Genomic DNA, 115,343 nt, shown 5'->3' with positions numbered 1-115,343 from the left:
GTGGTCGCTAACGGTCAGCAGGGTCAATGCATTGACTCCAAACTTGGCTGCCAGCGTGTACAGGGCTGTCGTTTCCATCTCAACGGCCAGAACGCCGTGCTCCATCAGCTTCTCAACGATGGATTTATCGTCACGGTAGAAGATGTCCGAGCTGAATACGTTGCCTACGTGCAGCTTCAGACCTTTTTCAATCCCTTTATCGTACGCGGATTTCAGCAGGTTAAAGCTTGCGATCGGCGAAAAATCGTATCCTCCGAATTGGTGGCGGTTGGCGCCGGAATCGGTGCAGGAAGCCTGCGCAAGGATGACGTCACGCACATGTACATGCTCCTGCATGCTGCCGCACGTGCCGACGCGCATCAGATTTTTGACGCCGTATTCGCGGATCAGTTCATTGACGTATATGCTGATCGACGGAATTCCCATGCCGGTTCCCTGCACGGAAATACGCTGTCCTTTGTACGTGCCTGTAAAACCGAGCATGCCTCTCACTTCGTTGTAGCATTGCACATCCTGCAAATACGTTTCCGCGATAAATTTGGCCCGCAGCGGATCCCCCGGTAAAAGGATCGTTTCTGCGATTTCTCCTGCCTTGGCTCCAATATGAGTGCTCATTTCTTTTCCTCCCCATAGATCATGGATTCATGTATATTGTAAAATCGTGCTACTTCAGGTCTCCCAGGAAGCTGGTGCCGTATTTCGGCATCGTGACGCCAAAGTTCTCGGCCACGGTTGCACCGATATCAGCAAACGTCTTCCGAAGCGCGAGCTCACTGCCTCCATTTGCGAAGCGCGGTGAATATACCAACAGTGGTACGTATTCACGCGTATGATCGGTGCCGCGGTATGTCGGATCGTTGCCGTGGTCCGCTGTGATGATCAGAAGGTCGTCATCCGTCATCTTGGCAAACATTTCAGGCAAACGAGCATCGTATTCTTCCAAGGCTTGCCCGTATCCTTGCGGATCGCGGCGGTGGCCGTACAGCGCATCAAAGTCCACCAGGTTCAGGAAGCTGAGTCCCGTAAAGTCCTCATCCATAACACCGATGATCTTATCCATGCCGTCCATGTTAGATGTGGTGCGGATCGCCTTGGTCACGCCTTCCCCGTCATAAATGTCGGATATTTTGCCGATCGCGATCACGTCGAAATTCGCATCCTTCAGCTCGTTCATCACGGTGCGGTCAAACGGCTTCAGCGCATAGTCATGACGGTTGGCGGTACGCTTGAAGGATCCGGGCTGGCCCACGAACGGACGGGCAATAATCCGGCCCAGCATGTACGGATCGTCCAGCGTAATTTCCCGGCAGAATTCGCAAATTTCATAGAGTTCTTTCAACGGCACGATCTCTTCGTGAGCCGCGATTTGAAGCACGGAATCCGCTGAGGTGTAGATGATGAGCGCTCCCGTCTTCATATGTTCTTCCCCGAGCTCGTCGATAATTTCAGTGCCGCTCGCCGGCTTGTTGCCGATGACTTTGCGGCCTGTCTTCTCTTCGATTCGCTGAATCAACTCGTCCGGAAAGCCATCGGGGAACACCCGGAACGGCGTATCGATGTACAGCCCCATGATCTCCCAGTGGCCGGTCATCGTGTCTTTCCCTGCGGATTTTTCCTGCATTTTTGTATAATACGCAAGCGGCTTGTCCGCTTTGGCAATCCCTTCGATTTCGCGGATATTGGACAGGCCGAGCTTGCCCATATTCGGCATGTTCAAGCCGCCGCGCTCACGGGCGATATGCCCGAAGGTATCGACGTCAAAATCGTCGAACTGGGCGGCATCCGGCGCTTCACCGATCCCCACGGAGTCCATAACAATCAGGTGGATACGTTTAAAGTTTGGCATAAGTTTCTATCACTCCTTCATCCTTGAGTATACATGACGCAAGTCTTTTATAGAAACAGTCCGGCGATGATCGCGGACAAGACGCTGACCAGCGTCGCCCCGTACAACAGCTTCAATCCGAAACGCGCGACGACGTTACCCTGCTTCTCATGCAGGCCTTTGACCGCACCAGCGATAATGCCGATGGATGAGAAGTTCGCAAAGGAAACGAGGAACACGGATACGATGCCTGTCGTGCGTGCAGACAATGCGGTATGCTTGCCGAGTTCCAGCATGGCAACAAATTCGTTGGACACCATCTTGGTGGCCATAATGCTGCCCGCTTCCACCGCCTCCTTCCATGGAACGCCCATAACAAAGGCAAACGGTGCAAAGATGTAACCCAGCAGTTCCTGGAACGAAATGCCGAAGATGCCGTCAAAAATGCCATTGATCAGGGCGATCAGGGCGACGAAGCCGATCAGCATGGCTGCAACCGTAATGGCGACTTTGAAGCCGTCCATAATGTATTCGCCCAGCATTTCGAAGAAGGACTGCTTCTCTTCTTCCTGAACGACAAGTTCATCTTCTTCCTTGGTCACCTTGTATGGGTTCAAAATCGAAGCGATAATAAACCCGCCGAACAGGTTCAGCACCAACGCGGTGACCACGTATTTCGGATCGATCATCGTCATATAGGCGCCTACGATCGACATCGAAACGGTGGACATGGCCGAGGCGCAGAGCGTGTACAGCCGGTGCTTCGGCAGCAGTCCGATCTGCTTTTTCACGGAAATGAACACTTCGGATTGGCCCAGAATCGCGGAAGCCACCGCGTTATACGATTCCAGCTTGCCCATCCCGTTCACCTTGCTCAACACGAGCCCGATGTACCGGATAATAAACGGCAGGATGCGAAAATACTGCAGGATGCCGATCAGTGCCGATATGAAAATGATCGGCAGCAGCACGCCGAGGAAGAATGGCGCCTGTCCTTCGTTGGCGATACCGCCGAACACGAAGTTGACCCCTTCTCCGGCATAGACCAGCAGCTTTTCAAAAATACCGGAAAAGCCTTTGATCAGCGCGGTGCCAAGGACGGTGTTGAGCAGAACGTACCCCAGAATAATCTGGAGAATGATCATGATCACCAGCGGGCGGTAGCGGATCTTCCGCTTGTCGTTGCTGGCCACGAAAGACAGAGCGAAAACAACAAGTAACCCTAGTACCGCAATCAAATATTTCATAGCTGTCTCCCCAGTTGAAATTTTTTATGAAACCAAATCTATTAAGCGCTTACAGGCTTAGTATTAATAGAAACGGAAGCTTCCCGCCCGGTTTGCCATATTCCGATGTGAACCGCTTCCGTTCATTTCATGCACACTTTACTTCAGCGCGAGACTCTTCTCTTCCTTATTAATAGGAAGCCGAGGATTGGCCGCCCTCCATAATCTTGACGCCGGAGCTGGCACCGATACGGCTTGCGCCTGCTTCGATCATTTTGTTCATGTCCTCGAGACTGCGTACCCCGCCGGATGCTTTGACGCCGATGTTCGGACCTACCGTTTGGCGCATCAAGCGAACGTCTTCCGGAGTAGCACCGCCCGTGGAGAAGCCCGTCGAAGTTTTTACGAAATCGGCTCCCGCCTTAACTGCCAAGCGGCTTGCGCGTTCCTTCTCTTCGTCCGTCAGCAGGCAGGTTTCAATAATGACTTTGACCAGAGCTTTACCAGCAGCCGCATCTACCACCGCTTTGATGTCGGCTTCCACGAGATCGTCCTCGCCGTCCTTCAGCGCGCCTATATTGATGACCATGTCGACTTCCGTTGCGCCGCCAGCGATCGCGTCCTTCGCTTCAAATGCTTTGACGGCCGAAGTTGTAGCTCCCAGAGGAAAACCGATGACCGTACAAACCTTTACTTTAGAATCCTTCAGCTGTTCTGCAGCGAATTTGACCCAGGTCGTATTTACGCACACCGATGCGAATTCATACTTCTTCGCCTCGTCAATCAGCTTGCTGATCTCGGCCCGGGTGGCATCTGCCTTAAGCAGGGTATGATCAATCATTCCCGCCAAATTTGTCATTCTGATCCACTCCTTGATTCATGATAGGTTATTCTTTTATTTATCCAATTCCCTGGAATTGAAAAGCTTTTCTTTCAAGCTGCACGACTATCATAACACCGGCCTGAACATATGTAAATAGATCGTGAAATTATGTTCACAAATCGTTCTACCCACTCCCGTAATGTGTGCAAAAAAAATCCGCCCTATGTAATCCGGACGGAATTCAAAAAAAGCAATCGATATGAAATGAATGATTTTCTAAGAGATCAGAGCCTGCGCTGTAAACTGATCCGTGATCAAAATGTTCGCGTAATTGCCCGCGAGGGCCGCTTGAATGGCCTCAACCTTTCGTTCTCCACCGGCAACCAGAATGGACTTTTCCTTCTTTTGAAGCTCGTGAAGGTCGATACCCACCGTCCGGTTATTGATCTCCTCGCTGCAGATCTGGCCCGTCTCATCAAAAAAACGTGAACAGATGTCTCCGGCACCGGACTTCTTCAGCAGCTCCTGCTCCTGCTCGTTAAAATATCCCAGCCGGAAAAGCAGCGCGTCTTCCTTCACCGTACCGACCGTGAACACGGCAATGTTCGCCTGTTTGCCAAGCTCGATGATCCGGCTGATATGCCGGTCTTCCTCCACGATCCGCTTCAGCTCGATGTTGTCGAAGATGACCGGCAGCGGCAGGTATCTCGCTACCGTCTGGAACGCCTCCGCAAACAGGTTCACCGTCTCCGCCGCATAGGTGTTGACGTGGGAATGGCTGACACCGCCCTTCAGCTGCACGACTTCGACGCCTTTTACCTGCTTGGGCGCAAGCTGAAGCGCGACAGCATGCATTGTGGTCCCCCAAGTGACCCCGATAATATCCTTGTCCTGGACGATCTCGTGGAGGAATTCGGCTGCCTTTTTACTGATATGCTTCTTGATTTCCTCGTACTGATTTAACGGGGAATAACAGACCTGTACCGTATCCAAGCCGTATTTGCGCTTCAGCTTCCGGCCCAGTACGTTTAAATCTTCGCCAGGGTCGACAATTTCGATCCGCACGTAACCTTGTTCCTTGGCATGCTGAAGCAGTCTCGATACCGTCGGCCTGGAAACGCCCAGCCGCTCGGCGATATCCTGCTGGCTGTAATCGGACTGGTAATACAGTCTGGCTGCCTCAATTGCTAATCTTTGTCTTTCAATGTCCATCGTCCTCAGCTCACTTGTCCCGCTCTCGCATGATTTGGTTTACACTGATCCTATTATACCTCTTGTTCCCAAAAGCCCAAACCCTTTTGTCGATTGAACGGTTTTTCTGGTATCCATTTTTAACCCTAAGGTTTATTTAAGCCGCTTAACATGCTATAATTCAGTTCGCATTAGTAACGCGCAATGTCACAGTTTATTTTGGGATTCACTTCCCGTTTAAATACTCTTGAAACGACAGGAGCTGGTTTGGCATGGCCCTACTTTGTTTAGAAAGCGAGTGTACCATGAACACATACTCCCCTTATTATACATTTGACCGTAAGGACTGGAAGGCGGCACAAGAAGACTCGAAGCTTCCGCTGACGGAAGAGGAATTTGAACGCCTCAAGGGCTTGAACGAGAAAATTTCGCTGCGGGAAGTGCGCGACATTTATCTTCCGCTGACCCGCCTCATCCATTTGTATGTAAGTGCTTTCCAGCAGCTTCAAGAAAAGATGAACACATTCACCGGCATCCGAGCGCCCAAATCGCCTTATATTATCGGGATCGCCGGCAGCGTAGCCGTAGGCAAAAGCACGACCGCACGTCTGCTGCAAACGCTGCTGTCCAGATGGCAGGAGCATCCGCGCGTGGATCTGGTCACGACAGACGGCTTTCTGTACCCGAACCGTGTTCTTGAGGAAAAAGGCATCATGAACAAAAAGGGATTTCCGGAGAGCTACGACATCAAAAAGTTGATGCAGTTTATCAGCAGCGTCAAATCCGGACAGCCTGCACTGAAGGCCCCGGTCTATTCGCACCTGGCCTATGATATTCTGGCGGACGAGGAGCAGCTGATCGACCAGCCGGACATCCTCATTCTGGAAGGGATTAACGTCCTTCAGGTCAATACGGAGGCGCCGGTCTTTATCAGCGACTTCTTTGATTTCTCGATCTACATCGACGCCGAAGAGCAGGATATCCGCAGCTGGTATATCGAGCGTTACCAACTGCTGCGCGATACCGCCTTCCAAGATCCAAGGTCCTACTTTCACAAATTTGCCAGTCTCTCCGAAGAGGAAGCCGTGCAGAATGCATCGGAAATCTGGAGAACGATCAATCTGAAAAATTTAATGGAGAACATTCTGCCTACGAAGGCGCGTGCCAAGCTCATCTTAAAAAAAGGGCCGGATCATCAGATCCAGCAGGTATTACTCCGTAAATAACCAGCGGCGAAGCTGATGCGGCAGCCACCAATTGACATGCCCCATCAGCTTCATTAACGCTGGAACGAGCATAAAGCGGATCAGGGTCGCATCGATCAGGATCGCCGCGGCGATACCGAACCCAAGCTGTCGGACTCCTTCCACGTCCCCTGCAGTAAACGGCAAAGTGACAGCGATCATGATGGCTGCCGCTGAGGTGATCACTTTCCCCGTGGAAGACAGTCCCGCAGCTATCGCCATTTCAGCATTTCCTGTGCGATGATACACCTCGGTCATTCGGGACAGCAGGAAAACGCCGTAATCCATACTAACCCCGAACACCAATCCGAAGATAAATACCGGGATCATGACAGCGATGCTGCCTGATCCGCCCCCCAGCATCCCATCTTGAAAAAAGTACACCAGCACCCCGAACGAAGCAGTAAGGCTGAGCAGGTTCATCAGCAGTGCTTTGACCGGTATGATGATCGAACGAAAACCTGCGAATAGCACCACAAAATTGGCTATAGCCATCCAAAAAAGCACCGAAGGGAGCCTGGCTTTGATCTCTTCACTTACTTCCAGCCGGTACTTGGCTTCTCCCCCAAGCAGTATCCGAATCCCCCTCTCATTCTGTTCTTGAATTTCCCACTTTTGCAGCCATGCCTCGGTTTGCTTATCATCCATGCCTGGCCGAAGCGTCACTGACATCAACAGGTTGTCCTCACGAACGAGCGGTTGACTCGTATTCTGTGGCAGCTGCTGCAGCATTTCGGGGCTTAACAAGACCCCCGGCTGATCATTGAACTTGGGGATATTGGAAAAGATGGAGTCAACCCGGAGCACATCCCGGTCCGCCTTCAACCTTTGCCACAGCTCGTAAGCTGCGCCCCATTCCGCTGCCGACAAAGCATCCCCGCGTCCCAGCACCACCATCGGGATCACTGAGGTAAAGGGGGCGTCGAAACGGAAATCCACCAGTTCCGCCCCAAGCCGTGAAGGATAGCTTGACGGCAATGAGGCGGCATCAGGAACGGAGGTCTGCAAGTAGCGAACCGGCAGGATGCTTATCATTAGAAGCGCTGTGGACACCAGCGTCATCCGGACAGGTCTCTGCATGACGTAGCGGGTCCATCGCTGCATCAGTCCGGGCTTGAAGGTGGCTCCTGCCGCTGCGGAACTCCGCCGAATCGGGATCACCGGTGACCATAAGGTCAAAAAGGCCGGGACAAGCGTTAAATTCACCAAGGCCGATACAAAAACGACGACCATCGCCCCGATGGCGACCGAACGGAACATTGGCATCCGGATGAATGTAATGGCGATGAGCCCCAGGATCACGCAGGCGGCCGAATAGAGCACAGCCCTGCCAGCCTGCCTAATGGTGACCGACAGCGCCAGCTCTACGCGGCCGCTGGATGCCCCCCATTCCTCACGGAAGCGGCTGACAAGAATCAGTCCAAAATCGATGCCGAGCGCCAGGCCGACCATCGGTATGACGTTCAGCACGAAGTTGGACAGCTCCAGCTGCAGGCCGCTCCCAAGCCAATAAAGAATCCCCATCGAAACGCCCACGGCCGTGCACCCTGCTGCGATCGGGATGAGCGCATAGATCCAGCCGCCGAACGCATAGAACAAGATTAGAAAGGCCAGTGGCAGACCGATCAGCTCCGCCCTCTGCAAGTCATGCATACTCGCCCGATTGACATCGTCCTGCACGACAGGCTTGCCGGTCAGCGTGATCTTCACACCGGGCGGCTCGGGCAAAGCTGAACGAATGGCGTCAAGCCCCGTCCCGGCGGACTGATGCCGGGTGTTCAACCCCAACAGGGCATAGGCGGCTTGGTTGTCCATCATCCCCTCATGCTCCAGCGGTGAAATGACGGTCAGGCTGCCGTCCACCCGCCGGAGATGTTCCAATACCGTCCGGATTCCCGATTCAAATGAAGCGCGGGAAGCTCCGAGCTCCCGTTCGAAGACGACAATGGCCGGTTCATTGGGGAGTTGGTAATCTTCTGACAGGATCCGCTCTACCTGTGCGGAAGTTCCCTCCGTACGCAGCCCGTGATCCTTCAGGATGGAAGGCAGTGATATCGCTGCCGAACCGCACAGGACGAGCAGCGCAGTCCAGCACGCCAGCACCCACGCAGGATAGCGGAGAGCAAGTCCGGTTATGAAACGGTAAATCACCCGATTCCCTCCTCCTGGCGGCATGCGGTCTGTAGTCTAACTAAGACATCGTGTTCTTCAGCCGCGTCGCTTTGACCAATGAATCGGCGACCGGCGGGAACAGCCGGGCAAAGCCTGACAGAATCCTTCCGGCAGAGGGCCGGGCGCTGATTGCCTGCAAGTAGCGCCCTTTTCGCAAAATACCGCTGAACTCACGGTGTACAGCCTCGGTATACAGCCGCTCCCAGTCCTGCATGTTAAGCTCGCCCCGCAAATAGCGGTCGGCAAACGAGGCGCACAGAATGCCGGAGCGCAGGGCGGCGCTCATCCCGTCTCCAAAGAGCGGCGGAATCATGGCGCAGGCATCTCCGGCATGCGGAATCATCCGCCAGGGCTGAGGCCGGCGGGACAAATATACCGGCGCGGTCGAGATCATCGTCCCGTCGGTCGGCGTTCCTTCCGACAATCGGCGGGCAAGCAGGGGATTGCCGCTTGCCGCAAAATCCAGCAGCTCCTTCATCTTCACTCCCGCGCCTTTCAACCGGTCCCGCCGCAAAAGCGCGGCTACATTATAGGTGCCCGCTTCCACAGGGGCGATCCCGATGTAGCCTCCGGGAACCAGATAAAGTTCCACGGCTTCCGTCCCTGCGAGTCCGGTCATATGCGTTTTAATCCCGATGTAGGCGTGCCCGTCCTGCCCCATTTCTTCATAATCGATCAAATCCGGCCGGCGGTGACAGCCCCAGGCGGCGATCACCGTCCTCGCCTCCAGCGTATCGCTGAGTCCGCCAGTCCGCGTCCCGACGATATATCCGCCTCCATCCTCACGGGCATGAATGCTTGTGACCGTCGTCGCGTCCCGTATTTCCACGCCTGCCTCCCTTGCAGCCCTGTGCAGGCCGGCATCCAGCGTATACCGGCTGATGCCCCAGCCTGTACCGGGGAGCGCTGCTTCCAGCACCTGTCCATGCCTCAGCACCAGGCGGGCCCGGTGAATCGGATTCGGCTCCATTCGCTCGACAGCCTCCGCTACACCAAGGCTGGCCAGCGTCTCCTTCGCCTCCGGAGACAGAAATTCCCCGCATGGCTTATGACGGGGAAAATACTGTCGGTCTATGAGCACGGTCTTCCACCCTTGGGCGGACAGCCGGATAGCTAAACTGCAGCCGGCAAGGCCAGCTCCGATGATGACCGCGTCCTGCATGGGAATCATCTCCTTTCGCTGATTTATACTTTTCCCGTTTTATGAACAACAGCCACATAACGGAATAACGGCTTCCAGCTGTACAGCAAGTCCGCTTGAATATCCCGCTCCTGCAGCCGCTGTCTCAGCCTGATCCAATCGGATGACTTGAAACCCTTCGCTACCGACAGGGGCCCGTCATGCCGTATATAACGGTTGCCTGAAACCAGGTGCGCCACGACCCAAACGGCGGACCACGAAATCCAGTGCCGGTGAATATCGCTGATCACGACGCCCAGACGGGATGCCTTCAGCATCTGTCCCACCACTTCGGGAAGCCGGACGTCGTCAAAGTGGTGAAGGAACTGCGATGACATGACGATATCGGCGCTGCCTTCCGGAAGGTCAAACAAATCGCAACGTCTGACCGTAATATTCGGTACCCCCTGATACAGGTTTCTGGCCTCCTCGCAGGCTTCTTCCGTAATGTCCACTAATGTAATCCGGACATCGACCCCGTTTCGGGCAGCCCAGCGCAGAATGCGGCGGTTCACATCTCCCGAGCCGGCGCCAATATCCAGCACCAATACCCTGTCCGGTCGGCCGGATTGACGCCACAACCGCTTGAACCCGTATAAGGATGGAGACGAAGCACCAAAGATCCGGTTCAGCCTTCGTAAATGGCGCAGCGCTTCCAGCAGCTCGTCGCCGCCCGTGCTGAAGTCGTCCATGTATTCTTCTTCCATGGCCCGCCGGTTTAACCGCTTAAAGGCCGGCATACTCATAACTTGACTCCCGTTTCGTAACGAATGAAGGAACATACGTAAATCGAAGGAGTTCTGCAGTCAAGCCCGGGCCAAACGCCAGGGCCACTCCGGACCGTTCACCCTCGCCTTGTTCCCTCAAACGCTCTCTCATTCCTTTTAATACGAACAGCAGCGTCGCCGAGGATAAATTCCCGAAGTCCCGCAGCACGTTCCGGCTGAATTCGGTCTGGCTGTCCTCCAGCCCGAACAAATCCTGGACGGCATCTACGATGCCCCGTCCTCCCGGATGAATCGCCCATAACGGCGGAAGTGCTCCTCCGTCCAGCAGCCGGTCCACTTCATCCCGCAGGAACGTTCTGAGCAGCTTGGGGATATTGGGGGAGAGGTATAAATCAAAACCGGTGTCCCCGACCTCCCAAATCATTTCGTCTGCAGAGCCCGGAAGGAGCACAGAGTGTCCTCCGCCGAGTTCGAACCCTCCCTGTTGGTCGGCTTGGCCGGAACTGACGATACATGCCGAAGCCCCGTCCCCAAAAAATGAAGCGCCGAACAAGGCTTCACGGGATCCCGAAGGCTGCAAATGGATGGTGCACAGTTCGACGCAAACGATGAGCACCGTCGCGGCCGGGCTCGCAGACACGATTTGCTGTGCTAACTGAATCGCCCTCAAACCGGCGGCGCAGCCTTGAAAGGTAAGCGGGATCCGCTGAATCCGCGCAGACAATCCAAGCCGATGAATCAAGGCGGTGTCTAATCCGGGAAGAAATTGACCGGTGCAGCTTACCGTCAGAATGTGAGTGATTCCGGAAGCCTCCACTCCCGCATCGCGCATAGCTTCTTCCGCCGCCTTCTCCGCCAAAGGGACCGATTCTCTCCGGTACACCTCCATCCGCTTGGAGGTCGAAGGAGCAGCCTGCTGCTTGTCCATGGACAGATACGTGCACTGATCGGCAGGTTTGAGGAAATCCTCCTCACAGGTGTACCTGACCTGGACTCCACATTGCTTAAATATTCTTTTCGCCCACCTTAGCGCGTGGGGATCTTCCCTTAACGAAGCTTCGATTTTGGCAAATACGTCATCCTGGCAAAGGCGGTGAGGCGGAAGCGCGGTACCGATGCCCTGAATCATTGCCCTGCCTGCACCATGTTCACTGACCATCGTCAAAAGATCACCTCCATTCATTCATTTACGTCCCATTTACGCACATAAGCCTTAGAACAAGTATATTCACCGTAATAACGCATATGCTCCGTGAGGACAAATACCTGTTTGCCTGCTTTAGGTGGTATAAACCGGAAGGATCGCTTTGTACAGAAGTCTCCGGCTTAAAAGGGAAGACACCCTCCTGCTACTGATGCTTACCCGATTCCGGTCAGCGGAAAACGTGTGCACCAAAATTACGTCATACACAAAAAGCAGGCATGGGGCTCATCCCCAATGCCTGCTTTCTACATTTTTATTCGCAAGTATTTCATTTTACAGCGCTTTGTCGTCCACGCTGTTCAACCAGTTCTCAATGACGCCGATCACCGAAGCGACGGTGCCGTCTTTAAACGGCGACTGCAGTCCGGCAAGCTCCACAAGTCCGGTAAAGGAACGGGATCCTCCCGCCTGGCACAGTCTCAGGTAATCCGCCCAAGCCGCTTCGCGGTCCTCGTTCATCTTTTTCCAGAACTGGAACGCGCAAATTTGCGCCAGCGTATAATCGATGTAATAGAATGGCGCCTGGAAGATGTGCCCCTGTTTGTGCCAGAAGCCGCCCCGTTCCAGGTATTCGTTGTCCGGGTACTGCCGGTGCGGCAAATACTTCTTCTCGATTTCGCGCCAAGCGCTTTTGCGCTCCTCCGGCGTCGCGTCCGGATTCTCATACACGAAGTGCTGGAATTCGTCGACGGATACCCCGTATGGAATGAAGAGAAGCGCACTGGACAGATGGTCAAAATGGTATTTCTCCGTGTCTTCCTTAAAGAAGTTCTCCATCCACGGCCACGTGAAGAACTCCATGCTCATGGAATGGATTTCGGCCGATTCATACGTAGGCCACAGGTATTCCGGCACCTGATAATGACGGCTGGAATAGACCTGGAAGGCGTGGCCGGCTTCGTGCGTGAGAACGTCAATATCTCCGGAAGTGCCGTTGAAATTGGAGAAAATGAACGGCGATTCGTATTTGCTGATAAACGTGCAGTATCCGCCGCTTTGTTTGCCCTTTTTGCTGACGAGATCCATCAGCTCCCGGTCGACCATGAATTTGAAAAATTCGTCGGTTTCCGGAGACAGCTCCGCGTACATCTTCTTCCCTTGCTCCAGAATCCAGTCCGCATCCCCTTTTGGCGTCGCGTTCCCGGTCTTGAAGCTGAAATTGTCGTCATAGATCCGCAGGGAATCGACGCCGATCCGCTCGCGCTGGCGTTCCTTCAGCTTCTGGGCTACGGGTACGATGTGTTCCAGCACTTGCTTCCGGAAGTTGGCCACCATGTCGGCGTCATAGTCCGTACGGTTCATGCGAATGTAGGCAAGCTCAACATAATTTTTATATCCGAGCTTTTGAGCCATGCGCGTCCGGGTTTTCACGAGTTCATCGTAGATCCGGTCAAAATCCTGCTCATGCTCCGCCATGAAGGAATATCTCGCTTCCGACGCTCTCCGGCGCAGGTCGCGGTCCGGCGACAGCTCAAACGGCAGCAGCTGGGACAGCGTCCGCTCCTCGCCTTCGAACGGAATCTTCGCAGAAGCGATGAGCTGACTGTACTCGGTGGCCAGCTTGTTATTGAGCTGCATATCCTCGATGATATCCGGATGGAAGGCCTTAAGCGCCAGCTCGGCAAGCTTGAACAGTTGCGTTCCCCACTTGGCTTCGAGTTCACTTCTGAATTTGGACTCTACCAGCGCTTTATAATAATCGGTTATGTATTCTTGATAGACCGGACTTGCTTCATCGATGTATTCTTGTTCGGCCTTGTAAAATTCATCGTTCGTATCGATGGAATGGCGAATGACGGCAATCTCTGCCATGCTTTCGAATTCGCTGCGCAGCTTGTTGATATCGGACATGGCCTTGTCCTGCTCTTCAAAGGAAGCCGCCTGCTCGAACTGCTGGATCAGTTGTTTAAACCGTTGTTCAATTTCTTTCACGTCTGGCCGCTTGTATTCGTACTCGCTGAACTTCATGCATCACGCATCCCTTCTTGATTGGCTTTCGTTACCATTATACTAGAGAATCAGGCTTAGACAACAGATACGTCAAAAATAATTTAATGTTCGTGAAAGCACTTCCCGTTAGTCAAAATTCTACAAGCTTCCCTACATGGAATGGCTATATTTTACAGAGGAATCCATAACAAGGTTTCGAGAATTTCCAACAATAACGGCCCATTATGCTTATATCCTCGTTCTTCCCTTCTGCCAACGATTATGTTATATTAGTTCGTACCTAAAAATATTAGGCATCACCTAAATGATTGGATATACATATACTGAACGTACAAAGGTGGTTTGAAAGCGATGCTCATATGGATGCTGCGCCAAGTGATGGCAGAACGCGGAATTTGGACGGGAGCCGCACTGGCCCGTCTACTGAAGGACAAAGCCGGCTACGAGCTGTCTCCCCCCTCGATCAGCGCCCTGTTGAACAGCAATCCGAAGCAGATAAAAGCCGATACGATGGATGCGCTGTGCACAGCTCTCGACTGCACTCCTAGCGACTTATGGCATCATACCCCATCGGACGTTAGAGGGGCCTAGACGTTTATTGAAACTGGAGGTAACAAGCATGTCGGAAAAAGAAATTCTTCCCTTCGGAGATCCGATTCTCCGCAAAAAAGCCAAACCCGTTACGGAAATAACGCCGAGAATTCACAAGCTGCTGGATGATATGGCGGATACCCTGTACGCGGAAGAAGGCAGAGCCGGCCTGGCCGCACCGCAGATCGGCATTCTCCGCAGGGTGATCGTCATGGACTGCGGGGACGGGCTCGTTGAGCTGATCAATCCGGTGCTGCTGGAGCAGTCCGGAGAGCAGACCGGACCGGAAGCCTGCTTATCCTACCCCGGGTATACCGGTATCGTGAAGCGGGCGAAATACGTGAAGATCAGTACGTTAACCCGTGAGGGCAAAACGATTCTGATGGAGGCAGAGGATTATTTGGCACGCTGCATTCAGCATGAGATGGACCATCTCGACGGGATTTTGTACATCGACCATATCCAAAACGGGGAGCTGTTTGTCAATCGGACGGAACGCAGAGCGGATTTGATGGCTGCCTTAAAGCTGACTCAGAACGTTTAGCTGCACTTCTATGCTCTTATTGACATCCCATAAAGTCCCTTTATAAGTCCACACATATGAAAAAATAAGGAGCTGTCCAAAGGTCATTCACGACCCGGGGACGGCTCCTTTTTATAAAGAAAAATAATGTGATTAACGGTGCACTGAATACTGATTAGCCTTACTAAAGCTTCGGATCCGTTCGATCTCCTCTTCAGTGAGCGCCGGAGCGTCTCCAGCCGCAGTATTGTGGATCAGCTGCTCCAGGGAGCTTGCTCCCGCGATGGCCGTCGCCACGACCGGATTCGCCAAGGCGTACCGGATCGCGGTCTGCCCCATACTCCGGTCATTCTTGACCAGGCGCTGCAATTGCTCGCGGATCTGGATCAGTTCGTCGGGGCTGTAATCCAGATACCCCTTCGCCACTTTCGCTCCGCCCTGCTCGGTCAGGACACCGGAAGCCACCGGACCGCGGGCGATGACACTGATACGGTTATCGGCCAGTAAAGGCAGCACCTCTTCCTCCGGGCGGCGGTCCAGAATGCTGTACTGGCTCATGACGCTGACGATTCCGGAACGCTTTACGTATTCCCGGATCACGTTTGGACGGATCGACGAAATACCGTAATAGCGGATCACGCCCTCCTGCTTCAGCTCCTCAAACGCCTCGATCGTCTCGTCAATCGGATCGTCCAGCGTACCGCCATGGAGCTGGTACAGATCAATATAATCCGTTTGGAGACGGCGAAGGCTTTCTTTTACCGCAGAGCGGATATACGCTTTGGAAGGGTCCCATACCCAGCCTTCTTTACCGGGAATTCTCCGGTTTCCTACCTTCGTCGCCAGAACAACGTCCTGCCGGCGCCCGCGGATCGCCTTACCGACAATTTCCTCGTTTCTGCCGCTGTCGTAAAGATCCGCGGTGTCCAAAAAATTCACGCCCCGCTCCAGCGCCGCGTGAACGATTCGCTCAGCCTGCGCCTCATCGGTTCCCAAGGACATGCAGCCCAGCCCGATCTCGCTGATGTTCAGTTCTGATGTTCCCAATTGGTTCCTTTTCATTATTCTCACCTGTCCCTTCCCCTGAAATTACCCGTTTAAAATCAACAAATGAATGGCGCTCAGCACGATGCCGATCACGAATCCGCAAATCGCGCCGTTGACCCGGATCCACTGCAGGTCGCTGCCTACCTTCTCCTCCAGCATGTTGACGAGCGACTGATCGTCCAGCTTGTCCAGATTTTCCCGTACCAGCACGCCGATTCGGTAATAATTGGATTCCACCAGCTGAACGATCATTGCCAGAACCCCTTGTTCCCACCGGTGGGTAAGCTCTTCCTTGGATTGCAACAAATCATGGCACCAGCGGAACAGACGAATCCATATACGCCCGCCGCGCTCCCGTTCGGCTTCCATCCACAGCAGCAGACGTTCACGCAAATGGTTCAGCTGGCCGGCAATCCATGCTTCCGCGTTCTCAGAGCTCAGCTTGTCATCCAGCCAACCCTTTACGCGGCTTTCCGTTTCCGGACTGTCGGCTACTTGGGCCAAACGCTCCCGGATGCCTTTGACAACCCGTTCCCGGTATGGACTTTCCGGATTCGCCACTTCCAGCAATGCCGAGAGGATCAGCTTCTTCAGAATCGCTCCCATTTTCTCCTCGTTCATAAAGCCAAGCATTGCCTGAACGGCAAAGCCCTTCATTCCTCCAAGCTGAAGCTCATCCAGTTTGGCATGCGCCAGCTTGCCGAGCATCGTTTCGTTGTCCGGGTTGTTCACCCATTCTGCGGCGTACAGCAGTCCGTAGTCCAATACCTTCTCGTCCAGCTGGTGCGCTTCCGTCTCTTTGACCACACGGTTTAACAATTCGGTGATGTTCCGGCTATGGATGTACCGAAGCACCATGTCCCGGATGTGCGGGGCCGCTTTCTCCAGCGGCAGTTCGCGAACGGCCTGCTCCAGCGAAGACAGGAGCTTCATGCGGACCTCTTTCCGCCGGATCAGCTTGAACAGCCCGGTCGACACAGACTGGAACAGCTTCATCTGCCGTAGTCTGGACGTGATGCTTTCCTTATTCAGAAGTTCGGTTTCCAATGCAGAAATGAGCGAATTGACAATTTTGTTGCGGTTTTTGAGCAGCAGCGACGTGTGTGGGATCGGAACCCCCATCGGATGGCGAAACAAGGCGGTGACCGCGAACCAGTCGGCAAATCCGCCGACGAGTCCGGCTTCAAAGCCTCCCAGCAGCAGCTTAACCCACGAATTTTGCGGCAGGAAAAGCATGACGAGAAAGCCCGCACCCATAACAGCCAGGGAATACCCGGCCAAATATCTGGATTTCAATCTGCATACCCCCATATGTACGTATACCATGATGGCGTCGATTCGAATTACTTCAATGACCGATCACGCTATCAAACTATTAACCATATTGTAGCCCATTTGTTTCTTTTACAGCCGAAAATCCCGGGCTCGCGAAAAACTCCCGGCTTCCCGGGAGTCTGCTGTCTGCACATCATGATTCCAGATGTCCGGCTAATAGGGCATCAGGAATAAGACTGCTTGGGCTCGCGGCGAAAAATCACGGACAGAATAATGGCCACGATGCCGATATTAATCGCGATATCCGCGATATTCATAATGCCTGTCATGCGGCCGAGGACGATAAAATCGGTAACCTTGCCGAACAGCACCCGGTCGATCGCATTGCCGATCGCCCCGCCGACGAGAAAGCCCGTGGCCAGCTCCATCCATGTCCCCTTAAGCACCCCTTTGGTCCGGTAATAGATAATGACGGCCGTAACAAACACCGCAAATACGACAAATAACTTGCCGTAGCCCTGGAACGAGCTGAATGCGGCTCCGGAATTTTGGTAGTACTCAAAATGAACGTACGGGGCAAGAAAAGGCCTCGAACCTCCGACGACCATGGATGAGCGGACCCAGAGCTTGCTCAGTTGGTCGATCGCAATGACGATCAGCGCTATGATGTAAAACATAATAATGATGCACCTCTTTCCCTCTGCGTCCGTTGTCTCATTTCCCCTTGTTCAGCGAAGGAACAAAACGGGTAGAGACGCCGATGCCGGCCCTTTCTAATGGAGCCATGCAGCATGCCTGTATGTCCATTATGCGTCAGATCGCTCTGCGTACACAAGTTTGACTCCGATCCTGCAGCTGCTGGCTGCCACGAACTTGCCTCAATCCCCTCCAGGGACGGCTACATCCGGGCTGAACACCGGCCGCGAATCCATTTCCCCCGGGCGTACCGGATAGAGCGTTCCGTTCAGGGCAAAAGAAACCCTGCCCGTCTCCTCTGAAACGACAAGGATCAGCGCATCGCATATTTCTGACAGCCCCAACGCGGCCCGGTGACGGGTTCCAAGTTTCCCCTCGCGCAGCGCTTTGGAAACCGGGAGCACATTGCCGGCGGAGACGATTTGGTTCTTGTCGACCAGCACCGCCCCGTCGTGCAGCGGTCCCCCGGGATAAAAAATCGATTCCAGCAGGGTATGCGACACGTCTGCCCCGACCGGTATGCCGGAATGCACCAGCGGCGGGAGCGCATCGTTTCTTTTGACGACGATGAGCGCCCCGTGATTCCGCTCCGACAGATGCTGCAGCGCTGTGGACAATGCTACGTAGCGATCTGTATAAGGCGACAGATACGCATTCAGATAATAGGATGCGGCCGTCATCTGCATGTCGGTAAAGACGCTGTGGATCTGCTCAAACTCATTCAGAATGCAGCATTCCTTCTGGTCGATCGTCGCCAGCATGCTCTCGATTTCCGCCTTAATAGTGGACAGGCTCTTTTTCAGATGGACCTGTATCGTTTCAGACAGACCCAGCTCATCTTCATTGTTCACGTCGGCTCACCTTTCCTTATGACTTAAAATATAGACTGCTCCGTCCAGCCTTCCGACTATTCGCCGTCTTCCATCGTATCCATCGCGGCATCAAGCAGCGCATCAAACAGGTCGTCGTCCTCTTCCAGCCGCGCATCGGCCTGAAGCATCTCCTCTTCGATGCCCGATTCGTCCGCATAGTTCAGGCTGTAATCCCAATCATCGCCCTTCTTGCTGAAAAAGGTAACCTCATACTTGGACTTATGCCCCTCCAAAGTAAAAATGGTGTGCCCCACGTAGTGTCGTTCCTCGTCCAGCTTCATCCCGGCTTCGATAATTGTAAAGTCCATGAATCCATTGCTCCTTCTAAGTGGTGTATTTGATACTATAGTATACCATGAAGGCGGCCGTTTCCATCAAACGGCAGAGCTTAGGTTTTCATTATGCGGAACAATTTAGTACAATACTACTTGTGTCAGTTGATAACCAGTATCTGGAGGGATGAATCCATGACCGATTTCATCAGTCAATTAAACAAATATGCCGATCTTGCCGTCCGTGTAGGCGTCAACGTCCAGAAGGGCCAAACGCTGGTCGTCAACGCATCGATCCAGTCGGCGGAATTTGTGCGCTTAATCGTGGAAAAAGCATATGATGCGGGCGCCAAGCTCGTCAAAGTCAATTGGAGCGACGAAATCGTTACCCGTCTGCAGTATGAACGGGCCGACGATGAAGTCTTCGCGACTCCACCGAAATGGTTTGCAGGGGAAATGATCGAACTCGTGGAAAACGGGGCAGCCTTACTGCACGTGATTGCCGAGAACCCGGATCTGCTGAAGGGGATCAAGCAGGAACGGATCGCCATGAACCAAAAAACACGCGGCCAGGCGATGGCACCTTACCGTGCTTACCAGCAGGCAGACAAGTTCAGCTGGTCAATCGTGGCTGTCCCTTCGCCGGAATGGGCTGCAAAGGTGTTCCCTGATGCCCCCGAATCTGAACGGGTGCAGAAGCTGTGGGAAGCGATTTTCCATACGGTGCGCATCGATCAGGAAGACCCGGTCGGTGCCTGGAAGCAGCATCTGGCCACATTGGAGGAAAAATCGAACATCCTGAACGCCAAAAAATATAAGAAGCTCCACTATATCGCACCGGGAACCGATCTGACCATCGAGCTTCCGGAAGGACATATCTGGGCAGCCGGCGAGAGTATCAACGAGAAAGGACACAGCTTCGTCGCCAATATGCCGACCGAGGAAGTGTTCACCGCGCCGCTGAAGACGGGCGTAAACGGCACGGTTCGAAGCACCAAGCCGCTGAGCTATGGAGGCAACATCATCGACAACTTCTCCATTACATTTGAGAATGGCCGGATCGTAGGCGTCAGCGCCGAACAGGGACAGGAAACGCTGGAGCATCTCGTCGAAATGGACGAAGGCGCGCACTACCTCGGCGAGGTCGCGCTGGTTCCGCATCAATCACCGATTTCCGAGTCGAACATTTTGTACTTCAATACACTTTTTGACGAAAACGCCTCCAACCATTTGGCGATCGGCAGCGCCTACGCCTTCTGTGTTGAAGGCGGCAAGGACATGAATCAGGAGCAGCTTGCTGAGCGCGGTCTGAACACAAGCGTGACCCATGTCGACTTTATGATCGGCTCGGGGGAAATGGACATTTTCGGCGTTAACGATGACGGTTCGGAAGAGCCTGTATTTAAAAACGGAAACTGGGCATTTTAAGGACTGACTCCAATCGGTCCATTAATGCTGTGAATCCTTGTTCTGCATACGATGAAATATTGGAGCCGCAAGAGCCTTCCTGAAGCGATGACAGGAGGGCTCTTTTGTAGTCAGGTGTTTTATTTATCCAGTGGTTAATTTATAATGGGGAAGAATTGAATACATATGTGGAGGTAGAGCCTATGCTCTCGTTCGAAGACAAATTAAACAATTATGCCGAGCTTGCCGTCAAAATCGGTGCAAACGTGCAGCCCGGACAAACGCTGGTCGTGAATGCAACGATCGACGCCGCCCCGCTCGTTCGCCTGATCGTCCGCAAGGCGTATGAGATCGGCGCCAAGCTCGTCAAAGTCAATTATACCGACGAGGCGGTCACCCGGCTCCGGTACGATCTAGCACCGGCGGAATCTTTCCTTGAAGCCCCGACTTGGTATGCGGGCGAAATGACCGAGCTCGCTGAGAACGGAGCCGCTTTCCTGACCGTTCTCTCCTCCAGTCCCGACCTGCTCAAAGGAGTAGAGCCTGGAAGAATCGCCGATTATCAGCGCACCTATGGTCAGGCGATGGCGAAATACCGCCAGTTTCAGCAGGCGGATAAAATGAGCTGGACGGGCGTTGCTTTCCCTTCCCCGGACTGGGCCGCGAAGGTGTTCCCGGATGCGCCGAAGGATCAGCAGGTCGGCAAACTGTGGGACGCTATCTTCCATGCATGCCGTGCGGACCGCGAGGATCCGATCGCCGCTTGGGAAGAGCATATTGATAGGCTGCAGCAAAAATCGGATGAGCTGAACGCCAAAAAATATCAAAAGCTGCATTTTACGGCACCGGGCACGGATCTGACGATCGAGCTTCCCGAAGGCCATATTTGGGCCCAGGCGGGCAGCGTCAATGAGCAGGGTACGACGTTTGTCGCCAACATCCCGACCGAAGAGGTGTTCACCGCTCCGCTCAAAACCGGCGTGAACGGAACCGTCAGCAGCACCAAACCGCTCAGTTACGGCGGCAACATCATCGACCGCTTTACGCTGACATTCGAAAACGGCCGTATCGTAGATTACAAAGCGGAAGAAGGCCAGGACACGCTCGCACGCCTGATCGAGATGGACGAAGGCTCTCACTACCTTGGCGAGGTAGCCCTTGTTCCTTTCCAATCTCCGATTTCACAAAGCAATATCCTGTACTATACGACTTTGTATGATGAGAATGCTTCCTGCCACCTGGCAATCGGCAGCTCTTACGCCTTCAATATACAGGGTGGTAAGACGATGTCCCAGGACGAGCTTGAGTCCCATGGCATGAACCAGAGCATCACACACGTCGACTTCATGATGGGTTCTCCCGAAATGAACATTACCGGAATCACCCATGATGGCAAAGAAGAGCCGGTGTTTGTCAACGGAAACTGGGCTTAATTCTCTGGAAGCACCCTTGACGGTCGCATGACCGACGGGGTGCTTTTTTGTATTTACAAAACGTTCCCTCTCCCCACCTCCCGTTCAGGTATAATCATGGATTCCATTTGACGCTCCAGGGTGCCGGTGGTACGATTTGTACGAATTCACCTACCATGGAGAGGAGCAGTTTGATGATATCCATAGATCTTACGGGGAAAACCGCTTTGATCACCGGCGCCTCGGGCCAGCTTGGACGGGTCATGGCCCGTACACTGGCCCGTGCCGGAGCCGATGTGGCCGTCCACTACCGCGGCAACGAACAGAAAGCGCTGGAGCTGAAGCAGGAAATTGAGGCGCTGGGCCGGCGCTGCATCGCCGTTCAAGCCGACATCACCGATGCCCAATCGGTTACGGCGATGAGAGACCGCCTGCTGGGAGAGTGGCAGGCGATTGACATCGTTGTCGCAAACGCTGTCATTCAGTATGAATGGACCAGCGTGCTGAACCAGCCGGCCGAGGATTACCGGAGCCAGTTCGAATCCTGCGTGCTGCAGAACGTCCTTTTGGCCAAAGCCTTCATCCCGGCCATGATCGAGCGCAAGCAGGGGCGGATGATCGGCATCAACACCGAGTGCTCCATGCAGAACTTCCCCGGCCAGTCCGCTTACGTTGCCGGCAAGCGCGGTATGGACGGTGTCTACCGCGTGCTTGCAAAGGAGGTCGGCGAGCATAACATTACGGTCAATCAGGTCGCTCCCGGGTGGACCATCAGCGACCGTGACCGGGAGAATAACACCGAGGTCAGCGAAGGGTATTCGAGCAGCGTTCCTCTCAAGCGCCGGGGCACCGACCAGGAAATTGCCAATGCAGTACTGTTCCTGGCGTCCGACTTGTCGAGCTTTATCACCGGGGCTTACATTCCGGTGAACGGCGGCAATGTCATGCCGGCCATTTAGATGCTACATACTAAACTTTATCAAAGCGTGGACAGTAAAAGGACAGCCGGATGCTGTCCTTTTGCTTTTTTGCCATATATCATTCCGATACGAAATGACGCTGCTACAGCCTGCCGTATGCCCGCAGCGTGATCAGCCGGTTAACCGTGATCAGCCCCCGCCATTCCGCTCCATTGCCCGGACTGATGGATGGGAAAGACACCTTCCATCCGCCATCCGCCTCCTGTTGTTCTTCCAAATCGTCCAGGTGACGCTCGATATCCGCCGGGGAGATCAGTTCAGCGGCGTAGCTGGCCGGAACAGGCGCCCAGTCCAGCACTTTGTGGACATAGCCTTCCGCGCGGGGGTCAAGCTCAATGACGCCCGGCTGCCGGAGCCAGCGATTCAGCTCCTCCTGCATCGCTGAGGCCCTTCCCCGATCGGGAGCATATTGCAAAAAGGTGATGCATTGGTGGAGGTCATGATAATCCGTCTGATCTGCCTGGGGAATCCGGTTCCAGATGAATTCCGCGCTTCGCGTGAACCATTCCTCTTGCTTGAAATCGTTCACGGCCGTCTGCTTGTAGAGCAGACCGAGAATATTTCCGGTTGGATTCAGCGATGCCTGCTGGTCGTCTTCCGTTATCCACCAAGGAGCATGCGGGGCGTCATTAACGGAAAGCAGTGCCCGGGGGAAACCGCCTGTGTCCGGGATGGTGATCGATTTGAGATATGATACGATCCCTTCGATGATATCCGCATCAAAACGGTTCGCCTCGTCCATGACCCAGAGTGCCTGCTCCACCGCTACAGGCTGGCTTGCGGATGTACGCATGTCAGGCTCCAGGGCATTGCCGAACCCGCCGTCAGGGTTCTGATAGGCTTTGAGCGCAGCAATAACCCCATCCGCGGATCCTCCTTCGAACCCCATTTCATAACGACGCCGGTCCAGCAGCCGCGCATTGGCAAGCACGAATGCTCTGGCTTTTTCCAGACGGGCTGACCTTCCTTCCTTTGCTCCCATCAACAGTTCCTCCTTTAATTCTGATTAACGGATGCCGAACGCTTTATGCATGTACGCTACAGCTTCCGGTGTACATGCATCCTCCATTTTCAACTTCAGTTCAGACTGCGCCTGCTCCCTCGTTCCCCGGAACCGCTCGATACCATATTGATGCATCCAATCCCGTGTTGTCTGGTAGGAGGTGCTGCTCCAGCCGTTTTTCTCTCCGAGCAGGTTACGCTTCTCCTTGACACCGGAAATGACGATGGAGAGCTGCCCCTGAAGCTCCGCCAGCGCTTGATCAAACTCCTTTTTCCGGTCCGGTGATTTCATGCCCGCGCGGGCCCGCAGCTCCCTCGTCTCGATCCCTTCGTCATCCCGGATCAGCTGGTACAACTCCCATGCCGGCTTGGATAGCAAGCCGTCCCGGTATCGCTTTTCGGGATCCTCTTCACTACCAAGCAGCCGCAGCACCAGCGGAAACCAATCCGCCGCGATCAGCACCGCCTTCTTTTTGATGAATTTGCCGTAAGCCGCCGTCCCGTCACCGGGAAACCGGGCGCGCCACAGCCAGGGATCCCGTTCGGTTCCCGTATGCCAATTCTCCTTGGGAGTGACCCCGTCCAGGGATGGATGTCCCGGAATCAAGCCGGCCAGCGGCAGGATGCCGACACGGGCGATTAAATCGCACGCGTCCTCGTACCGTTCAATGTGCATCGGTTTTTGTTCATTTTCCTTGAGCACCTGATCATCTCCTCCAACGTCTTATGTATGGTCTTGCTCATACGCAGCCAGCAAACCCGCAGCCTTGGCGCAAACCTCCCGGCGAAGAGCCTCGGGCTCAAGCACCTCCGCCTCCGTACCAAGCGCGTAAAAAAGCTGCACGGCCCAATGCCACTCCGACACCGGCAGATGAAAATCCGCCAGCCACTCTTCGTTTCCGACCGCGCTGATTTTCTCTCCGACATGCTCGTCCCGCTCGACCTGAAGCATTCCGCGGTAGGTCAGCTTCGCCCGGATATGGACCGTCTGCGGCTCCGACTTTCCTCGAGGACGATCGCCATCGCCTTCACCCACTTCAGGCGAGTCTTCCGGGCGAAGCTCCGTCATCCGGTCGATCCGGAAGATCCGCTGCTCCCCGTGGGTTTGCGAGTAGGCATCACAGTACCAAAACCCGTTGGCGGCGTAAATCCTCAGCGGATGGATCAGCAGCCTGCGGCGGTTGTTCATCGAATGGTAAAACACCGATACCCATTGATTGCTGGAGGCATAATCCAGCAGTTCGTTCAAGTGCGGAACGGTATACTTACGCTTGGGCACCTCCACTTCCAGGCGATCCAGCATCGGATGGACCGTCTCCGCAGTTTCCCGTGGAAGAATGGCCTTGATTTTGTCCATTACGGTCCACCGCTCCGAATTGAACGGCGTGTCCGCATAACGGGTCAGCCCTTCCAGCGCGAACAGCAGGCAGAGGGCTTCGCGGGAATTGAGCTGCAGCGGCGGCAGTTGATAGCCCTCCATCAGATAATATCCGCCTTGGGGGCCGCTCACCGCGGCAAGGGGGACGCCCATTTCGGAGAGGGCCTGCATATCCCGCAAAATGGTCCTCCGCGACACTTCAAGCTTGGCGGCGAGCCCTGCGGCCGTCAGATTTCCCTGCTGAAGCGCGATGAGTATCGCCATCAGGCGGTCCATACGGTTCATGTTTTTCACCTCTTCACGCTGTAGAATCATTGTATCAGCCTATTGGTGACAGCTTGGATGTCACTAATGTTTGGCCGAATTTTCTTTTTTAATATGATGCAAAAGTTGTCGAATGACGCGGTTCAGGACGCTGGCGGGACTTTCCCTTCGGCCCCGGCTCAGTTATAATGCATTGGGAAGAGCCATACAATAGCATAAAAGCGAGTCAAACGACTGGACAGGATATGAAAAGCCGCTGTGACCGACGCAGGGGCTTCATCAGAACACGGACGCAAGGAGGAGAAAACCCGTCATGTCCAACTTTTTCAACAAAATCAAGCAGGGCGTTTCGGATGCCGGCAAGAAAGCGCAGAACACGGTTGAATCCACAACCCTGAAGTTTCAAGCGGCGGCGAAGGAAAAGGAAATCGAAAAAAATTATACGGAAATCGGCCGTATCGTCCATCAGTCTTTGGAGAAACCGGACGGCACGATCCCCAGCGCGGAGATCCAGAAATACCGGGAGGCCATTTTTGCCTTGGAAGAAGAAGTGGAAGAGCTGCAGCGGAAAATCCAGCATCTGCAAAACCTGAAGGAATGCGGATGTGGCAAAATGCTTCCCGCGGACGCAACCTACTGTCCGTTCTGCGGACAGCAGTTCCATACGGTGGTCGTTCAGCCGGCAGCCGTTTCGAGCTCAATTCCAAAAAGCGCCTACTGCACCAAATGCGGAGAACCGGCCTCATTTTCGGATCATTTCTGCCGCAGCTGCGGTCATAAGCTTCAGCACGAGTAATTTATCAGTAAATCAGAGAACGCCGTATCCCTCACTGCAGCAGGGACACGGCGTTTGGTCGTATTCAAGAGCGGATCAGGAAGCCCGGCCGCGATGCTTAATTTCTTTTGAGCGCATACAGAAAGCTCGTCTCTTCCCACTTCTCGCCTGGGGTCAAGCCGAACAGTCCCATTTCCTCTGCGGGAATGTTCTTGATATTCGGAGCGTTGACGAGGTTGATCTGAGGCTCAGGGCAGAAAAATTTGCCGCCGGCGAACTGGTTCCAAACCATCCAGTGCTTATAGCCGGTACCTACGTCGTAAATCAGCACGTCCCCAGTGCGTGTATCCGTGAGCTCCATCCGGTTGCGTCCGTCCTGCGGTTCAGCCGTATAATGGAAGTCCATTTCGGTGAAGTAAGGGAACACGCCTTCTCCTTTGAGCTGCTCTTCTTCCGGAGACAGCGGCTGGAAAGCGCCTGTCGGCAGCATCCGGTCATCCAGCTCACGCCGCTGGCCGATCGTAATTTTAACCCGGTAATCCTTCGCTTCGCTTCCCGGCACGAACGGGGCATTGACCGCCGTATGGAACGCCAGCAGTACAGGCATTTTTTCCTTGCCGTCATTGGTGATCGTGACCTGCTGCCGCAGCCCTTCCCGGTTCAGGGAGTATCGCAGCGTAATCGTGAAATCAAAAGGCAGATACTTTTTATACAGATGCCCTTCTCCTACGCGCTGGGACACTACGACTGCGCTTTCATAAGCGTCGCTGGTTATGTAATCCACGGTCCATGGGATCGTATGCATGTATCCGTGCAGCTGGTTGCCCGTGGCTTCTTCATTGATTGGGAACTGGTAGACTTTGCCCTCCCATTCGAATTTGCCGCCATCGTAACGGTTGGGCGGAAACAGTACCGGAATGCCGTAAACACCCGGATTCGCCTTGAAATCTTCCATTTCACCGGCTTCGGGTTCCCGCAAAAACTTGAAGTTTTGCTCGGTATCCCGGAATAAAATCAGATTGGCGCCGATCTCCGGCAGCACCGCCGCTTCGTATTTCCCATGCTTCAGCCAGATCGCCTTTTCCCCATTAAAATCGCCTTCAAATGCCGCAAATTGTGTCAACTTGTTCTCCTCCTGTTCATGATTAAAAGGAATGTTCTTCTAATATACCATTTGTGGCATTATACGAGAAGCACATCGATCCGGCTTGCCCCATGAATCAGCCGTTTCAGCATTCTTCGGCGTGCATATCTAGTCATGATTCCTTCTTCTGAGCGTCCTAGAATCATCTGGGTTGCATGAATTTGTTCGGCCTGCCCCAGCACTTTGGCCGGCAGTCCTTTCCACCCGTCTGTTTCAAGAATGCCGAAATGCCCCTGCAGGCTTTCGGTCAGCCTCTGCCATCGCCCCAGGTCGCAATCCCGGCCTTCCATGCGGACGCAAGTCACATGAAGCGCGGCCTTGAGGCGATATGCGATGCGGAATCCGCGCCGGATGAGGCGCTCGGCAGAGGTCCCGGGGAGGATGCATACAAAGATCACCTCCTCCTTTCTCCATGGTCCGCGAAGGGACATATTCCGCTGCCAGGACTCCAGCCGCTCGTCCACATCGTCGGCCAGTTCCCGGAGGGCCAGCTCCCTTAGCGCAATCAGGTTCCCCGTTCGGAAAAAGGAACCCAGCGCCTGATCGACCTTGTCCGCCGCATAAATTTTCCCTTCCCTCATCCGCTCCTGCAGCGATTGCGGCGTAACGTCAATCAGCTCCACCTCATCGGCCATTGACAGCAGCGTGTCCGGAACCGTCTCGGAGACCCGGATGCCGGCGATGCGCTCGACGGCATCGTTGAGGCTCTCCAAATGCTGAACATTCAAGGTTGTTATGACCGAAATCCCGTTCTCCAGCAGAAGCAAAATATCTTCATACCGTTTGCGGAAACGGCTGCCTGGCATGTTGGTATGAGGCAGCTCATCGACGAGCACGAGCTCCGGACTTCTTGCCAGCAGCTCCTCTGTATCCATTTCGTACAGCGTAGCGCCTTTATAGGAAATCTCCTTTGGTGGGATAACAGGCAAACTGCTGACCTGCGCCGCCGTCTCCGCGCGCCCATGCGTCTCGAGCCACCCGATAACCACATCCGTTCCCTTCGCCAAGATGTCATTCCCCTCGCGAAGCATGGTGTACGTTTTGCCCACGCCGGGGGCCGCGCCGATATAAATTTTGAATCGGCCGCGCTCGATCTGCTTCACTTTCTCGTTCATTTCCTCGCGGCTGAGCCGGTGATACCCCTTCCCCTGCTTGTTTTGCGTTCGGCGGGCCGGCAGAATCCGCGGTTCCCCTTGCGCCGTGCGGTCGGCCACCCAGAACACGTCGATGCCATGCGCATGCTTCAGAATGCCGTTCGTCACCGAACCCTGCCACAGCTCCTGCCAGGTGCTTTTCCGGGAATGCCCCAGCACGATCCGGGTCACTTTTTTATCAAAAGCATACCGGATCAGCGACTTGGCAAACCGTCTTGGAGCCGACAAAGACAGCTCCTCCAGCTTGGCGTCCGTCTTGTCCGCCATTTTGTGCAAAGAACGCTTAAATGCCTCTTGCTCGCGCGACAGTGACTGCTTGGGTCGCGTAAAGACAACGACGAGCAGTTCGCCGTTCAGGCGCTTTGCGATTTGCTGTCCGCGCCGTACATAGATCGAACCGTTCCAATGGTATTGCGCCGCCACCAGGATACGCTCCGAGGCACCGGAGGGACCGCTGATGCCCTCGTGCTCGCGGAACTTCTCCAGCGACTGATTCACATCGTCGGCCATCAAGCGCAGCGCAAGCTCCCGAAGGAGGGCCAAATCCTTGCGGGAAAAGGACGCCCCGTCCCGGACGCTCCGCAGATGGCCTTCGTTCAACCGGGAGATGAGCGTTTCCGGAGAAACGTCGATCAGCCGAACCTCGTCGGCCATACCCAGAGTCGTTAGCGGAACGGTTTCCCTGACCTCTACCCCGGTCCATTTGCGGGCAAGTTCATGAATGCCTTCAATTTCATACACATTGACGGTTGTGATGACGCTGATGCCGTGATTCAGCAGAAACTGGATATCTTCCAGCCGGGTTCGATGCTCGGCGTGCTTGCGGTTTCGATGAGCTAATCCGTCCACAAGCACAACTTCGGGATTTCGGCTTACAATGCCCGGCAGATTCAGATCCTTGTATTCCGTTTCTCCTTCATTCCAGTGGATGCTGGGCACCCTTTCCAGGTCTGCGAGCTGCCTTTTCGTTTCCGTACGCTGCAGTGTGGACACCGCGCATATGACGACGTCAATCCCCTGGGATTTCAGGGTTTGACCCTCGCGGAGCATATGATAGGTTTTCCCGGAACCGGTCACCGCCCCGATGATGATTTTGAGCCTCCCCCGCCGCAGTCTATGGATTTCTTCGAGAATTTCTTCCGGCGATTTGCGTCTGTAATCCCCCATGGCTCAAGCCCCTTCTGCACATTGTTGATATGTGCTGAATCTTACCTGTCCACAGCCATCTTTGTAAAATCGTTCACCGCCGTTTTTGGATCACCCTGTATTGGTATTTCCCGATCTAGCGTCTTTTTCGGAAGAAAATGCGTCTATTTAAGCCTGATTCACCCTGTCTCTTCCGTATCCGTTTCACATGAAAGAATAGGCTAAACTGGACATATCATGTAAAATGGGAAAGATGAGATAAAACAGACGAGAGACGGGCGAATGGGAAAGAGGGGAAAACCATGCCGAACATGATCCGGCTTCTTGTGTCTACGGATTACAACGATCTCAGCCGGGATTTACAGGAAGAAATCTATTATGAGTACTATGATTATGCCTACGGCATGATCATGTATATCGTGAAAAACCATTCCGTGGTGGAAGATATTATCCAGGATGCTTTCATTAAGATCGTCAAAAGCAAACCCGTGTTTGAAAATGAAGCCAAGCTGAAAGCCTGGCTCAAAGTCGTGACGCGCAACACGACCATAAATTATTTACGAAAAAATAAAAAGTACCGTAACCAAGTCGATGTCGAAGGTGTCTTTATGTATAAAGAAGAGATTGCACAGCCGACGGTGTCGATCGAAAATACGGTAGAAACGAAGTTCATGGAAGAATCGATTATTCAGTATTTAAGGGAATTGAAACCGGAATACCGGGTTCTGGTCGAGTATCGCTGGCGCAAGGGCCTGTCGTACCGGGAAATCGCCGATCTGCTTGAAGTTACCGAGGATGCCGTCAAACAACGTCTGTACCGGGCACGCGAAAGTATCAAGAAAATGCTCTTTAAGGAATGGGGGGTAAAGGATGAAAAGCGAAAAATTTGAAGAATGGTTTGATTCCGCCTTCGAGAAGGCAGCCTCTTCAACTTCCTTGACGTCCGAAGATAGCAAGAAGGCATCTTGGAACAAGGTTCGGGCCCGGCTTAATGAAGTGAACCGTTCCCGCAGACGTAATCGGCACCTGCAGCTTGGCGGTGTGGTGGCCGCATCTTTTGTGGCCGGAGCGGTCATTTTCAGCTCCACAGCCGTGACGAAGGCCATTTCTCCGCTGATCGACTCCATTGTTGACTGGGGAGACGGCGTTAAGAATGTGGCTTTTCTCCAAGACGATCAGTCTGATACGGGAGGGATCGCGAAAACCCCTCCCCCGCCAAATTATATGGACGGGGAGACGGACCCGCCGCCATGGGATGGGAAAATCATTTCTTCGGAACAGGGTGTCCCAACAACGCGCCCGCTCAGTGAAGTGCAGAAAGAATTGAGCTTTACCATTCCGGATTTTAGCGGCCGAATTCCGGAGCGTTATCATTTCAAGCAATCCACCGTCATAGCAAAAGATCTCGAAACAAAGAAATATAACGAAATTACTATGCTTTATACCGGGCCAAAGGAAGACGATAATCTGTTCATTACCGTGAGCCGGATTCTCCCGAATTCCAGCACAGGTTATTTCACGAACGGAGAACCTGTCAAGATCAAGCTCAAGAACGGCTATGAAGCCTATTATACCGAAAGCAACATGAATTCGCTGATCATGAAATATAATAAAGTGCAGCTATACATCATAAGCACGGCGAGTAAAGAGGAAATTCTCAACCTGGTTGAGCCGCTTCCCTAATGAATGATTTGTTGGCATCCCCCTATTCAGCGTGACCAGAAAGTGACCGCCCGCAGGCGGTCACTTTTATTTATTATCCTATTTGGCCAACACTTGAGGGGAATACGTGGTGGTCTGTTCGAAAGCAGATCCTTGATATACGGTATGGTAGGCTTTGGCGCGGTAATAATATCCCGTGATCACCGTACCGTTGTAATCCCCGGATATCGTGCTGTTTCCAGTGTCCAGGTACCGTCTCGTTTCCATATCGACCCATGCGGATCCGGTCCAGCGCTGCAGGGTTAGATCGAGACCAATCTTGTCAACGCTCTGTTTGGCGTAAGTGCTGGCCTTTAAAGCCACGGTTGTGCTATTGACGAGCGAGGCTGACGCATAGCAGTTGTTCAAGTATGTGAAAGACGCGAAGCTCGTGATGAAGTGTTCAGGAGGCGGAGGAGTGGTTAAGGCTCCCGGTTCTTTTACGGCGGCTGCGGAAATGTCCGCATCATCGGATCCGGCTGGTTCGGCACCCGCCCCGGTCGCGAGAAGCATACTGAGTACGGTAGTGGCGGCAATAATGGCTGGCAGTTTGTGGTTGATCCATTTCTTCGTCATGACTCTCACCTTTCCTTTAGGAAATATTGAATTTCACTACTATTAACGGCGGCCTCCTTTCAGAGGTTTCATCATTTTTTCATCATTTTCTTTGCTTTTTCTCACATTTTCATTAAAAGCACTAAAAAACCCCCGTTTCGATCGAAACGGGGGTTTCCCTTCCCCTAACAAGGGGCAGTTACACTAGGTGACAGGCAACGAAGTGACCGCCGCCCGCATCGCGGAACTCCGGCACTTCTTCTTTACAGCGGGCCACCGCAAACGGGCAGCGCGTATGGAACTTGCAGCCCGAAGGCGGATTGGAAGGGCTCGGAATGTCGCCCTTGAGCACGATACGCTCCCGCTTCAGCTTCGGAATCGGAACCGGCACGGCTGACAGCAGCGCCTTCGTATACGGATGCAGCGGATTTTTAAACAGCTCATCCCGGGTCGCCGTTTCGACCATGGAGCCCAGGTACATAACGCCGATACGCGTGCATAGATGTTCCACGACGCTGAGGTCGTGGGAAATGAACAAGTACGCAAGTCCGCGCGTTTCCTGCAGCTTGCGGAACAGGTTGATGATCTGCGCCTGGATGGATACATCCAGCGCCGAGACGGGCTCATCGGCAATAATGAGATCCGGATTAAGAACCAGTGCCCGGGCTATGCCGATCCGCTGCCGCTGACCGCCCGAAAATTCATGCGGGAACCGGTCAATATGATAAGAGGACAATCCGCAGGATTGAAGCACTTCCAGCACCCGGTCGCGAATCTCCGCTTTTGGTACCAGGCCGTGATCGAGCAGCGCTTCGCCGATGGCGTCTCCGACGCGGATCCGCGGGTTCAGGGAACTGTACGGATCCTGAAAAATCAGCTGCATGCTTGGCCGGAGCTTGCGCAGCTCCTCGGGAGGAAGGTCATAAATATTGATGCCTTTAAACTTGACCTCCCCTGACGTCTTCTCGATCAGGCGTATGGCCGTGCGGCCAACCGTGCTTTTGCCGCTTCCGGACTCGCCGACCAGCCCGAACGTTTCGCCCGGCCGGATCGTGATGCTGATATCGTCAACGGCCTTCACGTGACCGACAGTGCGATTCAGTAGACCTTTCTGGATCGGAAAATATTTTTTCAAATGGCTGATTTCAAGCAATGCATCAGACATGAACAACCGCCTCCTCATACAGCCAGCAAGCGGCTTTTTGCTGATCCGCAACTTCCTTAAGCGCCGGCTGTTTCGTTCTGCAAATGTCCATGCAGTGCGCGCAGCGGTCATGGAAATAGCACGATTCGGTCAGATCCAGCGGATTCGGCACCTGCCCCGGGATCGAATACAGCTCATCCTGCCGCTGATTAATGATCGGCTTGGACTTAAGCAGCCCCTGCGTATACGGATGCTTCGGCGACTCGAACAGCTTCACCACTTCGCCTTCTTCCACGACTTTACCGGCGTACATGACAACGACGTAATCCGCCATTTCGGCTACGACGCCCAGATCATGGGTGATCAGCATCATCGACATGTTCGACTTCTTTTTAAATTCGCGCAGCATATCCAGAATTTGAGCCTGGATCGTAACGTCCAGCGCCGTCGTCGGCTCATCGGCAATCAGCAGCTTCGGACCGCAGGAGATCGCAATCGCGATCATAATCCGCTGCAGCATACCGCCGCTCAATTCATGCGGATAGGAATCGGCGATTTGCTCCGCCCGCGAGATCCCCACCTGCTCGATCAGTTCGATCGCACGGGCGCGGGCCTCCTTCTTGCTCAGCTTCTGGTGCACCATAAGCGGCTCCATAATCTGCTGCCCAATTTTCAGAACCGGGTTCAGCGAAGACATCGGCTCCTGAAAGATCATGGAGATGTCATTCCCGCGGATCGTACGCAGCTCGTTTTTGCTGAGCTTCAGCAGGTCCCGGCCGTCAAACTCAATGCTTCCGCCAACCACTTTACCTCCCGGTTCCTCAATCAGACCCATGATGGACATGGCGGTAACGCTTTTACCGCAGCCCGACTCGCCGACGACACATACCGTTTCGCCTTCACGGACGCGCAGGCTGACGTCATTTACGGCTTTGATCACGTTTTTGTCGCTGAAGAAATGCGTGCGCAGATGGTCGATTTTAATGAGATCTTTCATAGAACGCTGTTCACCTACCTCTTCTGTTTGGGATCCAGCACATCCCGGAGTCCGTCTCCAAATATGTTAATGGCAATTACCGTGATAAAAATAGAGAATCCTGGAGGAATCCACAGCCATGGATGCTCCTGAAAATCGATCAAATTGTTCGCCGCGTCGATCATATTTCCCCAAGTCGGTGTCGGCGGCATGACGCCGAGGCCGAAGAAGCTCAGCACCGACTCGCTGAGGATCGATCCGCCAATATTGAGCGTCGCAATGACGATCAGGAGCGGAACGATATTCGGCAGCAGGTGGTTGAACAGCTTGCGTCGGTCGCGCAGACCGAGCACCACGGCAGCCTGCATGAATTCGCGCTCGCGCAGGCTGAGCATCTGCCCCCGGACCATCCGGGCGAGCCCCGGCCAGTTGACGAGGCCGAGCATCAGCATGACGATATACATGCGGTAATTCGTCGGCACCTTCCATTCCGACAGCAGCGCGCCGAAAATAAACAGCAGCGGCAGTCCCGGAATGGTCAGGAGCAAATCGGCAATCCGCATAATGATTTGGTCGACGATTCCCCGGTAGTAGCCGGCGATCGCGCCGAGCAGCGCACCGATAAACACGGACAGGAACATCGAAGCCAGACCTACCGTCAAGGAAATGCGGCCGGCTTGAAGCACCCGCGTAAGCACGTCACGCCCGAGGGCATCGGTACCGAGCCAGTGCTTCATGCTTGGCGCTTTGTTCATCACATTCATATGAATCTTGTTATCAGCATAAGGCGAAAATACGGGCCCCAAGAAGCAAGCGATAAACATGATGACCACGACGACAAGTCCAAAAATCGCCAGCTTGTTATGCAGCAGCCTCCGCATCGACTGTTTAAATAAGGAGGAAGACTTCGGCGTCGTTGTTGGAGCCGGATCGGCATCGGTCATTGGTGTACTGTTAATGGCCATAAGCGTATCCCCTCCCTAATGCAGCCGCACGCGCGGATCGGCGATGTGATAGAGCACATCCGACAGCAGCGTGCCGATGACCGTCAGAATCGCCAGCAGCATCGTGAAGCCCATGAGCAGCGGATAGTCCCGCAGGCTGAAGGACTGCATGTACAGCTGACCGATTCCCGGCCAGTTAAAGATTTTTTCGATAATAATCGATCCGCCGAACAATGCCGGCAGTTCAAAGCCAACCAAGGTGATGGCCGGCAGCAGCGCATTGCGCAGAGCGTGCCGGAACAAAACTTTGTCCTCTTTCAGCCCTTTCGCCCGGGCCGTGCGGATATAATCCTGCTTGATGACGTCAATCATATTGCTGCGGAAATAGCGCGTCAGCGAGCCGACGCCGAGCAGCGTCATGACGATGACAGGCAGCGTCATATGATGGATGACTTCCTTAATATAAGCCCAGCCAGTCGCGTTACTTCCCGTCGTTAACATCCCGCCCGGCGGCAGCCATTTCAGGTCGACGGCCAGAATCTTGATCAGGAACAGGCCTATGAAGAAGGAAGGGATCGACATGGCGGCAAAAATGGCCACCATCACGATCGTATCGAACCACGAATACTGCTTATAAGCGGAAACAACCCCGATGATCACGGCGATAACCCAGGTCAAAAACGTGGATACGACTGCCAGCAGGAAGGAGTTCCAAATATACTGGTTAAACAGCTTCAGCACCGGCTGCTGTTGCGCCAGCGAGAAACCGAAATCTCCGTGAAATACGTTGTTCATCCATATGCCATACCGTTCCAGCAGCGGCTTGCTCAGTCCGTAAATCTCCCTTAACTCCGCTTTACGTTCCGGGCTCAGCTTGATGTTGCTGCTGATGAAATCCCCCGGAGTCAGCGCGTAGAGGCTGAAGATCAAAAAGGATGCCGCAAACAGGATGACGATCATGTAAATGATACGCTTCGTCAAATAAGTGCCCATCATTCGCCTCCTAATTACATGGTCCCCCGCCGCAGAAGCGGCTGCTTCGCGGTCGGGGGACTCCATTGTGGGTCCTTCTGATTATTGTACCGGCTTCAGCGACCAGTCAGGCAAGCTGTTGGCAAGTCCGACGAACGGGCTGACCTTCAGGTTCTCGATGCGGCCGTTGTAACCGTACACCGTCTTCTTGTAGTTCGTGAAGATGACCGGCAGCTCGTCGTTCAAGAGCTGGAACAGCTCTTTGTAGATGGCTTTGCGCTCTTCGATGTCGGAAGTCGCGAGCGCTTTGTCATAGAGCTCTTTGACCTTCGGATTGTCGTAGGCTTTGATCTCGCCGTCGATAAACTGCATGACGCCGTCCGACGGATCCTGCAGCAGCGGAGTCGAGAAGGATACGAGATCGTAATCCCCGCTCTCCACCTTGGACACGAGGGAGTTGAAGTCGGCGAACACTTCCGGCTGGAAGTCGACGCCGATCGCCTGGAAGTTCTCTTTAGCTACCGGAATAAAGATATCCGTCTGCTTGCTCTTCGAGCCCAGGTAGTGGATCGTCAGCTTCTTGCCGTCTTTCTCGCGGATGCCGCCTGCGCCCACTTTCCAGCCGGCTTCATCAAGCAGCTGCTTGGCTTTTTCCGAATCAAATTTGTACGGGTTAATGCCGTCTTCGGTGTAAGCCCAGGAGATCGGTGGAGCCGGAATGTTGGCTACTGCACCGGCGCCTTCGTTCGCGTCCACGTAGATGCTTTGACGGTCGAGGCCGTAAGCGATCGCTTGGCGTACTTTTTTATCCTTCAGTGCTTCGTGTTCCAGGTTGACCTGCAGGTAACCGTAGTTGCTGGCCGTGTAAGGCAAAATGTTGGTGAAGCCGAGGGACTTCAGCTTCTCGATATTTTCGGTTGTGGCCGGGAACGAAGTGTAATCAATTTCTCCGGTCTCCAGGTACTGCCAGGCATCGCCTTCGGACGTTTTATAAATGAAGTGCTCTGTTTTCGGCTTGCCTTTATAGTAGTTCTCGTTGGCGACAAAACGGACTTCCTGGCCTGGAATGAATTTCTCCAGCTTGTATGGGCCGTTGCCGACCGGCGTTTGATGCAGGTTTTTGATGTAGCTCAGGTCGCCGAACTTATAATCCTTGCCGTAGTATGCCTTGGACAAAATGTTCGAGCCGAGCGTGACGAGCGCCGTTGCGTTCGGCTTATCCAGCGTGACGGAAATCGTCTGCGGATCGACCACCTTGATGCCGGAAATGCTCTTCGCCTTGCCATCCTTGTAATCCTGCGCTCCCTGGATCGCGATCGTGCTCGGGATGATCGAATCGCCGTCATAGGACGGGTCGAACAGGATCGTCCATGTAAACGCCACGTCGTCAGCCGTCATTGGTGATCCGTCGCTGAATTTCAGATCCTTCCGCAGATGATATGTAATCGTCTTCTGATCTTCGGAAATGTCCCATTTCTCCGCAAGGTCCGGAACCGGTAATCCCTTATCGTCCACCGTCACCAGCGAACCGAACAGCAGGGAGTTGACGTTGCCGTCATAACCGCTCTGGGTAAAATAAGGTGTGAACGCACCGCTTGGGTCGGTCAGCGCCACGATAATCGTGTCCGTACGCTGCTTGGCCACATCGGGCAGTTTGGACAAGTCGGCTGCCGTATAAGGCTCGGTCAGTGCAGAGGTTCCTCCGGCATCGGACGAAGCCGCTGTATCTTTTGTACCCTGCTCCGTTTGAGCCGTTCCGCTGGATGAACCCGTGTCATCACTATTGTTCGAGCATGCCGTAACCAGCATTGATCCGACGATCAACAGCGAAGTTAGCAAGTACACTCCTTTTTTCATCATCATAACCTCCCGTTTTTACTCACCATTCCGATGAATTAAGTATGATTTATATTTGTAGATGATATCGTTATTATAGAAACCATTTCGAGTTCTGTAAATAGAGAACTAAAAGTTTTTTTCTGAAAGTTTGTCATATGCGTTTTCTGTAAGGGAAATAGCCCGTTTCAACGTTGAGGCGATGTCCCCTGTTTGTTCCCGTTTTGGCATGACTTCGGCCTTCAAAATATGCTAGGATAAGGTAAATCATAGATTCATTGACGACTGGCCAAAGGAGACTTCATTACAGTGACCATTAAACACGAAATATTCATTGAAAAAGAGCTGGATCTGGTATGGAGGGCTTGGACGGAAGAAGACCGCGTTAAGGCGTGGCTGGCTCCTGCAGCACGGATTGAACCATGGGAAGGCGGCAGATACGAGCTGTACCCTGACCCGAATGATCAGACACCGACCGGATGCAAACTGCTCAAATATGAGAAACCACGGGTGCTGCAGTTTGAGTGGAAAGGACCTGAAATTTTTGCGGAGACGATGAATCTGGACGGGGATTTAACCATGGTGCAGGTCAATTTCAAACAGCTGGAGGACCTTACCCGCCTCAGCGTGATGCACATCGGATGGAAAAATACGCCGCAAGGCATGGCTGCAAGGCAGTGGCATGTCCGTACGTGGCTTCAACTGCTGGACGAGCTCAAAGCGGCAATAGAGTCCGAAGATCATATACTTAGCCGGCCGTAAATGGTTAACGTACAAATAGCCTGGTTCCGTAACATCTACGGCCAGGCTATTTTTAATGATATCTGCTCACATCTGTCTATACGATCTGCTGCCGAATGACCCCTTCGTGTAGTATGGTCCGGTCCCTTATGCTCTACTGTTCCAACTGGTATCGAAGCTTCAGCCTTCTTCTATGTACCCGAGCAGCCGCTCCTGCATCTGATGGATGGCGCGTTTTCTCAGGCTGTATTCGGTCAGGTTCTCCCCTTCAAAATGGGCGTAGATTAACCCGGCGGTGCGCAGCTTTGAGATGTGGTCGTGGGTAATGCCTTTGGACAGCTGGACATGACTGACGATTTCCGTAAACGTCCGCGGTCCTCCATGCAGAAAGCGCAAAATTTTAAGCCGGCTTTTCTCGCCGAGGCTGCGGATCATCCGCAGGTCATGGGTCGGAATATAATCATCGTCTCCCAAATAAATGCGGGAATTATAATGGCAGTAAATTTTCCGTCCATAATGGGTCACCATGTTGACCGGTTGAAAATGGTACTGCGGAATGAGCACCAGCTCGTCCGCGCTGTCCACCGGTTTGAACAGCATGCCGTTGGTCGTCTCGTCGACAAAATCCGCCCGGTCCGCGTCCGTCAGCTGCTGCAGCCGCTCCTCTTTCTCCCGTTCCAGCGCCTGCAGAATGGCCGGATCTACGTTCCGGAAGTACTGCTCGTACCATTGTTCAAACATCGATCGCGTCCGGGCCAGGAAAACCTCCAGATCCTCGTCCGGAAACTCATTGCCGTTCGCAGTAAACAGCTGAACCAGGTCCTGAATCGTCAGTTTCTCCAGCCAGTCCAGGAATCCCTCGACGCCCCTGCCCTCCGGAACGAGGAGGCCCAGCAGGTAAGCAAAGCTCCACCAGTCGCCATTCACGAGCATCTCGTCCAGCATGGCGGCAAATTCCGGCTTGAGCTGTTTCTTGGTGGCCGTTGCCCACGAAGGGGACAGATCGATCTTTTTGTAGGATGCCCGGCAAATATAGGTATGAAGGCTGTTCATAAATTCATGTACGGGCTCGAATTTGATGTCAATGCGGTAATCCAATCCTCGGTTCCCCCTCTCAAATTAGTAATCATTATAACGTGAATGCTCCGTGATGTTCCACTCCTTTAACGAATCACCGTATCATAGTCCAAACGGCATTCGATAGAAATGCTGCCTTTTCAGCACAAAATGGAACTCAATATAAGGATTTCTTATCGATTTACTAAGAAAAATTGAAGACCCAACCTGTGAATATAAAGAGCACAGCGCCGCAGCACTGTGCCCTTTAGAAAGCACCCGCCAATCCGCGGCCTGCTCCCGTGAACTTCTCCCTATATGTTACAACTCTACGCGCCCGCTTCCTCGACCATGACCTCTGGCTTCAGGAGCTTAATCCTTGATATGCGCTTATTATCCGTTTCTTCCACTATGAAAATGTGGCCGTCCAGTTCTGCCGACAGTCCTCGCTGCGGAGGAATCGCCTCGATGCGTGAGTACAGCCAGCCGCCGATCGTATCGTAATCGGATGTATCCAGCTCCAGACCAAAGCGTTCGTTAATTTCTTCAATCAGCATCAATCCGTCAATCGAATATTCGTCGTCGCGGATTTTCTCGATTCCCGGACGCTCCTCGTCGAATTCGTCCTGAATTTCACCGACGATCTCTTCCATAATGTCTTCCAGGGTAACCAGCCCGGATGTGCCTCCATATTCGTCAATCAGGATGGCGATCTGGGTTTTGCCCCGCTGCATCAGTTTCAGCAATGCGCTGATCTGGATGGATTCGGGCACAGTCAGGATCGGACGTATCAAAGTATTGTATTCAAGCGTTGTGGAATGTAATAAGTCTTTAATGTGCAGGAAGCCGATGATATGGTCCTTATCCCCGTCACAGACAGGGTACCGGGTCCGCATGCCTTCATAAGCGATCTCGAGATTCTCCTCCCGGGACAGCTGAGTATTCAGACAGATCATCTCTGTTCGGGGAATCATGATTTCCCGTCCGGTCGTTTCCGCAAATTCGAATATGTTATCAACCAGTGCCATTTCCGTATTGTCAATGAGTCCGTTTTTGTTGCTTTCTTTCATCAGAATGCGGATTTCTTCCTCCGTATGCGCCGAGTCCGACTCGGAAGCCGGGGCGACACGGAACACCCGCAGCAGGCTGCCTGCCAATCCGTTCAATACCCAAATGAATGGGTACATCAATTTGTTGAAATAGATCATAATGGCCGACGACATGAGCACGACTGATTCCGCCTTGCGGATGGCCATCGTCTTCGGCGCCAGTTCTCCAAGCACAATATGGAGAATCGTAATAAGCAGGAATGCAATGACGACCGCTATGCCATGTACAGCTGCTTCGCCAAAACCTAGCGAATGAAGCAAAGGTCTGAGAAGCGTCGCGACCGCCGGTTCGCCGAGCCATCCAAGCCCCAGCGAAGCGAGCGTAATGCCCAGCTGGCATGCGGACAAATAAGCATCCAAATTGTTGACGATCTTGCGGGCATACACCGCGCCTCGTCGTCCTTCTTCCACCAAGGTCTCTACCCGGCTGCTCCGGACCTTGACCATGGCAAATTCAACCGATACAAAAAAACCGTTCAATAATACGAGTATAAAAACCCATATCAAACTCGGTAAGGGGTCTCCCAATCTGCTTCCTATTCACCGTCATCCTTGACCGGCAAATAGGTACACCTCCTTCGTAAGTTAAAATGGTGAACCACCGTTATCCACTGCTGCGAATAGGCCGTCAACTTCCCAATGGATTCATCTCCCTTCAAATAAACGAAATCTTTAGCTTAATTTATACACTATACTTAATTATATAATTATACACTACACAGTCAAACGGCAAGGTATGACTGCATCATTCAGAGACGGCCTGATATTTCAAGCAATCAAGCGGTTGCCAGGCTAAAAGAGCCGTCCCTTGTCAATTCAGACACCAGGGACGGCTTTTTCGTCATTTGCTATGGATTTTATGGGCGTAATGCGGTTTAACGGGTTGTCGGCGGGTTGCCGATAACACCCGGATATTGATAGATCAGCGGCTCGTCAAATGTAATATAGTCAAGGTTGATCGTCAGCAAAATAATCCGTTTGCCTGTCGATCGTTCGCTGATGATGATGTGGTCACGGCCTGCCGCCTCGATGACGCCGGTGAATATTTTTGCATTCCACTGCGAGTTGTTTTCGTATGTCATGTAAAAGGTGCCCGTTTTGCCCAGATTCAGGCGAAGTATGTTCTCAACGTACGACTGCTCAAACTGCTGGGAAGGCGGTGCCTGGATGACAGCGCCGGTCTGTGTGATCGGGCTGCCGCTGGTCACTGGCGGAGGAACGGTTCCCGTAGTTCCGGGCTGTCCCATCATCCCCTGATGACCCATCATCCCCTGGCCCATTTGCCCCATCATCCCCTGCTGGCCCATAGGACCCATCATTCCGTGCTGGCCCATCGGCCCCATGCCGGAGACCCCGGGATAACCTCCTCCAGAATACGTAACAGGTCGGAACGGTTGCGGTATCATTGTGTTTTGCATCCTCCTTTATATATCGCAAATTGGAAAACCATGTCCCATGTGCTGCTTGAAGGTCTATCCATAGACTCGTGGGCAATCCGCGGCGGTTGGGCTGAAGAAGCAGTGGGATTTAAAACGTCCGGTTTGTTGCTGGTTGAACCAGGTCGGCGGGCATTCTCCCGTCGGACGGAAGAACCACAGCGCATTGGATGCCGGCCAGGTTCTTTCACCGTTAATCGACCGCCTTGCAAGCCTGATGTCGGCGTCTCTTGCTCTTTGATAGAAGTACCCTTTTTGCGTGGACTCAAACCCGCCGGGACTTTGAAACACCATATCCCGAATGCTGCGGATATTGTTGAAATCCAGGCAGTTGCCGAGTACCCGGTTCACCCCGACATTGCCGACCATCAGCATGCCCAGGTCTCCCTCAGATTCCGCTTCCGCTCTCATGAGCCGTGCCAGCAGCCTGGTCTGCTCCGAATTGGTTTTGATGACAGCCAAAGGTCCATCCTCCTTGCTTCGATGTTTTCCTCTACAGTGTATGTGCATCCGCCCAGTTGGTGACCAGAAAAATTGCGCTTCTTGTCCTTTCCTGCGGCTCATTTACAAGCATTTGACAAAGTTGTCCGTTCCGCAGGAAAGCTTTACATTCGTCTGACTTCCCGTTAACAACGCCTCTCTATACTGGGTAAGGAAAGTCCACATCCTTATAAAGTGAGGTCGAACCAGGCTGATGGAAAAAGACATGACGCTACCCAATCCTCCCCGATCCCGCGCCCGTGCCGGGGCCATCCCGCTGAAATCGCTGCGCGTTTCCCGCTGGAAAGAACGGCTGCTGGCCTATTGCTTCCTGGCTCCTTCTCTTATCGTTTTCGGCATCTTCCTGTTTTACCCCCTTGGTAAATCCGTCTACCTGAGCTTGTTTTTGACGGATCCGCAGGGTCGGATAGCCGAATTCGTCGGAATCGACAATTTCAAGGCCGTGTTGAGCTCGGACCCGTTCTATAACAGCCTGTGGGTCACCGTAAAATACATCCTGTTCACCGTGCCGACCGGTGCGGCGGCTGCCCTGCTGCTTGCCGCCTTGTCCCACCAGAAGCTTAGAGGCATGAAGATCTTCCGTTTCATCTTTTCTCTGCCGATGGCCGTCTCGGTCGGAACCGGCTCTGTCATCTGGATGATTCTGTACCACCCGACCCTCAGCATTCTGAATTACGGGCTCAGCTTTCTCGGTATCCCGGCGATCCAATGGCTGACCGATCCGAAGTGGGCCCTGCCTTCGATCGCGATGATGACCATCTGGCTGAACCTCGGCTTTAACTACATCGTGCTGCTGAGCGGCCTGCAGGGCGTTCCGGACGACCTGTACGAAAGTGCCAAGATCGACGGCTCCGGATCGGTTCGAACGTTCTTCCGGATCTCGCTGCCGCTGATCTCTCCATCCCTTTTCTTCGTTGGGGTCGTGTCGATCATCAGCGCGTTCCAATCCTTTGCTCAAATCAACATTTTGACCAAAGGCGGCCCGATGAACAGCACCGACGTGCTCGTGTACAACATTTATCAGGATGCATTCATCAACTATCGATTCGGCAGCGGCAGTGCGCAGGCGCTGATCCTGTTCGTCTTGATCACGGCGCTGACGATCCTGCAGTTTAAATTCGGCGAAAAGAAGGTGCATTACCAATGACTCTTAACAGAATCCAGCAGCCGCTGCTGTACCTTCTTCTGATCCTGGCGTCTCTGGCGGTTTTGTTTCCGCTGCTGTACACGCTGTCGTCGGCCTTTATGAGCAGCGCAGAATCGGCGGCGTACCCGCCCAGGCTGCTTCCGTCGGGACTGCATTTCGCCAACTTCGTTCAGGTGTTCCAGACCATTCCGGTGGCCCGGTTCATCGGCAACAGCTTCGTCGTCGCCACGTCCATCATGCTCGGTCAGCTGATTACGGCCAGCCTCGCGGCGTATGCCTTCGCGTTCTTGCGCTTTCCTGGCAAGGCGCTGCTGTTCTCCCTGTTTCTGTCGACGATGATGATTCCATGGGAAGTCACGATGATTCCCAATTATTTGACCGTACGCAGCTGGCATTGGGTCGATACGTATCAAGGCTTGATCGTTCCCTTTATCGCTTCAGCGTTCGGCACGTTCCTGCTCAGACAGTACTTTTTGCAGCTTCCGAAAGAACTGTTCGAGGCGGCAAAAATGGACGGCTGCGGCCATCTCCGCATCTTTTCCCGGTTGGTGCTGCCTTTGTCGGCACCGGCCCTGGCTACCCTTGCCGTCTATTCCTTTCTGACGAATTGGAGCAATTATTTGTGGCCTCTGCTCATTACAAACAAGGAAAGCATGCGGACCGTACAGATCGGCATCGGCATGCTGCAGTTTGAGGAGGTCACCGCCTGGAACGTCGTCATGGCCGGCATCGTGGTGCTTCTGCTGCCGTCCCTCCTGCTCCTGATCATCGGTCTGAAGCCGTTGGTGCGGGGAATTACGGCAGGTGCGCTCAAAGGCTAGTGGCATGAGGAAAACGTCTATCGACGCACATTCAGTCCATTTACACTCAGAACCGGATCGTTGTTATAAGCCGGTTGGCGTTCCGGCCGGCTTATAATTTCCGATATCAATTAACGATTTCAAAAAGGGAGAGATTGTTGAAGATGAAACCATTCGGCAAGAAATCACTCGCCATGATGCTGCTGTCCTGCATGATGCTGATTACGGCGGCATGCGGAACATCCAGCGGTGGCCAAGCTTCCGGGGAAGATACGGCAAATGCCGCGGCTTCCGCCTCCGGCGGCAGCAGTCCCGTAAAGGTGGTCTGGTGGCATTCCATGAGCGGGGATGTGGGAAAAGCGGCACAGCAGCTGGTGGATGAATTTAACGCTTCTCATAAGGATATCGTCGTTCAGGCAGAATACCAGGGGACGTACGACGAGAGCCTGAACAAGCTCAAAGCTTCGCTCGGCTCGGACAGCGGTCCTTCCCTGATTCAGGTGTACGAGATCGGAAGCCGCTTCATGATCGACACCAAGGCGATTACACCCGTACAGCAGTTCATTGATGCGGACCAATTTGACATTTCGAACCTCGAACCGAACATTTTGAACTATTACAAATTTGACGACAAGCTGTACTCCATGCCGTTTAACACGTCCAACCCGATTTTGTACTACAACAAAGACGCGTTCAAAGCAGCCGGACTGGACCCTGAGAAGCCGCCGGCCACGTACGCCGAAGTGGCGGAAGCGGCGAAGAAGCTGACCAAGCAGGGACAAGCCGGCGGTTCCTTCGCGATCTACGGCTGGTTTATGGAGCAGCTGCTGGCCAATCAGGGCGCAGAGCTCCTGAACAACGGCAACGGCAGAACGAGTATGGCCACCGCCTCGCAGCTGAACAGTGACGCGGCCGTCAAGACGCTCGATTGGTGGAAGCAAATGGTGGACGACAAGTCGCTCTTGAACCTCGGTCGCAAGACGGATGATACGTCCAAAGCATTTGCAGCCGGCCAAATCGCCATGACGCTCGATTCCACGGCTTCGCTGCGAAGCATCGTTAAGGCTGCTGGTGACAAGTTTGAAGTCGGCACCGCCTTCCTGCCGAAGCCGGACGCCGCAACGAAAGGCGGAGTCATTGTCGGCGGGGCGAGCAACTGGATCCTGAACAATCGGCCGGAAGCCGAACAAAAAGCAGCCTGGGAGTTCATCAAATTTCTGGCCGAGCCGAAATCTCAAGCGGAATGGCATATCAATACCGGCTACTTCCCGATCACGACCAAAGCTTATGACGAACAGAACGTGAAAGACAACATGAAGCAGTACCCGCAATTCCAGACGGCCGTAGATCAGCTGCATCAAACCGAACCAAGCCTCGCTACCCAAGGCGCGGTGATGGGTGTGTTCCCCGAAGCGCGTCAGCTGACAGAAACGGCAATCGAGGAAGTGCTTAACAACAAGAAAACGTCCAAGCAGGCATTGGATGATGCCGCCAAGGAAATTACGAGCAAGATCGAGGAATATAACAAAACGGTTGGCCATTAAGGTCAACTAATAGCTTGAACCCTTAGCATGACCCTCTTATGTTGGCGAAGACAACGCTTATAGCAGCAACAAACAGAAAAAGCCGGAAGTTCTCTTCTCGAGAACTCCGGCTTTCGTTTTGTCTTTTGAAGGAATTAGTGTCCGTAAGCCGTTATAGGGAGATCGGCGGCATCGTCTTGCCTGTTTCCAAAAAGGTTTTGAGATTGCTGAGAATCGCCGGCCAGCCGTTGTTATACCCTTCAAAGGTTCGTTCCTCATCAACAAAGTCGCTGTCCAGCAAGTTCTCGTGCCGGAGGATCAGCTTCACGACCGAACCCATGGGCTGCAGCTCGAAGGTGACGACGCCCGGGCTGTTCCGTGGCGTGTTGTCCCCTTTATAGGTCCAAGTAAAAGAGAGCTGTCTGGGCGCATCGCAGGTCAGCACCTTGCCATAATCGGTTACCTCGCCGCCTCGCAAATAGTTCACGGCTGATCCGACTGTCCACTCGGATTCCACGCGTGTTCCGAAAAAGTATTTCTCGGTCAGGTTGCCATCGGTCAACGCTTGCCAAAGGTTCTCGGGCGTCGCAGCAATATAGGTGACATAAACAAAGGAGCGCTTGTCCATTTGGTTCATTTCCTCCCTCTTCTCATGGATTACGGAGCTTGTATCATCATAGACAGCAGACATAGGCAAGTCAAGTAAAGCCGCTGCGGGATAGCCATACACCAAAAAGCCCCGTTCCCAATGATTTGGAAACCGGGGCTTTCCTATGATGCAAAGACGCAGATAATCGTAATTAATCGCCAACGACCGACGAGTTCGTCAAGGCATCCACTTCGGCCGAGATTCCTTCGGCCAAACGGCGGATGGCCTCCCGGTCGACCGCCTGGTCATAAATTCGCAGAACGGGCTCCTGAACTTCTCTGATGGTGGCCAGCAGGGCGATCGCTTCCTTCATCGAGCGGGAGTAGCGCCCGCGAATTTCGGCGATCTGATCCTCATACTGTTCGTCGGTTCCTGCCGTAATCGCCAGCTCGTAAACATCGAGAATTTCGTCGCCCTCACGGCTCGGAAAATGCTCATGGGGCGCCGTGCTGTCAAAGATCGCCAGGCTCTGCTGCGGAAAAATAATCATGTCCAGGCTGTTCGGATCAAAGCCGCAGTGATAGATTTCCGTGTCGACCCCTCGCTCCTCCGCCGCTTTGGCAAGGCGTTTAAACAGCGTCGATTTGCCGGAACCCGGGCGGCCTTTGACGAAGACGCGCTTCTTGAGGCCATCCGTTAAATTCAGAACATAATCGACAGCCCCTTCACAGGTAGCCGCTCCAAGGAAACGGTGAACGGCATGGGCACGTCTTGGCCGGATCGGAACGAGATGTTCTTCCGCCCACTCTTCGGCAAGCCGGTCCATGACAGCCCGGTCCAGATTCTGGATATAGAAGGCTTCCCATTCATCATGGATCCGCAGCGTTTTTTGAAATGTATCGTAGGCTTGGCTGTATAGGGCGCTCGTTTGCCGTTCGGCTTCCTCAATGTCGCCGGCATGCTCGTTCAGCAGCTCCGCGGAAATGGCGTCCTCCAGATCGATCATGCGGATTTCGGTTCCTTCGAGAACCGGATCGGCGCTCCAGGCATTGCCGTCGACAACCCCGATGCCGATATCCTTCAGGATGAGGCCTTCCAGCCAGTCTCGGTTCAACGGATGATGAATATAATGAAGGCTCCAGCCCTTTTGGCTCCATGCTTCGGCAAGCTCCGAAAGAAACGCCGAGATGGCCGTCCCTGCCCGGCCCTGCAGAACGAAGACCGTATCCAAGCCGCTCAGCACCGAATCAAACAGCGTATATAAACCGTCCGCCGTATTTCCCCTTGCAAAATAATGCTTCACTCGATCCGCCATACGGGTCAACACTCCTTTATCGTCCGAAAATGTTTACATCCTATGTTATGCATGGCGGCAGATCTGTGTGAATGCCCAGGGAAAACAGGTTAAGGCTTCGCGGTTCTCCAGTAGTCATAAGCGTGAACAACGTTTCCGGAATAGGACGGCGAGTCGGCCAGCAGCCCAGTCAGCTTCGCGAGTTCTTCCTCCATGTAGGCGGATCCTTCCTCGGCAAAAGTAATATGGTTCCCTTCCCCGCTGTCCTTCATTTCGACAGAGATGAGAATCGGCTTCCCAAGCTCATTGGCAAAGGCGATCTCTTCCTTGGAGACGGCTGCGATCCCGTTCGTTCCTCCCGCCGTATCGCGGAATGCCATCAGGGATACAAAATCCATCTTGTCGATTATCCACTTGCTGATGGATTCATCCGTGCCGGGGACCTTGTATTTGTCCAGCCAAACGGCCAAATCCATGCTGGCCTGCAGATTCGAATCCTTTTTGATTTCCTGGACAAAAGCGCTCAAATTCCCTGTCCATTCCTCAAGGAGGTGGTCCGGATCCTTTCTCCATTCCGGCAGCACGTACGGCTCGATATCCAGATGGATACCGTGGAAACGCTCGTCCCCTGCCACCTCCTGGTTATATTTCTTCACATAATTCACCAGTTTCATCATCTTCGGCCGGCTCTCCGTCAGTGCCCAAATCGGGTGACCGCCCATGGCGTGGACTTCGATGCCAGCCGCTGAGGCTTCCTTCACAAACGAACGATACGCTTCGACCGGCTGCTGAAGGTCCAGGCGGACGAACAGCCAGTTCAGCTTCTTCTCCTTGGCAAATTCGATAATTTCCTGGCCATGTTCCATGACCTGATTGGCTTCCCATACGTATGTACCTCGCACCTGTTTATCCCTATCAACCGGATCAGGGTCCGGCACTTGGCCATCCGAAGGTGTCTCAGGTTCCGGATCTGGATTAGGTGCGGGATCCGGTTTGGTGCCTCCCGGCTCTCCGCCGTCCGGCATGTTCTCCCAGTTGCGGAAGTCGTGAATCGCGATGCCTCCATACGAGGTATAGGATTCCAGCGCGCCCGACAGCGATGCAAGCGATTGATCCATTTCGCTTTTACCGCTTCCGTAGAAGGAAGTATATTCCTCACCGGGCATTTGCTTCGTATTGACGGCCACGAGGACTTTGGTGCCGAGCCGCTGGGCGGATTCCATCTCGTCCCTGGCCAGTTCCACGATGCCGTGTTCCGAATCGACCGTATTGCGGTAAGCCAGAACGGTCACATGGTCAAACGACTTCATAAACCATTCGGTCAGCTTCTCGTCGCCCTGGCCCGGGACGGTATACCCGTCAAACCAGAACGGAAGATCGATCCCGACGTCCAGCTTGGAGCCTGAAGCATGCGCCGCATCCAGGAACGCTTGTATATTATTGATCCAGGTCCCGATGACCCCTTCAGGGTCGGTGCCCCATTCCGGAAGAACATAAGGTTCGATGTCCAGATGGATACCGTCGAACTGGGCGTCGGACGCTTCAGCGTTGTTGTAATCGTTTACCCAATCCACCAGGCCCACAAGCCGGTCACGGTGCTTGGTCTGTGCCCAACCCGGGTCACCACCGAGCGCATGCACGGCAATGTTGTCAGCATGAGCATTTTTTATGAAAGCCTCATATTCGCTTGCCGGCATGTCCCGATTAATCTGTAAGTAAATCAAGTTGATTCCTTGGTTTTGGGCAAAGTCAAGCAGGTCCTTCCCGCCATCCTCGATCAGCTCCGTCTGCCATACCCATGTGGCTTTGACCGGTCCGGACGGGGATGAAAACCCCATCAGCAGCCAAGCCGAAAGGCACATCAGCGCGGTCAGCAGGATTCGAGAACTTTTGACAATCATAATTTCCCTCCATTCCTATAGATCTCTAGCAGAACGGAGTAATTATAGCATTGATGTCGAAAAAAGAGATGAGCCCAAGTCCTTATTAGGCTGGGCTCACCTCGGGCAGCATGATTCCGGACTGCATAGAAGGAACTAAATCCTCCAGTTAATTTTTTCCTTTTACAAGGCTAAAGAGAAAAATTGGAAAGGATTAGTACCTTTTGATTAGTCGAAAAGTTACGGTTCATATATCATTTTGCGGGTCATGCCCCCATCGACTACGAGGTGGGTCCCGGTTACAAATGAATTGTCCGGATCTGCCAAATATAGACAAGCACGGGCGATATCATCCGGTTTACCTACTCGTCCCGCCGGATGCTGACTGTGGTCCTCCTCCCGCAGGGCGGAGTAGTCACCCGTTTCGATCCATCCCGGGCTGATGCAGTTGACACGAATCCCGTCCGGCCCAAGGGAGACGGCCATCGCATGGGTCAAGGCCACGATCGCCCCTTTGGAGGCGGCATACGCCTCGGAATTTGGCTCTGACATGAGTGAACGGGTCGACGCCATGTTCACAACGGATCCATGAATCCCCTTCTCCTTCATGATCCGGGCCGCTTCCCTGGTCGCCAGGAAACAGCTGCGGACATTGGTGTTCAGGACGTCATCCCATTCGTCCACCGTCAGATCGTACGGCGACTTCCAGCGTGACACGCCGGCATTGTTGATCACGACGTCGAGTCTCCCGTATTCGTCCAGCGCCGTCTGCATCAGCCGCTTGATATCCGCTTCGCTTCGCACGTCGCACGGGCAGAACACGGCTTGTCCCCCGTCCTGGCGGATGGAGGCGGCAGCTGCCGCACCTTTCTCCTCATGATGATCTCCCAGGACGACCAGCGCGCCATGCCGGGCAAAAGCCCGGGCAACCCCTTCTCCGATTCCCTGTGCCGCCCCGGTTACCACGACGACTTTTCCTTCGAATGACATGACCATTCCTCCTTTAGATCTAATCTCGATGTCTCTATTTAACCTTAACGCAGCCGGGGAATCAAGAAACGTCCGAGCTGCACACCGCCCGCGCAAATCAGAAAAAAAGCGCCTCCGGCAGAGCAATCTGCCGAAGACGCATCCATTCAATGCTTTGGATTCGTGTCCGAAACTATGGGTTCATCCTCCGAAAAGCGCCGGGGGTGCCTTCTTCTCCGGATACGCGCATGTAGCGCTGAAATCCCAGGTATCTCGTTCCCTGGAAGGTAAGACGGCCTGCGTCGCCCTCGGCGCATAAGCCGTACTGTTCGCCGCTGACCGTAAATTCCATCCGGTCGCCGCTCTCCACTTCGAAAGTAAGGTAATAGGTCGTTTTCGTATAGCTGGATAGATGGTCATTGGTATCTTGATGCTGATGATGGCTGACCTGACTGCGTTTGCTGACAATCCGGGAATCCACGGTGAGCACGGGCTGCTTGTTGTTGCGCCCCCACTGCAGAATACCTTTTCCGGCAGACAGTACAATAATTCCGATAACAACGACAAAAAAGATCGGCATGACCTTTCCGAAGAAATCGAACATCCAGAAAGACGTATCTCCCATGCTCTTCCCCCTTCCATCCACCAGCTTCAAGCTTCACAGTGACACGCATAGCATGGTCATTAACAGTATATGCGTCCATTTGAAGAACTTGATGCCAATCTTACGGGATCAGAGCACTTTCCATGTAATTCCCCCATCAATCGTCTGAAGGAGCCTCGATCGCATTTCGTCATTTTTCATAACGAGCATCCAGCCGACTCGCTGGGAGCTGAATTGCAGCTTACCGACTTCGGGATATTCCTTTAATATACTGGTCAGCACGCGGCTTGCGGGCAGCGGCATCCACGTCTTCCCTTGGTCTTCGGTGTGATACACTAGATTGCCGACCAGAGCCCAGCCTTGTGTAGAATTAATAAATGAAGGCCGGAGCGACTGGTTTACGCCCTTATTCCAACCCAGGTTAAAAGGGGCGAAAGTCCAGGTCTGGCCTTGGTCCGTCGTGAAAAAGCCGTTGTATTTAGCTGAATCGCCGACCTGGCAGCCGACCGGAATCCAGCCTTCCGTATTTGACGTATCGAAAAATTCCGGGCTTGACGGAATAAATCCGCTGCAGGACGCCAGCTTGTCCCGGTTAAAAAACGCCGGTCCTTCACTCCACTCGCTGCCCCCATCCTGTGTACGGTACAGCTTCGGCACCCCAAGCTCCTGAATCATCGCATAGCCTTTTGCCGGGCTGGTAAAGGTCATGCCCATCGCATAGCCGAGCGGCGGAATAGCACCCTGCGTCGACGTCTGATTGCTGCTGATATAATTATGCATCACCATTTTCCATTTGGCTCCGCCGTCTTCAGTTTTATACAGCGTTTTATCCTGTTTGCCTGTCGATGATTCCGCGGTCAGCATAATCCAGCCGACGTTATTGGAATCGAAAAAGATCGAGGTCACCTTGTTCTTGTCCGGGATGGAGGACACTTTCCAGGAACCGCCTCCGTCCGACGTATGCAGCACGATCGTCTCCGACGTGCCGGAAGCGCTGCGGACCACCCAGCCGTTCATCCGGTCCTTGAAATACAGGTCTCTTCCATATTTTAAATTGTCGGGAAATTGTACATTGGAAGCCGGCGAGATGTTGACCCACGTTTTTCCGTTGTCTTCCGTGAGGTACATCCGCAGTTCATTTCTCGTCAGTCCCCACGCGATACCCGTCGTCCCGCTCAGGAGCTGGAAGTCCGTCAAGCGGGTCTGTATTTGGTATTGGGATGGATCTTCCGCAGCGGCCTTGGCTGATTCTGTCGGCACCACGGTCAGTGTTTGCCCCAGCTCCGCAGGCTCGGGATCCGGGACAGGTACAGACGCGGGTTCTTCCTTCTCTGATGTGCAGGCAGAGAGCAATAAACAGAACAGGAGACCCATGCCCGTCCATTGTTTCCACCGTTTCATTCTCATTCCTCCTTCGCTGAGGACCCTTACACTCAAGTCATCTTCTAAAATAAATATTATAACATAAAGAGGTGCTCACGCCAGTCGGATACGACTGGTATGCAATGGTACACAAAAATACCCGGCATCCTCATAAAGGACACCGGGTATTGTTTACTGGTATGGGTGCAATGGATCAGCGAACCACTTTCACGCGTTCTTCGATCGGCTGGAACTCCTTGTCTCCTGCCGGTGCCGTCGGTTTGCCGAAAGGCATTTGGGCGATCAGCTTCCAGGATTCGGGAAGGTTCCATTCGCCGCGGACGCGCTCGTCGATCAGCGGGTTGTAATGCTGAAGCGAGGCGCCGAAACCTTCAAGCTCCAGCGCCGTCCATACGATCAGCTGCACCATCCCCGAGGTTTGATTGGACCATATCGGGAAGTTTTCGCTGTAGGCGGCGAATTGGTCCTGAAATTTGCGGACGACATCCATGTCTTCATAGAATAAAACGGTGCCGTAGCCGCTGCGGAACGAACCGATCTTTTGCTCGGTCGATTTGAACGCCTCCGGGTTGTTGACGACCTCGCGCAAAATATCTTCCGTAATATCCCACAAGCGGTCATGATTGGAACCGAGCAGAACGACCGCGCGGGAGGTTTGGGAGTTGAACGAGGAAGGCGCATGCTTGACTGCGTCCTCCACGATTTCCTGAATACGCTCATCGGTGGTCACGTTCTGTTTGCTGATGGTATAGATGGAACGTCTTCTTTTCAGTGCTTCGATAAAATCCTTGGGCATCGCTCTCTCTTACCTCCATGTTATATATCTGGCGACAATGTGCCTGGACCAAGGAAAATGAATTTTGGCCGTTACCGGTTAACTTTCCCAGCCGGCTTTTTTAATATTCGGACCCGCTGGGATTGTTGCATCAAAAAGGCAGGCCCATCCGCTGATATCACGAATGGACCTGCCTGTTAGTTACACGTTGTTCCGGGCTTCGTTTTCAATAGTACGCTTCATAACCTCTGCTCCCCGGTCGACCCGGATCAGGATTTCCGCTGCCTGCGGATTTCCTCATTTTGTTCTTTGGTGCGCGGAGACATGATACGTCCACCTTTTCGTTGACTTAGATAGTTTGAACTAAAGTATTTGCATTGAGCATCCTTTGATAACGGCCAAATATGCCTATAACATTCATTTCTTTAGTTCATTCTATATAGATACTAGTCGAAATTATAGGAGAAGCATACCGGGTTGTCAATTTACCGGCCATCGTCGGCAAACACAAAAAGCCTTAGGGCTGATTCAGCTCGAAAAGGCGTTAGATTCCCTCCCGCTGCTCAGCCGTAAGGCTTTTTCGTAAGCAGTGATCAACTGCTTTAATTTTAACGTTTTACCCAGGCCCGCTCCAGGTTCATTTCCTGAATACATTCCTCCGTGTCATGCGTGTCGTTGTCGATGAGCGGCGTGACCGCGTATGCATGCATCTCTTCCGCCGAATGAGTTCGCAGAATCGGATCCAGCGCGTCCAGGTCCATCGTATTTTCATCCAGCCAGCGCTCCATGTCCCCGGGAGAGAGAATCGCCGGCATTCGGGCGTCGAATTCACCGATCAGCGGATTGGCATCCGTCATGACCAGGGTGCAGGTGCGCAGCGGCTCTCCACGCGTATCCCGCCAAATTTCATACAATCCGGCCACCCCAAACATGCTGCGGTTTTTCATCACTACACGGACAGGATAAGACTTCTTGCCTTCCCTCTTCCAGTAGTAAAATCCGTTGCAGGGGATCACGCAGCGCTGCTTGTCCACCATTTTCCGGTAACTGGGGTTCTGGTGCACATTCCGGAGGTCCGCATTGATCGCGTCTTTTCCCCAATAGGGGATAAAGCCCCAGCGGAATTCATCCAGAATCCGCGCCCCGTCCTGCTGGAGCACCACCGGCATATGCTGAGTCGGACTGATGTTGTAGCGATTTTTATAGTAATACATCACCCGTTCGATTTGAAAATGCTCCTGAACCTCCGGCAGCTCGGCGGCCATGGAAAAACGTTGACACATGAAGCATCAGCCTCCCTTTACCCCGTATTGTTTGCCATTGGAGGGAAATTATTCATGTGCCTGCCGCCTCACAACAAAAAAACGGCCCCCTTCACGGAGGGAACCGTTCTAAAGCTTGGTTACTCGGAAAACACTGTCGGAGTCTCGGTCAGGTTCTCGCGTGATTTTTATTTCCTCGTCTTTCTAATAAAACAGCCGCTTAACGGCCGCCCGAAGCTTTCGGGCTGAAGCAGCTCGATCGGCGAATCGCCCGAGCTCTATAGATTACGCGTGATCAGCTGGTCCCGTTTAGGCCCCACGGATACGTATTTTACTTTCACCCTTGCGGTCACTTCGATGATCTCGATATATCGCTTCGCCGCCTCAGGCAGCTCATCAAAGGAACGAATGCCGGAAATGTCACAGTTCCAGCCCTTGTGATGCTGCAGAACCGGCTTGGCCTCATCCAGCTTCGCGCTCACTGGAAACTGGTCGGTCACCGTCCCGTCAGCCAGCTGATATCCGATGCATACAGGGATTTGGTCCAGGTACCCGAGCACGTCCAGGTTCGTTAACGCGATCTCGGTGGCTCCCTGAATCATGCAGCCATAGCGAGTTGCTACCGCATCGAACCAGCCCACTCGTCTCGGACGTCCGGTTAATACGCCGTATTCGCCCGCATCGCCACCGCGCCGGCGCAGCTCCTCGGCTTCTTCGCCTGCCAGCTCGGTGACGAACGGGCCGGCACCGACGCAGCTCGAATAAGCTTTGACCACCGCCACCACCTGGGATATCGCATACGGCGGCAGGCCGGCGCCTACCGGCGCGAATCCGGCCAGCGTTGAAGAGGATGTGGAGAACGGGTAAATGCCGTGATCCGGGTCCCGCAGCGCTCCCAGCTGACCTTCCAGCAAAATGCCTTCCCCTTTGCGGTAGGCCTCATTCAGCATTTGGGCCGTATCGCACACGAACGGACGAATCTTCTCGCCCTGCTCCAGTAATGCCGGCATGAGATCCTCCGGAGTTAGAGGCTGATGACCATAAAGATGTGTCAGCAGAACATTTTTGGCTTCCAGCATTTGTTGCAGGCGGCGCCGAAGTCTTTCTTCATCGTACAGATCGGCCACCTGCACGCCGAGCTTGGCGTATTTATCGGCGTAAAACGGGGCAATCCCCTGCTTCGTCGATCCAAAGCTCCGTGCCCCCAAGCGTTCCTCTTCCAGCTCATCCAGCAGCCGGTGAACCGGCAGGACGACCTGCGCCCGATCCGATATGGCCAGTTTCGGTTCACGGACGCCTCTTGCCAGCAATGCTTCCCGTTCGCTCACCAACACGTTTACGTCCAGCGCTGTTCCCGTTCCAATCACGTTCGTCACATGCGGATAAAATACGCCGGAAGGCAGCATATGCAGTCCGAACTTCCCGTATTCGTTAATAATCGTGTGCCCGGCATTGCTTCCGCCCTGATATCTCACCACATAAGATGATTTGGCTGCCAGCACGTCGGTCATCTTGCCCTTTCCTTCATCGCCCCAGTTGGCTCCAACAATCGCTGTTACGGTCAATGGTTTGGCCTCCTCTTGTTTTCCTTTACAGCGATCATTATAATTTGGATTGGTCACATAAGTAAAATTGATATTAATAATGATCTATATAAATTGAGGTAATGACAATGAATATTCAAATGGAATGGTACCGTGTTTTTTACTGGACGGCCAAGCTTGGCAGTTTGACAAAGGCGGCAGAGCAGCTGCATATTACCCAGCCTGCAGTCAGCCATACGTTAAAGCAATTGGAAGGTGCTCTTGGCGGGGCTTTATTTTTCCGGACAGCAAAAGGAGTCACGTTAACCGCAGAAGGCGAAGTGTTGTACAGCTACGTGGAACAGGCCATGCAGATGCTGGACATCGGGGAAAAAAAGATGGCCGAGATGCAAAATCTGCTGCTTGGGGAAATCCATATCGGAGCGAGCGACACCTTGTGCAAACACTACCTGCTGCCATGCCTCGAACAGTTCCACCAGCAGTATCCGGACATCCGGGTGCATGTCACGAACCGGACGACGCCAGAGACGATCACCTTGTTAAAAGAAGGAAAAATCGACTTCGGGATCGTGAATCTGCCTGCGGACGACCCCAAAATCGATTTTCGGCCAAGCGCTCCCCAGCAGGACTGCCTTGTCGGGCATCCGAAGTATGCGGAATTGGCACGGCAGCCGCTGCCTTTGGCGGAGCTACACCAATACCCGCTGCTGCTTCTGGAACCGGGTGGGAGTACGCGCCGATTTCTTGACAGCTACGCCGGGGCGCACGGCACGACCCTTCATCCGGAATTCGAGCTTGGCAGCCTCGATCTCTTAGTCCAGTTTGCCCAGAGCGGATTTGGGCTCACCTTCATTACGCGCCAATTCATCACCGAAGAGTTAGCCTCGGGCAAATTGGTAGAGATCCCTTTGACACCTCCGATTCCACTTCGGCACATCGGGATTGCGACGCTCAAAAACGTTCCGCTTTCGGCTGCATCCAGACGGTTTATCGGCTTTTTGTCGTAGCTGAAAACCGGAATGCTGCCTAAGATACCGTTCACGGTTGAGTAATGATGGACCCGCTCCCGGATTTAAGCATCTATCGATTCCCGCCGGAGCAGGCGAAAGCCGAAATCGCGTCCGAACAAGGGCGATAGCGCCTGCCACAGCATGCCGATCCCGGCCTCTATCCGTTCCATGTTTTCGGAATCGCCGACATCCACCGGATCCAACCGGATGTCGCGGGACAACCGGGCAACCGTATCCTTTGCTTCGGCATCCTCCCCGCTGATATAAACGGTGGCATTGCCCTCCTCGTATCGGGGCTGGGCAAGCACTTCCCAAGTAAGGGTATGGAATGCCCGGACAACCCTGGCTTCCTGCGCCAGTCTACGCACCTCTTTATCTGCCGACTGCCCGTCGAAACGGATGGTGCAGTTGATCAAAACTTTGCCGGCCAGAGCCCCGGCTTCCGCCAGCACCCTTTCCACTTGGTCCGCCATTACGGCCAGCAGAATGACTTCGCCAAAAGAAGCCGCTTCCCGCACGCTTCCTGCCTGCACCTGAGGGCCGGCCTCCTTGAGCAGAGCTTGAATTCGCTCATTTTGCGGATCCCGAGTGCCGAACATCACCTCATGCCCCTCTGCGGCCCATTTTTTCCCGAGCGTTCCACCCATGTGTCCCGTTCCGATCACACCTATTTTCATGGTCATTCTCCTTTGCGATGGATAGATTGAGGGGGAGCAAGCCCCTCTCTCAAGCATTCTAATCGCTGGAGCCGTCTCCAGCGCAAGTCATGATAACAACATTTTTAATACGGGTAACCTCTTGTCCTGTTCAGACGTCTTAGATAAAAAGGAGTGAACTTTGAATGAAAAAGATGTTTTGCGCGATCACAGCGGCATGCTTGCTCATGTCAGGCTCGTCCGTCTATGCAGCTGTTCCGGACAAGGTATATATGGAGAATGTTGAAGTTCCGAATGCAGCACCTGTGCTGAAAGACGGGCGGGTGCTGGTCCCCTTGCGTACCTTAGCCAATTCCATCCATGCGTCGGTATCCTGGGATGCCAAAACCCAAACAGCGACCGTCCGCAAATGGTCGGAGAAGGTTGTGATTCCGCTTGGTAAAAACGCAGCTGCGGTGAAGCAGGGAGATGGGTCGACGAAAATCAAGCTGGATGTGCCTATGCAGAGAATCCACAATCAAATGTATGTACCACTGCGATTGTGGAGCGAATGGCTGGGGTACCGTCTGGAGGTGAAGGGCACGACGGTATCGTTTCAGTCCCCGCTGAGTCCGATGCAGCTGGAGGTGCTGAATTCAGGTGACCTGGCCGACGCCCGCCGGATGATGCTCGATATGAACAGTCGCCTGCATTATGAGCATGAAGCCTTGAGCAGCGAGCACACTTCCGAAGGGTTCAGCACCATCTTTTTGTTCCCTCAAGGGGTGGGCACCCGGTATTACGTCATCTCCGACAACCTGGTATCTAGGATCGAGTTAAAAGGTGGTATGCAGATCGTCACCTGGCAGGCGCACATCTCGCCGGGCGTGAGACCAGTAGAGGAGCTGTTTGCACAGCAGAAATTTACGGACGCAACCGGACCGTTACCCTGGAAGGATACGACCTATTTTTATTACCGCGAAGGCAGCATCGTGAACATCAATACGTATACGGCGGGACGTCTGGATCCGGATGGAAAGCTGAACAAGCTGGCATATAAGCTGACGCAAGACGGGGAGATTCGGGAGCAGTCCGGAACTCTTACTCTAAAGCTCCCTGATGAGGTCCGGACAGATGTGAAGAAATGATCGTTGTAATAAGCTACATGTAGGTATTCAAGCGCGGTCTCTAATGCAAAAGTGCACCTAGCTCAGCCATTCTGCCGAATTTCAGCTCGAATGGGCTGGTTAAGTGCTCCCACTATCCGTTCACAGAGCAGAGAAAAGGCTGGAACAACTGAGCGATCACACGTGAATCCCTAAGCGGAATTCCAGTAAATGTATGGTATACTGTGTTAAAAAACGAAACGGGGCGGCCGATTGATGACAGTATATATTGCACTGCTGCGGGGCATTAACGTTGGCGGACATAATCTGGTGAAAATGACCGAGCTCAAGAAAATGTTTGAAGACATGGGCTTCCACGATGTCAAAACGTATATTCAAAGCGGGAACGTCTTGTTTAAAAGCGATGAAGAGCCGCATGGACTGAAGTCCAAAATGGAGCAGTTTTTGGAAAAGGCGATCGGCAAGCCGGTATCGGTCGCCCTGAAATCTGCGGAGGAAATGCAGCAGATCATTGCGGGATGTCCATATGACGCCTCTGCTTTGGGCGAAGGTGAAAGCATCCATGTCTCCATTCGCACCTCACAGCCCAGCCAGGAAGCGCTGGACAAGCTGGCGGCCTTAGACAAAGGCGGAGATGACTTCCACACCGTCGGCGATGTCGTATACCTGATGCTTCGGCAAAGTATCCGGGACTCCAAGCTTGCCGCGAATTTGTCCAAGGCTGACGCTCCGGCTACGTCGCGAAACTGGAATACGATGAATAAGCTGAACGAGCTGGCCAAAACGTTGTAAGCAGCCAGCTGCCCGTCCACTGGAAATCTATCTAACGAAGAAACCATCACGCCGGAAACACCCCGCTTTACCAAAAAAAGCAGGCACAAAGGAACGTTCCCGTTCCTCTGCCTGCTTTTTTACTTCGTGTGACATAGACCCGGCAAGTAGACTCGGCCCTGCCCCTTTAAATACAAAACGCATCGTTTACCCCTTTGTACCTCCCTGCAGCCCAAACCCTTTGGACATAAACTGCTGTGACAAAATATACAGCACGACCGACGGAAGCGCATATAGGACGGAGAAAGCCGCCAGCTTGCCGTAATCCGCCATGCCGTATTGGCCGAAAAACTGATACAGCTTGAGCGATGCCGGAAAGTTTTCCGGGGATTGCAGCAAGATGTAAGGGACGAAGAAATTGCCCCAGCTTCCAGAGAACGTAAAGATGGCCACGGTGCAGATCCCGGGGATCATGAGCGGGGCTACTACCTTGCGAATGCCGGTGAACACCGAGGCGCCGTCGACCCATGCGGCCTCCTCCATATCGTTCGGCACGGAATCCATGAAATTTTTCAGCATCCAAATGCCGTACGGCATCGAGGAAGCGACATAGAACAGAATGACGCCAAAGATGTTGTTGTACAGCTTCAGGCTGAGAAACAGCTGATACACGGGAACCATGACCGCCGTAATCGGCAGCGAGGTCATGAACAGAATGGTCAGCATAAACGGCTTCTTATACTTCATTTGATACCGGGACAGCGGATAGGCGGCCAGCAGACCGAGAATGACAACGATAACGGCTTGGCCGAGCGACATGAAGAGACCGATCAGAAAGGCGCGCTGGTTCTCGCCGTTCGTGATCACGTCGCCGTAATTGGCCCCCGTGAGCCGGGTTGGCATTTTGAGCGACTGCATCGCATTGGGATCGACGGACGCGACCAGCACCCACAGCAGCGGAAGCAAAAAGCAGATCCCGATGACGGTAAGGATCAAATACGGCAGAATACGGTAGATGAGATTGCGTTGTTTCGCGTTCATACGAAGTCTCCTTGTTTATTGCTCTTTCATCGAGCGGATGTAGAACAGGCTCAGCACGATGCCCAGCAGAAGGAGCAGCAGCGATATGGCCGTGCCGTACCCGAGCTGGTAATTGACGAAGGCCTGGTTGTACATAAAAATCGGCAGCGTCGTCGTCGACGTTCCCGGTCCCCCGCCCGTCATCGCATAGATCAGGCCAAAGACGCCCAGCGTCTGCAGCGTGACGAGCATCATATTGGTCAGAATGGTGTCCTTTATGTAAGGGATGGTGATCCGGAACAAGATTTGCAGCCGGGAGGCGCCATCGACGACGGCCGCTTCTTCGATCTCCGTCGGCACGTCGTCGAGTGCAGCCTGGAATACCAGCATCGAAAAGGCGGTGCCGTGCCAAATGTTCGCTAAAATGATGGTCAGCATCGGTACGGTATAAAGCCAGGTCACATCGGAGATCCCGACGAAGGAGAGAATGGCATTCAGCGTCCCTTCATCGCCGAAGAAGCTGTATAAACACAGCGCGCAGACGATTTCCGGCGTGACCCATCCAGCCAATACGATCGTGCCGATGACCCGGCGAAACAGCCGGTTTTTGTGCTTCATCAAGAGCGCGATGATAAATCCGAGCACCTGCTGGCCGATGACAGCCGAGCCGATCAGGAAGATCAGCGTGTTCCAAATGCTCACCCGGACCGTGGGGTCATGGAACATGCGGGCATAGTTGTCGAAGCCGACGAATTTCAGTTCCTTGGCCGCTTCCCCCGTCAACGCCAGGTTGGTGAATGAATAGAAAAACGTTAACAGGATCGGATAAATGAAAAACACGAGCATGATCGCGATTGAAGGAAGCAGGAAGTAGAGCCATGTATACGACTTTCCTTTTTTGTACACCGAAGATACGGTCAAACTGCTCATCCAGGTTACGTCTCCTTCCCCTAAGCTGAAAATAAAACCGCTTGCCCACGCGCTCTTCCCGCCGGAAGCTGCAGCATGAGCAAGCTTTGATACGTTACTTCTCTACGATATGGTCCTCACCGACAATCCGGGTTACGTCCTGCGCGTATTTCTTCGCAGCATCCGCAGGAGAGGTTCCGGTGGCGACGCTCTCAACCATCGTCTGGATCTGCGTGGACACTTCCGGATATTTGTCCTGCGCCGGTCTGAATTCGGCGTGCTGCAGGTATTCGGTAGCGATACCGTTAAACGGCTGAGCCGTATATTCGGGATCCTTGGCGACGTCCGCACGAACGGTAATGTTGCCGGAAGCGATGACCAGCTTTTTCGTGTTGTCCTTGTTCAAAGCGTACTTAATGAAGTCCCATGCTTCGTCCTTATGCTGCGCGTTGCTCGGGATCGACAGCGCCCAGCCGCCGGCGAGCGTGATGGAACCCGGATCCTGGCCTTTGCTGGTCGGCATCGGGGCAAAGCCCAGCACGTCTTTATACTCCGGCCAAGGCGCAGCTCCGGTATCAAAGTAGTTGCCGGTAATCCACGATCCGTCGAGCGAAATCGCCAGCTTGCCTTTCGGCAAATATTCGCGGGACGCGGTGTTGCCCGCCTGGCCGTTCAGCACTTTGGACAGCGGAGGTCCGAGCTTCTCCTTGTTGACCGTCTGGATGAAAGTCAACGCGTCGATGATGCCTTGGCTTTTGATGATCCATTTGCTGGTATCGTTGTCATAGAGACGCTCCCCGGTGCCGTACAGCAGCATTTCGTACGTTTGCATCGAGGTGGCTTCCCCTGTCGCCTTGCCCATGTTCATCCAGATCGGCACGACATCCTTCGTTTTCTCTTTGATCGTCCGGGCCGCGTTCAGCACGTCGTCCCACGTTTTCGGCTGCCAGTCCTCGGGAAGTCCCGCTTGTTTGAAAATCTCTTTGTTGTACCACAGTCCCCGCGAATCGGTGTTGTACGGTACTCCGTACACCTTGCCGTCGCTGGCCGTAACCCCTTTTTTCATCGCCTCGATAAAGGAGCCGTTCGTCCAGTCCTCCCAAGCCTTGACCTTATCATCCAGCGGTTCCAGGTAACCGGCGCTGGCATCGGAATTGAGGATAAATGTATCCTCCGTAACGATATCCGGAGCGGTATCCTTGGACTTCAGCGCCAGAGCGACCTTGGCAAAATAATCCCCCTCGGATGCCTGGATCGGCGTCGGCTTGATTTCCACATCCTTGTTCGGATACGATTCGGACAGCTCTTTCAGCCATTTGTAGAACGTGCCCTTCTCCCCGATTCCGTCGTCCCGGTAAGTGATCGATATCGTCGTTTTCGTCTTGGCGGTTCCTTCGCCTGAAGAACCCGTATTGCCGGTAGTCGTGGTCGTCGTCGTATCCGTTCCCGGCTCCGCCGTCTTCGTGCCGCCGCTGCCGCTTGAGCAGCCTGCTATCGCCACCGTTAACGCGCAGAAGAGCGCGGTGGATCCGAGCAGCCATTTCTTTTTCCCTTTGACCATGCTTGCCCCTCCTTTTTGATGTAAAGCCTTGGGATCTCTGCCTTGAAGCCTTGGAGTAAAGCGCTTTACTATGTATGTGTATTAGCATTTCAGGTTTTCATAACAACATATTTTGGGGATGGCCGGACAGAACCATTTCACTTACAGGACACCCGCAAATCTCTTCGATCTCCGCTTTCAACAAACCAATCCACTGCTGAATCAACAAAAAAACTGCCCTTACCCGGGCAGCCTCCTATCTTGAAGTTATAATTTATCCACATGCAGCAGCTTGATTTGCTTGACCTCGTACGTATTCTCCAGCCTCTCTTCCGGGATCACACGCAGGCGGACCAGACTGGAAATTTTCGATCCGTCCGCTTTGGACATCAGCCGCCACAAATCCGGGTCCGGCAGCGCTTCGTACAGCTTCTGATCGTCGTATTCCTTGCGGATTTGCGATACCAGCTTCACTTTGTAGGCACCAATCTCCAGTTGCTCGGCCTCCTGCTTCTCACAATAGGCGGTAATTTCTTCGCGAAGCTGCTTAAGCTCCTGCTCCGTTTCTCTCTGCCGCTGCTTCAGCAGGTAATACTTGTCTACGATCTTGTCCATCTTCCCACTCCCTTCTACCTACACCATATGTGTGTTGAAGCGGTTTTAGGATCGATTTTGCATCGCGGACGTGCCCATGGTACTGTGGGAATATCATACATACGGTGAGTGGATAAATATCCCATTTATTTGTATTGTTACTATGAAAATGGAAGGCTGGCTCATCATATGCCCAAACTGGATTACATGCTGTCGCTGCTGTGGCTTTTGCGGTCGAGGGGTAAAATGACGGCGGAACAATTGGCCGAAGCGTTGGAAGTCAGCGTACGCACCGTCTACCGTTATGTCGACCTCCTATGCCAGAGCGGCGTTCCGGTCGTCGCGGAACCGGGTCATGGGGGTGGATTCACGCTTCCGGACTCCTTTCGGGAGTCGCCGCTGTTTTTTGACACCAATGAACTGAAAGCGATGGCTCACAGCGCGCGGATCGCTTCCCAGGCAGGGTATCCGTTTGCAGACGCTCTGGAACATGCGCTCGATAAAATCAGCCACCGGCTGAATGAGGACCAAGGAGAAGAATTAAGGCGCCATCAGACCGGGCTGGAAGCCGTCCCCTATTCAACAAGCCGGGAGATTAAGCGGTTACTTTCCGACCTTGAAGAAGCGGCCGCCCATTCCCGTGTGTGCTGCATACAATATGCCAATACGACTGGAGATGCTGAGCGGATGCGCCGCATCCACCCCTACCGCCTGGCTTACCGGACGAACCGTTGGTATGTCGCCGCTTACTGTGAGCTGCGGGGTTCCGTCCGAATGTTTCGCGTCGACCGGATCGAACAGCTGGAGGTAACGGAAGAAACGTTTGCGAGGCCGGAGGATGTTACGTTTATTGAGCTGGCCAGGGATACCTTGGCTGGTCATTCGAAAACGGACGCATCCTGGGTTACGGTGCGAATTGGCGGTGATTCGGATGTATTGGAGTCCATCGGGAATCAATATTTCGTGCAGCCGTTTCTGACCGAACACACGGACCGGGAGCTTCGGTTCGAAATGCCGCCCTCTGTGATGCTGACCTATATGCCCCATCTTCTTCTTTCCTTCGGTACGCTCGTATCTGTGCTGGAACCATCCCTGCTGGGAGAACGGATCGCCGAACTTTGTCACGAAATTGCCGAACATCATACAAACCCTAAACTTCCCTGACAATCTAGCTGTCAGGGAAGTTGTCGTATGATGCGGTTATCCTGTAATACAAGAAAGGAGTATAACCTTATGAAATTGGATAACCGCAAGCTGGATTTGACCAAAGCGTACCCATCGTATTATTCCGCCCCTCAAGTCCCGCAAAAATGCTATTTTGATGAAATCCCCTATCTCACGATCGACGGCGAAGGCGATCCAAACGGACCAGGATTTGCTGAAGCGACCGAAGCCCTCTACACCGTAGCTTATGGCATAAAAGGGATGTGTAAGCAGGAGGATCAGGATTTTACCGTAGCCAAGCTCGAAGGGCTCTGGTGGGCCAGGTCCCATTCCGGACAAGACGCCATGTACGCTCCAAGGGAGGATTGGATGTGGAAGCTGCTGATCCGGATGCCGGACTATGTATCGGCCGAACGATTCGAAGAAGCCCGGATGCTGGCTGTGAACAAGAAACCGCATCTTGCCCCCCTTCGCTCCGTGAGCTTCGAACGCCTGTATGAGGGCGATTGTGTGCAGATGCTGCATGTCGGTCCGTTCAGTACCGAGCCGGAAACGATCCGGCAGATTTCCGAGTATATTGAGGCCCAGCGCCTGACACCAAAGGGGCGGCATCACGAAATTTATTTGTCGGATCCGCGCAGAACACCTCCCCATAAAATGAGAACCATCCTGCGTCATCCAGTCATCCAGCAGGAGAACTGATCAGGTTCCCTGAGCCCCGCAGGGGGACTTTCCGATCCTCTTGGCCTCCCGTCTCATGGGAGATCAAGAGGATTTTTGTCTTTCAGCCTTTCGCATTTCCCTCTTTCTTTAGTCCTACGATAACGATTCTATAAACCTATCTAACCGATGGGATAAGGCAAAAAATATCCGTTGTGCCACAGAAAGTGCCGTTTTGGAGCATTTCGACACCTCTGCTCGACAGCAAACGCCCACCCTGCCCAAAGTACCTATCAACCTTTTGTCTCATCCCAATAGAATGCAAAAATTGTAAAATGAAAAATGTATTTTACTAGTGTTCAATTAGTTTCGCGCAAAGGAGGATCGTTTTTTCGGCATGATTTCCTATTTCATTCGATAAAGGAGGACATCTTTTGAAAAAAGGTTCATCGACCATCCGTACTTATTCGACGCTGTTGTTAAGTGCCTTGCTGGCTATTGGTGTCGCCTATCCGAACGCCAGTGTGTCGGCGGCTGCTGCACCCGATCTCCGCTCGGCCGACCATTCGGCTATCCATCTGGAATCTTCCCTGCGCCAAGGGGACTGGAAGCTTAACCCTCCGGCCCAAGGCACCTCATCCCCTGTTCAAAGCCTGGCGGCTGCGGCGCCGGATGAGCCCCAAAACTTCGTAGATCCTTCGGACAGCAGCGAACCGGTAACGGTCATCGTTCAGCTGAAGAACGATCCGCTTAAGGTCTATGAGGCCAAACCGGGAGCACAGGCCCGTTCATCCCTTGGAAGCTACAGCAGCATTTTGAATCAGGAGCACAGCGCCTTTAAATCGGCAGCTTTATCGAAAACCGGCGCCAAGTTCAAACGGGAGTATTCCAAAGTGTTTAACGGTTATTCCGTGACGCTCCCGGCGAACGAAGTGGACAAGCTGCTGACACTGCCGAACGTCAAAGCCGTCTTCCCGAATGAGGAAGTGCACGCCCTGCCTGTTGCGGACGGGCATGAAATGACGCCGAACATGGATGAAAGCGCTCCGCTGATCGGTGCGGAAGACATGTGGGATTCAGGTTATGACGGAGAAGGTATCAAAGTCGGCGTCATTGATACCGGAATTGACTACAATCACCCGAGCTTGAAGGACGCCTACAAAGGCGGATATGACTTTGTCGATAACGATGCCGATCCGATGGAGACGCTCCCGGATCCGAGCAAGCCGGTTAACAGCAACGGCAGCACCTATGATACGTATCACGGAACGCACGTCTCCGGAACCGTTGCCGGGCGTGGCGACCCTAAGCACCCCGATGCGGGCAAGGGCTGGGTCCGCGGCATAGCGCCGGGATCGGATCTGTACGTATACCGCGTTCTCGGTCCATACGGAAGCGGCTCGACCGAAAATGTCATTGCCGGGATTGAAAAGGCGGTCAGTGACGGAATGGATGTCATTAACCTGTCGCTGGGCTCCGATATGAACAACTCGTATACGCCGGATGCCATCGCAGCGGACAACGCGGCGCTGGCGGGAGTCACCGTCGTTATCTCCAACGGCAATGAAGGACCGGATGCGGAAACGGTCGGCAGCCCGGCTGCGGCTCAGCTGGCCATTTCCGTTGGCGCCTCGACGCCGCCGCTCCAAACGCCGATTTTCACCTCCGACACCATCGGCATTACGTACGCCCAGCTGGCGGCGACATCGCCGAAGCTGGAATCGGAAGGCGCGGACTTGGAGCTTGTCGACGCCGACCTCGGCCGTACTTCCGATTACGCCAACATTGACGTCAAGGGCAAAACGGCGTTTGTGCAGCGCGGCGAAATCTCTTTTGCTGAGAAAGCGCAAAACGCGGCCGCCAACGGCGCCGTGGCCGTCATCATTTACAATAACGCACCAGGCGAAATCGGCGGAGCTACGCTGAACGGCGCCGAAGACGTCGTACCGGCTTATACGATCAGCCAGGAAAGCGGCCAGAAGCTGAAGAGCGAGATTGCCAAAGGCAATAACCACGTGACGTTCAGCTATAAAGCCGAAGTCGACCTGCTCGCAGACCTAAGCTCCAGAGGTCCTGCTCTGCCGAACTATACGATCAAGCCGGACATTACCGCGCCTGGCGTGGGCATCAAGTCTTCCATTCCAGCGTTTGGCGGCGACTATACCAACGCTTATGAGGAACTGCAAGGCACAAGCATGGCCGCTCCGCATGTGGCGGGTTCTGCTGCCCTCATGCTGGAGAAAACGCGCGAAGAAGGTCTTCAGCTGAAGCCGGATGACGTGAAGGCTCTGCTTACGAACAATGCGGTTCTGATCAAAGACCGGGATAACCGTGAGTATGGCACCAACGAGCAAGGCGCCGGCCGCGTCGACCTGAAAAATTCTGCCGAGGCGGATGCCATCGTTAAGGTGGAAGAATCGCTTCCGGCTCAGCTTCAGGATGATACCCACCAAACCTCGTACTCGGGCAGCATTTCTTTCGGTCTGCAAGGTGCAGGAGCGGACGTCACCCGCAAGCTGACGGTGGAAAATATCGCGAATACGGATCAATCCTATTCGATTGAGGTCAAGTGGAATCATGGCGGAGGGCCTGTGTTGACGCCGGCAGCGGATTCGGTAAGCCTGACCGCAGGCCAATCGACTGCCGATCTGAACGTATCCCTGAACATTCCGGAAGGAACCGCAGATGGCCTGTATGACGGTCAGCTGATCTTTACGCAAGCCGGAAACGGTCATGTCCTTCATGTGCCGTTCAGCGTATATGTCGGCGAAACATATAACCTGGCCGATATTTCGAACGTAGAACTCGATCCGATCTACCTGTCCAGCACTAAAGAAGGCAAAGGCTCGACCCTTTATTATGCACTCAATAAAAAATTGGTGGATTATGAATTCGACGTCTACCGTTTTGATGACGAAGGGAACGGCGAGTATGTAGGATATATCTACGACCGCGACTTCCAGAACAAGCTGGACCCGTTCTATTACTCCTATGAATGGGACGGCAAAGTGGATATCGCCACCACACCAGGAAAGAAACGCGTGTACCTGGATCCGGAAGGCGTCTACGGCATCGTTCCGGTAACGGTCGAGGAAGGCGACAAAACCGCCGAAGTCGTGACCGACTCGCTGTCGCAGTTCCTGGTCGACAACACTGCACCGGATGCGTCGGTGCCGGAAGAACTGATCGTTAATCCGGATAAACCGAACGTCGGCTTGCTTCAAGGAACGATCAACGGAGATTTGCTGCTGGATTACTTCTATGACGGCACGAATCTGCAGGATCTGATCCATGTGAAAGCGGTCAATTCCGTAAAAGGCAAAGATAATGAATACCAGGGAACCATCGATGAGTACGGTAATTACACCGTAGAAGTTCCGCTTGAGAACGGAACGAACAACATCGACCTGTATATTTCTGACGATGCCGGCAACGGAACAGCTAAAGCGGTTAAATCCTATAAGTATAAGTACAAGCCGGAGGAGACCCCAAGCACAGACGTAGAATTGTCAGCCAAGCAAGGCAAGATCAAAACAGGTAAACCATTTAACGTTTCCGTTGAATTCAAAGGTAAACAAGCCGTGCAATTTATGACGGTTGAGGTAACTTACGATGCTAAATTAAAACTAAACAAGATTACACCTTCTTCCAAGCAGGTTAAAATCCAAAATGATGTCACGGCAACCGATGTGGAAGCATCTTTGGCGAATACAGGCAAAAAACGGGCCGTGTTCGGCATTGAATTCAACAAACCAGTCAAGAGTGGGACCCTGGTGGATTTCTCCTTCACCGCTTCGGATGCAGGCACCTACGATTTTGAGATCAGCAGCGTCACGATGCTCGATTCAAATCAGCAGCCCGTTCTATCCGGAAAATTGACCGGTACCAGCGTAGAAGTCACCGGCGGCAAAAAACCTGGCAAAGGCTCCAATTCCGAGGATGTGCAAAATCTTGATGACAACTTAACAACGGATGAGGGTCAAAGCCCCGACCAGGCACAAACCCCGGACGGTTCTCACAGCACGGATGGAAACCAGACCCCTGATCAAAGTCCAGTTACGGATGATAACCAGCCAGCTTCACCAGAAACCGATCCTTCCCAGCAGCCGGATAACAGCCAGCAGCCGGCTCAGTCGGGTGATGGCGTACAACAGGGTTCAAGTCCTGTCGGTGAGGGCGCAAACACAGGAGCAACAAACCAAACGCCAGCTGCAGACAGCAATGCAGCAGTCGGTGCAGATACCAATACTGAAAGCCAAGGAAAGTAAAAATTCGAATAAGACTTGATTCGCTTTTGAAAAAGACACAGGCAGTCCTGGAGTAACTCTCCAAAACGCCTGTGTCTTTTTTTTGTAAAGGTTAATATTTTATTCTCCCTCGCCCCGAACCGTTCCCGCGATCAATCGGCACAAATCTTGTACCCGGTTCGGCGTCTCCGCCGTCGAGTGGCTCAGCATGTCGCATAAGGCGACGAGGTCCTCCAGACGGGACAGAAGCCTCCAGTTCTTTTCCAGCACGATTCCCTCCGCCTCGTAAGCCTTTATGAAGTGCTGTTCGATCCACGAACCGTTCGCCTCATAACGCAGCATATTGCCCAGATCTGCATACCGGTTCCAGGCAAAGGCTTCCTCCCAGTCGAGCACGGCTGAAACAAAGTACCCCTCGGAACCTTTCTCCATCAGAATATTTAAGCCGTTATAATCGGAGTGGGCCAGCACGGGTTTTTCCTGACTAGCCGATAACATGGGCCCATATCGTTTGCAAAATGCCCACAGCTCCCGGCTAAGCTCTTCTCCCAGCCAAGCTTCGCATGGACTACGGAAGATCACGTCCTCCATAAATGCAAGAAACCGCTCGCCGCTCATGCTGAAAGGCTGTGTAACCTCCAAATCGCTGCCGAAAAAACCGGAAGCTTCAAACGGAAATCCATGAATATGGGCGAGCGTTCTGCCGGCTGCGGCTGCCGCGGATGCTTTCTCCTCAAGCGTACCATCCCGGATTATATCGCTCAGCATTACACCAGGCTTCCATTCCAGCACCGCCCAAGGTTTCGGATACCTGCTGCAGCTCGTATCGGCATACACAAATTCGGCGACCGGTACCCGTTCCCGAACGAGCCGGGTAAGGGCGACTTCTTTGCCAGCAATGTCTTTCCCCCGGCGAAAAAATCTCAATACATACGTCCTGCCGTCCCCCTCTATCTGAATTTTATAATTGGAGTTGCTGAGACCCACGCCTATTCGCTGGGATGAGATTATCTCACGGCCAGGAAATGCAGGGGCTGCGATCTGATTCAGTTCTTCCAGACTTAGTTCCAACGGCTGCTCCATTCGCTCCCAGCCTTCTTTCATCCATACTCGCCTCCGATCCGATCAAGGATTTCCTCTGCTAATAGGTTATCGATTCCTTGCTCACGTATATGAACCGACCTTTAAAAGCTCGAATAACCAAATTTACGCTTGATCTTTAAGTTGACATCAAATAAATTATGGTTTTTCGCAGCTCCTTTTTTCCGAATGATCTGCTGTTAAGTACGTTGTAATGGTGATATAGCTCGGATCATCTAGGGTCGGTGTTGTGAAGATTTTTCTATTATGAATTTTTCATATAGTGAGTTTTTGGAATATAAACAACTTCAATTTATTCAGTTTTAAGTTGACCTAGCTGCAAGAGTACACTTCTTTCGCCTTCAACGGCCGTGTTCCTTCCCACCGGGCTATCCGTATACGATCGTTTCATCGACAACCGTCATCCGAACCTTATTTTCCAAAATCGATTCTGGCGGTTCGCCGAACGGGTCTCGTTCCAGAACGGTGAAATCAGCGACGTATCCCGGCTGAATCCGTCCCCGGTCCAGTTCATGCCCTGCTGCATATGCACTGCCTGTCGTATACAGCGAGATCGCTTCATACATGCTGAGCCGTTCATCGGGACCATATACGGTTTTTTGAGCATCCCCCGGCTTCATACGGGTTACGGCAGCGTATATGCCAAGAAGAGGCGAGACGCTTTCGATCGGCGCATCCGATCCGCCGGCACAAGGAATTCCGCTGCGAAGCAGTGTTTGCCAAGCGTATAAATGCAGCCCTTTCGCATCGCCGACCCGGTCCAGCACCCACGGAAAATCAGAGGTGACAAAGCTCGGCTGAATGTCGACGATAGCAGGCAGCTCCTGCAGCTGCGCCAGCAGCTCATCCCGCAAAATCTGCCCGTGAATCAGCCGGTCCCTCCTGCCCGCCGGGCATGGATGCGCGACAAACGCGCGCAGCACCTTCTCCGCGGCCCCGTCGCCAATAGCATGCGCAGCCGCCGCAAGCCCAGCGCTCCTTGCCTTGGCCACCAGCAGGTCCAGCTCCTCATCCGAATGAACGGCCACGCCGCTCGTGGTTGGATCATCTGCGTAGGGGCGGCTGAGCAAGGCCGTTCTTCCGCCCAGGGATCCGTCCGCAAACAGCTTCATCGCCCCGTATTCGAGGAACTCGGATTCCGGCACAAGCCTCCTTCCTTCCTCGAGCCATTCGTCGAGCGCAAGATGGTGGATCAGAAGATGTGTCCTGAATTTCTTTTGCCCCTCCATAATGACCTGTTGGAACGCTTGCAGCGTTCGGGTACAGCCGCCATAGTAGCTCAGATCTTCCGTATGGCAGCCGGTGATCCCCTGTCTCCAGCAGTCCTCAATGGCCATCGTCAGTGCAGTCTCCAGGTAGCTCTGAGTCACGCCGGGCATCCGATGCAGGATCAGATCCTGGGCCTGCTCCTTAAAAATACCGTCTAAATATCCGTCACTGCCTTTTCCTGCGACTCCGCCGCTTGGCACCTCTGTGTTTTCATTAACGCCAGTCTCCTGCAAGGTCATTGTATTGACGGCCAGCACGTGCCGGCAGACCCGCCGCAGCATCACGGGATGATTCGGGGCAGCCCGGTCCAGCTCCACCCTTGTCGGGAGAAGCGCTTCCTCCCACTCATTTTCGTTCCATCCTTCCCCGATAATCCACGTGCCTGGCGGAAGGCGCCGGGCTTGTCCGGCAATCTTGTCCAGCAGCTCGCCCCGGTGCTTCAGACCGGAAAGCTGCAGCTTGAGAAAGGTCTCCCCGTGGCCGATCAGGTGAATATGACTGTCCACAAATCCAGGGAACATGGCGCCCCCGCCAAGATCGATCACCTCGTCGATCCGGCCGTGAAATCTCTCTTTCAGTTCCCGCGTATCGCCAGCATCTAAGATGCGTCCTCCTTCGGTTATTACCGCTTCAACCGTCTTATGTTCCTGTTCCATCGTGTAGATGGTTCCGTTCGTCCAGCACTTGGCCATGACGCTCCCTCCTCCATCGCTTCATTCCTCAATCATCGATAAGTTTGACTGCTACAAGAATAGCACAAAAAAAGCAGCCGGTCCCTTGACCGCTGCTGCTTCATATCGATCAATCTATCGCTCAATGCATCACGTATTTCCAGATCAGCCAGCATATCAGTACACAAATCCACGAAATAAAACCGAAGATCGTAACAATTTTGTTTTCGCTCCATCCATATTTCAGACTGAAATGGAAATGGATCGGGGTCATTCGAAATAACCGCAGCTTCGTCTTTTTGTAATACCACACCTGTAAAATGACCGACAACTGCTCCGCAAGATAGATAAAAAACAGGATCGGTATCAATATTTCAACCTTTTCAATAACGGCCAAAACGGAAAGCGACCCTCCGATCGCCATCGATCCCGTATCCCCCATAAACGCCCTTGCCGGATAGATGTTGTAAAGAAAAAGTCCAAGCAGACAGCCGATCATCACCAGCGAAAATGTCTGCACCTCAGGTTTGTCCGAAATCAAAAAGAAGAAAAAATACGTCGGAATCGCCACATTGATCAGCAGTCCGTCCAACCCATCCGTAAAGTTGATCGCATTCGCAGAACCTACCACAAACAGCAGTATGATGGCCACATATACGTAAACAGGCAGCTGCAGATGGTATCCTTGAAACAGCGCGATATCACTTGTTACGCCAAACGAATGGAGCAATACATACAACAGGATGCCCGTAAAAGCAAATTGAAGCACCAGCTTCGTACGGCCGGAAATGCCGGCTGGGTCTTGCCAGAAGGCCTTTTTGAAGTCATCGAGAAAGCCAACCGAGCTGAACAACAAAAACGTAGCGCATAGGAGCAGCATAAGGGATGCCGGTTGTGATTGCAGTGAAATCGCTACCCCGATCAGCAGGATTAATCCGGCCATCAGCGGCGTACCGCGTTTGGCTTGATGATCTGCCGGAAGCTCGGCGCGGATCGGCTGCGTCAGCTTCAACCTTCGCAAGGTCCAAATCAGCAATGGCGTCAGTACGGCAACCAGAAGGAAAGATAAGCCGGAAACAGCCATAATTCCAAACATATGACGAACCCCTTCTCATTGAAAAATATAGTTTCCTTACATTATAAATAATTCGGATGTGTAGACAAACATTCTCCAAAGGCAAAATCTCTTTGAGATTAACTTATCCGATGCAATCCATCTAGGGAAAATATGTACGTTCTATATACCTTGATATGTACCTTCAACCTCACCATTCACTTCCCAGGAGCAGCTTCCTCTTTTTTTGTATACAGCGGCAATGTAATGATAAAAGTCGTTCCTTCGCCTTCCTTGCTTTCAATCGAAATCTGTCCGTTCATCTCGCGTATGATATTGAAAGTTACCATGGTTCCGAGCCCCGTGCCTTTTAATTTAGTGGAGTAATATGGGGATCCCAGCCTTTTGACCTGCTCTTTCGTCATGCCTACGCCTGTATCCGAGATATAGATTCTGGCCTTATTGTCGCTTTCGTCCACAAAGTATTTAATCGTTAATGTACCGCCGTCCGGCATCGCTTCAACCGCATTTTTGCACAAATTAATGATAGCTTGCCTTAACTTGGATTTGTCTCCATAAATGGTACCGGAGGAATGAAATTCGGTGACCATTTTCACATTTTGTAAATTAGCATAGGAGCTCAGCACATGGGAGGTTTCCAAAAACTCTTCGTTCAGTGAAATCGGTTCCAGTTTCTGGTTTTGAGGTTTGGCTAACGACAAGTAATCGGAAATGATCGATCCCGCCCGATCCAATTCCACGAGGGTAATGAGGGAAAATTCTTTACGCTTCTGATCCGTCAAGGACGGCTCACCCAATAGTTGAACAAATCCCCGCACAGTAGTGAGCGGATTTCGTACTTCATGAGCGACCGATGCGGCGATTTCGCTGACGACCTTCAGCTTTTCGGCTTCGATCATCCCTTCTTGAATCTTGACGTCGCGACGGACCGTTTCCAATATGTACACCAATAGAACCGACATAGCGCACTGCATCAGAACGATTGGCAAGGAAGGCACAAATGAATCCAGGAAGTACGATGGGCTGCCATTAAGCAAATAATAAATATTCAAGACGGTAATACGTAAAAAAAAGCAAAGACCAAACACGATCAGCATCCGCTTCAATAAGCTCGCACGGTTAAATACTGGAATCGCCAGGCAAACCAGCACCAGTGTCGGCGCTAGAGACAGCGCATAATAAACAATATGAATATCACCCAACACTTGCCGATAAATAATTGCACTGGCGAATAGCAGTAAGGCACTATACAACCCGCCGTATAAAGATCCCGCCACAAGCGGTATTCCCCGCAAATCCAAAACCGTGTTAAACACTTTGACAGGGAACGACATCGTGATAATCAAAGGTACAAGAAACAGCAGGAAATAGAGCACGGTTTTTTTCGATTTACACACAAAACGGTAGAACATGATAGGCAGTAATATAATGAATACATTGAGGATTAGGTTGGATTCGATATGCATTCCCTGTAGCCCCTTCGATTGTGGTAAATAAGCATTCTCGGGACCCAGGATAAATTCCTTCTCATTAAATTGTAAATTTTTCCGCATCCGCGCTCATCATCATGCATGATCTATAAAAAACAGCACGTGACCATAGTGCTTCATGAACCTTTTATAATCCGCCGATTCCTTCAAGACAATGATCGTGGAATAAGCATTTACTTTACGCCGTTTTAGTCTGGCGAACAGTTCTTTCTGTTCGATACAATAAAATTTGCCACTTTCATATTCAATAAGAAGAGGCGGAAGATCCGCAGTGTGATCATCCGCCTCAGCCGAATCATCTGCCTCTAGCTGTATTCCATCCATCTGGATCAGGCGTAATGGAAACTTAACGACGCCAAAATAGTGATTCTTCTCTCCTAAATAATCATGGAGAGCCGAAGCCACCTGCCTCGTAAGCATCAGGTAGCACTGAATCCATTCTTCCAGCAGCCCGTTATTCGCATATTGTACTGCCGAGCGTACCGTCGGAGCATAAGTGATATGCCTATCATTTTTCTTCGAATAAATGATTTCTTTATGGAATCCAGGGATAAGAAGTACTCGTCCGCAAGCTCCGAAACCGTCATCCCGTTGGCGTATTTGTTGCGGATCATCACATTTCGCCTCTGCAGGCGATCCCGGTAGCCGGACGTTTCTCCCCAGTCTTTTTTCTCCTCACCCTTCGGTATATACAACAGTTTCCCGGCGGCGTATTTCTGGATTTCTTTCAGCAGCTCCTCAGGCAGGACCTCGCCGGCATTTTCATATTTCATACGATCACCTTTTATAGAGCGTAAATTCGATCCTTCAGTTCGCTGATGGATTTCATGATGGACATGCACGATTCCTCGTCATCGATCGACGCATGCCACCGCAAAACATCGATTCCCTTATAATACGCCATACATAAAAATCTTTCTTTAAAATCCGGGATGACGATGTTTTGTTTACCGCAATATTCGAATAACAATTCAGGGATGTTCAAATAGGGCTTATTTAAGTCCATAATGGCAAAATCCAGAAGGAAATCGCATATGCCGGACCGGCTCCAGTCCGGGAAACCAACCTGCGTTTTCCCATCGGTGATCATAATTTCAAAAAACGTATTATTGTTCACTAAATAACGTCTGCCTTCACAATACTCGATTCTGGCTTCCATCTCCATCAAGTATTTTTCGACAAATTCACGGTCCAGAATCGTCGTATCATAGAGTTCCTTCCAATGATACCAATATCCTTCTTTATCATCCGCGAATGTGTCAACGAGAAACTCCCTGCAGGTGCTGTACTCCGTTTTACAATTCTCATCGAACTCACCGTAGCCTTCGACGCCCGCTATATCTGATGCGCTGATTTTTAAGATGCTGTCAAAAAACAATTCGTAGACTTTGGTAAATTGCTGCGGATTTAACGCATCGGCGAGAAATCCGTTTGGTGTCATGCTCACCTGTTCGGAAAGCATGGACTTGATGATATGATCCTTACTCATGTGCAGATCCCCTTTACATACACAAATGATTGATGGTCAGTATCAGCTGCGCGCCCCTGATCTGTCGTCATCATACCACTTGATCATGTAACGGAAATAGGCAATGAATAGGTTAAGTCAACTTTACCCTCGAATGAGGCTAGTACAGCAGCGCCGCTTGTCTTTTATAGTGATCTTCGATCACCATACAGGCCATCGCTTCAATCACCGGTACGACTCGCGGACAGATGCACGGATCATGCCTTCCGATCGTTGTAATTTCCCTTTCGTTTCCTTCCGTATCCACCGTTCGCTGAGGTTTGGAGATCGACGAAGTCGGTTTCACGACAACCCGGAAAATGATGTCGGCCCCGGTGCTGATTCCACCGATAACGCCTCCGGCATGGTTCGTAATAAACCCGTTCTCGTCCATTTGATCGTTGTGTTCGCTTCCCAGCATGGATGCCGCCCGGAAACCGGTCCCGAACTCGATTCCTTTGATCGCGCCGATCGAAAGCATGGCCTTGGCCAGCTCAGCATCCAGCTTATCAAACACGGGCTCCCCAAGCCCTGCCGCAACGCCGCTGATCCGGCATTCAACGATACCGCCGCAGCTGTCGCCCTCTGCCGCGAGTTGTTCAATCCGCTCGATCATCTTCACCGCCGCTTCAGGATCACAGGCACGAACAGGATTTCGTTCGATGGCATCAGGTTGGAAGGCTTCGCAGCGGATTCCGGCGACCTCGGTCGTATAGGCCATGACGGAGACTCCCCGCCGTTCCAGCAGTTTCCGCGCAACCGCTCCGGCCGCGACCCGTGCCGCCGTTTCCCTTCCGGAAGCCCTCCCGCTGCCCCGATAGTCCCGAATGCCATATTTCTGATCGTAAGAAAAGTCCGCATGCCCCGGGCGATACATCTGTTTGATGTCATCGTATGCGGACGGACGCATGTCCGTATTATTCAGCATCACGCTGAGCGGAGTCCCTGTTGTCCGGCCTTCAAACACACCGGATAAAATCCGGACCTTATCATATTCTTTACGCGGCGTTGTGACCGAAGACTGGCCCGGCTTTCTGCGGTCCATCTGAACCTGAATATCGTCCTCGTTCAGTTCAACGCCTGGAGTGACGCCTTCGATAATGACGCCAATGGCTTCTCCATGCGATTCACCAAACGTCGTCATTTTAAACCTTTCACCAAAAGTACTTCCCGGCATAAAAGTTCCCCCTCTGTATAGATTGATCTAAAGTTTTGCATTGAACTTGCAACCATCTCTGTAGTTCATTCCATCTAACATCATGTACTGTCCTTATGTACTAGTTTAGAGGTATACTTGTAATAAATGAAATTGTAATTTTCGATTCTTGCCATAGAATGGATTGATGCCAAATGATGATGAACACGGAATGGTACCGGATTTTTCTTCACGCTTCGGAAACCTTGAATATGACGAAAGCCGCGCAGCGCTTAAATATGACACAGCCCTCCGTCAGTTATGCGATCAAGCAGCTGGAAGACGCGCTTGGAGTTAAGCTGTTCCACCGCTTGTCCAAAGGAATCGTTTTAACAGAAGAAGGGCATGCCTTGTACGATCAAGTCAGACAAGTATTCGATAAACTGGATTACGCCGAACGTTACATGAAGCAGTTGGGACAGCTGAACGAAGGGCGGTTACGGATCGGTGCCAACGGAGCGATCATCCGCGACTATATCGTTCCTCTACTCGATATTTTCCGTTCCCAATACCCCAACATCCGGGTTCAAGTCTCACAGCAAAAGACCGGTCAGATTTTGGAGCAGTTACAGCAGGGCTTACTTGATCTGGGCTACGTTTATCTTCCGGTGAAGGATGCGGAGATTCAGATTGTGGATACTTTTGTCTCGCCGTATGGTGTGGTGGCGGGGAAACCCTTTGCCACTCTGGCGAAAACCCCCTTGTCCGCTGCACAATTGGCCGAGCTTCCCCTGTTAATGCTGTCCCAGGGAAGTGCGACCCGCTCCTATATCGAAGCCTGGTTTCAATCCCAAGGCGTGGAAGCGGCGGCCGATTTCGAGCTGAACAGCTTGGATATGCTGGCGGAGTTTGCCGAGCGGGGGTATGGGGCAGCTATTTTGCCGAGAGCGTTTGTAGCTTCAAAGATCGATGAGGGTGCTTTATTGGAGCTTTCTATGGAAGTTCCGCTGCCGGACCGACACGTAGGCGTAGCTGTCAGAAAGCATTCGTCTCTGTCGCTCGCTGCAGAGGCCTTTTTGAACATACAAAGCAGCCGGCCTCACTGACCTGCTGTCCTCGCCGCGTTCCGATTATGAACGTGCATCCATTTTACATTTCTTGTAAGCAAGCGGTGTCATATTCATCGCCTTTCTGAATTTTTCTATAAAGTAGCTGGTACTGTTAAATCCAACTTGATAAGCCACCTCGGTAATGCTGGAATCGGCTTGCTGCAGGAGGACTGCGCTTTTCTGAAGCCTGTAATCGGTCACATAATTCAGCGGAGTCGTATTGAGCATTCGTTTGAAATAGCGGCAGCATTCCGAGCGGCTCAATTGACCGGCTCTGGCAATATCATTTAACGCGATTTTTTCGGCGTAATGGATATCGATCCAGCTCAACATCTGCTTCATCCGCTCGTTTTTTACCGCTTCCACCTGGTCATATTGCAGCTGAAAACCGTTCATGATCAGGTTCTTCCAAATGAAGGCCAGCTGCATCGTCACATCCAGTTCAAAGTAGGGCGGTTGATGCTGAATCCATTGATGAATGTTCACCAAGGCATCTAAAATATTGGCGCCCCAAGCCTGATTACGATCGATGTATAAATAAGGCAGATTCGTCGCTTGAATATACGGAGCCACATAGGCTGCATATAGCTCCCGTGATACGACAAAGTCAGGGGAGACATTCAGGCAAATATACACGCAGCCCGATGCGTTCCGATCTTCCGCCATGTGCAGGCAGCCGCTGTTGATAAAGACCCCTTCCCCTTGCCGAACGACGAGCTTCTCTTCGTTAATTTGGAACTCGGCTTCCCCTTTGACAACCCGAACGAATTGCAATTCATCATGCCAATGAAGCGGAATATGTCCGTGTATGTTTTGGTTAATCGTCGTTTCGTAGCAGGCAACCGGAAGCACGACCGTCCGGTGCTCGGTTAATTCCTTCAAATTGCCGCCAATCCTGAAATCTTTAATTTGCAAATAACCCCCACCTCAATATTGTTATATTTTTATATCCAATTTCGGTATTCCGAACAAAATTTTTTACCTATTATAACACTATTATTATATTTAAGGCGGAGAATCAGTCTATGAAGCTTTCAGCTAGAAGGAAAGGGTTATTTCTTGTCATTACAGGAACGATATTTTGGGGAATGAGCGGCACCGTCGCCAAAAAGCTCTTTGAGCAAACCGCAATCGATGTTAACGGACTGGTCACGGTACGCCTGCTCATCGCCGGTATTTTACTGTTAACCATTCAATTTTGGCTTAAAGACCGCTCGCAAATCGTTGAGGTATGGAGAGACCGTCGGACCGCTTTGCGGCTCATTGTTTTCGGATTGGTCGGCATGCTATCGGTTCAATATACGTATATGGCATCGATTCAGCATGGAAATGCCGCTGTGGCAACACTGCTGCAGTATTTGGCACCTGTCATGATCATCCTCTATTTGATGCTGCGGAAGCAAATAGTTTTCACGCGAAAAGACTTGCTCACCGTGATCCTTGCCTTAGCGGGTTGCTTCTTCTTATTAACCAACGGTTCGATCTCGGAGCTTTCCGTGCCATTTCCAGCCGTAGTTTGGGGTGTTTTATCAGGCGCGGCCTTGGCGTTCTACACCTTGTATGCCGTCCCGCTACTGAAGCAATACGATTCCCTCGTCATTGTCGGCTGGGCGATGATCATCGGCGGTTTGGGATTAAGTGTGATCCATCCACCATGGCACACCGACTTTACAGGCTTGACGATCGATGCTTATCTGTACTTAGCTTTCGTGGTCCTTTTCGGCACGATGATCGCATTTTGGTTTTACATCGAAAGCTTACAAAGTCTTTCACCTAAAGAAACGAGCCTTTTAGGCAGTTTGGAGCCGCTGGCTGCTGTGATCACAACCGTATTTTGGCTAAAAGAGCCTTTTGGTTTTTTCCAGTGGCTGGGTACAGCGTGTATCATCGGACTGATTTTGCTTCTGACTTGGGATAAGAAATCGTCGTCCAGCTAATATGAATTTTTCATATATCGAATTTCTCATATGTTGCTCAAAAGAAAAACCGGCAAATTTGCCGGTACTCGCGGGTCGTGTGCAGCTATTCAGAAACGAATCTAACCTTTCACCGCACCGGCCGTCATGCCGTCGATGAAGTACTTTTGGAAGGCCACAAACAGGATAAAGATCGGTAGAATCGAAAAGAACGAGCCGACGATGAGCAGGTCATAGTTGTTGCCGTACGGCGTCAGCAGCGTCTTCAAACCGATCGGCAGCGTGTACTTGTGCGAATCGCTCAGCACCATAAACGGCCACAAAAAGTTGTTCCAGCTGTTCATCCCGTTGAGAATGGCCATCGCCGCGAAGGAAGGCTTCATGACAGGAAGGATCAGCCTGGCGTAAATGCCGTACTCGCTCGCACCGTCCACCCGGCCGGAGGCGATAATCTCTTTCGGAATGCCGGACAGATACTGCCTGAAGAAGAAAATCGTCGCCGCATTGGCGATGCCCGGCAAAATAATTGCCGAGTACGAGTTCATCATGCCGAGGTTAAAGGTAAGCGTATATAAAGGAAGCAGCAATATTTCAAAAGGAACCATCATGATCAGCAGTACGCATATAAAAAGGATATTTTTGCCCTTAAAATCATAAGCGGCAAAACCGTAAGCTACCGTCGCGCTGACCAGCAGCGTCAGAACGACCTGCACCACGGTCAGCAGCAGCGAGTTGAAGAACCACGTAAAATACGCATGATCCCCCGTGAACAAGAAAACAAAGTTGTCCAGACTCATGACCGAGAAATCAAGCTTCAGATTCAATCCGTACCGGATCAGCTCTTCGCCGGGCTTGAAGGAAGCGAGCGTTATAGCGTAGAACGGCAGCAGAATCAGGAAGCAGATGACGGCGAAAATGACGACGAGGACGATGTTGAGTGTGGTATTCTTTTTCATCCCTAATCCTCCTTCTTAAACATGCCGGAGAATGCCAGCTGCGTCAGATTAATGATCATCGTCACGGCGAGCAGCACAATGCCGACCGCGGCAGCGTAGCCTAGATTGTTCTTCTCGATCCCTTGGCGGTACAAGTAGCCGACGATCGTGAGGCCGATGTTTTTCGGTGAATTGTTGCCGTTCCACAGCATGAGGCTTTCGATAAACATGGCCAGTCCCGCATAAATGCTGATCGTAAGCACATAAATTGTGGTCGGTTTCAGCAGCGGCATCGTGATTCTCGTGAATTTCTGGAATGCGGAGGCGCCGTCGATCGAGGCGGCTTCGTAGTATTCCTCCGGAATATTTTTGAGACCCGACAGGAAGTACAGGATGTTAACTCCAGTCCACCGCCATGTCGCCAGGGCGAGCAGCGCAACAAAACCGGTCAGATGCCCCTTCAGAAATTTCACCGGCTCGATACCGAAGACGCCAAGGACGCTGTTGATCAGCGACCCTTCCATCTCCCCGAACATCAGACGGAAAATCGTCCCCGCCACCACCACGGATGTCAGTGCAGGAAAGAAGAAAGCCGATTTAAAAAATTCGCGGCCCCACATCCATTTGTTGTTGATCAGCACCGCAAGCAGCATCGGAAACGGAATCAGAATGACCAGCGTCAGCACCATATACAGCGCACTGTTGCCGATCGACTTCAGGAACACGCCGTCCCCCATCAGCTTCTGATAGTTGTCCATCCCTGTCCACTCGGCCTCCTGCCCCAGGGTGACATGCTGGAAACTCATGCCGAACGAGCTGAGCAGCGGGTACACCCAGAACACCAGAAAAATGGCGACAAACGGGAACACGAACACGTACGGGGCGACCTTTTGCGAATATATAAAACGCTTGATCATGTCTCTACTCCTTTCTGTTTAAAAAAGAGCCGCTCCCCGATAACACAAGAGCAGCTCTGATTCCCGGCACGCCGGCTATTTCAGTTCCTGTTCGATCTGTGCCTGCGCGTCGTCCAGCGCTTCCTTAATGTCACGTCCGTCCTCAAAAATTTCGTTGAGCGTCGTCGTGTACAGCACGTTGTTGATCGTCGGCGAAGCCGGCGTCGATTTGATCAGACGGATTTCATCCTTGATGTCGTTCAGCACGTCAAACGGGTTGTTGACGAAATATTTAACGAATTGGTTTTCGGGATTATGCGTCACGTCCTTCATATTCCATACGTCCATATTGATCGGGTCAAAGCCGAGCGTGTTCCAGATTTCGATGTTCGCGTCGAGGGACAGCTTGGCGTACGCAATGAAGTCTTTGGCCAGTTGAACGTCTTTGGCCGTTTTGGTGACGACGGTACCGGTTCCGCCTCCGCCGTAAGAGCGCGGCATTCCTTTTTCCATGACCGGAATCGGCGCAAGTGCGATTTTACCGGACAGGTCAGGCATGTAGTTCGTGTAACGCGACATCATCCACAGCGGCATGAAAGCCGTCGCATATTTTCCTTCGTTAAACTCGCCGTACGCTTCCTCTGTGTCCGGCTGCCCGCCGGCAATTGTGGCGATGACGTTGTTATCCTGCAGATCTTTCAGCACCTTCAGTCCTTTGACCATGGCGTCCGAATTGACGATCGGCTTGCCCGCATCATCGGTAAAATCGCTTTTCTGCTGAGCCAGCATCATCGATGCCTCCCAACCGGCGCTCGTATCCGCCGTACCCATGTATTTGCCGGTCTTCTCGTACACCTGCATGCCTGCCTTCTTGAAATCATCCCAGGTGACGATCGATTTGTAGTCCACGCCGGCTTCCTTTAGAATTTCGGTGTTATAGAACGCAACCGACGCACCGACGTGGGTCGAGAGTCCGTAAACCTTCCCTTCCTTGCTGTACATATCGATCTGGGACTGGACGATGGTATCTTTGTAAGGCTCGACCACGTCATTCAGAGGCTCCAGCTGTGGGGTGCCTTTCAGAAAATCGGGAAACTTGCCGATCTCAATGTCTGCAATATCCGGTGCCCCAACGCCTGTCTGTACCGCGATCGAGAGCTTGTTATGCATGTCGTCATACGGCATGACCGTGACGTTCAGCTTGATCTGGCGATCCGGATTCGCCGCGTTCCATTTCTCCAGCATCTTCTTGAAATGCTGCCCGTGCAGCTCCACAAATGTCCAGTAGGACAGCTCGGTTGCCGTGTCGCCGGCCCCTCCGTCCAGGACGGACGTTTTGCCTTCCGCACTATTGGAAGACTTGCCGCATCCCCACAACATCGTCGTCATTGTGACGACCAGCAGCAGCATCAGCCATTTTTTCTTCATATCCAGGATCCTCCCCTAAGCTTCAATGATTTTTCTTGCCGCCAAGCACTTGCAGGACAAAACAAATCTGACTGACCAAGAACGGGTGACCTAAAAACATGAATAAAGCGCTTTCATTTGTGTCTGATTTCAACTCCCCTGCCGGGCTCCGGCGGCTCCTCATCTCAGGAACCATTTTTCCGGGCGCCGCTTCCGCAAGCTGAACCGGGGCAGCTTCGGTAGGTTGCTGCGAAGATGACCTCCTCGGTTTTAATGTTTTCTAAAATAATTCAATACATATTGAATGAATCCGTTTGCAAATATAAAATAACATACAGGAAATGGAGTTGTAAATATAAAATCTAAAACATTTTATATTTTTTTAAAACATAACAGATTGAGGCTTTTTTAACCTTCGATCCGACCTTTTCTTCATTCAGCTGCCCATACCAAGTCCTTTCCCCTATTCAGTTAGCCGATCGTTATTCTTATGGTCTGCCATCTACTCCCGCCAATCGACTTTTTTCTGCATGATTCTTTTAATGTCCCTATTATTTTATGTTTATATAAAATAAAAAAAACGGAGCCCTAGCTCCCGCTTTATTCCCGAGACTATGTAAGTAATTTTGTCAAATCCACGGCATCGGCAGAATGTTATGAACAAAAAGTGAACGCTCACAAAAACAGATTGTAAACTAATATTACATCCATTTATAATATGAGGTATACATCAACCGATCATGTCATTTTATATAACATTTCTTTTTTGGAGGGATGTTTGATGACCCGCAGACGGAAACCGGTATTAAGAAGAACCCTAATGACGACGATTGCCGCTACGGCCCTGCTGACCAGCTTGCTTCCGGCAGCGTCCGATGCTTCTCCGGACAAAGGCTTATCTGCAATCGCATCAGCCCTGAATCCCATCCTCCAGCAGGCGGAGAAGGACGGGATTCGCATGTCGGTCGGCATCCGCGACCTCAGCGGCTATTACGGGCATGAAACGCTGCTACTTGGGTCGCAGGAGCCGTACATGCCGGCCAGTACGATCAAGCTTGCCGTCGTATCCGCGTTGATGCTGCAGGTTGACCGGGGCGAGCTGTCCCTGGCCGATCAGGTCAGGGTAACGCCCGAAGACGTTGTGGGCGGCAGCGGATCGCTGCAGACCGAAAGCTTTCCGCAGGACCTTACGCTGGAACGCCTTGCCCGTCTGATGATCACCCAATCGGACAACACGGCGACCAACGTGCTCATCGACAAGGTCGGCATGGACAATGTCCAGCAGCTGATGGACCAATTGGACCTGCGGACGATGCACCTTGGACGCAAAATGTTTGCGACAGCTCCCTCCCCGGCCCAGGACAATTACATCGACGCCGCGGATTTGACGGAGCTGCTCGGCCAAATCTATCAGGGTTCCTTCCTCAGCGTCTCCTCCAGAAACCAGATCATCGCCTGGATGGCCCGGCAGGAGGTCAACACCAAGTTTGGAGCAGCGCTGACCGATGCGCCAATCGCCCATAAAACCGGGGAAAATGCCAACGTCACCCACGATGCAGGTTATTTCCTTGTACCGGGGCATGAGCTTGCCGTCTCCGTGCTGCTGCAGGTAACGACAACCCAGGATTTCGACGAAGCGCAGCGGATCGGCAATCCCATCGTGCAAAAGGCCGCCAGAGCCATCTACAGCGAGCTGGTCAAGGATCAGGAAGCATCCGCCGGCAGTCCGCTCACCCGCGCCGAGTTCACTTCCCTGGTCGCCAGAGAGCTTGGTCTGGCATCCGCTGCGGATCAATCCAGCCAGTTTCACGATATCAGTGACGATAGTCCGTTTGCAGGCGAAATCGCCGCAGCCCGTCAAGCTGGCCTCGTGCGTGGAACCGGCGACGGCCGGTTTGACGGAACGGCGGTAATCACCCGCGCCGAGATGGCTGCGATTGCGGTTCGCGCCTATGTGTTCCTTCACCGCGAAGCTTCGGTGTCAGAGGAGGCTCCCGAAGCCAACGAAGGCACCGTCCCCTCCTGGGCCGCAGGTTATGTCAGCCGAGCTCTCCAATTAGGAATGATGGAGCCTGCTGCAGCGCGAAGGACGGACCAACCAGCAAACCGGCAGGACGGGTCCCGATTCATCACCGGCATGTGGAACTTTACTCGCTGATCCGTTCCGGCTTCATCTAAGCTGCCGCTTTATTCAACACATAAAGGGATGCCCTGCCGTCGTATCGGCGTAAGGGCATCCCTTTTGTCTTTATTCCTTGCTTTTTCGTCGGGCTCAGCATACACGCAAGGGCGATACCGGATCAGCGGCTGTTCCTGATCCATTTTGCCAGTGTCCCCCTCATTCCTTCACGGAGCCCAGCGTAATCCCCGTAATAAAGAACCGCTGCAGAAACGGATAGATGACCAGCACCGGAATCATCGCAATGAAAATTTTGGCCGCATTCAGCGTCCGGTTCGACAGTTCGCTCATCCGCTGAATCTGTTCGGCCGTCATCGTGTTGGCATCGATCACCACCACCATCTGCTGGATATACGTCTGAAGCGGATAATGGTCCGCCGCCGACATCAGCACGAGCCCGTTAAAAAATTCGTTCCAATGGTACACGATGCTGAACAGCGTAACCGTAGCAATGACCGGCCCCGCGAGCGGGACAAAGATCTGGATCATCATCCGCCAGGGGCCCGCACCGTCGACAAGCGCCGCCTCCTCCAACTCTTTTGGCAGATTGCGGAAAAAGTTAATGACAAGGATGACGCTGAAAACCGGCACGCTGTTGCCGAGAACGAGCGCCCAAATGTTGTTGATGAGCCCCAGCGACTTTACCGTCATGTACCAGGGAATCAGTCCGCCGTTAAACAGCATCGTAAACACGAGGATCCACATGAGCACATTGCGATACGGCAGCTCCTTGGCATTTTTGGATAACGGATACGCCATCAGCAGAATGACCACAAAGTTCAGCCCCGCCCCGAGGATGACCCGCTGCACGGATATCCAGAACGAGTTAAAAAATTTGCGGTCTCCCATCAGCTCCTGGTAAGAACCGAGGTTGAAACCGACGGGCCACAGCCCGACCCGCCCCGAGCTTGCCGCTGCATTGTTGCTGAGGGATACGGCAAGGGTGTACCAGATGGGCAGGATGCATAAGATTGCGATGCCTACCAGGATCACGATCAGCGCAATATCAAACAGCCGGGAGCCTGCCGTGTTGTCTTTTACCATTGAACATGCACTCCTTTTGTCATCAAAAGATACGGTAGTTGGCAAACCGGTAAGCGAGATAATAGGAGATCGTGATCATCAGGAAGCTGACCACCGATTTGAGCAGGCCCATGGCGGTTGCCAGGCTGAACTGCAGATTGACCAGCCCCGTCCGGTAGACCCAGGTGTCGATAATGTCGCCGCTGGAATAGACCAGCGGGTTGTACAGATTGAAGATCTGCTCAAAGCCCGCGTTCAGCACATTGCCAAGGCTGAGCACCGAGAGCAGCACGATCGCCGAGACGATACCGGGAAGCGTCACGTGCAGCATCCGCTTGAATCGAGTAGCCCCGTCGATCGCAGCCGCCTCGTACAGAGCCGGGTTGATGCCGGTCAGCGCGGCCAAATAAATGATCGTGTTGAACCCGAATTCCTTCCACACGTCGCTTCCTACGATGAGGGCCGGAAACAGGTCCGCCCGCCCGAAGAACAGGACCGGCTTGATATGAAACACCGACAAAATTTGGTTCACCGGACCGGTGTAGCCAAAGATATCGAGCAGAATCCCCGAAAGGATAACCCAGGACAAAAAATGCGGCAGGTATACGATCGTCTGAATCCAGCGCTTCAAATACCGCAGCCGCAGCTCATTCAGCAGCAGGGCAAAGACGAGCGGGATGACCAGATTACCTACAATTTTAAGCACGGCGATCACCAGGGTGTTGACCAGAATCGTGACGCTGTCGTTCAAGGAAAACATGTACTTGAAGTTTTCAAGACCGACCCACTCCGAATGCAGAATTCCGAGGCCCGGGTTGTAATCCTGAAAAGCCATGACGATGCCGAACATCGGAACGATGCTGAACAGGGTCAGCCAGATCATTCCGGGGAGAAGCATCAAGTAATAGTGCTTGGCGAATCCCTTGTTAATCATCTTGCAGCTCCTTCCTTTTCCGGGTCATATGCTTAAATAGGGGAGGCGCCGGAACGGTTCCCGGCACCTGCCTTTCGTTGGAGCGTTAAAAGCCTAATGCTGTGCGAATTCCGCAACTTCCTTGAGAATGTCGTCCCCGCCCTGCTTCCGCCAGTCCTTCACGAACTGATCAAAGGTGTCCAGCGGGGCCGCTCCCATAATGATTTTCAGAAACGTTTCCTTCTCCATTTTGTCGAGCGTTGCCCACTTGCTCTCCATCGTTTTCGTTTGGGAATAGGTCAGGCTGTAAGTCTTTTTATAGGGCTCCATCAGCGGCGCAATGCCGACCAAGGTGGAGTAGAGCCGTTTCCAGGCGCCCAGATCCGCATTCGGGTCCCAATACTGGATGTCCATTTTATCGTATGGTTCGAGCTTCACCTTTTTAATGTTCTCGGCATCGGCCTTCAGCAGCTTGTAACCCGGCAGATCGAGCTCCTCCGGCTTTTTGGTGCCGGCGAGCACTTCCTTCATCGCGTTGTAGGTCACGTACATTTCGTCCATTGGCGCAAACACGATGCGCAGCGGGTAATTCCCTATGCCGACGCTGACGTCGAATTTGGATTCGTCCCGGAGCAGAAGGTTTTCCATTTTAATCGCAGCTTCCGGATGCTTGTAGCCTTTGCGGACGACGAGATATTGGTTGGACGGCGTTCCCATATGAGGTGTGAACTCCCCGTTCTTGTCAAGCAGGGTGTAGGCCTGCCAGTTCGCCTTCGGATTGTTTTTGATGGCGTCCGCCAGCGGGCCGTACCCGCCTGCCCACCACAGGCCGAAGTAGATCCCGGAAGTACCGTTCTTGATCAGCTCCTGCGCGTCCTTGCGGATGCTCATTTCCGGATCGATCAGCCCTTTGGCATACAGGTCCCGGAGCTTGGCGAGCGCCTCCTTCGTTTCGGGTTCGATGGATCCGTAGGTCGGCTTCCCGTCTGCGCCCTTCAGCCAAAAGCCCGGATATGCGTGATAGGCGCCGAAGATCGGATCAAATCCGTAGTTGTTGTTGTTCGGATTGATGAAATCCGCATTGAGCAGTCCGCCGGATTGCGGGCCGCTGATGCCGATGGTGTCGTTTTTACCATTACCGTCCGGATCCTGTTCCACAAAGGCTTTGGCGACCTTCTCCAGCTCATCGACGTTCCGCGGGACCTCGAGACCGAGCTTGTCGAGCCAGTCTTTGCGAATCCACATGATATGCTGCATGTCCGATTCCGCCGTCACGTTTGGCAGCGCATACATTTTTCCGTCGAAGGTGACGGATTTCATCGCAAGCCCATCCGTCGAATCGATGATCTTTTTCAGCACAGGGGAGGCATACTGCTCGTATACTTCCGACAGGTCGGCCAGCTGATTGCTCTTGACCATCTGCCGCAGCTGCGTGTCCGTCACGACAAGAGCATCCGGAAGGTCGTTGCTGGCGATGGCCAGATTTACCTTTTGCTGATAATCCTTGCCGACGCCGGCCTGCCAAATAATCTTCGTATCGATATTGAGGTTGTCCTTGACGTACCGGGTATAGACGTTATTTTCCGGTGAGTCTCCTGGCGGAAGGCTCTTATCTGCCGAGTCCACCTCTTTGCCGATGTTGATCGTAACCGTCTCGCTGTACTTGCCGAACGGGTCCACCGGATCTTTGGATACGTCGGCTTCCTTCTCCGAAGCGCCGCCGCTGCCGCAGGCCGACAGAACCAGCATCAGGCCCGCTATCGCCAGGCTCATCATGGATTTTGCTCTCATCTTCTTCGCCCCTTCTTTCGCTCTTGGTTTGCTTGCACCTCTAAGGTAACACAGGGTTCCGCTTTTCCCGGTTAGACGGAAGTTTCAGGTTGGGATAGACAATTGACTTCAATCGGGAGGATGTCAGCGGTTTCACTGAAGCGTTTTCGACGAATTTCCTACTTGCCGGAGGACATTTCTCTACCCTTCTCTATCCTGATCCGATTGATTCCGATATTCGCTCGGCAGCAGCCCGGTATACTCCCGGAAAGACCGGCTGAAATACTTTTCGTCCTCATAGCCGACGTGCTGTGCAATCCAGAGGACCGTTTTGGTCGTATTCCGCAAGTAATGTTTGGCTTGATCCAGACGGATGCGGCGCAGGTAGGCGTTGAAGTTGGTCCCGACGATTTCCTTGAAGCACTGGCTGAAATAACTGCGGCTCATGCTGACCCTGCGGGCGATTTCCGCCGCCGTCACCGGCTCGTCCAGCTCCTCGTGCAGCATGGATACGGCTGACATCACGCTCTGAACAACTTCGGGCGAATAAGGAGCCCTGCCCCATTCTTCGCGAAGCTGCTTGCGGACGCCGTCAAACCACGCTTCGACCTCGAACCAGGAATTCAGCGGAGCGGGCAGGCGAATGCGAGTCGTTCCGGTTTTACAGGCCAGCTGGTCCAACCGGTCGGCCAGCACGTACAGCCGCCCCGAGAGCTCCGCCTGCGGCAGCCGCAGTTCTTTCAGCTCCTGCAGATTTGCCTGAAACAAACCTTCCCGGTAGATCCAGCCCGGCGAGAGCCACTGGGCCATTACGGTGAATGTAAGATCATCATTTACGGGATTCACGTTCTGCACGAGCGCTGACAAGGATCGATCCATGATCTTTACGGCCGGGTCATATTCGTAAAAAAACTCCCCTTCGCAGTACCTCCGCACCTGGTCATACACTTCGGATGGCATTCGGCCCTGGATACCCTTTAACCGGATCAGCGTCCACCCGGCGTCCGCTGAAGCCAATCGTACCAGCTCATCCAGCCCCTCCTCCCCCTTCTCCCCTCCCCCGAGGGTAAAGAACAAGACTTGGCGCCCCAATTCAGCAAAACGCTCCGCATACCGGACCGCCCACTCCACCACAGCACCTTGTTCCGGATCGCGGACCACTGACAGCAGCGCATAACCACGGTCCGTCGCAAAGGATTCGTCAGGGCTGCTTGCCCCGGGCTGTATGCGCAGCTTCCGAAGCCGCACTTCCTGCTCTGTGATGCGGCGATGAATCCGTCCCAGCACCTCCTCGAACCGTTCCTTCTCCAGCTGGACCTTGGCGATATAATCAATCGCTCCCAGCCGGATCGCTTCCTGGATGTATTCGAAATCCTGATGCAGGGTCAGCACCGCGATGTAAACCTCCGGATGCCGTTCACGCACCAAGCGCATCAGCTCCATGCCGGACATGACCGGCATTTCCAGATCCGTCAGCAGCAGATCGACTTCATGATTGTCCAGAAATTCCAGCGCTTTTGCTCCGTTGTTCGCCTCCCCGATTACCTTCATCTCGAAATCCTGCCAGGGCATCACCGAAATGAGCCCTTTCCGGACCAGTTTATCGTCATCGACCACGAGCACTTTAATCATGGTCCGCACCTCCTTCATTAGGTAAGCTAAGCTTGATCGTCGTCCCTTCTCCGAGCCTGCTCGATAGCTCGAGCTTAGCCCTTCCGCCGTAATGCATCCCGATGATCCGGTTGACGTAGCTCATCCCGATGCCCATGCCGGCACTCCGGTTCCCGACCTCTGCGGACAGCAGCGCCTCGATTTTGTCCTCGGGAATGCCTGCTCCGTTATCCCGGATGGAGATCTCGATTTGATCCGACTGCCGAACATCCACCTGGATATAGCCGTCGTCATCCAATCCGTGGTAGAGAGCGTTCTCGACGAGCGGCTGCAAAATAAACCGGGGAATAGGCACATCCAGCACCTCCTGATCAACGTGGATATGGACGTCGAACTGAAAATCGTATCGGATTTGCTGCAAAATCAGGTACTGCTTTACCGCATCGATCTCCTCTTGAATGGTGGACGTCTGGCCGAGCTTTCCCAGATTGTAATGCAGCAGTTTGTTCAAGGAAGAGACAAGCCTGTCGATTTCCTCCTGCCCGTTCATGACCGCGATCCAGCGGACGGTATCCAGGCTGTTCATCAAAAAATGCGGGTTGATCTGATACAGCAGCTTCTCTACCTCCAGATCCGCACGCCTTTTTTCCTTGGCCTCGACTTCCCGGAACAATTCCCAAATTTGATGCTTCATTTGCTGAAACCGCCGCACCAGCAGGTCGAATTCCGGAATATGGGTGCGGGCAGCCGGACTGCCGATGCGGCTGTCAGCCATTTGTTCGATTTCCCGGTGAAAGCCGCGCAGCGGGCGGTACACCATTTTCCACAACAGCCAACCCAGCAGCAGGCTCATGCCGAGAAACAGCAGCGAAAACAGGCCGATCTGCACGAACCAGCGGTTCATTTCGCGGTTATAGTCCGCCTTGGACGTTAACGAGACGATGCTCCAGCCTTGATTGCTTGTTTCCTTAAACCAGTAGAAGCCTTGTTCCGTGCCCGACGACTTGGCCTGGTCGAAATGCGGAAACTTCGTTCCGATCTGAAACGAATCCGGGGCGTCGCTGTAGGCGATTCGCCCGTCGTTATCCACAAACACATGGGAAGCCGACCCGCCGACGGCATCATTGTTCAATATGTTCTGCGTCAGCTTAAAGCCGGTTTCCATGTAAATGTACACGCCGTCCAGGTTAGGCAGGTTCACCTTGCGCATGGCCGAAAGCACGTATTGGTTGTCAAAACGGTTGTTGCTCACATGCGGTCCGTAGTACGAAATTTGGCTGTACTGGGCCAGCAGGGGGAGCTTCTCGGGAGCGAAGCTGTCCTTGACGCCCGTATTCTCCAGTTCATAGTGACGGTCGTTCACAAAATAATACATGGCCAGTCCGATACTGGGGTTAGTGAACGTAATCAGGCCAAGCTCCTCCTTCAAATCGCTGAGCGTTTTCGCCCGTTCGAACGGCTCCTCCGCCGATAGCATTTCACTCAGCTTGTTTCCGACGCTTCCGCCTACGGCGAATTGCTGCGACACATGGTTGAGGTTGTTGATGGAGTTTTCCAGAGAGAGCTCAACCTGCTTGAGGTTGCTCTGGATGCCGTTTTGGATTTTGTTGGTGAGGATAGAGTAAATGGTGAAATACGAGATGAGCACGATACTGACAAACGGAATCAATGAGCTGAACAGAAAAATGATCATAATCCTTCGTTTCAAGGTCAGATAATGATAGATACGCGCCTTCCACCTTGTTTTCATGGCATTCATCATGGCAGTCCCTCTTTTCTCATGCTTGGCTTGGCCCTCCTTCAGGTCTTGGAAATTGAGTTGGGAGAAGATCAGATGTAGGTTAACACAGGCGAGGCCAGGCACGCATTAACGATTTATCGCGTTAGCCCAGGAAAATGATCTGCATGCGGAAGCTGCGTAGACAACGGCAAAAAAAGCCCGGCAGAAACGGCGATCGTTCATTCGCTGTTCCGCTGGGCTTTTACGGGTGTCTTTTTTTCAAGCTCAATCAGGCGGTGCTTAATAAATCTTCTTCATCAGTTCCATCACTTCATCCAGGGTAAGGCCGAAGGATTTGTAGTATGCCGTATCGTTAACCATCTGCTTCAAAATCATTTCGTCGCGTATTCGCAGCTTGTCTTCGGGTGAGAAATCGGCGACAAAGCAACCTTTTCCCGTGACCGTATTAATCAAACCGCAGCGCTCGAGTTCTTCCCAGGCTTTCTTTACGGTGATGACGCTAACCCGCAGCTCCTGGGCCGCTTGCCGGATCGGCGGTAAACTATAGCCGCTTTCCAGTTCTCCTTTCAAAATTTGGGCGCTGATTTGTTCGAAAAGCTGCTGGTAGATCGGTTTTTCGGAGTTGTTCGAAATCGCAATGTTCATTGGATCTCCACTTTGTGGAAACGTTTAGCCGCAATCCGGTAAGCCATCATGGTGAGTGCGATGAAGATAACGATTCCGGCGATCATCAAAGATGCTTGAAGCGCCACATTGTGGACGCCGCTGCCATTAAACATGTCGGACACATAGGAATTCTGGATTCCGATCCATTGCGCGAGTCCGGCAAAAACCATCGCCCCGGTAATGCCCGCCAGCGCCGCCCCGCCAAATTTATACGCCGTCTTGTAAAACATAGGGATAAAGAACACGTTGAAAATCGCATACATCACAAAGCACAGTCCCCAAAAACCCGGATACGGTCCGAAGAAATCGTTGGGTATTTCCCCATAGAGACGAATATTGATGATACCAAAAATGATGGCCATCAGCATATGGAGCATTTCCAGGATGACAATGACAAGCACCCTGGCCTTGACCATGTCTGTTTTGGTGACAGGCATCATCGAAGTAAACATCAAATCGTTTTGTGAGCGGAACTGGCCAAATGTATTAGGGACCGTGATCCAGCAAAAATACAGCAGCACGATAAAATACAACCAGCCCGGTATGAGCATCAACGCGCCCAAAACGACAGGCACCAAAAAAAACAACGGATTGATCCCCAATTTTAAATCCTTCATTACCAAGTTATACATACATATCCTCCTTTTTCGCGAAATAAATCATAATCTCCTCAAGAGTGGGCCGGGCCGCCTTCACATCTAAGGAAGGATCGAAGTCTTTGGCATGGATCAATCCCGTAAAGCCGAACGAATTCGTTTTATAGGAAATCAGCTGCTCCTTCACCGGGTCCAGTTGACTCACGCTACCGTTCAGTAAAAGGTAGGATTCAATAAACTCTTCTTTCACGGCACTGTTGATGATTTTTCCGTTATGGATATAGGTAATGTAATCCGCGCACTTTTCCAAATCCGATGTAATATGCGTTGAGAACAGGATGCTGATTTCACCCTCTGCGACGAGCGATTGAAAAAGGTCGAGCAGATCGTCTCTGGCTATCGGATCCAGCCCGCTTGTCGGTTCATCGAGAATCAGAAGCTTTGCGCCATGGGATAAGGCAAGGGCCAAACTGTACTTTACTCTCATCCCTGTCGACAACTCGACGATTTTTTTGTTTTCATCCAATTTGAATCTTCTTAAATAATATGAATAAATGTCATCATCCCAGTTGGTATAGAACTTTTTGACCACTTCCGTCAAGGCTTTTATTTTGCTCCGCGTATAAAAGTCGATGCCGCCAAACGCATATCCGATGTCCTGCTTCAATTCGATTTCGTGTTCGGCAATGTTCTTGCCGAAAATCCGCACTTCGCCGCTGTCGGTATGAATCAGATTCAAAATCGATTTGATCGTCGTCGTCTTTCCCGCCCCATTGGCGCCGATAAAACCCATAATATAACCTTTTTCCAGCTGAAACGTCACGTCTTTTAACTGGAAATTCGGATAGGTTTTGCTTAAGTTTCGAATGTCTAATGCCAGCATACCGTTCCTCCTCAATAAATTGTGTATATCGTGTATGCACAATATATCATTGCAGCAAGAGTAAAGTCAATGGATGGAAAGCGGAATGTTGAAAAGATTTTTATCCAAAAGGCATGAATTTAAAACCGCCCGGCGTTCTCCAAAGGTTGTATCGCATACAAAAAAAAAGAAAAGCATCGCCGTGTCGGCGCTGCTTTTCTTTGGGTCTAAAGGGTCAATATTGGCCGCTCCTTGTTCTGGACTGGCAAGAGGAAGAATACGGCGAAATGGCCGGAGTTGCTTTATTTGGCCGGTAAAAATTCGGTGGTAAATACGTTGGCGATCGGCTCCGCTTTCTTCAAAACGCCGACTTCGATGAGCTGCTTCTGCACCTCTTCCCACCGTTCCTTCGTCATGGTACCGACGCCCTGCTCCGCCGCGTCACCGCCGAATACGAGATCCATCTCCTTTTCGGCGCTGTACTTCATCATATCCAGATCCATATCCGGGTTTTGCTCGTGAATGGCTGGATTGACTTCCTCGGCGTGGTTCTTGTAGTAATCCCACCCTTTTACCGTCGCTTCAACGAACGCTTTGACTTTGTCCGGATGCTCCTTGATCATCTTCTCGGTCGTAAAATAGACGTTGGCGTAAAGGTTATACCCGGAATCCGCGATCAGCATCGTGCCGACGTTCACTCCCTGCTTTTCCAAAGTATAAGGCTCGGATGTGATGTATCCCTGCGTCAAAGCGTTAGGGTCGTTCACAAAATTGACCAACGATCCCGTATACTTCAGCTCCTTGACCTGATCCAGCTTATATTTGCTTTTCATGTACAGCCAGAAACTCGCCGTCGGAGCGACGTAAACCGCATGTCCGTTCAGGTCGGAGAAGTCCTGGATTCCCGCCTCCTTGTGATAAATCAGCACCTGCGGGCTCTTCTGAAACGAGGCGGCGATGGCTACGATCGGAATGCCCTCCTGCCTTGCGACCAGAATATCGTCGCCGTTCGCGATGCCGAAATCGGCTTTGCCGGAAGCTACGATCTGTGTGGAGGATACCTGCGGACCCCCGGGTGTCAGCGTCATGTCCAGCCCAGCGTCCTTATAGAAGCCTTGCTGGACGGCCGCGAAGTTGCCGCCGTGTTCCGGTTCGGCGAACCAGTTGAGAACCAAGGTGGATTTCTCCAGCTTCGGCTCTGCCGAAGCCGTCCCCGTCTTTTCCCCGGAGGATGCTGTTTCCGGAGCTGCCGTTTTCCCCGAACAGGCGGCCAGCATTCCCGTCATCAATACGGCGCATAAGGACAATGCCATCATCTTCTTAACACTGCGTTTGTTCGCTGTCATTTTCGTTGCCATGTTACCCCTCCCCCTTAGGACTTGACTTTCTATGCCTATCATAGGAGATACGTCAAATTAGCGTCAACAAATATGCCGTCGTTTTGTAATTACGAACAAAAAATCAAATTAAATGTGTAACGAACGCCTATCCCCTAACATTACCGCCTTTAAATTGTGAATTATACTTACATGAACCTAACCAGATTGTATCTTTCTTCACCCGCCCGGGCCCGTAAATTCCAAAATTCCATTGGCACAATCCAAAAAAGCCGTTTGCGCTTTTCGACACCCTTAGTCGAAAGGCAAACGGATGGATGGTGCCTGAACCTAACCCACTCGCGCTTCTTCATACGCGTCTAACGCCGCCTGCACCGCTTCACCCGTCGGCAGCTTGACGCCGGCCCGGAGCAGTACCGCCTCCAACGAACCCAGCAGGTGCAGGATATTCGTCTGCCTGCAGCTGTATCCCATGGTGCCGATCCGCCAAATCTGACCCGCGAGCGGTCCAAAGGAGCTGGCAATTTCGATGCCGAATTGGTGCAGCAGCATCGCACGTACCATCTCCCCGTCTACGCCCTCCGGAATCTGCACGCAGGTCACCATCGGCAGCTTGGACAGCGGGTCGCCGTACATGGACAGTCCCATCGAGGTCAGCCCGGCCATCAACGCGGATTCATGCATACGGTGCCGCTTGAAACGCGCCTCCAGTCCCTCGGCCAGCACCAGGCGAAGCCCTTCATGAAGCGCATACAGCATGGAGGTCATCTCCGTATGATGATTCAGCCGCTTGGGGCTCCAGTAATCCTGCAGCTGGGCCAAATCTAAATAATTGCTCTGGATGGGACTAGGCCCCGGCGGAGCCTCCTGTGACGGGAGGGAAGCGGCATTGCTGCGCAGTCCCCGCTCAATGCGTTTGCGGGCAACAATTTTCCGCTCTGCGCGGTCGTTGTACGTGATCGGCGCCATGCCTGACGGAACGGACAGGCACTTTTGCGTTCCGCCGATGACCGCGTCGAGCTGCCAGGCGTCCGTATCGACCGGCGTGCCGCCGATGGTTGCTACGGCGTCGACGATCAGCAGCGCGCCGTGGCGATGGCAGGCTTCGCCGATCCCGGCCAGCGGCTGCATCCGGCCCGTGGAAGTCTCCCCGTGCACCATGGCGACGACATCCGGCTGCTCGCGGCCGATGGCTTCGATCAATTCGGCAGGGTCGAACACAGTACCCCACGGCTTCTCCAGTGTAATGACCCTGCCGCCGCACCGCTCGGCGATTTCGTGCAGCAGGTGGCCGAAACGCCCAAAGATCGGGACGAGCACCCGGTCTCCCGGCTCGATCAGGCTTGCCATCACAGCTTCAATCCCGGACCTCGACGTTCCGTCGACGGGGTACGCCCATCGGTTGTCCGTACGAAACAATTCGCGCAGCATTCCCATCGTTTCATTCATCAGCTCCGTAAAAGCCGGATCGAATTGACCAAGAATGGGATAAGACATGGCCCGCAGCACGCGCGGGTCGGCTTCTACCGGTCCCGGCGTCATAATGATGCGCGAAATCGGCACAAATTCATTCCAGCTTCCCCCGGATACGCTATTCATCATCCATCCACTCCTGTCGTATAGGCAAGCTCATGCAGGCAGGCAGCTAAAACTGCTGCTCCTTCCGCAAGGTGTGCCGGCTCCGTGTATTCCTCCTTGGCATGGCTGATCCCGTCCCGGCTCGGAACGAACAGCATGGCCGCGCGGCTGACGGCGGCCATCATTTGAGCGTCGTGTCCCGCGCCGCTGACCATGCGCAGGTACGGCAGGCCCGCCTCCATGCAAAGCCGCTCGATCCGTCCCGCCAATGTACCGTCCATCGGGACAGGCTCTGTCTTCAGCCAGCAGTCGGCCTTCACCTGCAGCTTTCTTGCGGCGGCTATCTCTTGGAACGTTTCAAGAGCGGACTCGCTGAACTCGTTCAGCATCCAACTCTCGGTATGACGGATATCCAAGGAGAAGCGTACCTCGCCGGGAATGACGTTCGGAGTATTGGGCCAGGCTTCGACCCGCCCGACGGTCGCTACCACTCCGTTACCGGCCCGCTTCGCCATTTCCTCCACCCGGACGATCATGTCGGCCGCTCCGGCCAGCGCATCGGCACGATAGGACATCGGCGTCGTTCCCGCATGGTTGCTGTTGCCCGTCACCGCGATCCCGTACCGGCGCTGCCCTACGATCGATTCGACCACGCCGATTCGCCGTCCGGCTGCCTCCAGCACGACGCCCTGTTCGATGTGCAGCTCAACGTAATCGCCAATGTCCCTCCGGCGGCAGTCGGGTTGGCTCCCGTGTCCGAAGCCAGCTGCTTTCATGGCCTCATCCAGCGATACACCCTCCGCGTCGTAAATGCCGATTCCATCGCCGATCCGGTAGCGGCCGCCAATACTGCCCGAGCCCCAATACGTTAAGGGGAACCGGCTGCCTTCTTCCTCGCAGAAGGAGACCACTTCGAGCGTACGGACAGGCATCCCGAACCGCCGCTTCAAATAGGACAGCGCGGTGATACCGGCGGCGATGCCGCCGGCTCCGTCGTAGTCTCCGCCGGCGCGGACGGTATCCACGTGGGAGCCAGTTAGAACTACGGGCAGATCGGGACGGGTGCCCGGCAGCCGGCCGTAGAGGTTCCCGACCCGGTCATAACGCACCTCCAGCCCCGCATCTGCCATGCGGCCGGCCAGCAGCCGCTGCGCCTCCTGCCAGGACGGCGAATACAGCAGCCGGGTGACGCCGCCTCCGGGTTCGCGCCCGATCCGGCCCAGATCTTCCAGCAGACGCATCATATCGGCAAAAGCACCAGATTCAGCAGCAATTTTCATGGCGCCGCAACCTCCCCGCTGCGGCCGGCAGTGTGCGGCTTCAGCGGTGTCAGACGCCGGCCGGCACCCGGACTTACGATTCCCGCCTCCGATGTATAGACCAGGCGGCCCCGGCAGTACGTCGCAGCTACGGAGCAGCTGAAAATCCTGCCGATATATGGGCTGTGCCGGTGGCGCTGCAGCAGGTCCTCTTTGCGCAAGACGTGCGGAGACGATGGCTGAATCAGCACCAAATCGGCATCCATTCCCACCTGAATTTTGCCTTTGCGGCGGCCAAGGCCAAATCTTTCGGCCGGACGTTCCGACAACAGCTTCGAGAGCTGCGGAAGCGGTATTCCCCGCTTGATCCAACCTTCCTCCAGCATCAGCAGCAGGGTGCTCTGGGCACCGGCGATGCCGCCCCATGCTCCAAAGAAGCCGCCGTCTTCGGTCACGGCCTTCATCGCTTCCGGGCAGGGTGAGTGGTCGGAAGCAATGAAATCAATCGCACCCGCCTTAAGACGTTCCCACATTCCTTCTATTAAAAAGGCCGAACGGAGCGGCGGCGCACATTTGGCCGCCGGTCCGATGCGGATCATATCCTCCTCGCTCAAAGTCAGATAATGCGGGCAGGTCTCCAGCGTTACGTCAAGGCCGCGCTGTTTGGCATCCTGAATCAGATCCACCGCTTCGGGGCTGCTGATGTGAACGAAATGCAGGGGGCATTCCGTCTCTTCCGCAAGGGCAAGTGCGGAGGCTACCGCCTCGAGTTCGGCTTCGACCGGGCGGGTCAACGCATAAGCTGCCGCATCGGTCCGCCCTGCGGCAAGGGCCTCGGCGGTCAGGCGTGACGTCATTTCGTCGCTTTCGGCATGCAGGGCAAGGAGGCCACCGAGACCGGCAATGCGCCGCATCCCTACCCTCAGTTCGTCCGCCCCTACCTCACGGAATCGCCCCTCCCCTTCCCCGCCGGGATTTGACATGAACGCCTTGAATGCGATGACGCCGGCATCGGCCAGCGCTCGCAGCTGGTCCATTCGCCCTGGCACCAGTCCGCCCCACAAGGCATAATCCACCGCCGACCGGCCATGCGCCAATCGTTCTTTGTGCCGCAGCGCATCCAGCGTAACCGTCGGCGGGTTTCCGTTCAGCGGCATATCCGCGTACGCCGTGCAGCCGCCGGCCGCGAGCGCGGCAGAGCCCGTCTCAAACCCCTCCCAATGCCCAAAGTTCGGCTCATTGAGATGGACATGCATATCCACCACGCCGGCCATGACGATCTGGCCGTCCGCTTCTACGATTTTCGAAGCGGACATCCCCGAGATGCGGTCTTTGATTTCGGAAATCTTTCCATCGCGGATGGCGATATCCATCTTTGCGACTTCGTCCTCAAGCACGACGTTTCCGCCGCGTATGATCCATTCTTCGTGCGCATCCATGCTCCGCCCCCCCTTTTTCTATCAGCTTCCGCGGTACGTGCTGTACCCTCCCGGCGCCAGCAGCAGCGGGATATGGTAATTTTCATCGCCGTTAGACACCCTGAACCGGATCGGAACAAGGTCCAGAAACGAAATCCCGTCGGCAGCCGCCTGTTGACGGAAATAATCGCCAACCCAAAACATCAGCTCGTATTCGCCTCCGGGTACCAAATCGCCGTCCCACAGCGGCTGCAAAAGACGCCCATCAGCTCCCGTTATACCGGATGCCAGCAGCCGTCCCCCTTCCGCTTCCGGCCCCAGCAGCCGGAGTTCTACCTTAAGGCCGCTTGCAGGCACCGCGCGGGACGTATCGAGCACATGTGTCGAAATCCGCCCGCTCATCCGGAACTGACGGTGCCTTCAGCCGGCTCCGGTGCGGCAATTAGGTCTTCCCGGGTCATCGAAAAGCCCTGAAAGCCGAAAGGCGGGCGGGGCTCGGTAAAGACCCCGGATGACAAGCCGTCCGCGGGTTCCACGACCGTCTCCCATGTCCGGTTGCTCGTTTCAAACCGGACCTCGGCCAGCTGCGGAAACCGGATCAGAATCCGCTGCCCGATCAACCAGATCAAATGCTGGATCGACGGGGTCGCGAATTCATAAAAGACGTTCTGGGCAATGTCGCGTATCTGCTGGACGGGCACATGCTTGCCTGCCTCCGGATGGATCGCATCCTGCGGGTCGTCATATCTCCAGCGAATATCGAGAAAAATAAAGAGCGGCCGGTCATAGGCATCAGGCAGCGTCGTGTATTCATCGCGTATAAAGCCATAGAACGAGCTGCCGCTGACTTTGATCAGCTGCAGGTCCGACAGTCCGCTCCACGCCTCGCTGAGATCATACCCATCGGCGCCGCGCGCCAGCTTCATCTCCGCGGCGGCATGATCGTTGTAAGAACGCCTGTACACGAGACGGTTATCCAGAAACCCTCCCGGGCCCGGCACCGGCAGAGGAAGAAAGGGAATCCGGTTAGCCGACAGCTGTACGGTGTCGATATGGCCGTATGTCTCCATAAACCGTACGGCCAAAAAATGCAGCAGCGCCTCCGTCGTCCCTCCTTCAAAGGTTGCAGCTTGGCGCAAAATAAAATTTTTCATGGAATCGGTGGCCACCAGCTGCGCGTTGTCCCCGTCGGTGAACGAAGTCAGCAGAGCCTCACCGCTGACCGCAAAACGGATGTTATGGGCAAACAAAATATTATCCTCCCCAACAAAGGGAGATTCCGGTATTGGGGCCGCTTCCAACGGCTCAGCGTAAGTCCTGTAAACAAGGACATCTCCTTTTCCGTAATAAAGCGTTCGTCCGGAGTTTATTTTTAGCATGATTAGGTCATCCTTTCTGTTCATGGCTGCGATCCGTGACGATCCGCCCCAGCCTGATTCGCGTAATTCGGGCAATCTCGCGCAGCGCTTGCGTCCATTCGCGCTCCGGATCATGATCCATTCTTTGGTGCATCGCTTGCGCGATGTCGTCTTTGGTGCATCCGGTTACTGCCATAATGAAAGGAAAACCGAATTTGCTTACATACTGCGCATTCATGGATGTAAAGGCTTCATATTCCTCCCCTGTCAGCTGATCCAAGCCTGCACCCTGCTGTTCTTGAGCCGAAAATGCAGTGACTTGCATGCGCGTGGCAAGGTCGGGATGCGCCTGAAGCAACGCCAGTACCTGGGACTCAGGCGCTGCGTACACCTGCTCCATCATCCGCTCATGCAGCTCCGCAGCCGATGCGAACGGCCGCAGCTCCCATACCTGCTCCGCCACCCAGGGCGAATGCTCGAAGACGCCGCCCAGGTGCCGGACGAACGTTTCGACCGTCCCTTCGTTCAGTTCGTTGATCGTGATCATATGCGCGCATCCTCCTTCCCTCCGGGACCGCGCCTTTCCCGGATGATCCGTTCCGATGCTCTCCGGACCGACCTTAGAATCGCCGCGTATCCCGTACAGCGGCACAGATTGCCGGACAGCGCTTCCTCTACCTGTTCCGGCTCCGGATCGGTATGTTCATCAAGCAGCGCAATGACGGTCATGATCATTCCCGGCGTGCAGTAACCGCATTGAAAGCCCCCTTCCTCCAAAAAAGCCTGCTGCACGGGATGGAGTCCGTCCCGTCCGATGCCTTCGATCGTCGTGATGGAGCGGCCTTCCGCCTGATATGCAGGGACCAGGCAGCTGTTGACCGGCACGCCGTCCATATGCACCATACAGGCGCCGCACCGACCGATGTCGCATGACCGTTTCGTCCCGGTCATGCCCAAATCGTCACGGAGAATGTCGAGGAGCCGTCTGGACGGCGATATGTTCAACGACACCCGCCCGCCATTGATCTCGCAGGTCCACGGCTTCAGCCGGATACGATCCGTTTCGGAATTCATACCACCTCCCCCTTTCTCCCGAGGAAGGATGCATCTTGCAGCAAAGCCGGATTCGCAGGGAGTTTCTCCAGCCAAATTCCCGTCGCCTGCCGGACAGCCGCTGCGATGGCCGGCGCAAGCCCGACAGAGCCAATCTCGCCAATTCCTCTCGGTCCGTGCTCGTCGCCTTCCGGCAGATCCTCGATCGGCAGCACTTCGACGGGACCAGCCAAGTCGGCTGCGGTCGGAATGAGATAGGTGTCGAGGTTGCCGGTTTTGTATATTCCCTCCTCCATGACGGCATCCTCACTCAGCGTAAAGCCTAGCGCCATCCCGCTCCCTCCCTCGATTTGGCCGAGATAGCCCTGCGGGTTCATGACCGGGCCCGCGGCCACGGCATGGAACTGGTCCAGCAGTCGAATGCGCCCGGTCAACCGGTTCACCTCGATCCTGACACAAACCGCGGCATACGAGTATAAATAGTGAGCTCCGATCCGCTTGGTAGGGGAGACAGGGTATGCAAAGCTCGTTTCGGCACGGATGGGATCCTTCCCGGCGGCAGCCAGTTCCTGGTACGTCATCACCCGCTTCTGCGTGTAAATGTCATAAATACCTCCGTTACCGATCCGGAGACATTCTACCGACACGCTCGCAGCTTCGGCAGCGGCAGCCAGCAGCCGTTCTGTAAACGGCTCCTGCATCCGCTTCAGAGCCTGCCACATCATGCTGGTCGCGCGGGACGCAGTGCTGGAGCCGCTGTCCGGCACCGCATCGGTATCCCCGATGACGAGCCTGAGATCGGAAGCGTCCAGACCGTACATCTCGACCAGCATTTGCTCCAGCGTCGCGAGCAGCCCCTGCCCGCATTCTTCGAAACCGAACGCGACCTCCACCTTCCCGTCTTGCGCGAGCAGAAGCCGGCCGCCCGACGGGTCGGGAATGCCATAACCAAGGCCTGCACCATGCATGACGAAAGCAGCTCCGACGCCGGTCCGAATCCAGGGCGGCCGGTTCCCGCTTTCCGTGAGATGTTCCCGTTCCTTCCACAACCGTGATTCCTTCAAGGCATTCCATACTTTGAGTGCCCCGCCAGTCACCGAAATCGGCTGACCGAAGGGTCCGGTCCCGTCCGGCGGAAGCAGGTTGATGCGGCGGAATTCCCATGGGTCCATGCCGAGCGCCTCGGCGAGACGGTCCATCTGGCCCTCCAGCGCAAACAGCGCCTGATTGCCGCCAAACCCCCGGAACTCGCCAGACATGCCGTTATTTGTGAACACCGAGATGCTTACGGCATCAACGGCGCCGAAGGCATAAGAACCAACGGCATGCTCCGTCGCAAAATTCAGCACCTCCGCACCCAGCGTGGCGTAAGGGCCCGTATCGGCCAGAACCCTGACCTGATGGGCAAGGATACGTCCCGATGCGTCCGCGCCGGTTTTCATACGGATGGTCATCGGATGGCGCTTCAGGCCGGCCCGTACCGATTCCACGCGGGATTGGTGAATCTTCACCGGTTTGCCCGTCACCCTGGCGAGAAGCGCCCCGTACGGCTGGACGTTCAGTTCGTCCTTCCCGCCGAAGGAGCCCCCGATCGGGCTGGACACGACCCGGATCGACTCCGGCGGGACCGCCAAAATCCGCGCCAGCTGCAGCCGGTCCATCAGGCCGTGCTGTGTAGGAGAGTAGACGGTAAGTCTCCCGTCTTCTCCCGGAAAGAACAGCCCGCCTTCCGTTTCCATATAGGTGTGCATCTGGCGCGGCGTCCGGTAGGTCGCCTCCACGATATGAGCGCACATCCCGAACGCCTCGTCGGCATCGCCACGGCGGTACTCGCTCCGGTGAAGCAGGTTGCCGTCCTGATGAAGCTGCGGCGTACCTTCGGCCAAAGCTTCTTCGGGCTCGGTAAGAACCCGGAACGGCTCGTAATCCACCTCGATCAGCTGAAGGGCGTATTCGGCGACTTCCGGTGTAACCGCTGCGACGGCTGCCACGGCATCGCCCGTATACCGGACCCGGTCCTCGCAGAAGACCGGCTGATCGGCGCGGGCGATGCCGAAACGGTTCAGCCCGGGCACATCCTTCCAGGTCAGGACCGCCTCCACGCCGGGCAGTGCCAACGCCCGTTCCGTCCGTACGGACCGGATGGCCGCATGCGGATAAGCCGCACGCAGCACCCGGCCGTACAGCATATCCGGCGCGCTCATGTCCGTCAAATACTTGAGCTGCCCCGTCACTTTATCCGGGCCGTCCGGACGCACCCTCCAGCGCGTTCCGCTGCTGGATCGGTTCAGCATAGCGTCTCCCCTCCTTCGGATGCATACTGTTGAAGCAGCTGCCACAAATCTGCGGTGATCAGCGATGCTGCCGTCTTGCGGCGGTAGGATTCTCCGGCGAATATATCACCAGTCGTTCTGTACTCTTCCAGCACCCGTTCATAAACGTCCGGAAGCCGGCTCAGGTCTGCTTTGCTCCCTTCCAGCCATGCTTCAAGAGCGCCAAGGCGGGCAGGCTTTGCTTTCCCGCCGCCCGTCGCGATCTTCACCTGCCGGAAACAGCCGGCGGCATCGATTTCCGCAGACACCGCCGTCGTTACGAGCGACGGGGAGAAGGCTTCGCGTCTCCCTACTTTGTGGTAGACCGCGATCCGAGGCAGCGAAGGCAAGCCGTTATCGCCGCCCGATGCCTGTTGGATCCGGTTCACATCCTCCCTTGCAGGAAGCCTGATCGTCAGCAGGATCCGGTTAGGGTCCAAGGCATCGGCGGCACGAAGCTCCAGCCATTCCGTCAAAGGCAGCGGCGCCATGGGGCCCTGTTCATCCTGCCATTCCAACTCTGCGTCGTAGAGGAGCAGCGCCGGCAGCACGTCCCCCACGCCGGAGCATACGTTACCTCCAAGCGTCGCCACGTTTCGTACGGATGACGCTGCCGTGCTGCGGATGGCTTCCCCCACCAATGGGTAAAGGCTGGCTAGGCTCGGATGTCTCCGGCATGTCCCGAGGGTCACCTGGGAACCGATGCATAATCCCCCGGCCTGCATGAACACCTCCCGTAAGCCGGTCACACGCTGTAGGTCGATCCAATGCGGGGAAATGCTCCGTGTTCCGGCCTCCCATTCCGTACGGAGGAGTGTGCCGCCAGCGACATAGTCCGCTTGCTGACCAAAACGGCGTTTCAGCAAATAGGCTTCCCGGGCATCTGCCGGATGCCATACAGTCGGTGCACTCATCACCTGGTTGAAGGCAGCATCCATGGCCATCTCTCCTTTGCAGTGTCTTGAATGCATCCTGGTGTTTAAATGGAATAGATTGGTTGGTTTTTCACACTATACGCCGCCACCGTGTTTGTGTAAATAAACTTAACTTCAATTTAGGAGTCATGCACAATCTGATTCATTTGTGTTGTGCCCGATGCCAAATTTGGGCATGACTCATCAAAATTATGTCATCATTTCTTACACATCGGGAGATGCTGGTTCGTCTGAAGCGTCCATATTCGTTTGGCCTCCGCCCACTCTTCCGGCGTGTCGATATCCAGAACAAGCAAGGGATCGGCAGGGGCCGAGCGGAGCCCTTGAAACCGCGAAGAATCCAGAAGGCGCTTCGCCCCCTGATCCCCTTTCAGTCCGGCAGCCGCCTCAAACATCGTTGCCGACAGAACCGCGGGCGGCATCGCCTCCCTTCCCGCCTCGCTCATCACATAATCCAGCCCGGGAGCCGATCGCCACGCATCGATCAGCTGCATCAGCCAAGCCGGCGACACGTACGGCTGGTCGGCCAACGCCACAAGCACAGCATCGGCACCTGCATCGGAAGCAGCACGGATGCCGCACTGCAGCGAGAGCGCCATGCCTTGATCCGCTTCCAGGCAGACAGCGACGACAATGCTGGGGCTGTCCGCTTCGTCTGCAAGGAGGCCGGCGTCCAGCCATACCAGCGGGTCTTCGGGATGAACGACTACGATCAACCCGCTCAGGCCGCTGTCACGAAGCGCCGCCAAGCCGCTACAGGCCAGATGCATACCTGGTGCAAGCTCCAAGGACTGCTTGCGGCAGCCCATTCTCCGGCTGCTTCCCGCCGCAAGGTATACGCCCATGATGCTCATGCATGCCGCCTTTCCCGAACAGCCGCCTCTGCGCCGCTCTTCCACTGCACCAGCCGGGCCGCGATGCTGACGGCGATTTCGGCGGCGCCTTCCGCGCCTATGGGAAGGCCTGCAGGAGCATCCACGAAGTCCGGGATCGGCAGCTCACCAAAGAGCAGCCCGATCCTCCGCGCGGAGCCGATGACGCCGACGTACTCCGGCTGCAGTGGAAGAAGGCGCTGCAGCATCTCCCGGTCGCGGCGCAGATGATGGCTGGCAAGGACGACGTAATCGCGGATGCCGATGCGCAGCTCCTCAACGATCCTGCCGGCATCGCCAACAACCGTTTGGGCCAGCGGGAACCGCTCCCTGCTGCACAAATCGTCGCGCCAATCCGCCACCGCTGTCGCAAATCCGATCGAGCGCGCCATCGCCTCCAGCGCCGCCGCTTCCTCCCCGGCGCCGAAAATGATAAGCCGGCGGCTCGGAGCCAGCCGGGTCGCATAGAAGAACACTCCCCGCCCTGCAACCGAATCCTGTATGGGGCCGTCTTCCTCCAGCCGGTAATCCATCTCTTGATCCGGGCGGAGTTCCCGAACGAGCCGGACTGCCGTCCCCTGTAGGACAATTTTGGCAGCTTCCACAAGAACCGCTAGAAGACGGCCTTCGATCGGCTCCAGTAAAATGACCAGATCGCCTCCGCAGCCCATGTCCTCTCCCCAGATCGGATCGACGCCAGGCTCGGTATTATAGCTCACCCATTCGAACCGGCCGCGCTCGAGAATCCGGGGAACCCTTGCAGCGAGATCCGCTTCCAGACAGCCGGGGCTGATGCTGCCGATGCGGTGTCCATCCGCGGCCATCAGCATCATGGCTCCGGACTTGCGGTAAGCATGGCCGCGCACCGATACCAGGCTCGCAAGCACGGCCGTCCCCTCTTCATTCTGCACGTACCGGAGAATGCTTTCCGTCTCCATCCGAACACCTCCTTACATGCATTTTCCTAAAAATACAGCGATCCTGTTCCTTGAAGCAGGATTACAATCTATAGAGCAGCTTTTGCAAGGCCCGGTTCGCTCCGGCGAGGACCCGCGGCTTATCCAGGGTCAGCACCTGCCTTCCTTCCATCACAACATGACCGTCGATCATCACCATTTCGACATCCCCGCGGGTGGCGGCGTAGACGACCCGTGAGAAGCAATCCGCGTCAAAGGAAGGATAGACATGATAATCTTCCAGGTCCAGCAAAATCAGGTCTGCAAGTTTTCCCGTCTCAATGCTTCCGATCTCCCGTTCCATGCCAAGCACTTCCGCTCCGCCAATCGTGGCCATTCGCAGCACGGTCCTCGCGTTCATGACCGTCGGACCGTGCCCCACCTTCTGCATGTATGCGGATAATCTCATTTCCTGAAACATGTCAAGATTGTTGTTGCACGGGGCTCCGTCCGCGCCGAGGCCGACCGGGATACCGCTTCGCATCAATTCCGGCACTTCTGCAATCCCGGATGCCAGCTTCAGGTTGGATCCCGGACAGTGGGTGACTTTGACGCCGCGCTCGCGGATGATCCGCTTTTCCTCCTCATCGAGCCAAATGCTGTGCGCGAGCACAAGATTCGGTCGGGCAAGGCCGATATGGTCCAGATAAATTACGTTCCGCATTCCCCGTTCGGCCTCGACCATGGCGATCTCCCCCCGGTTTTCCGACGCGTGCGTGTGCACCAGAACACCGTAATGCTCTGCCAAATCCCGGACTTCGGTCAGCAGGCGCTCGGTGCAGGAGACGACAAAACGCGGGCAGAACGCATAACGGATCCGCCCTCCGGCAGCCCCGTCCCACTCTTGCAGCAAATCGACGCTTTCCCGGAGGGAACGATCCGTATCCTCCTGAAGCGCCAGGGGCACCTCATCGCCGTGATCCATCATCACTTTGCCGGAAAACGCCCGAATGCCGCTTTCCTCGATCGCCTGAAAGGCCATAGAGGTATGGTGCACGGTCTCCATATCGAGAATGGTCGTCGTCCCGCTGCGGATCAGTTCGCCAAGGCCAAGCAGAGCCGAATAGTACACCGACTCCTCGTCATGTGCGGCTTCGAGCGGCCAAATTTTTTGTTTTAGCCAATCAATCAGCTCCAGGTCGTCGGCCCGTCCGCGAAAGAGCGTCTGGCATAAATGGATGTGCGTTTGCACAAAGCCGGGCAGCAATACTTTGCCCCCGGCTTCGATCACCCGGTCGGCTTCGCTCGGCACGCCGGGTCCAATATGCGTAATGCGGTTGTCCTCAATCCGAACATCGCCACGGATAATTTCGTCGGCCGGATTCATCGTCATGATGATGGCATTGCGTATAATCGTCGTTGTCAAAGGCGCCTCCCCCTTCTTGTACGGAAAGTCCGGGAAATGCCGCACGGATGCCGCTTCTCCCGGACACGATTCTTCCTTCGCATTGCCCGGCTGCTCAGCCCATTTTCCCCGGATTCAGGAGGCCGAGCGGATCGTTATGCCTCTTACGTTCCTGCATGCCGGGTATAGCCCCGCGTCCACCATTGTCCAGCAGCCAGGTATGGGGATCATAAATTTCCACGCCGAACGACCGGCAGGTGTCTATGATATGGTACAGCCGTTCTTCCGTGCTGTAGCGGACGACGGGCAGGCCGTTCGGCTGGAGTTTGCCCCTCGAGCGGATCCATTCAAAATGCAGCAGCATTTCGTCCCCGAACATCGATTTCAGCGTCCGGATCTGCTCCAAGTAGCAGTCCCGCTTGAAACCTGCTTGCAGGTAGGTATAGGCCGGGTCACGCTTCAGCGCCCAGAGCGTCGTATGGTTCCAGGTAAAATCGGACAGCCCGATCGATTTGCGGTACTTCTCGGGGTCAATGACATAGCCGATTTCCCCGCCGAAAGCTGCGGCAAGTGCCGGCAGCGCTTCGGAAGCATGCCCGGCGATTTCGGTAAAAACCACCGATTTGCCGTGTGCGATTACTTTTTCCAGTGGTTTGAAGAAGGAGGGAATCGGCCACTCCATCGGCGTGATCAGCCGTTTGGGGATGGCTGCTTCCTCCGCCAGCGCTTCCCCGAATCGGACCGAATCTTCCAGGCGATCGAAGTTCACCACCACCTGTGCCCACTCGGTCCGGGGTGCCAAAGGAATGACCAGCTCGGTGACGATGCCCGTCGTCCCGTAGTTATGAATATAGTCCTTGAGATCCTCGCCGTGGACTCGGAGAACCTGCGGCTCCTCTTCCATCGTCAGGACGGTCGCCTCCAGCACGTTGCCGTCCCACAGGTCGCCCCAGGTAATCGACCCGACGCCCCCGGAGCCGCCGCAAACGAATCCGCCGACCGTCGCCTTAGCGAAAGTGCTTGGGTAAATCCGCAGCTCCTGGCCCTGCTCCCGGGCCGTCTTCTCCAGGACGCCGAGTTTGACGCCGCACTGTACACGGGCATAGCCGCTGCCAATCTCCAAGATTTCGTTCATGCCGCTGAGGTCCAGCACCAGGCCGCCTTCGAGCGGGATCGCCTGCCCGTAGTTCCCGGTTCCCGCTCCGCGGACAGTGACGGGAATCCGATGCCGGTAAGCAATGCGCAGCGCTTCACGGATTTCATCGACCGTAGCGGGTACGAGAACGGCATCCGCTTTTTTGTCCTTCAGTTTTCCGCTCAGCACGGGGGAATACCAATAAAAATCCTTCGACAGCTTTTCGACCGCCGTTTCGTCGGTAAGCAGCTTCAGTGTGCTGAACGCTTCATGCATTTCAGGCTTCCATACCATTGACATGAGGAACCACCCGCTTTCTTTGGATTCACAGCTTACTCCATATAGAAGAACATTTCGTGAGGACAATTTTTCGATTTCATAAAACGGTGCTAATCCGTTCCTGAACGACCGGATTCCGCAGGGGAAGCAGGGAGCCGATCCGGCATTCGGCCGTATCCCCATCCTGGATGTCTACCGATCCCGGTGTCCCGGTCATGATGATATCGCCGGGGTAAAGGGTCATCATCCGCGAGAAATACGAGAGTATCATCCATGGGGAATAGATCATGTCGGATACACAACTTCTGTACCGGACCGATCCGTTAAGCACGGTCTGTATATCCAGCGCATCCAGGTCCCCGATTTCGTCCATGCCGACCAGCTCCGGTCCGAAACTGAAGAAGGTGTCATAACTTTTCGAGCGTCCAAGAAAACGCGGGTTGCGGGCGTGGATGTCCTGGGCAGTCATATCCAGCGTCGGAACGATGCCGGCAAGTACGTGCGGCGCCTCTTCGGGGCTGACGTGCTTGCAGGTCTTACCGATCACCAGGCCGATCTCCGCCTCGGCAGTAATGCGTCCGGCCCCGTCCGGAAGCAGAATGGCTTCGCCTGGGCCGATCATCGTGCTTGCCGGCTTCAAGAAGCAGATAGGCTCTTGTTCCGGCGGCACCACGGCCATATCCGCGGCCTTTTTCCGGAAATTCGCGCCAACGCCCCAGACATTGACCGCACCATGATACAAGGGGCCAAGATGTGCCTGCTCCAGGGGAACGGAAGGAATGGCGGTCAGCGCCTCCTGCCCTCGTTCCCGCAGCCATCCGGACAGCGCCGCCGCCTCGCCGGTCCGCAGCAGTTCCAGAACGGTCGTCGGCCAAACCGTTCCAAGCGATTCATTGATCCCGGTTAAGGGAAATACCCGATTGCCTGCGACGATGCCCGCGCTGCCTGGCCCGCTTCCCGCCAAGGTGACGAGCCTCATCGCTCGGCTCCCGCTTCCGCCTTGGCCCGGATATCGCTGAACTCGAATTCGCTCAGCTCACTAAACACCTCCGCTAGAATGTCGGTCACCCGTTCCTGAATGATGCTGCCTTTGGCGGCCGTCGCCTGGGTCGCATCACCGCATATGCCGCTGTCGGAAATATCCGCCATCCGCCAGGCGAAGCGTATTTTCCCCTCAAGGGTCAAAAATTTCTGCCCGGTCATGGACGGGGTCTCCGAGACAAGCCATTGATCCTGCACCCATCCCGGTTTGATGGCCTTCACGATCGACGTTTCGTAGTCCCCGCCATGGATGCCGTATTCCAGTTCATCGGCGGGCATGAGATCCTCCGCACCTCCCAAGGAAGAGGGCGATAAATAAAAGACGAGCATATCGTGGCGAATGCGGATTTCCCGGGACACCACGTTCAGCAAGTCGGTATTGCCGCCATGCGTATTAAACAGCAGCAGCTTATGGAAACCGCTCAGCCGCAGGCTTTCCGCGATATCCAGGATCACGCTCTGCAGGGTCGTTGCCGACAGCGAAATGGTTCCCGGCAGGCCGAGATGCTCATTGCTTTTGCCGTACGAAACCGGCGGCAGCAGCCACACCCGCGCATCGGGCTTCAGCTTTTCGAGCGCCAGGGACACCGTAGCCTCCCCGATCAGCGTATCGGTCATGACCGGCAGATGCGGTCCATGCTGTTCGATCGCGCCGACCGGCAGAATGACCAGCGTGCTTTCCTTGGGAAGTTCCTTAACCTGCTTGCTGGTCAGCCTTGGCAGGAATCTCTCCTCCCAGGCTGCTCCTTCGTATCGTGTAAACATCGGCATGTTCCTTTGCTATTGGATTTGGTTGATCACGGCCGCGGCCGCGGGCTGCATCGACGCCTCGAAATCCGCTGCCCATCGAAGCAGCTTCAGGTCCTGCCCTCTGCCGGCAATGAGCGACAGCCCGACCGGCAGACCGTCCGTCTTTGCCAGCGGCAGTGTAACCTGCGGCAGCCCGCCCAGCCCGGCGATGCAGGACAGCTGCAGGATCCGCGTGCGCGTCATTTCAATTTCCTCGCCGGGCAGCCCGATCACAGGGGCTCCGCAAGGCGCTGTCGGGAGGACGAGCACGCCTTCGCTTCCGAGAAGCGCCTCAAGCCGGGCAGCAATCGCTTGCTGCCGCTGGCTCGCTTCCCGGTACGCTCCCTCGGTAATCGTGGCGGTCCAGGCAAATCTTTCGGCGATGCCGGGACCGAATCGGGGATGCTGCGCCGTGATCCATGCGCCATGGGCAGACCATATTTCGTACCCCTGAATCGTGCGGAAAATGCCGGCCCACGCCGCGAGCTCCCCGTCCGTCAAATGAATGGATTCGAACGCTCCAAGCGATCCGAATGATTCAAGCGCACCGCGGAGCGATTCGGCGCAGCCGGACTCGGCAGCTGCCCACGTTTCAGCCGGCAGCATCATTCGAGCGAATTCCTTGCCGTCATCAAGCGGTTCCTCGAGAAGCACGCGGCCGACCTGCAGCAAGGTGCTTGCCCGGCGTGCCATCCAGCCGACCGTGTCAAAGGCCGGAGCCAGCGGGATGACGCCGTCCATTGGTACGCCGCCGTGTGTCGGGCGAAATCCGCAAATACCGCAAAAAGAGGAGGGAATCCGCACCGAACCGGCAGTATCGGTGCCAAGGCCAAAGTCCACTTCCCCGGAGGCAACGGCAGACGCCGAGCCGCTTGAGGAACCGCCGGGAATATGTCCTGGAGCGATAGGGTTCGGCGGCGTGCCGTAATGCACATTTTCCCCGTTCAGGCTGAACATCAGCTCATCGGTGTGAGTCATTCCACGAAGCTTTGCTCCGCTGCCGAGCAGACGTTCCACGGCGGCCGAATGCTTCACGGCAGGCTTATGCGTGTTAAGCCAATCGGGATTGCCGGCAGCATTGGTGTGTCCTGCTACGGCAAACACGTCCTTTACGGCAAAGTTGAGCCCTTGAAGGGGACCGCCTTCCGCGTGTCTCGCCTCCGTTCCCAACCGAATCCACGGCGTGCATTCTGGCTGCATACGAGTTCCTCCAATCGTTATGAGTTCGCGGGAGCGGCCGCTCCCGGGAGAGCCGCTCCGCGCAGCACCGCCAAATCTTCCTCGTCCAGGCTTGCCGCCGGACCTGACTTGATCAAATCGGAAAACTTCTCGTCGGGCACCATGGTCGTCAGAACATAAAGCCTGCCCTCACCGGTATTTTTGACCTGATGGTTGTTGCCGGGCGGAACGACGAAGAACGATCCTGTGCGAATCCCGGTTTCCATATCGCCTACGATGGCATTGCCTTCTCCGGCCAGCACGTAAAAATACTCATACGCTCCGCTGTGCTCGTTCGGCGGCGTCTGTCCGCCGGCGTCGAAAATTTCCACAACGGACACGAACGGCACCTGCGTCCCGTCGCACAGCATGACAAACTTGTTGGAATCCTTGCTTGAAATTTTGCGTACCTCGCATTGCTCGAAATGCCCCAGAACCAGACCATCGATCATATCACTTCATCCCTTTCTTGTAGTGTGCAGGCCTGCAGCAGATCCTCGGAACCGGCAACAAAACCATAGCACTGTTTGATATTGTATAAGGCGGCCTCTGCGCAGTAAGCCGGAGAACTTGTCGCGCAGCAGTCTTCCAGCAGAATGGCGTCGTATCCGAGGCATACGGCGTCCTGAAGCGTATGCATCACGCACTGGTCAAGGTTGACGCCGGCAAACAGCAGCGTCTTCACGT

Annotated in this window: 105 protein-coding genes (2 of these 105 running past the window's edge); 22 read left to right on the top strand and 83 right to left on the bottom strand. The window is 54.0% G+C overall.

From position 1 onward, the window contains the following. The 5 genes from deoD to C7820_RS05115 form a co-directional block, all read right to left on the bottom strand. Window positions 1-615, bottom strand: partial view of a purine-nucleoside phosphorylase gene (deoD, locus tag C7820_RS05135; RefSeq protein ID WP_076171689.1) — the 5' portion only. Its footprint begins 93 nt before the window's first position; 615 of the gene's 708 nt are visible here — the first part of the coding sequence; it begins with the start codon at window positions 613-615; its stop codon lies off the left edge, out of view. 49 nt (window positions 616-664) lie between these two features. Beyond that, window positions 665-1,846, bottom strand: a complete 1,182-nt coding sequence (gene deoB, locus C7820_RS05130; protein WP_116230017.1) for a phosphopentomutase — start codon at window positions 1,844-1,846, stop codon at window positions 665-667. Window positions 1,847-1,893: 47 nt separating this feature from the next. Next, a complete protein-coding gene (locus C7820_RS05125; RefSeq protein WP_116230016.1) occupies window positions 1,894-3,072 on the bottom strand; it encodes a NupC/NupG family nucleoside CNT transporter in 1,179 nt (392 codons plus the stop codon). Between the two features lie 169 nt (window positions 3,073-3,241). Then, window positions 3,242-3,910, bottom strand: a complete 669-nt coding sequence (gene deoC / locus C7820_RS05120) for a deoxyribose-phosphate aldolase (RefSeq protein WP_116230015.1) — start codon at window positions 3,908-3,910, stop codon at window positions 3,242-3,244. Window positions 3,911-4,150: 240 nt separating this feature from the next. Beyond that, window positions 4,151-5,086 (bottom strand): DNA-binding transcriptional repressor DeoR, encoded by a 936-nt coding sequence (locus C7820_RS05115; protein WP_076171822.1) that lies wholly within the window; start codon window positions 5,084-5,086, stop codon window positions 4,151-4,153. Window positions 5,087-5,370: 284 nt separating this feature from the next. Between C7820_RS05115 and coaA the strand changes: the two genes are divergently transcribed. After that, window positions 5,371-6,291 (top strand): type I pantothenate kinase, encoded by a 921-nt coding sequence (gene coaA / locus C7820_RS05110; RefSeq protein ID WP_076171678.1) that lies wholly within the window; start codon window positions 5,371-5,373, stop codon window positions 6,289-6,291. On the opposite strand, the gene C7820_RS05105 is transcribed toward coaA, so the two are convergent. The 5 genes from C7820_RS05105 to C7820_RS05085 form a co-directional block, all read right to left on the bottom strand. Continuing rightward, window positions 6,277-8,460 carry an MMPL family transporter gene (locus C7820_RS05105; RefSeq protein ID WP_116230014.1) on the bottom strand — a complete coding sequence of 728 codons (2,184 nt, stop codon included), beginning with the start codon at window positions 8,458-8,460 and terminating at the stop codon, window positions 6,277-6,279. The genes coaA and C7820_RS05105 overlap by 15 nt on opposite strands. 40 nt (window positions 8,461-8,500) lie before the next feature. Beyond that, entirely contained in the window at window positions 8,501-9,643 is a 1,143-nt protein-coding gene (locus tag C7820_RS05100) for an NAD(P)/FAD-dependent oxidoreductase (protein ID WP_181908935.1), read from the bottom strand. A gap of 23 nt (window positions 9,644-9,666) precedes the next feature. Then, a complete protein-coding gene (locus C7820_RS05095; RefSeq protein ID WP_116230012.1) occupies window positions 9,667-10,401 on the bottom strand; it encodes a methyltransferase domain-containing protein in 735 nt (244 codons plus the stop codon). Then, window positions 10,388-11,548, bottom strand: coding sequence for a type III polyketide synthase (locus C7820_RS05090; protein ID WP_116231638.1), 1,161 nt, complete (start codon window positions 11,546-11,548; stop codon window positions 10,388-10,390). Before C7820_RS05090 ends, C7820_RS05095 begins: the two co-directional genes overlap by 14 nt. Before the next feature lie 318 nt (window positions 11,549-11,866). Beyond that, window positions 11,867-13,561 (bottom strand): M3 family oligoendopeptidase, encoded by a 1,695-nt coding sequence (locus C7820_RS05085; protein ID WP_116230011.1) that lies wholly within the window; start codon window positions 13,559-13,561, stop codon window positions 11,867-11,869. A 333-nt stretch (window positions 13,562-13,894) separates the two neighbouring features. Here C7820_RS05085 and C7820_RS05080 point away from each other — a divergent pair, with 333 nt between their 5' ends. Beyond that, a complete protein-coding gene (locus tag C7820_RS05080; RefSeq protein ID WP_116230010.1) occupies window positions 13,895-14,134 on the top strand; it encodes a helix-turn-helix domain-containing protein in 240 nt (79 codons plus the stop codon). 28 nt (window positions 14,135-14,162) lie between these two features. After that, on the top strand, window positions 14,163-14,678 hold the full coding sequence (gene def, locus C7820_RS05075) for a peptide deformylase (RefSeq protein WP_116230009.1): 516 nt from the start codon (window positions 14,163-14,165) through the stop codon (window positions 14,676-14,678). 132 nt (window positions 14,679-14,810) lie between these two features. On the opposite strand, the gene C7820_RS05070 is transcribed toward def, so the two are convergent. The 5 genes from C7820_RS05070 to C7820_RS05050 all read right to left on the bottom strand — a co-directional run bounded on the left by C7820_RS05070 (window position 14,811) and on the right by C7820_RS05050 (window position 18,855). Then, window positions 14,811-15,719, bottom strand: coding sequence for an aldo/keto reductase (locus tag C7820_RS05070; RefSeq protein WP_116230008.1), 909 nt, complete (start codon window positions 15,717-15,719; stop codon window positions 14,811-14,813). A 27-nt stretch (window positions 15,720-15,746) separates the two neighbouring features. Next, window positions 15,747-17,000 (bottom strand): DUF445 domain-containing protein, encoded by a 1,254-nt coding sequence (locus tag C7820_RS05065; protein WP_181908934.1) that lies wholly within the window; start codon window positions 16,998-17,000, stop codon window positions 15,747-15,749. Window positions 17,001-17,203: 203 nt separating this feature from the next. Further along, window positions 17,204-17,656: a signal peptidase II gene (gene lspA / locus C7820_RS05060; protein ID WP_258875121.1), complete on the bottom strand. Its 453-nt coding sequence runs from the start codon at window positions 17,654-17,656 to the stop codon at window positions 17,204-17,206. 201 nt (window positions 17,657-17,857) lie between these two features. Then, window positions 17,858-18,526, bottom strand: coding sequence for a sporulation-specific diadenylate cyclase CdaS (cdaS, locus tag C7820_RS05055; protein ID WP_076171658.1), 669 nt, complete (start codon window positions 18,524-18,526; stop codon window positions 17,858-17,860). A gap of 56 nt (window positions 18,527-18,582) precedes the next feature. Then, entirely contained in the window at window positions 18,583-18,855 is a 273-nt protein-coding gene (locus C7820_RS05050) for a hypothetical protein (RefSeq protein WP_116230005.1), read from the bottom strand. 159 nt (window positions 18,856-19,014) lie between these two features. On the opposite strand from C7820_RS05050, the gene C7820_RS05045 reads away from it, so the two are divergent. From C7820_RS05045 to C7820_RS05035, 3 genes are all read left to right on the top strand, one after another. Next, complete coding sequence (locus tag C7820_RS05045; protein ID WP_116230004.1) at window positions 19,015-20,247, top strand: aminopeptidase; 1,233 nt, start codon at window positions 19,015-19,017, stop codon at window positions 20,245-20,247. A gap of 182 nt (window positions 20,248-20,429) precedes the next feature. After that, complete coding sequence (locus tag C7820_RS05040; RefSeq protein WP_116230003.1) at window positions 20,430-21,659, top strand: aminopeptidase; 1,230 nt, start codon at window positions 20,430-20,432, stop codon at window positions 21,657-21,659. A gap of 173 nt (window positions 21,660-21,832) precedes the next feature. After that, window positions 21,833-22,597, top strand: coding sequence for an SDR family NAD(P)-dependent oxidoreductase (locus C7820_RS05035; protein WP_397334097.1), 765 nt, complete (start codon window positions 21,833-21,835; stop codon window positions 22,595-22,597). A gap of 103 nt (window positions 22,598-22,700) precedes the next feature. Here C7820_RS05035 and C7820_RS05030 read toward each other — a convergent pair whose 3' ends face one another. Genes C7820_RS05030 through C7820_RS05020 form a run of 3 tightly spaced genes read right to left on the bottom strand, consistent with a single transcriptional unit; the run spans window position 22,701 to window position 25,283 of the window. Then, entirely contained in the window at window positions 22,701-23,600 is a 900-nt protein-coding gene (locus C7820_RS05030; protein WP_116230002.1) for a hypothetical protein, read from the bottom strand. A 24-nt stretch (window positions 23,601-23,624) separates the two neighbouring features. Beyond that, window positions 23,625-24,323 carry an AlkZ-related protein gene (locus C7820_RS05025; RefSeq protein WP_258875120.1) on the bottom strand — a complete coding sequence of 233 codons (699 nt, stop codon included), beginning with the start codon at window positions 24,321-24,323 and terminating at the stop codon, window positions 23,625-23,627. A gap of 21 nt (window positions 24,324-24,344) precedes the next feature. Next, window positions 24,345-25,283: a helix-turn-helix transcriptional regulator gene (locus C7820_RS05020; protein WP_116230001.1), complete on the bottom strand. Its 939-nt coding sequence runs from the start codon at window positions 25,281-25,283 to the stop codon at window positions 24,345-24,347. A 292-nt stretch (window positions 25,284-25,575) separates the two neighbouring features. Between C7820_RS05020 and C7820_RS05015 the strand changes: the two genes are divergently transcribed. Next, complete coding sequence (locus C7820_RS05015; protein WP_076171647.1) at window positions 25,576-26,058, top strand: zinc ribbon domain-containing protein; 483 nt, start codon at window positions 25,576-25,578, stop codon at window positions 26,056-26,058. 97 nt (window positions 26,059-26,155) lie between these two features. Here C7820_RS05015 and C7820_RS05010 read toward each other — a convergent pair whose 3' ends face one another. Both C7820_RS05010 and C7820_RS05005 read right to left on the bottom strand, forming a co-directional pair. Then, window positions 26,156-27,160: an aldose 1-epimerase gene (locus tag C7820_RS05010; protein ID WP_116230000.1), complete on the bottom strand. Its 1,005-nt coding sequence runs from the start codon at window positions 27,158-27,160 to the stop codon at window positions 26,156-26,158. A gap of 59 nt (window positions 27,161-27,219) precedes the next feature. After that, window positions 27,220-29,502, bottom strand: a complete 2,283-nt coding sequence (locus C7820_RS05005; protein WP_116229999.1) for a histidine kinase — start codon at window positions 29,500-29,502, stop codon at window positions 27,220-27,222. A gap of 281 nt (window positions 29,503-29,783) precedes the next feature. Here C7820_RS05005 and C7820_RS05000 point away from each other — a divergent pair, with 281 nt between their 5' ends. Further along, window positions 29,784-30,371: an RNA polymerase sigma factor gene (locus tag C7820_RS05000; protein ID WP_116229998.1), complete on the top strand. Its 588-nt coding sequence runs from the start codon at window positions 29,784-29,786 to the stop codon at window positions 30,369-30,371. Continuing rightward, the gene (locus C7820_RS04995) at window positions 30,352-31,164 is read left to right on the top strand and encodes a DUF4367 domain-containing protein (protein WP_116229997.1); all 813 of its coding nucleotides are present in this window, start codon (window positions 30,352-30,354) and stop codon (window positions 31,162-31,164) included. Before C7820_RS05000 ends, C7820_RS04995 begins: the two co-directional genes overlap by 20 nt. Before the next feature lie 78 nt (window positions 31,165-31,242). On the opposite strand, the gene C7820_RS04990 is transcribed toward C7820_RS04995, so the two are convergent. The 6 genes from C7820_RS04990 to C7820_RS04965 form a co-directional block, all read right to left on the bottom strand. Further along, window positions 31,243-31,758 (bottom strand): hypothetical protein, encoded by a 516-nt coding sequence (locus C7820_RS04990; protein WP_116229996.1) that lies wholly within the window; start codon window positions 31,756-31,758, stop codon window positions 31,243-31,245. A 178-nt stretch (window positions 31,759-31,936) separates the two neighbouring features. Next, entirely contained in the window at window positions 31,937-32,902 is a 966-nt protein-coding gene (locus tag C7820_RS04985; protein ID WP_076171631.1) for an ABC transporter ATP-binding protein, read from the bottom strand. Next, window positions 32,895-33,878, bottom strand: a complete 984-nt coding sequence (locus tag C7820_RS04980) for an ABC transporter ATP-binding protein (RefSeq protein WP_076171628.1) — start codon at window positions 33,876-33,878, stop codon at window positions 32,895-32,897. The genes C7820_RS04985 and C7820_RS04980 overlap by 8 nt, the downstream gene beginning before the upstream one ends. A gap of 14 nt (window positions 33,879-33,892) precedes the next feature. Further along, entirely contained in the window at window positions 33,893-34,822 is a 930-nt protein-coding gene (gene opp4C / locus C7820_RS04975; protein ID WP_116229995.1) for an oligopeptide ABC transporter permease, read from the bottom strand. A gap of 15 nt (window positions 34,823-34,837) precedes the next feature. Then, entirely contained in the window at window positions 34,838-35,794 is a 957-nt protein-coding gene (locus C7820_RS04970; RefSeq protein WP_076171622.1) for an ABC transporter permease, read from the bottom strand. Between the two features lie 81 nt (window positions 35,795-35,875). Continuing rightward, complete coding sequence (locus tag C7820_RS04965; protein ID WP_116229994.1) at window positions 35,876-37,630, bottom strand: ABC transporter substrate-binding protein; 1,755 nt, start codon at window positions 37,628-37,630, stop codon at window positions 35,876-35,878. A 288-nt stretch (window positions 37,631-37,918) separates the two neighbouring features. On the opposite strand from C7820_RS04965, the gene C7820_RS04960 reads away from it, so the two are divergent. Then, window positions 37,919-38,371, top strand: a complete 453-nt coding sequence (locus C7820_RS04960) for an SRPBCC family protein (protein ID WP_116229993.1) — start codon at window positions 37,919-37,921, stop codon at window positions 38,369-38,371. A 159-nt stretch (window positions 38,372-38,530) separates the two neighbouring features. On the opposite strand, the gene C7820_RS04955 is transcribed toward C7820_RS04960, so the two are convergent. From C7820_RS04955 to C7820_RS04940, 4 genes are all read right to left on the bottom strand, one after another. Then, window positions 38,531-39,448 (bottom strand): ArsR/SmtB family transcription factor, encoded by a 918-nt coding sequence (locus C7820_RS04955; RefSeq protein WP_258875119.1) that lies wholly within the window; start codon window positions 39,446-39,448, stop codon window positions 38,531-38,533. A gap of 287 nt (window positions 39,449-39,735) precedes the next feature. Beyond that, the gene (locus C7820_RS04950; protein WP_076171613.1) at window positions 39,736-41,043 is read right to left on the bottom strand and encodes a hemolysin family protein; all 1,308 of its coding nucleotides are present in this window, start codon (window positions 41,041-41,043) and stop codon (window positions 39,736-39,738) included. Between the two features lie 347 nt (window positions 41,044-41,390). Further along, the gene (gerQ, locus tag C7820_RS04945; RefSeq protein ID WP_240913155.1) at window positions 41,391-41,921 is read right to left on the bottom strand and encodes a spore coat protein GerQ; all 531 of its coding nucleotides are present in this window, start codon (window positions 41,919-41,921) and stop codon (window positions 41,391-41,393) included. Between the two features lie 66 nt (window positions 41,922-41,987). Next, the gene (locus tag C7820_RS04940) at window positions 41,988-42,413 is read right to left on the bottom strand and encodes a cell wall hydrolase (RefSeq protein WP_076171610.1); all 426 of its coding nucleotides are present in this window, start codon (window positions 42,411-42,413) and stop codon (window positions 41,988-41,990) included. Window positions 42,414-42,645: 232 nt separating this feature from the next. Between C7820_RS04940 and C7820_RS04935 the strand changes: the two genes are divergently transcribed. The 3 genes from C7820_RS04935 (at window position 42,646) to C7820_RS04925 (ending at window position 45,943) form a co-directional block, all read left to right on the top strand. Next, the gene (locus C7820_RS04935) at window positions 42,646-43,599 is read left to right on the top strand and encodes a carbohydrate ABC transporter permease (protein WP_116229991.1); all 954 of its coding nucleotides are present in this window, start codon (window positions 42,646-42,648) and stop codon (window positions 43,597-43,599) included. Then, window positions 43,596-44,420, top strand: coding sequence for a carbohydrate ABC transporter permease (locus C7820_RS04930; RefSeq protein ID WP_116229990.1), 825 nt, complete (start codon window positions 43,596-43,598; stop codon window positions 44,418-44,420). The genes C7820_RS04935 and C7820_RS04930 overlap by 4 nt, the downstream gene beginning before the upstream one ends. Window positions 44,421-44,563: 143 nt before the next feature. Further along, complete coding sequence (locus C7820_RS04925) at window positions 44,564-45,943, top strand: ABC transporter substrate-binding protein (RefSeq protein WP_116229989.1); 1,380 nt, start codon at window positions 44,564-44,566, stop codon at window positions 45,941-45,943. A 151-nt stretch (window positions 45,944-46,094) separates the two neighbouring features. Here the strand turns inward: C7820_RS04925 and C7820_RS04920 are convergent, their stop codons facing one another. The 9 genes from C7820_RS04920 to C7820_RS04880 all read right to left on the bottom strand — a co-directional run bounded on the left by C7820_RS04920 (window position 46,095) and on the right by C7820_RS04880 (window position 56,243). Then, window positions 46,095-46,550 (bottom strand): SRPBCC family protein, encoded by a 456-nt coding sequence (locus C7820_RS04920; RefSeq protein WP_116229988.1) that lies wholly within the window; start codon window positions 46,548-46,550, stop codon window positions 46,095-46,097. 172 nt (window positions 46,551-46,722) lie between these two features. Then, entirely contained in the window at window positions 46,723-47,826 is a 1,104-nt protein-coding gene (locus tag C7820_RS04915; RefSeq protein ID WP_116229987.1) for a hypothetical protein, read from the bottom strand. Between the two features lie 89 nt (window positions 47,827-47,915). Next, window positions 47,916-49,706: a glycoside hydrolase family protein gene (locus C7820_RS04910; RefSeq protein WP_116229986.1), complete on the bottom strand. Its 1,791-nt coding sequence runs from the start codon at window positions 49,704-49,706 to the stop codon at window positions 47,916-47,918. Between the two features lie 219 nt (window positions 49,707-49,925). Continuing rightward, entirely contained in the window at window positions 49,926-50,675 is a 750-nt protein-coding gene (locus C7820_RS04905; RefSeq protein WP_116229985.1) for an SDR family NAD(P)-dependent oxidoreductase, read from the bottom strand. Between the two features lie 172 nt (window positions 50,676-50,847). Beyond that, entirely contained in the window at window positions 50,848-51,279 is a 432-nt protein-coding gene (locus tag C7820_RS04900; protein WP_089547788.1) for a DUF2500 domain-containing protein, read from the bottom strand. 108 nt (window positions 51,280-51,387) lie between these two features. After that, window positions 51,388-52,659 (bottom strand): WD40/YVTN/BNR-like repeat-containing protein, encoded by a 1,272-nt coding sequence (locus C7820_RS04895; RefSeq protein ID WP_181908933.1) that lies wholly within the window; start codon window positions 52,657-52,659, stop codon window positions 51,388-51,390. Between the two features lie 175 nt (window positions 52,660-52,834). Beyond that, window positions 52,835-53,437 (bottom strand): nitroreductase family protein, encoded by a 603-nt coding sequence (locus tag C7820_RS04890; RefSeq protein WP_116229983.1) that lies wholly within the window; start codon window positions 53,435-53,437, stop codon window positions 52,835-52,837. A 587-nt stretch (window positions 53,438-54,024) separates the two neighbouring features. Continuing rightward, window positions 54,025-54,699, bottom strand: a complete 675-nt coding sequence (locus tag C7820_RS04885) for an SOS response-associated peptidase (protein WP_116229982.1) — start codon at window positions 54,697-54,699, stop codon at window positions 54,025-54,027. Window positions 54,700-54,956: 257 nt separating this feature from the next. After that, complete coding sequence (locus tag C7820_RS04880) at window positions 54,957-56,243, bottom strand: adenylosuccinate synthase (RefSeq protein WP_116229981.1); 1,287 nt, start codon at window positions 56,241-56,243, stop codon at window positions 54,957-54,959. Between the two features lie 107 nt (window positions 56,244-56,350). Between C7820_RS04880 and C7820_RS04875 the strand changes: the two genes are divergently transcribed. Continuing rightward, window positions 56,351-57,229, top strand: coding sequence for a LysR family transcriptional regulator (locus tag C7820_RS04875; protein ID WP_116229980.1), 879 nt, complete (start codon window positions 56,351-56,353; stop codon window positions 57,227-57,229). A gap of 65 nt (window positions 57,230-57,294) precedes the next feature. On the opposite strand, the gene C7820_RS04870 is transcribed toward C7820_RS04875, so the two are convergent. Further along, window positions 57,295-57,909: an NADPH-dependent F420 reductase gene (locus C7820_RS04870; protein WP_309545738.1), complete on the bottom strand. Its 615-nt coding sequence runs from the start codon at window positions 57,907-57,909 to the stop codon at window positions 57,295-57,297. Between the two features lie 164 nt (window positions 57,910-58,073). Here C7820_RS04870 and C7820_RS04865 point away from each other — a divergent pair, with 164 nt between their 5' ends. Both C7820_RS04865 and C7820_RS04860 read left to right on the top strand, forming a co-directional pair. After that, window positions 58,074-59,015, top strand: coding sequence for a copper amine oxidase N-terminal domain-containing protein (locus C7820_RS04865; RefSeq protein ID WP_116229978.1), 942 nt, complete (start codon window positions 58,074-58,076; stop codon window positions 59,013-59,015). Between the two features lie 234 nt (window positions 59,016-59,249). Then, window positions 59,250-59,786, top strand: a complete 537-nt coding sequence (locus tag C7820_RS04860; protein WP_116229977.1) for a DUF1697 domain-containing protein — start codon at window positions 59,250-59,252, stop codon at window positions 59,784-59,786. A 186-nt stretch (window positions 59,787-59,972) separates the two neighbouring features. Here C7820_RS04860 and C7820_RS04855 read toward each other — a convergent pair whose 3' ends face one another. The 4 genes from C7820_RS04855 to C7820_RS04840 form a co-directional block, all read right to left on the bottom strand. Beyond that, window positions 59,973-60,806: a carbohydrate ABC transporter permease gene (locus C7820_RS04855; RefSeq protein ID WP_116229976.1), complete on the bottom strand. Its 834-nt coding sequence runs from the start codon at window positions 60,804-60,806 to the stop codon at window positions 59,973-59,975. A 15-nt stretch (window positions 60,807-60,821) separates the two neighbouring features. Further along, entirely contained in the window at window positions 60,822-61,715 is an 894-nt protein-coding gene (locus C7820_RS04850) for a carbohydrate ABC transporter permease (RefSeq protein WP_076171547.1), read from the bottom strand. 94 nt (window positions 61,716-61,809) lie between these two features. Beyond that, on the bottom strand, window positions 61,810-63,255 hold the full coding sequence (locus tag C7820_RS04845) for an ABC transporter substrate-binding protein (protein ID WP_116229975.1): 1,446 nt from the start codon (window positions 63,253-63,255) through the stop codon (window positions 61,810-61,812). A gap of 246 nt (window positions 63,256-63,501) precedes the next feature. Further along, complete coding sequence (locus C7820_RS04840; protein WP_116229974.1) at window positions 63,502-63,849, bottom strand: hypothetical protein; 348 nt, start codon at window positions 63,847-63,849, stop codon at window positions 63,502-63,504. Between the two features lie 168 nt (window positions 63,850-64,017). Between C7820_RS04840 and C7820_RS04835 the strand changes: the two genes are divergently transcribed. The 3 genes from C7820_RS04835 (at window position 64,018) to C7820_RS04825 (ending at window position 69,920) form a co-directional block, all read left to right on the top strand. Next, entirely contained in the window at window positions 64,018-64,992 is a 975-nt protein-coding gene (locus tag C7820_RS04835) for a helix-turn-helix transcriptional regulator (RefSeq protein WP_116229973.1), read from the top strand. A gap of 69 nt (window positions 64,993-65,061) precedes the next feature. After that, entirely contained in the window at window positions 65,062-65,694 is a 633-nt protein-coding gene (locus C7820_RS04830; RefSeq protein WP_116229972.1) for a GyrI-like domain-containing protein, read from the top strand. A 392-nt stretch (window positions 65,695-66,086) separates the two neighbouring features. Next, window positions 66,087-69,920 (top strand): S8 family serine peptidase, encoded by a 3,834-nt coding sequence (locus C7820_RS04825; protein WP_116229971.1) that lies wholly within the window; start codon window positions 66,087-66,089, stop codon window positions 69,918-69,920. A 99-nt stretch (window positions 69,921-70,019) separates the two neighbouring features. Here C7820_RS04825 and C7820_RS04820 read toward each other — a convergent pair whose 3' ends face one another. From C7820_RS04820 to aroC, 8 genes are all read right to left on the bottom strand, one after another. After that, complete coding sequence (locus tag C7820_RS04820) at window positions 70,020-71,003, bottom strand: phosphotransferase family protein (RefSeq protein WP_116229970.1); 984 nt, start codon at window positions 71,001-71,003, stop codon at window positions 70,020-70,022. A gap of 365 nt (window positions 71,004-71,368) precedes the next feature. Then, window positions 71,369-72,961, bottom strand: coding sequence for an amidohydrolase (locus tag C7820_RS04815; protein WP_116229969.1), 1,593 nt, complete (start codon window positions 72,959-72,961; stop codon window positions 71,369-71,371). A gap of 121 nt (window positions 72,962-73,082) precedes the next feature. Next, window positions 73,083-74,036, bottom strand: a complete 954-nt coding sequence (mraY, locus tag C7820_RS04810) for a phospho-N-acetylmuramoyl-pentapeptide-transferase (RefSeq protein ID WP_116229968.1) — start codon at window positions 74,034-74,036, stop codon at window positions 73,083-73,085. Window positions 74,037-74,212: 176 nt separating this feature from the next. Beyond that, window positions 74,213-75,481 carry an ATP-binding protein gene (locus tag C7820_RS04805; protein ID WP_181908932.1) on the bottom strand — a complete coding sequence of 423 codons (1,269 nt, stop codon included), beginning with the start codon at window positions 75,479-75,481 and terminating at the stop codon, window positions 74,213-74,215. A gap of 99 nt (window positions 75,482-75,580) precedes the next feature. Beyond that, on the bottom strand, window positions 75,581-75,925 hold the full coding sequence (locus C7820_RS04800; protein ID WP_116229966.1) for a hypothetical protein: 345 nt from the start codon (window positions 75,923-75,925) through the stop codon (window positions 75,581-75,583). Continuing rightward, window positions 75,925-76,278, bottom strand: coding sequence for a CD3324 family protein (locus tag C7820_RS04795; RefSeq protein ID WP_309545737.1), 354 nt, complete (start codon window positions 76,276-76,278; stop codon window positions 75,925-75,927). Before C7820_RS04795 ends, C7820_RS04800 begins: the two co-directional genes overlap by 1 nt. Before the next feature lie 11 nt (window positions 76,279-76,289). Continuing rightward, window positions 76,290-76,994, bottom strand: coding sequence for a hypothetical protein (locus tag C7820_RS04790; protein ID WP_116229965.1), 705 nt, complete (start codon window positions 76,992-76,994; stop codon window positions 76,290-76,292). A 139-nt stretch (window positions 76,995-77,133) separates the two neighbouring features. Continuing rightward, the gene (gene aroC / locus C7820_RS04785) at window positions 77,134-78,189 is read right to left on the bottom strand and encodes a chorismate synthase (protein ID WP_116229964.1); all 1,056 of its coding nucleotides are present in this window, start codon (window positions 78,187-78,189) and stop codon (window positions 77,134-77,136) included. A gap of 173 nt (window positions 78,190-78,362) precedes the next feature. Here aroC and C7820_RS04780 point away from each other — a divergent pair, with 173 nt between their 5' ends. Beyond that, window positions 78,363-79,253: a LysR family transcriptional regulator gene (locus tag C7820_RS04780; protein ID WP_181908931.1), complete on the top strand. Its 891-nt coding sequence runs from the start codon at window positions 78,363-78,365 to the stop codon at window positions 79,251-79,253. A 24-nt stretch (window positions 79,254-79,277) separates the two neighbouring features. Here the strand turns inward: C7820_RS04780 and C7820_RS04775 are convergent, their stop codons facing one another. Further along, entirely contained in the window at window positions 79,278-80,171 is an 894-nt protein-coding gene (locus C7820_RS04775; RefSeq protein ID WP_116229963.1) for an AraC family transcriptional regulator, read from the bottom strand. A gap of 110 nt (window positions 80,172-80,281) precedes the next feature. Here C7820_RS04775 and C7820_RS04770 point away from each other — a divergent pair, with 110 nt between their 5' ends. Continuing rightward, window positions 80,282-81,193, top strand: coding sequence for an EamA family transporter (locus tag C7820_RS04770; RefSeq protein ID WP_116229962.1), 912 nt, complete (start codon window positions 80,282-80,284; stop codon window positions 81,191-81,193). A 101-nt stretch (window positions 81,194-81,294) separates the two neighbouring features. Here C7820_RS04770 and C7820_RS04765 read toward each other — a convergent pair whose 3' ends face one another. From C7820_RS04765 to C7820_RS04755, 3 genes are all read right to left on the bottom strand, one after another. Next, window positions 81,295-82,128, bottom strand: a complete 834-nt coding sequence (locus C7820_RS04765) for a carbohydrate ABC transporter permease (RefSeq protein WP_116229961.1) — start codon at window positions 82,126-82,128, stop codon at window positions 81,295-81,297. A gap of 2 nt (window positions 82,129-82,130) precedes the next feature. Further along, on the bottom strand, window positions 82,131-83,024 hold the full coding sequence (locus C7820_RS04760) for a carbohydrate ABC transporter permease (RefSeq protein WP_089547816.1): 894 nt from the start codon (window positions 83,022-83,024) through the stop codon (window positions 82,131-82,133). 75 nt (window positions 83,025-83,099) lie between these two features. Continuing rightward, window positions 83,100-84,431 (bottom strand): ABC transporter substrate-binding protein, encoded by a 1,332-nt coding sequence (locus C7820_RS04755; protein WP_116229960.1) that lies wholly within the window; start codon window positions 84,429-84,431, stop codon window positions 83,100-83,102. Between the two features lie 760 nt (window positions 84,432-85,191). On the opposite strand from C7820_RS04755, the gene C7820_RS04750 reads away from it, so the two are divergent. Further along, window positions 85,192-86,568, top strand: a complete 1,377-nt coding sequence (locus tag C7820_RS04750) for a serine hydrolase (protein ID WP_181908930.1) — start codon at window positions 85,192-85,194, stop codon at window positions 86,566-86,568. Window positions 86,569-86,748: 180 nt separating this feature from the next. Here C7820_RS04750 and C7820_RS04745 read toward each other — a convergent pair whose 3' ends face one another. The 27 genes from C7820_RS04745 to C7820_RS04615 form a co-directional block, all read right to left on the bottom strand. After that, window positions 86,749-87,633: a carbohydrate ABC transporter permease gene (locus C7820_RS04745; RefSeq protein ID WP_076171504.1), complete on the bottom strand. Its 885-nt coding sequence runs from the start codon at window positions 87,631-87,633 to the stop codon at window positions 86,749-86,751. A gap of 22 nt (window positions 87,634-87,655) precedes the next feature. Continuing rightward, window positions 87,656-88,546, bottom strand: coding sequence for an ABC transporter permease (locus C7820_RS04740; RefSeq protein ID WP_116229958.1), 891 nt, complete (start codon window positions 88,544-88,546; stop codon window positions 87,656-87,658). A 93-nt stretch (window positions 88,547-88,639) separates the two neighbouring features. After that, entirely contained in the window at window positions 88,640-90,316 is a 1,677-nt protein-coding gene (locus C7820_RS04735) for an extracellular solute-binding protein (protein ID WP_116229957.1), read from the bottom strand. A 180-nt stretch (window positions 90,317-90,496) separates the two neighbouring features. Further along, on the bottom strand, window positions 90,497-91,927 hold the full coding sequence (locus C7820_RS04730; RefSeq protein ID WP_181908929.1) for a response regulator transcription factor: 1,431 nt from the start codon (window positions 91,925-91,927) through the stop codon (window positions 90,497-90,499). Then, window positions 91,920-93,668 carry a sensor histidine kinase gene (locus C7820_RS04725; RefSeq protein WP_258875117.1) on the bottom strand — a complete coding sequence of 583 codons (1,749 nt, stop codon included), beginning with the start codon at window positions 93,666-93,668 and terminating at the stop codon, window positions 91,920-91,922. The genes C7820_RS04730 and C7820_RS04725 overlap by 8 nt, the downstream gene beginning before the upstream one ends. A 258-nt stretch (window positions 93,669-93,926) precedes the next feature. Beyond that, window positions 93,927-94,292, bottom strand: a complete 366-nt coding sequence (locus tag C7820_RS04720; protein WP_105442306.1) for a GntR family transcriptional regulator — start codon at window positions 94,290-94,292, stop codon at window positions 93,927-93,929. After that, window positions 94,289-94,945, bottom strand: coding sequence for an ABC-2 transporter permease (locus C7820_RS04715; protein ID WP_116229955.1), 657 nt, complete (start codon window positions 94,943-94,945; stop codon window positions 94,289-94,291). The genes C7820_RS04720 and C7820_RS04715 overlap by 4 nt, the downstream gene beginning before the upstream one ends. Continuing rightward, entirely contained in the window at window positions 94,938-95,792 is an 855-nt protein-coding gene (locus tag C7820_RS04710) for an ABC transporter ATP-binding protein (RefSeq protein ID WP_116229954.1), read from the bottom strand. Before C7820_RS04710 ends, C7820_RS04715 begins: the two co-directional genes overlap by 8 nt. A 281-nt stretch (window positions 95,793-96,073) precedes the next feature. Further along, entirely contained in the window at window positions 96,074-97,129 is a 1,056-nt protein-coding gene (locus C7820_RS04705; protein ID WP_258875116.1) for an ABC transporter substrate-binding protein, read from the bottom strand. Between the two features lie 309 nt (window positions 97,130-97,438). Then, window positions 97,439-98,710: a pyridoxal-phosphate-dependent aminotransferase family protein gene (locus C7820_RS04700; protein WP_309545736.1), complete on the bottom strand. Its 1,272-nt coding sequence runs from the start codon at window positions 98,708-98,710 to the stop codon at window positions 97,439-97,441. Next, the gene (locus tag C7820_RS04695; protein WP_116229953.1) at window positions 98,707-99,966 is read right to left on the bottom strand and encodes a Zn-dependent hydrolase; all 1,260 of its coding nucleotides are present in this window, start codon (window positions 99,964-99,966) and stop codon (window positions 98,707-98,709) included. Before C7820_RS04695 ends, C7820_RS04700 begins: the two co-directional genes overlap by 4 nt. Then, window positions 99,963-101,384: an allantoinase AllB gene (allB, locus tag C7820_RS04690; RefSeq protein ID WP_116229952.1), complete on the bottom strand. Its 1,422-nt coding sequence runs from the start codon at window positions 101,382-101,384 to the stop codon at window positions 99,963-99,965. The genes C7820_RS04695 and allB overlap by 4 nt, the downstream gene beginning before the upstream one ends. Window positions 101,385-101,405: 21 nt before the next feature. Further along, window positions 101,406-101,765: a hydroxyisourate hydrolase gene (gene uraH / locus C7820_RS04685; protein WP_116229951.1), complete on the bottom strand. Its 360-nt coding sequence runs from the start codon at window positions 101,763-101,765 to the stop codon at window positions 101,406-101,408. Continuing rightward, window positions 101,762-102,742, bottom strand: a complete 981-nt coding sequence (gene pucL / locus C7820_RS04680) for a factor-independent urate hydroxylase (RefSeq protein WP_116229950.1) — start codon at window positions 102,740-102,742, stop codon at window positions 101,762-101,764. Before pucL ends, uraH begins: the two co-directional genes overlap by 4 nt. Before the next feature lie 7 nt (window positions 102,743-102,749). Next, window positions 102,750-103,268, bottom strand: a complete 519-nt coding sequence (uraD, locus tag C7820_RS04675; protein WP_116229949.1) for a 2-oxo-4-hydroxy-4-carboxy-5-ureidoimidazoline decarboxylase — start codon at window positions 103,266-103,268, stop codon at window positions 102,750-102,752. Then, a complete protein-coding gene (locus tag C7820_RS04670) occupies window positions 103,265-103,795 on the bottom strand; it encodes a (2Fe-2S)-binding protein (RefSeq protein ID WP_116229948.1) in 531 nt (176 codons plus the stop codon). Before C7820_RS04670 ends, uraD begins: the two co-directional genes overlap by 4 nt. Next, entirely contained in the window at window positions 103,792-106,068 is a 2,277-nt protein-coding gene (gene pucD / locus C7820_RS04665; RefSeq protein ID WP_116229947.1) for a xanthine dehydrogenase subunit D, read from the bottom strand. The genes C7820_RS04670 and pucD overlap by 4 nt, the downstream gene beginning before the upstream one ends. Next, a complete protein-coding gene (locus tag C7820_RS04660; RefSeq protein WP_181908928.1) occupies window positions 106,062-107,024 on the bottom strand; it encodes an FAD binding domain-containing protein in 963 nt (320 codons plus the stop codon). The genes pucD and C7820_RS04660 overlap by 7 nt, the downstream gene beginning before the upstream one ends. 194 nt (window positions 107,025-107,218) lie before the next feature. Continuing rightward, window positions 107,219-107,875: a nucleotidyltransferase family protein gene (locus tag C7820_RS04655; protein ID WP_116229945.1), complete on the bottom strand. Its 657-nt coding sequence runs from the start codon at window positions 107,873-107,875 to the stop codon at window positions 107,219-107,221. Continuing rightward, window positions 107,872-108,831, bottom strand: a complete 960-nt coding sequence (locus tag C7820_RS04650) for an XdhC family protein (RefSeq protein ID WP_116229944.1) — start codon at window positions 108,829-108,831, stop codon at window positions 107,872-107,874. The genes C7820_RS04655 and C7820_RS04650 overlap by 4 nt, the downstream gene beginning before the upstream one ends. 61 nt (window positions 108,832-108,892) lie before the next feature. Continuing rightward, the gene (locus C7820_RS04645) at window positions 108,893-110,215 is read right to left on the bottom strand and encodes a 5'-deoxyadenosine deaminase (RefSeq protein ID WP_116231630.1); all 1,323 of its coding nucleotides are present in this window, start codon (window positions 110,213-110,215) and stop codon (window positions 108,893-108,895) included. Window positions 110,216-110,309: 94 nt separating this feature from the next. Then, a complete protein-coding gene (locus C7820_RS04640) occupies window positions 110,310-111,629 on the bottom strand; it encodes an FAD-binding oxidoreductase (protein WP_116229943.1) in 1,320 nt (439 codons plus the stop codon). Between the two features lie 76 nt (window positions 111,630-111,705). Then, window positions 111,706-112,587, bottom strand: a complete 882-nt coding sequence (locus tag C7820_RS04635) for a fumarylacetoacetate hydrolase family protein (RefSeq protein WP_116229942.1) — start codon at window positions 112,585-112,587, stop codon at window positions 111,706-111,708. Then, window positions 112,584-113,414, bottom strand: coding sequence for a creatininase family protein (locus tag C7820_RS04630; RefSeq protein WP_116229941.1), 831 nt, complete (start codon window positions 113,412-113,414; stop codon window positions 112,584-112,586). Before C7820_RS04630 ends, C7820_RS04635 begins: the two co-directional genes overlap by 4 nt. 15 nt (window positions 113,415-113,429) lie before the next feature. Next, window positions 113,430-114,638, bottom strand: coding sequence for an amidase (locus C7820_RS04625; RefSeq protein ID WP_116229940.1), 1,209 nt, complete (start codon window positions 114,636-114,638; stop codon window positions 113,430-113,432). A 17-nt stretch (window positions 114,639-114,655) separates the two neighbouring features. Next, on the bottom strand, window positions 114,656-115,108 hold the full coding sequence (locus C7820_RS04620; protein ID WP_116229939.1) for a cupin domain-containing protein: 453 nt from the start codon (window positions 115,106-115,108) through the stop codon (window positions 114,656-114,658). Then, on the bottom strand, window positions 115,105-115,343 hold the final stretch of the coding sequence (locus C7820_RS04615) for a cysteine hydrolase family protein (protein WP_116229938.1). It continues 544 nt past the right edge of the window; 239 of the gene's 783 nt are visible here — the last part of the coding sequence; its start codon lies off the right edge, out of view; it ends in the stop codon at window positions 115,105-115,107. Before C7820_RS04615 ends, C7820_RS04620 begins: the two co-directional genes overlap by 4 nt.

The organism is Paenibacillus sp. VMFN-D1 (assembly GCF_003386155.1).
GTDB lineage: Bacteria > Bacillota > Bacilli > Paenibacillales > Paenibacillaceae > Paenibacillus_AQ > Paenibacillus_AQ favisporus.
Note: the sequence above shows the minus strand (reverse complement) of the source record. Positions and strands in the feature narration are given on the sequence as shown.

What these genes read in the sequence shown, in the direction of transcription:
- C7820_RS04900 (WP_089547788.1), bottom strand. Translation starts at nt 51,279, where the DNA reads ATGGGAGATACGTCTTTCTGGATGTTCGATTTCTTCGGAAAGGTCATG.
- C7820_RS04990 (WP_116229996.1), bottom strand. Translation starts at nt 31,758, where the DNA reads ATGACGAAGAAATGGATCAACCACAAACTGCCAGCCATTATTGCCGCC.
- lspA (WP_258875121.1), bottom strand. Translation starts at nt 17,656, where the DNA reads ATGTTTTACATCATAGCGCTGATCGTCATTGCGATCGACCAACTGAGC.
- C7820_RS05000 (WP_116229998.1), top strand. Translation starts at nt 29,784, where the DNA reads ATGCCGAACATGATCCGGCTTCTTGTGTCTACGGATTACAACGATCTC.
- C7820_RS04920 (WP_116229988.1), bottom strand. Translation starts at nt 46,550, where the DNA reads ATGGACAAGCGCTCCTTTGTTTATGTCACCTATATTGCTGCGACGCCC.
- C7820_RS04760 (WP_089547816.1), bottom strand. Translation starts at nt 83,024, where the DNA reads ATGATCAAGCGTTTTATATATTCGCAAAAGGTCGCCCCGTACGTGTTC.
- C7820_RS05005 (WP_116229999.1), bottom strand. Translation starts at nt 29,502, where the DNA reads ATGGGGGATTACAGACGCAAATCGCCGGAAGAAATTCTCGAAGAAATC.
- C7820_RS04910 (WP_116229986.1), bottom strand. Translation starts at nt 49,706, where the DNA reads ATGATTGTCAAAAGTTCTCGAATCCTGCTGACCGCGCTGATGTGCCTT.
- C7820_RS04755 (WP_116229960.1), bottom strand. Translation starts at nt 84,431, where the DNA reads ATGAAGAAAAAATGGCTGATGCTGCTGCTGGTCGTCACAATGACGACG.
- deoC (WP_116230015.1), bottom strand. Translation starts at nt 3,910, where the DNA reads ATGACAAATTTGGCGGGAATGATTGATCATACCCTGCTTAAGGCAGAT.
- C7820_RS04705 (WP_258875116.1), bottom strand. Translation starts at nt 97,129, where the DNA reads ATGGCAACGAAAATGACAGCGAACAAACGCAGTGTTAAGAAGATGATG.
- C7820_RS04855 (WP_116229976.1), bottom strand. Translation starts at nt 60,806, where the DNA reads ATGAACGCGAAACAACGCAATCTCATCTACCGTATTCTGCCGTATTTG.
- C7820_RS04835 (WP_116229973.1), top strand. Translation starts at nt 64,018, where the DNA reads ATGCCCAAACTGGATTACATGCTGTCGCTGCTGTGGCTTTTGCGGTCG.
- C7820_RS04660 (WP_181908928.1), bottom strand. Translation starts at nt 107,024, where the DNA reads ATGGATGCTGCCTTCAACCAGGTGATGAGTGCACCGACTGTATGGCAT.
- C7820_RS04670 (WP_116229948.1), bottom strand. Translation starts at nt 103,795, where the DNA reads ATGAATTCCGAAACGGATCGTATCCGGCTGAAGCCGTGGACCTGCGAG.
- C7820_RS05070 (WP_116230008.1), bottom strand. Translation starts at nt 15,719, where the DNA reads ATGAAAAGGAACCAATTGGGAACATCAGAACTGAACATCAGCGAGATC.
- C7820_RS04840 (WP_116229974.1), bottom strand. Translation starts at nt 63,849, where the DNA reads ATGGACAAGATCGTAGACAAGTATTACCTGCTGAAGCAGCGGCAGAGA.
- C7820_RS05045 (WP_116230004.1), top strand. Translation starts at nt 19,015, where the DNA reads ATGACCGATTTCATCAGTCAATTAAACAAATATGCCGATCTTGCCGTC.
- C7820_RS04635 (WP_116229942.1), bottom strand. Translation starts at nt 112,587, where the DNA reads ATGAGGCTCGTCACCTTGGCGGGAAGCGGGCCAGGCAGCGCGGGCATC.
- C7820_RS04935 (WP_116229991.1), top strand. Translation starts at nt 42,646, where the DNA reads ATGGAAAAAGACATGACGCTACCCAATCCTCCCCGATCCCGCGCCCGT.
- C7820_RS04765 (WP_116229961.1), bottom strand. Translation starts at nt 82,128, where the DNA reads ATGAAAAAGAATACCACACTCAACATCGTCCTCGTCGTCATTTTCGCC.
- C7820_RS04640 (WP_116229943.1), bottom strand. Translation starts at nt 111,629, where the DNA reads ATGTCAATGGTATGGAAGCCTGAAATGCATGAAGCGTTCAGCACACTG.
- C7820_RS05080 (WP_116230010.1), top strand. Translation starts at nt 13,895, where the DNA reads ATGCTCATATGGATGCTGCGCCAAGTGATGGCAGAACGCGGAATTTGG.
- C7820_RS04800 (WP_116229966.1), bottom strand. Translation starts at nt 75,925, where the DNA reads ATGCTTACGAGGCAGGTGGCTTCGGCTCTCCATGATTATTTAGGAGAG.
- C7820_RS04710 (WP_116229954.1), bottom strand. Translation starts at nt 95,792, where the DNA reads ATGCTGGCATTAGACATTCGAAACTTAAGCAAAACCTATCCGAATTTC.
- C7820_RS04865 (WP_116229978.1), top strand. Translation starts at nt 58,074, where the DNA reads ATGAAAAAGATGTTTTGCGCGATCACAGCGGCATGCTTGCTCATGTCA.
- C7820_RS04815 (WP_116229969.1), bottom strand. Translation starts at nt 72,961, where the DNA reads ATGGCCAAGTGCTGGACGAACGGAACCATCTACACGATGGAACAGGAA.
- C7820_RS04740 (WP_116229958.1), bottom strand. Translation starts at nt 88,546, where the DNA reads ATGATTAACAAGGGATTCGCCAAGCACTATTACTTGATGCTTCTCCCC.
- mraY (WP_116229968.1), bottom strand. Translation starts at nt 74,036, where the DNA reads ATGTTTGGAATTATGGCTGTTTCCGGCTTATCTTTCCTTCTGGTTGCC.
- C7820_RS04700 (WP_309545736.1), bottom strand. Translation starts at nt 98,710, where the DNA reads ATGATGAATAGCGTATCCGGGGGAAGCTGGAATGAATTTGTGCCGATT.
- C7820_RS05040 (WP_116230003.1), top strand. Translation starts at nt 20,430, where the DNA reads ATGCTCTCGTTCGAAGACAAATTAAACAATTATGCCGAGCTTGCCGTC.
- uraD (WP_116229949.1), bottom strand. Translation starts at nt 103,268, where the DNA reads ATGATCACGATCAACGAACTGAACGAAGGGACGGTCGAAACGTTCGTC.
- C7820_RS04850 (WP_076171547.1), bottom strand. Translation starts at nt 61,715, where the DNA reads ATGAGCAGTTTGACCGTATCTTCGGTGTACAAAAAAGGAAAGTCGTAT.
- C7820_RS05095 (WP_116230012.1), bottom strand. Translation starts at nt 10,401, where the DNA reads ATGCCGGCCTTTAAGCGGTTAAACCGGCGGGCCATGGAAGAAGAATAC.
- deoB (WP_116230017.1), bottom strand. Translation starts at nt 1,846, where the DNA reads ATGCCAAACTTTAAACGTATCCACCTGATTGTTATGGACTCCGTGGGG.
- C7820_RS05125 (WP_116230016.1), bottom strand. Translation starts at nt 3,072, where the DNA reads ATGAAATATTTGATTGCGGTACTAGGGTTACTTGTTGTTTTCGCTCTG.
- C7820_RS04915 (WP_116229987.1), bottom strand. Translation starts at nt 47,826, where the DNA reads ATGGCGGATCGAGTGAAGCATTATTTTGCAAGGGGAAATACGGCGGAC.
- C7820_RS04715 (WP_116229955.1), bottom strand. Translation starts at nt 94,945, where the DNA reads ATGTATAACTTGGTAATGAAGGATTTAAAATTGGGGATCAATCCGTTG.
- C7820_RS04795 (WP_309545737.1), bottom strand. Translation starts at nt 76,278, where the DNA reads ATGAAATATGAAAATGCCGGCGAGGTCCTGCCTGAGGAGCTGCTGAAA.
- C7820_RS04750 (WP_181908930.1), top strand. Translation starts at nt 85,192, where the DNA reads ATGACCCGCAGACGGAAACCGGTATTAAGAAGAACCCTAATGACGACG.
- C7820_RS04985 (WP_076171631.1), bottom strand. Translation starts at nt 32,902, where the DNA reads ATGTCTGATGCATTGCTTGAAATCAGCCATTTGAAAAAATATTTTCCG.
- def (WP_116230009.1), top strand. Translation starts at nt 14,163, where the DNA reads ATGTCGGAAAAAGAAATTCTTCCCTTCGGAGATCCGATTCTCCGCAAA.
- allB (WP_116229952.1), bottom strand. Translation starts at nt 101,384, where the DNA reads ATGGATGCGCACGAAGAATGGATCATACGCGGCGGAAACGTCGTGCTT.
- C7820_RS05020 (WP_116230001.1), bottom strand. Translation starts at nt 25,283, where the DNA reads ATGAACCGTATGGACCGCCTGATGGCGATACTCATCGCGCTTCAGCAG.
- uraH (WP_116229951.1), bottom strand. Translation starts at nt 101,765, where the DNA reads ATGAGCGGGCGGATTTCGACACATGTGCTCGATACGTCCCGCGCGGTG.
- C7820_RS04625 (WP_116229940.1), bottom strand. Translation starts at nt 114,638, where the DNA reads ATGCAGCCAGAATGCACGCCGTGGATTCGGTTGGGAACGGAGGCGAGA.
- opp4C (WP_116229995.1), bottom strand. Translation starts at nt 34,822, where the DNA reads ATGGCCATTAACAGTACACCAATGACCGATGCCGATCCGGCTCCAACA.
- C7820_RS04885 (WP_116229982.1), bottom strand. Translation starts at nt 54,699, where the DNA reads ATGTGTCAACGTTTTTCCATGGCCGCCGAGCTGCCGGAGGTTCAGGAG.
- C7820_RS04720 (WP_105442306.1), bottom strand. Translation starts at nt 94,292, where the DNA reads ATGAACATTGCGATTTCGAACAACTCCGAAAAACCGATCTACCAGCAG.
- C7820_RS04655 (WP_116229945.1), bottom strand. Translation starts at nt 107,875, where the DNA reads ATGAGCATCATGGGCGTATACCTTGCGGCGGGAAGCAGCCGGAGAATG.
- C7820_RS04925 (WP_116229989.1), top strand. Translation starts at nt 44,564, where the DNA reads ATGAAACCATTCGGCAAGAAATCACTCGCCATGATGCTGCTGTCCTGC.
- C7820_RS04980 (WP_076171628.1), bottom strand. Translation starts at nt 33,878, where the DNA reads ATGAAAGATCTCATTAAAATCGACCATCTGCGCACGCATTTCTTCAGC.
- C7820_RS05100 (WP_181908935.1), bottom strand. Translation starts at nt 9,643, where the DNA reads ATGCAGGACGCGGTCATCATCGGAGCTGGCCTTGCCGGCTGCAGTTTA.
- C7820_RS04805 (WP_181908932.1), bottom strand. Translation starts at nt 75,481, where the DNA reads ATGCATATCGAATCCAACCTAATCCTCAATGTATTCATTATATTACTG.
- C7820_RS04930 (WP_116229990.1), top strand. Translation starts at nt 43,596, where the DNA reads ATGACTCTTAACAGAATCCAGCAGCCGCTGCTGTACCTTCTTCTGATC.
- C7820_RS05085 (WP_116230011.1), bottom strand. Translation starts at nt 13,561, where the DNA reads ATGAAGTTCAGCGAGTACGAATACAAGCGGCCAGACGTGAAAGAAATT.
- C7820_RS04620 (WP_116229939.1), bottom strand. Translation starts at nt 115,108, where the DNA reads ATGATCGATGGTCTGGTTCTGGGGCATTTCGAGCAATGCGAGGTACGC.
- C7820_RS04895 (WP_181908933.1), bottom strand. Translation starts at nt 52,659, where the DNA reads ATGAAACGGTGGAAACAATGGACGGGCATGGGTCTCCTGTTCTGTTTA.
- C7820_RS04965 (WP_116229994.1), bottom strand. Translation starts at nt 37,630, where the DNA reads ATGAAAAAAGGAGTGTACTTGCTAACTTCGCTGTTGATCGTCGGATCA.
- C7820_RS04730 (WP_181908929.1), bottom strand. Translation starts at nt 91,927, where the DNA reads ATGATTAAAGTGCTCGTGGTCGATGACGATAAACTGGTCCGGAAAGGG.
- C7820_RS04860 (WP_116229977.1), top strand. Translation starts at nt 59,250, where the DNA reads ATGACAGTATATATTGCACTGCTGCGGGGCATTAACGTTGGCGGACAT.
- C7820_RS04790 (WP_116229965.1), bottom strand. Translation starts at nt 76,994, where the DNA reads ATGAGTAAGGATCATATCATCAAGTCCATGCTTTCCGAACAGGTGAGC.
- C7820_RS04820 (WP_116229970.1), bottom strand. Translation starts at nt 71,003, where the DNA reads ATGAAAGAAGGCTGGGAGCGAATGGAGCAGCCGTTGGAACTAAGTCTG.
- C7820_RS04875 (WP_116229980.1), top strand. Translation starts at nt 56,351, where the DNA reads ATGAATATTCAAATGGAATGGTACCGTGTTTTTTACTGGACGGCCAAG.
- gerQ (WP_240913155.1), bottom strand. Translation starts at nt 41,921, where the DNA reads ATGATACCGCAACCGTTCCGACCTGTTACGTATTCTGGAGGAGGTTAT.
- C7820_RS04870 (WP_309545738.1), bottom strand. Translation starts at nt 57,909, where the DNA reads ATGAAAATAGGTGTGATCGGAACGGGACACATGGGTGGAACGCTCGGG.
- C7820_RS05015 (WP_076171647.1), top strand. Translation starts at nt 25,576, where the DNA reads ATGTCCAACTTTTTCAACAAAATCAAGCAGGGCGTTTCGGATGCCGGC.
- C7820_RS04905 (WP_116229985.1), bottom strand. Translation starts at nt 50,675, where the DNA reads ATGTCATTCGAAGGAAAAGTCGTCGTGGTAACCGGGGCGGCACAGGGA.
- C7820_RS04745 (WP_076171504.1), bottom strand. Translation starts at nt 87,633, where the DNA reads ATGGTAAAAGACAACACGGCAGGCTCCCGGCTGTTTGATATTGCGCTG.
- C7820_RS04735 (WP_116229957.1), bottom strand. Translation starts at nt 90,316, where the DNA reads ATGAGAGCAAAATCCATGATGAGCCTGGCGATAGCGGGCCTGATGCTG.
- C7820_RS04650 (WP_116229944.1), bottom strand. Translation starts at nt 108,831, where the DNA reads ATGGAGACGGAAAGCATTCTCCGGTACGTGCAGAATGAAGAGGGGACG.
- pucD (WP_116229947.1), bottom strand. Translation starts at nt 106,068, where the DNA reads ATGCTGAACCGATCCAGCAGCGGAACGCGCTGGAGGGTGCGTCCGGAC.
- C7820_RS05050 (WP_116230005.1), bottom strand. Translation starts at nt 18,855, where the DNA reads ATGGACTTTACAATTATCGAAGCCGGGATGAAGCTGGACGAGGAACGA.
- pucL (WP_116229950.1), bottom strand. Translation starts at nt 102,742, where the DNA reads ATGCTAAAAATAAACTCCGGACGAACGCTTTATTACGGAAAAGGAGAT.
- C7820_RS04780 (WP_181908931.1), top strand. Translation starts at nt 78,363, where the DNA reads ATGATGATGAACACGGAATGGTACCGGATTTTTCTTCACGCTTCGGAA.
- coaA (WP_076171678.1), top strand. Translation starts at nt 5,371, where the DNA reads ATGAACACATACTCCCCTTATTATACATTTGACCGTAAGGACTGGAAG.
- C7820_RS04770 (WP_116229962.1), top strand. Translation starts at nt 80,282, where the DNA reads ATGAAGCTTTCAGCTAGAAGGAAAGGGTTATTTCTTGTCATTACAGGA.
- C7820_RS04630 (WP_116229941.1), bottom strand. Translation starts at nt 113,414, where the DNA reads ATGTTTACACGATACGAAGGAGCAGCCTGGGAGGAGAGATTCCTGCCA.
- C7820_RS04890 (WP_116229983.1), bottom strand. Translation starts at nt 53,437, where the DNA reads ATGCCCAAGGATTTTATCGAAGCACTGAAAAGAAGACGTTCCATCTAT.
- C7820_RS05115 (WP_076171822.1), bottom strand. Translation starts at nt 5,086, where the DNA reads ATGGACATTGAAAGACAAAGATTAGCAATTGAGGCAGCCAGACTGTAT.
- C7820_RS05030 (WP_116230002.1), bottom strand. Translation starts at nt 23,600, where the DNA reads ATGGGAGCAAAGGAAGGAAGGTCAGCCCGTCTGGAAAAAGCCAGAGCA.
- C7820_RS05090 (WP_116231638.1), bottom strand. Translation starts at nt 11,548, where the DNA reads ATGGTCAGTGAACATGGTGCAGGCAGGGCAATGATTCAGGGCATCGGT.
- aroC (WP_116229964.1), bottom strand. Translation starts at nt 78,189, where the DNA reads ATGCCGGGAAGTACTTTTGGTGAAAGGTTTAAAATGACGACGTTTGGT.
- C7820_RS04995 (WP_116229997.1), top strand. Translation starts at nt 30,352, where the DNA reads ATGAAAAGCGAAAAATTTGAAGAATGGTTTGATTCCGCCTTCGAGAAG.
- C7820_RS04970 (WP_076171622.1), bottom strand. Translation starts at nt 35,794, where the DNA reads ATGGGCACTTATTTGACGAAGCGTATCATTTACATGATCGTCATCCTG.
- C7820_RS05035 (WP_397334097.1), top strand. Translation starts at nt 21,833, where the DNA reads ATGATATCCATAGATCTTACGGGGAAAACCGCTTTGATCACCGGCGCC.
- C7820_RS04830 (WP_116229972.1), top strand. Translation starts at nt 65,062, where the DNA reads ATGAAATTGGATAACCGCAAGCTGGATTTGACCAAAGCGTACCCATCG.
- C7820_RS04695 (WP_116229953.1), bottom strand. Translation starts at nt 99,966, where the DNA reads ATGAAAATTGCTGCTGAATCTGGTGCTTTTGCCGATATGATGCGTCTG.
- C7820_RS04845 (WP_116229975.1), bottom strand. Translation starts at nt 63,255, where the DNA reads ATGGTCAAAGGGAAAAAGAAATGGCTGCTCGGATCCACCGCGCTCTTC.
- C7820_RS04725 (WP_258875117.1), bottom strand. Translation starts at nt 93,668, where the DNA reads ATGATGAATGCCATGAAAACAAGGTGGAAGGCGCGTATCTATCATTAT.